Here is a 115,343-nt window from a genome sequence, read left to right as displayed (position 1 = left end):
ATTCAGCAACATATTCATTTCAAGTTTGGGAATCTTTCCCTTGGATTCGCCAGGTTATTTGAAGATCTTTTGATATTATATTCCAATACAAATTATTCACTTTTCGATGAGCCTTTTGTAGGGTTAAGTCCGTTATATACCGAGTTGTTTAAGGAGCATCTTCATCACATGAGACAACATAAAGGGATTTTGATTTCTGATCACTATTATCAAGATGTCATGGACGTCAGCGACGAAATTTATCTGATGAAAGAAGGTTCGCTATTAAAGATCAATGATAGAGAGGACCTTATGCTACACGAGTATTTAAGCCCGTGTGACTAATTATTAAAGTGTAATCAGCTTTTTTGTCTACATCGTTATTTTTATTACAATCCCACTGTTTTATTGGCAGGTAAGCTTGTTGACATACTGATGCCAGTTCGGACGACTAATTTTAAGTAAAAGAACAAATCATGAACAATCTAAAATTGTTTGACGGACAACATTGTGAAACTACAGCTACCGGAACATTACTGCGACAACTCGGAATTGAACTTTCCGAACCCATGCTTTTTGGGCTCGGGGAGGGGCTTAGTTTTATCTATTGGAAGATGAAAACAATGGATTTCCCTTTTTTGGGTGGACGCATCAAGACGGACCTGTTGACAAAGAATCTCTGCATAAACCTCAATCTAGAGCTTATTGTGAGCAAAACTACGTCAAAAGCAAAGGCTTGGCAAAATGTCAAACAGCTTTTGGATGGAGGGCAAATCGTTGGGCTTAAACTTGATGCTTATTACCTTGAGTATTTCACCAATCCATTCCATTTCGCTGGGCACTATGTCGCGATCTACGGTTACGACAACCAAAACGCTTTTTTGGTCGATACCAGACAGCAGGGTGGGAAAGTCAAAACCTCGCTCGGAAGTCTGGCTTTGGCAAGGGCAGAGAAGGGGCCAATGGCATCAAATAACTTGTACTACACAATACAGCGAACGAGTGAAAACTTTGACTTAAAAAAGTCCGTCATTACGGCCATTGTCAACAATGCAAACGAATATCTAAATCCGCCTATTAGAAATATTTCTTACAAGGGAATTTTGAAGACGAGCCAGGAGCTTGTAAAATGGTTTAATACGAGTAAGGATATAGCTGCTGAATTTAAAATGGCTGCCAATCTTATGGAAAAAGCCGGTACCGGAGGAGCGCTGTTTCGGAACTTATATCGCGATTTCTTAAAAGAAAGTTACGACCTGCTGCGAATCGATGAACTTCGTGAGGCATATCAAGAATTTGTAGAAATAGCCTTGTTATGGAGACCCGTTTCAGACCTGTTTAATCAAATAAGTGAGACAGCTGGGGTTGAGTATATGCAACAGGCGTCGGAAACACTCAAGATACTAGCGACGAAGGAGAAAAAGGTGATGGAGCGATTAGGTAGGTTAACGATTGGAAATGGCTACGCGTCTTTACAAAATTCAGCAAACGCATAAAAAGGCTAAAATGCTACATAAACCCCATCCTCAAAAATAGTTTACGAATATATTTGATGGGAAATATTGAACTTTTGGAGAAATCTCAAACAATCGAAAGTTGATCAGCAGCTCATTATGTCGTTGAACATAAGCAAAACCGAAATGATGGAATCTTTATTGAAAAATGGGCTTGATCCAATAGTTACACATGATCTAGGTGATATTGGAATGACAATGTATCAGATAAAAATAGATGCTGTAGCTGATTTTTACGCAAATTGATTAAGTTTGTAACATGGCAAATGCAGTTCGACTAAATAAGACCCAACGGCGCAAGATCAACATCTTTGTGCGTTGTGTTGCAATTTCGTTGCTGGCTTGGTTGTTGTTTTCAATTTCCAATCAATATACAGTATCTGTCAAGGCTGCGATAGAATATGTTAACCTACCGGAAAAGCGTGCTTTTCATCCACAACAATCGGATACAGTCAAAGTAAAGCTCGAGATGACGGGCTGGCAGTTCCTGTTTTCGAAAGCGGCATTGGAAACACCCAAGGTGCAAGTGGACCTCAGCTCACTGAAAACAAAAGATTGGATTGTTTTTTCCAATCAACTGGGATTTATCAATCGTCAGTTTCCGCATGAACAACGTGTAGTGTCGGTGAGTCCCGATACTTTGTTTTTTGATTTTTCGAAACAAACACAGCGAAAAGTGCCGGTAAAGCCATTATCCAATATCTTATTTAAAAAGGGATATGGTGTTATTGCTGATACTAAAGTAACACCTGCTTACGTGACCATAACAGGACCATACGAGGATGTTTCTACCATTGAATATTGGGAAACAGATACTGTTCGTGGAAAAGAGGTGGAAACTGATGTGCGCACTGTGGCTAATCTCGCCCGCAATCAAAAGGGAAATATCAATGTCTATCCCACATCCGTGGAGGTGCTGATGCCCGTAGGGGAGCTGACAGAGAAAGTCATCGAATTGCCGGTAAAGGTTGAAAATGGACAGCGTTATAGTTCCGTAAGGCCCAATCCCAGTAAGGTGGTGATCACAGTACTGATGTCGGTCAAGGATTATAACAATTATACATCCCGTGATTTTGAGGCGGTGGTGGATCTGTCAGACTGGGAAAAGAATGAGGTGCAATATCTGCCGATCCTACTGACCAAGGTGCCAGATTACTGTAAGATTATCAGTGTTGTGCCGCAAAATGTGGACTTCTTTGTACGAAAATAGCGTGATAAAATGGGACTGAAAATTGGAATAACAGGCGGAATAGGCTCCGGAAAAACCTTTATCTGCAAGCTTTTTGAAGCCTTGGGGATACCGGTCTATAATGCGGATGAAGAAGCCAAGAGACTGATGAATGCCGATGCAAGGATCAAAGAGAGATTGATCGAGAAGTTTGGGGAAGCAACGTACAAGGAGGGTCAGTTGGACAGGGCTTTCCTCGCCAATATGGTCTTTTCGGATAAGGATAAACTGACGCTGTTAAATCGTATTGTGCATCCGATTGTCATTCAGGAAGCGAAAGATTGGGCCGAGCGGCAGACTACACGTTATTCTCTCAAAGAGGCCGCGTTACTTTTCGAAAGCGGCTCCTATAAAGAACTGGATTATACCATATTGGTCACTGCTCCAATGGATATTCGTATACAACGTGTCATCGAGCGGGATGGGGTAACGGAACAACAGGTACGCGAACGTATTAACAAACAATTGTCTGACGAGGAAAAACTGCAGCTTGCGGACTTCGTCATCGTTAACGATGGAATCACTCCACTGCTACCGCAGGTGTGGACATTGCATCAGAAATTTCTAAAATAATTATATGTCTATCATATTGTCTGACTTTTTGGTCAGAAAACCGGAAGGGTATTATTGCCGTTATGGCGACTTTTTTATCGATGCGGGTAACCCCGTAGTGCATAATGTGGTGTCACATGCCCATGGCGACCATGCCAGTTCAGGGCATGATTATGTCTATTGTACAAATGGAACAGCGTTGTTTATGAGCTATCGCTATAAACAGAACCGCAAGGATTCCTATCAGGTCAAATTGTTTAACGGCACTTTTAAAATAGGACCGGTGGAAATTACTTTCCTACCCGCAGGTCATATCTTGGGCTCGGCACAGATCTTAATGGAGTACAGGGGCGTACGTTATTTGTATACGGGCGACTATAAACTGCAGCCTGATGAGACCTGTGAACCCATCGAGGTGCAAGAGGCTGATGTGTTGATCACTGAAAGCACGTTTGCAAATCCGGAGATCATCCATCCCGACCCCATTGCAGAGATCAAGAAACTCGAGGGACATGCAAGTAATATTCTATTGGGAACTTACGTGCTTGGTAAAGCGCAACGGGTGACGGATCTGATCAATAGGTATTGCCCGGAAAGAAGGGTGCTGGTACACAGTGGAATCTTGCCTTATCATCGCCTATATGATGACCATGGGCTTAAAAAAATGAACTATGAACCTTACAACCGCAGAGAAATGAAACAGGGTGAACAGAATAAGGTTTATCTAGTGCCACCCATGACCTTCAACAGTTATTTTAGGGCTACAAAAGTATTGCGGGCCTTTGCCTCGGGATGGAAGCGGCTACAGGCACAGAATGATATTGAGTTGTATATATCGGATCATGTCGACTGGAACGATATCCTGCATTATATTAAGCTGGTGGCACCACGGGAAGTGTGGACATTGCATGGTGATGGCACAATACTCAAAAGCTATTTTGGAGAACAGTTAACTGTAAGAGATGTGCATTCAGCATAAAAGGAGGGGAATCCCCTCCTTTATTATTTCATATTAATGATCTTGTCAACTACGTATACTGTATTGCCACGCCAGGGCAATGCGCCATGGTATTCTTTATACCGAAGGTCAAAATATTTGCCGCTATTTAGTTCCAGCTGCCGGAATATGGAGTCATCTTCGATGGAAAATTCGAATTGATTGCTGGCGATTCCACCTGTCTTGACACTGCCAAATCCTTCCTGAATGAGCTTTCCTTCATAGGTTTTAAATATATTGCCTTTTTTGACAGCAAAATTCAGATAACCTGATTTTACGCCTTCACCAAAGACATAATAGTATTTCCAGTAACCATAAGACCCAAAGCCTACTAACAAAAAGAGTAACAGGATAAATAGAAATTTCTTAAATCCTGATGTAGTCTTTTTTTGTTCCGGTAAATTTTCCATAATTTTTTACGCTAGTTTTTACTGTATTATTTTCTTTTCATTTTATCCAATGACACTTCCAAGCCAAGGTATTTATGCCCATTCTATATTTTTCGGCATACTGAAAGTGTTTTAACTGAGAATCTATTCTCACAAGAACTCGGCCAATTATAATAAGTTTAAAAATTGACAAAGAAAAAGCTAATTATATACGATTAAAATATTAACTGCCTGATAATTGGTTAGGTGGGCTAATTATATTAGTATTTGATTGCGAATTGTGTTGATTCTTGCTAATTTTTGTAAATTTGGATAATGGATTCACCCCAAACATACCGTAAAATTATCCATCTGGATATGGATGCTTTTTATGCATCTGTGGAGCAGCGGGATTTTCCGGAATACCAGGGGAAGGCTATCGCGGTAGGTGGTTCGCCAGATGGACGAGGTGTCGTAGCGACAGCCAGTTACGAAGCCCGAAAATTTGGGGTGAAATCTGCCATGAGTTCCCGTAAAGCGCTTCAGCTCTGTCCGGATATCATATTTACCCGCCCGCGGTTTGATGTATATAAACAGGTTTCCTACCAGATCAGGGAAATCTTTCAGCGGTATACTGACTTGATTGAACCCTTGTCGCTGGATGAGGCCTTTCTGGATGTAACGATGGACAAACAGGGCATCGGTTCAGCCATTGACATCGCCAGGGCAATTAAAGCCGCGATTAAGGAAGAACTTAATCTGACTGTCTCTGCCGGAGTCTCCGTTAATAAATTCATTGCCAAGATTGCTTCCGATATGGATAAACCTAATGGCCTGACATTTATCGGCCCTTCAAAGATCCTTAAATTTATGGAATCCCTGCCGGTAGAAAAGTTCTTTGGTGTGGGCAAGGTGACTGCCAGGAAAATGCATGAGTTGGGTTTGTTTACAGGTATGGATCTCAAAAAGCAGCGCGAGGACGATCTGGTACGCTGGTTTGGTAAGACCGGACATTTTTTTTACCGTATTGTCCGCGGCATAGACGACCGGCCCGTCACACCCAATCGGAGCAGTAAGTCGGTCGGAATAGAGGATACATTTGACGTAGATATCGAGACTTTTGAAGAACTGAATGCCATACTGCAGAGATTGAGTAAACAGCTTTGGGAACGCATCGGAAAAAAGGAAATATCGGGCAGAACACTGACACTGAAACTAAAGTATGCTGATTTCGTGCAGCTGACACGGAGTATTACGCTGGATACAAGTTTTGATTCCGAAGAGAAAATCTATGCTACAGCCCATAGTCTGTTGAGTAAGATTGCTTTAGCCAATAAGGTGAGGCTGCTGGGAATTTCAATTTCTAATTTTGTCGAAGAGACCGATTTTCCAAAAGAAGGTGTGCAGCTTGCTCTTTTTGAAAATTATCGGTAGACTGTAAGATCCTCCCCATTTTAAGGATGCTCATCGGATAAGTATCGGGCTGAATAAGCTTGTTACAGGTAAAAATCGTCGTTATTTACCGCAATTCTTTATCTTAGCTGAAATAATTAATAAACATATCCAAGAATTAATGAATACAGTATCAAGAGTGCTCTTAGGCGCATCTATTGTGTTTTTTGTGCATGATCTGACAGTTGCGCAGAAGAAATTGGATTTTGCGCAATCCTGGGGACAGAAACAGTCTTTAACCGTGCGCACAAATCAGTATCCGGGCTGGGCGGATGGAGCCGCTTATCTGGAGAATGACGTCAACGATAGCCAGCTTTATCAGGTCAACATCAAAACAGGAAAGAGAAGTAGCTATACCATTCCTGCTAAAGAGGGGACGGTGGTTTACGTGGAGAATAATGATGTTTTTATCAGAAATGGCTCTGGGACAGCAAAAAAACTGACCAATTCACCTGAGGTTGCCGAGCAGAATCCAACCTTATCGCCAGACGGTCAATATGTGGCCTTCACACGCAAAAGCAACTTGTATAGCGTGGAAGTAAATACGGGGAAAGAAACGCAGTATACCAACGATGGCACCGATGTGATCTACAATGGTTGGTCTTCTTGGGTATACTACGAGGAAATTTTGGGTCGTCCGACAAATTATAAAGCTTTTTGGTGGTCTCCGGATAGTAAAAAAATCGCTTTTATGCGTTTTGATGATACTAAGGTACCCATGTTCCCTATTTATTCATCCAAAGGACAGCATGGTTATCTCGAAGAGACCCGTTATCCGAAAGCGGGTGATCCCAATCCGGAAGTTAAAGTGGGTATTGTGCAGCTGAACGGGAGCAAAGTAACCTGGGCGGATTTCAATGAAAAGGACGATCAGTATTTTGGGCAGCCATATTGGGCTTTTGATAGTAAAAATATCATGGTGCAATGGATGAATAGGGATCAGAACAACCTGAAATTCTACCAAGTGGATCCAAATACAGGCTCGAAAAAAGAAATTTACGATGAGCGCCAGTCTTCATGGATCAACCTGGATCACGATGAGCGTATTACTTACCTTGCCGACAATAAATATTATATTTTAAAATCGGATAAAACGGGCTGGGCACATTATTACCTGTATAAGTTGGATGGCACTTTAGTAAATTCGATTACATCCGGTGATTGGCAGGTGACTGAGATCAAACGCATAGACGAGAAAAATAAGGTGCTTTATTTTACTGCGCGTAAGGAAAATTCGGCCCGTATTGATCTGTATCGGGTAGATTACTCCGGCAAAAATCTAAAACGTCTGACCTTTGGTGAATATTCACATGATGTCAATGTATCGCCTGACGGTAAGTATTTTATCACTCGATATTCCAATGTGAGCACGCCTGAACGGTTTGCCTTAGTGGATAATCAGGGCAAGGTAGTCCGTCAGCTGGCGGATAGCAAAGCTGCGGACTTTGATTCCTATACGTATGGGAAAACGGAATATTTACATATTAAATCAGATGATGGACTATTTGATTTGCCATTGACGATTACTTATCCTACGGAGTTCGACAAATCCAAAACTTACCCTGTTGTTTTCAGTATCTATGGTGGCCCAGATGCGGGCACCGTCAAGGATACCTGGAAAGGTACCGGCAATCAATATTGGGCAAATGAAGGTGTCATCCAAGTTTCAGCAGATCATCGCGCTTCGGGACATTTCGGTAAACAAGGGGTTGCTTACATGCACCGTAATCTGGGGCATTGGGAAATCATCGACTATTCCACGATTGTAAAATGGTTGAAATCTCAGTCGTGGGTAGCCAAAAACAAAGTATTGATCACGGGCCATAGTTATGGCGGCTACATGACCTGCCTTGCGATGACGAAAGCGGCCGATGTATTTGACTTTGGTATTGCCGGTGCACCGGTAACTTCTTGGGAATTATACGATACACATTATACCGAACGTTGGATGGATACGCCACAGGATAATCCTGATGGTTATAAAGCGGGGTCTGTATTGACCTATACAGACAATTACAAAGGCGTATTACGTATCATGCATGGCGATATGGATGACAATGTTCATTTGCAGAATACGACTCAACTGGTTGATAAATTAACAGATCGAAGCGTACCTTTTGAATTGATGATCTATCCGGGCAGCCGTCATGGATTTAATCGCTCAAAAAGTAAATACGACTTTAATGAACGTGCGCGTTTTTATTACCAATATCTATTGGAAAAACCACTTCCAAAGGAGTTTAAGTAATCTATACTGCGATTCTGTTCAAAATCCCTTATCTTTCGCTAGGATAAGGGATTTTTTTATGTTAAAAAATACAAAAAATGTCAATTTTATGTGTGTGTAAATTGTTGAAAATTAAAAATAATGGCATCTTTGTAAAAGTTTATTCAAAGAAAAAATGATTCAATTCCTAAAGGAAAGTACTTTTGCCGTAAATGAAGTTTTTAATAGGTCGTTGGAGTTACTGAAAAAGCATTATTTTTCGGTTGCGGGCTTATGTTTTTTACTGTTTGTAACCTCTGGTTTATCCAACTTTTTGGCCACGACGATCAGTGATTTTAATGTGGTACTGAGTGGTTTTATGGCCTTCTTTTTTATGGTAATGTATTTTGGACTGAATCTTACTTTGTTTAAATACATCCTCAATCTCATCGATGGCAACCAGGATAAAAAATTGATCCATTGCATACCGAGTAGTAAGGAATTGGTTTATTTTTTCGGCGCAATGCTGAGTATCATGGTACTGTCTATCGCGTTACTGATGCTATTGGGAGCTGTATCGCTACCCTTTTTGTATTTATTTGAAAATGGCGAAAATCGTGCTGAAATCATGAGTAAGTTTACTGTCTTTGTCGTTTTCGTGGCAGCAATATTGACTTTTATTTTGATTATCCGTGTAGCATTTTACCCTTTCTTTATCATTGATAAACATGCGGGAACCTTTAAGTCATTACGCTTTAGCTTTGCGTTGACCAAGGGAAATGTCTTCAAATTATTATTGATCCTGGCAGTATTTGCTTTTTTTCAATTACTGCAGATGTATTTTAATTATTTAGAATATTACATAATTTTTATTATTTTGAACCTTGTGAGCTCGTTCTTAGTGGTACCTTTGGCCTGTATTGTTGTTTCGGTTGCTTACCGGGAAATGATGTCGGACTACCACGGTGGAGAGGATCCAAAGATTTTGAATAATATATTTTAATAAAGAGAAGGTTTTGAGTAAAAAAGGAATTGCCATTTTAGGGGCAACTGGTAGTGTTGGTACACAAGCCTTGGATGTTATTAGAGCCTTTCCGGATAAGTTTGAGGCAGTTGTTCTGACTTGCGGCAGCAATGGCGAATTATTGATCAAACAAGCGTTAGAGTTTAAACCAAAATCGGTCGTTGTGACCGACCCAATCCAATACAAAAAAGTTAAAGAAGCCTTAGCTTCTCAGGCGACAGCTGTCTTATACGGTGAAGAGGGCTTGATCGAAGTAGTGCAATATACCGAAATTGCTATTGTTTTAAATGCGATTGTGGGTTCTGCAGGATTAAAACCTACGGTTGCGGCCATCCGATCCGGGAAAGATATTGCCCTTGCCAATAAGGAGACCCTTGTGGTTGCAGGGGAGCTGATCATGGCCCTGGTCAAGGAATATGGTGTCCATATGTTGCCTGTAGATTCCGAACATTCGGCAATCTTTCAATGTCTGGTCGGGGAGGATCAAAGTCCGATTGAGAAAATTTACGTGACTGCCTCTGGAGGCCCCTTCCGTGGGAGAAAACGGGATGAACTGTTACAGGTAACGAAAGCACAGGCCTTAAAACACCCCAACTGGTCTATGGGGGCAAAAATTACGATAGATTCCGCTTCATTAATGAATAAGGGATTGGAGGTGATCGAAGCAAAATGGCTTTTCGATCTTGCCATCGATCAGGTGGACGTTATCGTACATCCTCAATCAATCGTCCATTCCCTGGTCCAATTTAAAGATGGTTCCCTGAAAGCACAAATGGGTGTCCCGGATATGAAATTGCCTATTCAATATGCGCTGACTTATCCCGCCCGGTTTGAAAATAATTTTGAACGCTTCAATTTTATGGACTATCCAACGCTTCATTTTGAAAAAGCGGACATGGAAACGTTTCGTAACTTGGCGCTGGCTTACGCAACACTTCGTGCCGGTGGAAATAAATCCTGCATACTGAATGCCGCTAATGAGGTCGTAGTTGGTGCTTTTTTAGACAATAAAATCGGCTTTCTGGAAATGAGCGATGTGATCGAGCGGACTTTGGATAAAGTGGAATTTATAGCTAATCCGACATTGGAAGACTATTTGGAAACTGATCGGTTGGCGCGGTTAATAACAAAAGAAATAATCAAAGATTAAATATAGAAAGCATACATGGGTGTTTTAATTATGGTCGGACAAGTGATTTTAGGCTTGTCAATTTTAATTGTTCTACATGAGTTAGGGCATTTTTTAGCAGCACGTGCATTTGGTATTAAAGTGGAGAAATTCTATTTGTTCTTTGATGCATGGGGAGTGAAATTGTTTAAATTCAACTATAAAGGTTGTGAGTATGGTATCGGTTGGTTGCCTCTAGGGGGCTATGTGAAGATTGCCGGTATGATCGATGAGTCAATGGATACCGAACAATTGAAGGGCGAGCCGCAACCTTGGGAGTTCCGTTCGAAACCGGCATGGCAACGTCTGATTGTAATGTTGGGCGGTATTATTGTCAATATTGTCGTCGGTATTCTTGTCTTTTGGATGTTGACCTTCAAAATGGGCAATACAGATGTCAAGATGGATCAACTGGTGAACGGTATCGTACCGGGCTCTATTGGTGAATCTATCGGTCTGAAGGCAGGTGATAAAGTTGTCGCAATAGATGGTCACCGCGTTGAAAACTACTCCGAATTAATCAGTTCGAAAGTATTGATGGGCGGTGTAGCCCTTACAGTAGAGCGTGATGGTGCGACAACAGAAATCAAGGTTCCGGCAGATTTATTGAATACCTTGTCCGATAAAAAGGGAGAAAAGTTTATTGAACCCCGTTTTAAAACAACAAGTGTCGCACAGGTGGCTCCGGGGTCGGTGGCAAGCAAGATGGGCTTCGTCAAAGGGGATAGTATTGTTGCCTTAAATGATACTCAGGTGCCTTTCTTTGATCAATTCAGAACGTTAGTTAAAGCAAATATCAATAAACCCGTTGTCATTAAAGTAATCCGTGCGGGAGCAGAGGTTTCTCTCCAAGGAAATGTACCTGCAGACGCGATGTTAGGTATCAGTGTCAACCATGACAATTCGATTAAGTCGTTTACGACGAATTATACACTTATGGAGGCCTTCCCAATCGGTGCTAAAAAAGCATTTACGGTAATCACAGATAATGCGAAAGGATTCGGTAAAATCTTCAAAGGGGAGGTGCGTGCTGATAAAGCGCTATCCGGACCTATCGGTATTGCTACATTGTTCGGCACCGAAGTAGATTGGATTCGGTTCTGGTCTTTGGTTGGTATGCTTTCAATGGCGCTTGCCTTTATGAATTTATTGCCTATTCCGGCACTGGATGGTGGTCACGTTGTATTCTTACTGATCGAGATGATTCAAGGCAAACCGCTGAGTGAAAAATTTCTCGAAAAAGCACAAATGGTCGGATTCTTTATCCTTTTGGGCCTGATGGTGTTTATATTCGGAAATGATATTTTTAAGTTGTTCAAATAGTTTAAATGACGCATAGCCGTAATGGAAACGCTATCAGTAAGAAGGATGTTCCAGACGATCTTGTTGTTGTCATAAGCGGAGAGACACTTATCCCTGGCGTATATTGCTGAAAACAAAAAATATAGGCCAACGTCGTCGCGACAAGGACCCTAGCATATATAGGGGATGAAAAAAAAATAAATCATTCAACAAAAATAGGGGAGTTTTCTTTTGGAAAACTCCTTTTTTATTTCTTACATTTGACCATGGACGGAAGAAATAGAGCGGACGTAAAGCCAGGAATGTTGGTCAATATTATTTTGAAAAAAGACCAACGCAGTGGGAATCTTACAGAAGGCATTGTAAAGGATTTACTGACATCCTCCTCTTATCATTCAAGAGGGATAAAAGTAAGACTGACGGATGGCCAGGTGGGACGAGTGGCTGAAATTATAGAGGATGACTTTTAATGATACCATTGCGTTAAATTAAATCTTTCGACTAATCCAAATCTGTTAGACCCATTTATTGTCTAAACGAGATTTTGCTACCTAATGATGTTCTTATTATTCGAACTAAATTGAATTTAATGGAAGATTTGTTGTGCATTTTTTTTAATAAGATTTGCATATTAACATAATCTTCGCTAACTTCTTTCTAAATTTTTTGTTTTTATTACATATTTATAGAATTTTATTGTATTAATTAGTTGAATGATATCTTTTTCGAATGGATACCAAAAGCAAATGTAAGATTGTCTACGCAGATGATGCGATGATCCATCATGTCATGATGAAGGCTATGGCCCAATCCCATTCATTGGAATTAGTTTATTGTGCCGCTAATGGTAGAGATCTGATCGACTATTTGATTGAACATGAAAATGCGCTCCCTGAGGTATGTATATTGGATCTGCACATGCCGATCCTAAACGGCATCGAAACCGCAAAGATAGTCCGGGATAAGTTCCCTGCCATTCGTATTTTTGGTCTGACCTCGAGTAGTGATGAGCGTGAGCGCCTTGAAATGCTGGCGGGAGGAGCGGAGCAGATCTTTTCGAAGGAGGAGATGTCTGTCTTGTTAAAGCAGCTTAGCTAAAAAAATAAAAAGCCTAACGATCGTTAGGCTTTTTCGCTATTTTCAAGTGCTTCTTTAAACTTTAAGAGCCTGACCCAGGAAGGGCATTTGCTCAGATCTTTTTTCCATAATCCAACGTGGATAAAACTTGTGCTGATAAATCTTTCCACGTCAAACACTTGCATATCTTGTTGTATTTCCAGTGATTGGGGTAAGTCCCGTGACTGAAAATATTCTTGTAATTCCTCTGGTGTCATAAGACAAAAATAAAGTTTTAAATCATTATCTCCAACCTCCACCTAAAGATCGGTAGAGATCCACGAATCCATCCAGATGTTGCTGGCGTAATTCGACGAGATCTAAGTCACTATCCAGGGCATTACTTTGGGCAGTGATGACTTCCAGGTATGTTGCATATCCGCTTTTGAAGAGCAGGTTTGCATTTTTTACCGCAAGATGTGCATTGTCCACTCTTTTTCTTGCCAATTCAAGCTGTTCCCGCTGTTTATCTACTGTTACTACAGCGTTGGAGACTTCGGCAATGGCTTCAACCACTTTTTGTTGAAGCTGGATTTCGGCCTTATCACGTTCCAGTTTCGCAACCTCATATTGTGTTTTTAATGTTTTGTTCTTAAATATAGGTGTGGTCAGATTGCCGGTTATTCCACCCAATAGGGCGCCGGGGATATTGAACCAGTTGCGGGGAAGCATCGCATTTACACCGAGTACGCCGCCTATATTGAGCGAAGGATAGCGCATGGCCTGCTGGATATTGGCGTTCGCATTGGCGGCCATTAGCTGAAACTCGGAGGATCGGATATCTGGCCGATTTCGTATGATTTCGACAGGCGAACCTAAGGATATATCTTTGCTTTCCGCAAAAAGATGCTCGTATGAAGTTCCGCGTTTAATGCTATCGGGTAGTTTTCCCGTTAATGTCTGAAGAGCATTCTCCTGAATAACAATCTGTTTTTCCAATTCTGGTACCAATGAGGCGGCTAGCAGGCGCTGAGACTCTGTTTGCTGAATGGCCAGTGCAGTGATCTCACCAGCGGTGTATTGAAGCTTGATCATGCGCAATGTGCTGTCATTGAGCTGAACATTACGCTTGGCGACTTCGATTTTGGCATCCAACATCAGTAGGTTGAAATAACCTTTGGCGACCGAGGTAATGATATTGGTCTGAATTGCATTTTTGGCTTCTTGTGTATCCAGATATTCGGCCAAAAGCTGCTCTTGTTTGCTGCTGATCTTTTTCCAGATATCTATTTCCCAGCTGAAACTGATGTCAGAACCAAATTGCGATTGGTAGACAAACATATTTTCGGGAGCTTTTTCACCTTTGCGGTCATAATATTTTGTCAGGGGGCCGCTTCCAAAATCTTTCGATCGCCAGGTGCGGCTTCCATTCGCTATGGTGGCACTTACACTTGGTAAATAATTGGATTTATTCTGTGCCAGAACCCTGTTGGAGATCTGGAGGTTGAGCAGTGCTGTTTTCATCTCAAAATTGTTGGCCAGAGCAGAATCGATCAGCATCTTGAGCGTGGGGTCATGGAAGAAGGTTTTCCAATGGATCAGCCCCATACTTGAGGTGTCTCCAAAAAAATCCAATGTATCGCCACGGAAGGTACTGGGAAGTTGCAATTTGGGTTGAACATAATCTTTACCGATTTTACACGCATTCATTGAAACCAGTAGCCCTGTAGCTAGACATAGCGCTGAAATGTATTTTTTTATGATCTTCATTCTTCTTCTTCTTTAGCGAGTTTATTCTGTAATTTTTCATCTAATCCTTTGAAAACAACAAAGAGTACCGGAATAATAAAGATGCCAAAGGCAACACCCAATAACATACCCCCCGCAGCGCTGAAGCTAATGGAGTGGTTACCGATGGCCGAAGGGCCGACCGTCCACATCAAGGGTACTAGACCTGCCACAAATGCGAGACTGGTCATCAGGATCGGCCTCAACCGCAGTTTTGACCCACTGATCGCTGCTTCCACGATACTTTTTCCATTTTTGCGTTCCTGAACGGCAAATTCAACAATGAGGATTGCATTTTTAGCCAGTAGACCGATCAGCATGATCAATCCAACTTGTACATAGATGTTATTCTGTAAGCCGACAAGATTGATCACCGAAAAAACACCGATCAGACCTACAGGTATGGACAGCAAAACCGCCCAGGGCAGGATATAGCTTTCATACTGTGCCGAAAGCAAAAAGTAAACAAATAAGATACTCAAAACAAAGATCAGAATGGTCTGTGATCCAGATTGGCTCTCTTCATAACTCATTCCCGTCCATTCAAAGCCATAGTTTCCGGGTAACTTTTCGTCCGCCAGTTTTTGGATGGCCTGCATGGCATCGTCGGTACTGTAGCCTTCGGCCGGTGTTATATTGACGGCGATGGCATTGTATAGGTTGTAACGGGTAATGGTTTCAGGACCGACAGTTTTTTCTAATGTCAAAATGGTATTGATGGGTACCATCTCGCCTTTGTTGTTCCGTACGAAGATTGAATTGAAAGACTCCGGATCTTTCCGGAAATCGAAATCAGACTGCACATAGACACGGTATTGCCGGCCAAAACGATTAAAGTCACTGGCCTGTACACGAGCAAAGTATGAACGTATCGTAGACATCAGATCTTTGATCTCAACACCGAGCGATTTCGCTTTTACAGCATCGATGTTTACCTCGTATTGTGGGAAATTAGATTTGAAACTGGTGTAGGCACTACGGATTTCAGGACGGGTATTCAATTGGCTGATAAAGGTATCGGCAATGGTGTTAAAATCTCTTACGTCGCCGCCCATACGGTCTTGAAGAACCATTTCAATTCCCGCAAAATCCCCAAATCCTTGTACTGTAGGTCTTGGGAATACCGTAAATGTAGCCTCGTTTATCTGTGCCAAGTCGTTTCGTACGGTATCCATAAAGGCATTGATATTTTTGATGTGCTTGCGTTTGGCGTGCGGTTTAAGGGTAATGTAACCTGCGGCAAAGGCAGGGCTTGAACTACCATCCAGGGCATTGAAGCCAGATACTGTCGTCATGCCTTCGATATCTTTTCTCTTTTTCAATATGCTGTCAGCACGATGGAGCACTTCTGTCGTGCGGCTTAACGAAGCCCCGGGAGGCAGTGCGATGTTATAGGTAATAAAACCGTCATCCTCCGTTGGGATAAAACTTTTTGGTGTTTTGATCATTAAAATGACACCGATTGCAGTAACTAATACCAGGCCTATCCAAGCTATTTTTTTATGATTGATCAATAACTGTACAATGGCTACGTATCGGTCTGTCAGACGATCAAAAGAGGTGTTGAATGCTTTAAAGAAACGATCTTTGAATTGGTTGATTCTTGACTTATGCTCTTCTTCTTTTTGATGCTTTGGTGCCTTAAGTAGTAGCGCACAGAGGGCCGGACTCAATGTCAAGGCATTCAGGGCCGAAATCAAGATCGCTGTCGCCAAGGTGTACGCAAATTGCCGGTAAAAGATACCCGCAGGCCCTTCCATAAAACCGACCGGTAAAAACACCGCCGCCATGACCATGGTAATCGATAGGATTGCACCTGTAATTTCTGTCATGGTCGACAATGTTGCAGCTTTGGGTTTTAATCCTGTACTGTGCATCTTCTCATGGATAGCCTCAACAACTACGATTGCATCATCCACAACAATACCGATAGCCAGCACCAAGGCGAACATCGTCAATACATTGAGCGAGAAACCAAAGAGCTGCAGGAAAAAGAAGGTACCAATCAAAGAAACTGGTATGGCAATTGCCGGAATTAAGGTGGATCTAAAATCTTGTAAGAATATAAAAACAATGATAAAGACCAGAATAAATGCTTCGAAGAGGGTATGTTCAACCTGATTGATGGATTCATCGATCTGGTCACGGACGGAATAGGTCACCTCATAATGTAATCCTTTTGGGAATGTCTTGGCTTGTTCTTCGAGCACTTTTCGAACGGCTATGTCGATATCGTGGGCATTGGAACCACTGGTTTGCGTCAGATTAAGGGTTAATCCAGGGTGACCATTGACTTTATTGTCGCTACTGAGATTGGTGGCGCCAAATTCTACCCGCGCTACGTCCTTGAGGTAGAGGACCGACCCGTCGTTGTTTGTCTTGATGACGATGCTTTGAAACTCTTCGGGTGTCGTAAAACGTCCTTTATGCCGAATGACGGTTTCAAATGCCTCGTCGGAAGTCTCCCCAAATTTACCGGGAGCAATCTCAAAGTTTTGATCTTTGATAGCATTCATAATGTCCTGGGGAACCAGATTATAAAGGGCCAGTTTTTCGGGGTTCAGCCAGAGCCGCATGGCATAATCCCTTGCACCGAGCCGGGATACCTGTGCGACACCGTCTACACGTAATAGGGGCCGCATAAGATTGATCTGCGCGTAGGCCTGCAGAAAGGTCTCATCATAGGCTTTATCCTGATGATCTGAATAGAGGTTGATGGTCATGATGACACCCGTCTGACGAGGCATAACGGTAATCCCAGCCTCGTTTACTTCAGCTGGAATGGAACTGATGGCTTTGGAGATACGGGTCTGCACATTGACGGAGGCAATATCCGGATTGGTTCCGGTCTTAAAATAGACAGAAACGCTTCCCGAACCGGAATTGGAGGCGGATGACTTAATATAGGTCATATCTTCGACGCCATTAATAGCCTCTTCGATGGGGAGCAGTACACTTTTTGCCACAGTCTCGGCATTGGCACCGGGATAACTCAGTGATACTAGCACACTCGGTGGTGCGATTTCGGGAAATCGGGAGACAGGAAGCAATTTTAATCCCACCAAGCCCAATATGACTAAAATAATAGAAATGACCGTCGCTAAGACAGGTCTATTTATAAAGGTTTTTAACATATATAAGAATTTTAGACATACCTCAGGCAGACCTGAAAAGGAACGCCGTAAATACGTAAAAATGTACGCTAATTATTTCTGTGGAATAGGGGCTACGGCCGAACCGTCTGTCAGCTTGTCAAATCCGCTGGTAATGACACGATCGTTTTCCTTGAGGCCGGAATCCACAATGTAATTGCCCTTACTTTTACCGGAAAGCTGGATATTGCGGCGTTGCGCTTTATTATTTTTATCCAATATGTAAACAAACGTTTTATCCTGCAATTCATTAATGGCAATCTGCGGAATCTGGAGTACATCTTTTTTTACCTCGGCAATTTTTAATGTACCGCTGCTTCCTGAACGTAAGATGTTATCCCGGTTCTGAAAAGTTGCACGTAAAGAAATCGCACCCGTTGTTCTGTTGATCTGTCCATTGACAGCGTCAACAACTCCTTTGATAGGGTATTCTTCGCCATCAGCGAGAACGAGTGTAACCTGAGGAAATACCAGTTTTTGGTTTTGGTTGTATTTTTTACCTTCAATGCTGTCTTTTTTTGCCTGTGCCTTTGAAAAGTATAGGAAATCGGATTCATTCATGGAGAAGTAAACATAGACTTCCTGTATATCGGACAGGTAGGTAAGGGGCTCTTTGTCACCTTTGGAAACCAGATTACCGATACGTTTTGGAATACGTCCGATGTAACCGCTTACAGGAGCGGTAATAATGGTAAAGTCTTTGCTGATCTGTGCAGAACGTACAGCAGCAATGGCCTGGTCCAAGGTAGCCTTGGCAACTTGATAGTCCGATTTCGCGGAGGCCAGTTTTACATCTGAAATGACATCATTTTGAACCAATGGTTTCAAACGGTCGACTTCGAGTTGTGCATTTTTAAGTTTGGCCCGTGCAACCTGCTCTGTTGCCACCATATTGTTTAGGTTTTCTTGATAAGTAGACGGGTCTACTTTGAATAGCTTTTGTCCTTTTTGCACAAAAGAACCTTCGTCAACATAGATTTCCTGCAATAAGCCTTCCACCTGGGGTCTCACTTCAACATTCACTTTTCCTTCTATGGTGCCCAAATAATCCTTGATTGTGGTCGCATCTGACTTGATCACCGTATAAACTGGTAGGGCGACAGGCTTTTCATTGGTATTATTTTCTTTGGAAGAACTTGAAGAACAACTTACCTGGGTGGCTAAGACTGAACAAATCAATAGGGAGACGCTGAAAATAGATAATGTTTTTTTCTTCACAATGCTTGATTAAATTTATGATATATGTGCTATTTGTAATATTACTATTACAACATAAACGCCAAATAGTTTAATTATTGTGCAAATTAACATTTGTTAACGTTTCAATTTATAGTTAATACCAGTTCAATTAATAATAAAGTATGGCGTTTACTAGTTTTAAGTTGCTGTTTTTCAAAGGGTATTGGTCGGCGGCCTAACGAATATAATGCGAGCGGTAAAATGATCTTGCGACGGATTATTCGGCTTGGACAGCAAAGCTCAGATGACTGGCTCATAAAAGAAATGAGCCCGATATCGAGCTCATTATTTTAATCGTCAATTTTTAGCCTTTTCGATTTTAAAGGTATTTTTCAAGACCGAACGCCGTTTCTTTTCGGGAGCATCTAGTTGGGGCTCTTTTTTCTTTGTATTGAAACGCTTAAAATTTAAGGTGTTTTACAGTTAGTCCGTTATTGATAAGCTGCTTCAGGGCATCAATACCTATACTGATATGTGCCTCGACATACTTAGCCGTGACCGTGACATCGCTAACAGATGTTTTTACTCCCTCCGGAACCATTGGCTGGTCAGAAACCAGCAATAAAGCGCCTGTCGGAATTTTGTTGGCAAAACCGACACTAAATATTGTTGCTGTTTCCATATCGACACACATGGCACGAATAGACTTTAGGTATTTTTTGAACGCTTTGTCATGCTCCCAGACTCTTCTATTGGTGGTGTATACCGTTCCTGTCCAATAGTCGCGTTGATGGTCACGAATTGTCGTGGATATCGCTTTCTGCATGGCGAAGGCCGGTAGGGAGGGCACTTCGGGTGGAAAGTAATCATTCGATGTTCCTTCGCCACGGATAGCCGCGATCGGGAGGATCAGTTCGCCTACTGGGATTTTCTTCTTGATACCGCCGGTTTTGCCTAAAAACAATACGGCTTTAGGGGCAATAGCGGATAGTAGATCCATTATCGTTGCGGCCATTGGGCTGCCCATCCCAAAGTTGATAATCGTGATGCCGCCGGCAGTAACGGATTGCATGGGTTTATCCTCCCCGTAAATAGGGGCGTTATCATGCATTTCCGAAAACAGGTGGATATATTTTGAAAAATTTGTCAATAGAATATATTCCCCAAACTCCTCCAAAGGTCTTCCGGTATAACGCGGAAGCCAGTTGTTCACGATTTCTTCTTTGGTTTTTAAACCTGGTGTTATCGGGCTATTTACTGTATTTTTTGTACTTTTCTTTGTCATAGTCATTAAATTTTAATTTCACGAATCTCTTATCTGTCTGTCAACATTCCGTTATGGCTATGTTATTATTGTAATATAAGATTTTTAATTCTTTTTTTTATATGCTTTGGCTTGATAAGCGCTTTTATCCACGGATCTCAGTATGGATAGGGGCGTTATTAAATTCAGTGATAAGGCGCAATAGCTTAAAAAAAAATCCCGTTCAGCGAACGGGATTTTTTTTTAAGCGACTTTAAGCTTTTTCAGATCGGATTTTTCGAATTTTTTCTTCGCATAATCCAAGGTGATCTCCAAACTTTTTTGTCCCGTTTGCTCTTTCGTTGACGGCATTTCAAACATGGCATCCAGCATGATCGCTTCGCAGATACTGCGGAGCCCTCTGGCACCAAGCTTAAATTCGTCAGCTTTATCTACAATAAAAGTGTATACTTCGGGATCAAATTTCAGTTCGACACCTTCGTACTCAAATAACTTTTTGTATTGTTTGACCAATGCATTTTTTGGCTCTGTTAAAATACTCAACAAAGTTTCTTTATCCAATGGATTTAAGTAGGTCAAGACTGGAAGGCGTCCGATTAACTCTGGGATCAATCCAAAGTTTTTCAGATCCTGAGGTGTAATATACTTATAAAGATTGTTCAAGTCGATTTCCTCTTCATCTTCATTCATCTTATAACCTACGGTTTGTGTACGCAGACGGTTTGCAATTTTCTTTTGGATTCCGTCGAATGCACCACCACAGATAAATAGAATGTTGCTGGTATTGACAGCGATCATTTTTTGGTCTGGATGTTTACGTCCGCCTTGCGGTGGAACATTGACAACCGTACCTTCCAAAATCTTTAATAGTGCCTGTTGTACGCCTTCACCCGAGACATCTCTTGTGATGGAAGGATTATCGCTCTTGCGTGCGATTTTATCAATTTCATCAATATAGATGATACCACGTTCTGCTGAGGCAACATCATAATCGGCCGCCTGGAGCAATCGCGTCAAAATACTTTCTACGTCTTCTCCTACGTATCCAGCTTCAGTTAGTACAGTGGCATCAACGATACAGAAAGGTACGTTCAATATTTTGGCAACAGTCTTTGCCAATAATGTCTTGCCGGTACCTGTCTCACCAACGATAATCAAATTGGATTTTTCGATTTCAATTTCATCTTTATCCACTTTTTGATTCAGACGTTTATAGTGATTATAAACAGCCACAGAAATTACTTTCTTTGCGTCATCTTGACCGATTACATACTGATCCAAGTGAGTTTTGATCTCTTGGGGGCGTATTAATTTTAATGCAGTCTGTAATGTCTTGCTTTTCCGTTGTTTTAATTCTTCTGCCAAGATCTCTCCTGCCTGTTGGATACATCTGTCACAGATGTGCGCTCCATTTCCAGCAATGAGCATCTGAGCTTCATTTTTGCTTATCCCACAAAACGAACAATGAATGTCTCTATCGTTATTCTTCGCCATCGTTATTTTATAATCTCCTTCTTAGGAAGTAAAATCTCATCAATCATACCAAATTCTTTGGCCTCATTGGCTCTCATCCAGTAGTCACGATCAGAAGATTTTTCCACCCACTCATAGGTTTGTCCGGAGTGTTCTGAAATAATGGTATATAATTCTTCTTTTAATTTTAACATCTCACGTAAATTGATCTCCATATCAGCAGCAACTCCTTGCGCACCGCCAGAGGGTTGGTGAATCATTACGCGTGAGTGACGCAAAGCAGCGCGTTTTCCTTTTGCTCCCGCTACAAGTAGGACAGCGCCCATAGATGCTGCAATTCCAGTACAGATTGTTGCTACATCTGGTGTGATGTATTGCATGGTATCGTAGATACCCAAACCTGCGTAGACACTTCCACCCGGTGAATTGATGTAGATCTGGATGTCACGCTGCGCGTCAGTGGACTGTAAAAACAACAATTGTGCCTGAATAATATTTGCTACCTGGTCATCTATACCGCTTCCTAAAAATATAATACGATCCATCATCAGACGTGAAAACACATCCATCTGCGCAACATTCAGTTGACGTTCCTCAACGATGTATGGCGTAAGATTTGTCGGAATGCTAGTCTCTGTACGGGCAATAAAACTGTCAACATGTTGACTTCCAATGCGGTGATGCTTTACTGCATATTTTCTGAATTCGTTTTTATCTATATTCATCTTTTTATTTTTTTCTATTCTGTAGGACTAATATAAAACTATATTTTAAAAATCAAATAAAGTGAAAAGATGTTTTACATCTACTTTACATTTTTTCGATACCGTCTCTTTCAGCAAAGAAAGGTGTTTTATAATAGGGCTTATGCTTTATCCGTTTCACTTAGAAGTGCTTAGCCGATTTCAGTATAATCTGGAAGCTCTTCTATAAATTGATACGATTCGTTGTCAAAGTCAACTTTGCAATAATAATGATTGATGCCATTGCTCACCAGTAAGTATGGAATACGATGCACCGAATTATAATTGGCGATCTGTTCGAATACTTTTTGTGTGATCTTGATATGCGGCGCTTTGAATTCTGCCAAAACTACCTTATGGCCTTTGCTGTTATAAATCAATAAATCACTCCGTCGTTGAAGACTGTTTAGTTTTAACCCGCCCTCAATATTCATCAGTGACTTTGGATAATTTTTGATCAATGCCAAATAATTTATCCAATGTTGCCTGACCCATTCCTCCGGCGTCAATACCAGTTCTTTTTTTCGCAACTCGTCAAAAATATAAACCGCATTATTCTTTTTGGATATTTTAGCTTTGAATGGTGGCAAATTGAGCGGTGTCGGTGAAAACATACACAAATATACTAAAATTTTAGCAAAAAAGGGAATTCAAAAGATTCTCACAAGTGGTTTTTTCGTCTTTACAATTGCTTCTTTTAATCAATTGGTTAGACTTTTTTGTCGAAATAGATCGAACGTCCGGATGAATTCTGATTGGTTTACTGCTATAGATTTGACCGTAAAATCGTAATTTCGCTTATATGAACATAAATCCGATCTTATCCGATATCAAGAACAGATCTTTTAAGCCGGTCTACCTGCTACAAGGGGAGGAAAGTTATTTTATTGATACCATCGCAGATGCACTGGAATCGACAGTGCTGAATGATGCACAAAAAGGCTTTGATCAATCTGTTTTTTACGGCAAGGATATCGATATTTCCACAGTGGTCAATGCCGCCAAACGATATCCGATGATGAGCGAATATCAGGTGATCATTGTGAAGGAAGCCCAGGAACTTAAATGGAAATCGGATACAGAGGAGCTGTTGACGAAATATCTGGAACATCTGACGCCAACAACCATCCTGGTATTTTGCTATAAGCATGGCAAATTCGACAAGCGGAAGAAAATATATAAGGTGTTTGAAAAGGCTGGATTGGTCATCGATGCGGCTAAATTATACGATGATAAAGTTGCGCCCTGGATCGGCGGATATCTTAAAGATGCCGGCTGGCGAATACATCCGCAGGCAGCGGCTTTAATCGCGGATTATCTCGGCAATGATCTGGCCAAGGTATCCAACGAATTGGATAAACTGATGCTGAATGTTCCGAAAAGTCAAGAGATCAGCGTAGATGATGTGGAACGTAACATCGGTATTTCAAAAGACTTCAATGTATTTGAACTCAACACCGCGCTAGCAAAGCGCAACGCCTTGAAAGCTTATCAGATTGTGGATTATTTTGTGGCAAACCCAAAGAATAACCCGCTCGTGATGGTGGTCGGGCAGGTGGCCACTTATTTCACCAAAATACTAAAATATCATTATCTCATTGATAAATCCATTGCCGCGAAAGAATTGGGGGTACATCCGTTTTTCTTGAAAGAGTATGAGCTGGCTGCCCGAAATTACAACCGCCGGAAAACTTTTGATGTACTGAATGTCCTCAAAGAGACTGACCTGAAATCAAAGGGAGTCAATGTGCCCAGCAATTTCAATAGTGAGGAGATCCTCAAAGAAATGGTCTATAGGATCTTAAATTAGGTAATGCGGGGCGTCAAAGACTATTGTGTGCTTAAAAATTTGAAGACTCGGCGTGGAATTTTTGCCTGCAACCCACGTTTATCCATTAGTGCAACGTAGGTTTGGTAATCTTTTTCGGCCTTGTTGTAGGAAGATTGCCCTCTTTTGAAAAATACATCCCCACGGTTTAAATAGGCAACCTCACGCTCAGGAAAACGCTCAATTACTTTATCTAAAAAAACTTGTGCTGCATCCAGTTGATTTGCCTGCTCCAGAAAATAAGCGATATCATTGGCTGCCCGTACATTTTTAGCTTGAATAGGATTCGCATTGTCAGGCTGCTCCTCGTCCAGGCTGTTTTCCATAAAATACTGTGCTGTATGCTCGTTAAAAACTCTAGGTAGCAAAAAAAGGCTATTTTTAGGTATTTCTTTTAACGAGCGAAGGAGAGCCGCGTAATCTCCGGGCTTGTAGCTGATACCAATCCCTTGACTGCTGATCACCGTAGAATCATAGGATAGGGACTCGGCATTATAGTCGTCTAAAAACACCTTGACGTTTTTGGAATAGGACATATATTCGCTGCTGCTTGTACCTTCATCATCCGATCCGGAATTATCTCGTTCAGCCAATTGCCAGCGCTTTATCGCCGGTCGATAAACAAAATAATAACCCTCATTTTGACCAAAAGCGTTCGGCCCCCACGAAATCGAGATGCTGACGGTATCGCGGCTGGCAGTTACGTTATAATAACTCATATTATTGCATGATGCACAAAAAAAAGCGTTATCATTCCTGAAGGATAACTGATAATCATTTCCTTTTCTAGCATAAAATGCCAATCCGACTTTGGTGTAACCTGGACCATCAAAGCTCTTATAAAATTCATGCTTAAAATTAAGCGTATCTGCTTTTTCGTAAGCAACAAAAACTCCTGCAGGTGTTTTGCTCGTGTTTAACTGCCTTAACTGTACCGTGTCTGTATTAAAGTACTTAGCGAAATTGTCGGCTGACACAGTGCCTATTAGCCGTATATGCCGAGGCTGGGCTACTGAAAGCAGTGATAGACCCATGAATAGGATAAAAAGATGAATTTTCAATCGAATGCTGTTTTATGTTGAATACTGGCATTGCTATTGGCATTTCAATCCGCTGCATGCTTAGAAAACGCTTGGGAATAGAAATTACTCGAATTTACATTAATCTGAAAAAAAAACAAAAAAATGTTTTGTAGTCAAATAACTACATGTATATTTGTAGTCAAATAACTACATATAGTATGGTCTTGTTATTTATAGATTTCCGATCTGGGTTATAATTTCATAATGTATTGCATAACAGGTAGCTCGTGAACAGTAGTCACAAAAACGGGAGTTACTGAAAATCCAGAAGAGGAGGCAAAAAATATATAGTCAATGAATAAGGGAATTAAAACAGTGCGCTATCCAGTGCAAGATATGGCACAATCGAAAGTGTTATTCGCAAAATTATGGGACGTAGAACCCTAGGTGGATAGTCCATATTATATTGGGTTCAAAGTCGATTATCAGGATATTGGTTTGGCGGATTTAAAAAATAAAAATATGATGAAAAAGAGAGATAAAATAATCTATTGGGTCGCAACGGTATGGTTGTGTTTGGGATTGATGTCTACTGCGATCATACAGGTCTTTAGGATCAAAACTGATGGGGCTGGTGGCGTCCAAAATGTAGATCATTTGGGCTATCCCCACTATATACTATTGTTACTTGGCCTCTGGAAGATTTTGGCTGTCATCGCCCTGCTACTACCGAAGAGAGCCTTGTTGAAAGAATGGGCTTATGCTGGTATTTTCTTTACAGCAACTGGAGCATTGTATTCCCATCTTATGGTAGGGGATGCCTTTGGTTTGATGGCTCCAGCTTTGCTTTATCTGATTCTAATTGCAGTATCCTGGTATTTTAGGCCTGCCCAAAAAAAACTTAGCTACCTTTAGCTAGATCTGTCATCCGTTTTGTTTGATGGATGCGTTGGGTGGCCAGGCCATTAGATTTTTTTGTGCTAAAACAGGCAAAACCATTTAAAGATCCTTTAAATGGTTTTTTTTTTGATGAATGGATATCTTTCTGTAAATCATTTTATTGTGATTATTTAGCTGTTTTTGTGTAGCGTTTCATGCTGTATTTTTTGACATAAATTTAATAATTAAACACTTGTTTAAATTAAACGTTTGTTTAACTTTGTCCCGCATTTAACAAAAGAAGATTTTATCTGTTGGATAATAGGTGGAATTAGCTATTAAAAGTGAAGGATTTTACATGGAATTTAACGATAAACAAATAGATATCCTCTTTGCAGCTGAGCGACTTTTTGCAACGAAAGGGTTTGATGGAACTTCCGTGCGTGATATCGCACATGAAGCAAATGTCAATGTGGCCATGATCAACTATTATTTTGGGTCAAAAGATAAGCTGCTGGATACTTTTTTTGAATGGCGCGTTCCAGATTTTATGATCAATGTGGATGAACTCTCGTTAGTCGGCAATGCGCTTGACAAAATTGATGTGATGGTCGACAGGTATGTGAAATCAATGAGCTCCCATCGAAAACTCTACCGTGTTATTGCCATTGAAAGTACGTTAAAACAGCGGATGCTGATTTCGGATGCTTTCAAAAAATTAAAAATTCACAATTTGGAGGTCATCGCGTCCATTATTAATGGCGGTATAGCAGATGGGGTATTTAAAGCGGGTAATGATCCCATTTTGATTCATTCCATGATGATGGGGACGTTTATGAACTTTCAGATGAATCAGGTCTTTTTACAGGATCAATTGGGAATAGCCGATGACGATGGCTATGGCCAGTATATAGAAACAACGTTAACAGAATTTATACAGAAAACAATTAAAGCTTTATTGACATATGAAAAATAAGTTGGCCAATTTAAGTGCTTTATTGCTTTTGAGTCCTTTGGGTTTGCTGGCGCAAGACAACAAACACCTGACTTTGGAAGAAATAATTCACATGGCTGCAAACCAAAGTGTGGAAGCGAAAACTGCCGATACCAAAATATTGGGAAGACAGCTCGAGGTCGAAAGTGCCAAATCGAAACAGCTTCCTGATGCAAAATTGAGTGGGCAATATATGGCGATGACCACGCCGAATGTTAATCTAAAGTTGGCACTGGGTGAAGGGGGCTCTGCACCAGATATCGCTGCAAATCAATTGTGGCTGGGACAAGCTTCTGTGAGTATGCCAATCTACACAGGTGGTCGGATCAAAGGGGGAATTGATATTGCAAAAGATGTGCTAAAAGCCGAGGAATGGAACGCCGTTGCTAGTAAAGAACAATTGGCTATCCGCGCAGTAAATCTCTATCTAAGCTTATATAAGGCGCAGCAAACCAATTTGTTGATCGCTGAAAATATCAAGCAGTCTGAGCAGCGGGTTTCAGATTTCAAAGCGATGTTGGACAATGGTTTGATCGCGCGGAATGACCTGTTAAAAGCGGAATTGCAGCTATCGAACTATCAGGTCTCACTTCAGGAAGCGCAGAAAAATATTAAGGTACTCAATTATCAGTTGGCTAATTTCCTGAAAATTGATGAAGATACACAATTGGATCAGATCAATCTAAGCGAAGTGAACGGGGTAGATTTAGACTTGAAGGCGTCTTACGAAACTGCCAAGACCGTACGCTCGGATGTGAAGTCCATGGAGTCTCAGCGTTTGGTTGCGGAGGATCAGTTAAAAGTGACAAAAGCGGCTACTTTGCCAACTGTTTCGGCAACCGCTGGTTACAATGCTTTTGGTTTACAGAAAGTTGTTACGGTGACGAATGCTGCCATGGTAGGTGTTGGCATATCTTATGATATAGGTTCGTTATATAAGAATAAGAGAGAGGTGAATGTCGTTAAGAACCGGATCAAACAAATGGATGAGAACCTGGAATTGCTCAATGACAGGGTAAAAGTACAGGTACAACAAGCAAATGAAAGCTATATGCTGGCACAAAAACAGGATGTGGTGTATCATCAGGCATTGGATCAGGCCGTTGAAAATTACCGTATCACAAAAGATAAATATGATAACGGCATTGCGGATACAGATGATTTATTGACGGCGGATGTTCAACAGCTTCAGAGCAAAATAAATCTGGCAATAAGCAAAGCAAATACAATTGAAAAATACTATGACCTGCTGTTGGCAAATGGGTCATTAAACATTAAATAGCAATTAATCTAGACATGGAAAATACAGTAGAAAACGCACCTGAAAAAAAAGGTACAAATAAAAAATTCACAATTATTCTGGCCGCTTTGGTCATCTTCGGTGGGGCTTACGGAGGTTATAAATATCTGCACGGGCAGGCGCATGAAACCACTGACGATGCGCAGGTGGAGAAGAATATGAGTCCGATTATCCCGCGTGTCGGAGGATTTATTTCCAAGGTTTACGTCAAGGATAACGATTTGGTAAAGAAAGGGGATACCTTGTTTACCATTGAGAGTCAGGATTATCAGGTTCGTGTGGACGAGGCAGAAGCTGCTTTGGCTGCTGCGGAAAGTAGTTTTGATGTGTCAAAGGCGGATGTATCGGCATCATCTGCTAACGTAGCAATCTCTGACGCAACCATACAGTCAAACTTGGGGAGCATTGATGCAGCGCGTATCCGTGCAAAACAAGCAAACAACGACTATATCCGTTACCAAAATCTATATAACAATCAGTCCATCACAAAACAGCAATATGAGCAGGCTTTAACAGCTAAATTAGAAGCGGATAAACAGGTGGAAATCTTACAACAACAACGTAATGCAAGTGCTTCACAACGTAATGCTATCGTAAGTAAGACTACAGTAGCTTCTAAGCAGACGTCTGTTGCTGAGGCGAATATAAAAAGGGCGAAGGCACAATTAGAGGCCGCAAAATTAAATCTTTCTTATACCGCTGTGTTGGCCTCTGTTGATGGTCAGGTGTCGAATATCAAAGTGCAACCTGGTCAAATGATCAATCCGGGACAGTCTTTATTTTATATTGTTGATAATATTGAAACTTGGGTGGTTGCGAATTTCAAAGAGACACAATTGCAAAAAATGAAACCAGGTCAAAAGGTAGGTGTTAAGGTAGATGCTTATCCAAATATCGAATTTGAGGGTGAGGTTAATTCCTTTTCTCCGGCGACTGGGTCACGTTTCTCTTTATTGCCTCCGGACAATGCAACTGGTAACTTTGTAAAAACAGTACAACGCCTACCGGTAAAAATCAAATTGACAAAAGATAATAAAGCTGAAAATGTTGCTTTGCTCAGACCGGGCATGAATGCTGACGTAGATGTGCATGTTCAATAACTATGGAAAATTTAAATCAACAAGATAGTCTGGTTGAATATGGTTTTCGACGCGTAGTCATTACGATTACAGCCGTGCTCTGTGCCTTGCTGGAAATCGTGGATACGACGATTGTGAATGTGGCCTTAAACGATATGAAAGGATCGTTAGGGGCAACATTGACAGACGTGGCCTGGGTTATTACGGCTTATGCCATTGCTAACGTAATTGTGATTCCGATGACGAGTTGGTTGTCCCAACAGTTTGGAAGACGTAATTACTTTGCGGCGTCAATTGTCATATTTACAATATCTTCATTTTTGTGTGGCAACGCGACCAATATCTGGGAGCTTGTCGCATTTCGCTTTCTGCAAGGGATGGGTGGGGGAGCCTTACTAGTGACCGCACAGACCATTATCACAGAAAGTTACCCCAAAGAGAAACGTAGTATGGCACAGGCTATTTACGGTATGGGGGTTATTATTGGACCTACATTGGGCCCGCCCTTGGGTGGTTATATCATAGACAACTTCTCTTGGCCTTATATTTTTTACATAAATGTACCATTGGGAATTATAGCTACTTTGCTGACCTTGTCCTTTGTTCGTAGTCCGAAATATAGCCAAAAGCAATCGGCAAAGGAGGTGGATTGGTTCGGCGTGATCTTTTTAATCATGTTTATTGGTTCACTTCAGTTTGTGCTGGAACATGGCCAACAGGATGATTGGTTTGATGATCCATTAATCTTAGGTCTGTCCATATTATCTGTATTCGGGCTATTGTTCTTCATCTGGCGGGAGCTGGTTTATGACAAACCTATTGTTAACCTGAGGGTATTGCGTGATAAGAATTTACAGGTAGGGGTGGTGATGAGTTTTATACTCGGTTTTGGCTTATTTGGATCGACCTTTATTATCCCGATCTATACGCAATCGATATTGGGTTGGACGGCAACGGATGCTGGTCTATTGTTATTGCCAAGTTCGATTATGACCGGGATCATGATGCCATTTATTGGTAAAATGATCCAGAATGGTGTTCCGCAGAAGTATATGGTTGCGGTTGGATTGAGTATCTTCTTTGGTTTTTGTTTTTGGATGTATAGTCTAATGACCAACGATACGGGATCTGAACATATGTTTTGGCCGCTTATCCTTCGTGGGGTAGGTTTGGGTTTACTCTTTGTTCCTGTAATGACTTTATCCCTTTCGACCCTTCATGGTAAATCTATCGGTGAGGGAGCGGCATTTACGGGTATGATGCGTCAGTTGGGTGGTTCATTTGGTATTGCACTGATCACAACTTTTATCGCGCGTGACTCTCAAAAGCACCGTGTTGACTTAGTTGCCAACTTGGATCCGAGTAAATTTGAGGTACAACAGCGTGTGCAGCAGCTGCAGATGAGTTTTCAGGCGAAAGGCTTTGCTCCAAATGAGGCATTGGCCAAAGCGCACCAAATATTGGACATGAGTGTCATGAAGCAGGCAACCGTACTGTCTTACATGGATGTATTTCTCTATTTGGGAGTTGTATTTTTGATCTGTGTACCTTTTGTACTGATGATCAAACAAGGCAAGACGCAGATTGATATGTCAAGCGTGCACTAATCGCTGTGTGGATTAGAAGCCATCAGCGCAGAATTTTATATCGTTTTATTGGCCCTCAAAAGGAATTTTACTTTTTGGGGGCTTTTTTATTTCCAGAAGGGCATAAAATGAAAACCTGATCGGGACTTGATTGTTAAATAATAAAATATTTTTTGAGATTTACGGCTATAAGCTAGTCGTTACAAAGAAGTTATTAGTTCAAAATAAGTGTCGCATGCATACAGGAAGACTTAATTTTTTAGCTTTTATTATCCCTTTGTTTTTGGTGTTGATGCTGTTGGAATATTGGTATAGTCTGAAGAAACAAAAGCGATACTATACATTTGATGAATCAATCTCTAATCTAAACGTTGGTATTGTTGAACGTATGTGCGATATGTTTTCTGTTAGCCTGTTCTATTTTTTTTTCGTGTGGGTCTATCAGAATTTTGCAATTTTCCATATCGAAGCGAACCTTTGGACCTGGATCATACTTTTTCTATTTACGGATTTTTTGTGGTATTGGTATCATCGATATAGTCATGAGATCAACCTACTATGGGCGGCGCATGTGGTTCACCATCAAAGTGAAGACTATAATTTTACTGTCGCTGCCAGGATTACCATATTTCAGGCGGTATTTCGCTCCTTATTCTGGGCTTTTATCCCGCTTTTGGGTTTTCCGCCTTTTATGATGACCGCAATCTTATTGGTGAATGGGGTATATCCATTTTTCTCCCATACCCAAACCGTGGGTAATCTGGGTATTTTTGAAAAAATACTTGTCACACCATCACATCACCGTGTACATCATAGCAGTAACGAGCTTTATCTGGACAAGAACTATGGTGATATTTTGATCATCTGGGATAAAATGTTCGGAACTTTTATTGCAGAACAAAGCGCGGAGCCTTGCATCTATGGATTGACCAAACCAATCCGTCGGTATACTTTTCTTTGGCAACATTTTCACTATCTTTTTGAAATAGGGCTGTCTTTTAAGCGCGCGGTGGGATTTAAAAACAAAATGCGCAGCATATTTGGCCGTCCCGATGATATACAACCTGAAATTCGGGCGGAATTGGAGCAGAAGATTTTTGCGGGAACTAAATCTCGGGTTCATGGAAAACACCTGAGCCGATATATTTTTTTCCAATCGATGTCAACGATGGGACTTCTGTTTTTCTTTTTGCTTTACGGTAACTACCAAAATAGTGTACAATTGTCATTAGGGGGGCTCTTCATCCTGTGTAGTGTCATCTGTGTCGGGGGATTGCTGGAGCATGAAAAATGGGTTTTTCCACTCGAAATGCTGCGGCTATTTCTGGTATTGCTGTTTATAACAATTACTTTTTTTTCGTTTCCGGCACTGCTTGTTCTCTTTACAATTACGATGATGCAGCTCATCTTCTATAGACCGGCAAAATATCATTACGAACGAATTCTTCATTTGTCGAAGGACTAAACCTATTGTTTTGTTAAGGGTTTTGGCACAGTTCGACGAAGGTCTGACAGTAATTTCTGGCCATAATGTCCCAGCTGAACGCTCTGCTCGTATTTCGTTTGAATTTCTGCCCCAGTTTTTCGTAATAATCCGGATGGTCCAAAATGGACTGTAGCTGTATTATCCATGCTTGAGTGTCTCGGCTAGCAAGCAGAAGGCCATTGTGATTATGTGTAATGGCGCTGGTGATCCCTTCCAGTTTGGCCGCGACAACAACGGTGCCCGCGGCAGATGCTTCCAGACAGACCAATCCGAAGCCTTCCATATCTCCGGGTACTTGGATATTGGGCATCAGAAAAGCTTGAGCTCCTGCGAGAAGCTGTTTTAATTGAGCAAAGGAAACCTTTCCCAGATGCTGGATTTGTTCGGGATATGCCTTCAATAATTTGCGCATATCCTGCTGATCTGTTGGATACCCAAGAAATAGGGTAAACAGATGATAAAGATTGTCAGGCAATAAGTTGAGTAACCGTTCTTTTGGCGTGGGGGTATGATCAAACGGCCCTACCATAACAAGCTTGAAATTGCCCTGAATTGCGGGAATGACATGTTCCATAAGCCACGAAAACCCTTTGCGCCTTACGGGTCTTCCTAAGGTGATAAAATAAGGTAGAGGACTAGTATTTCCTTTTGAGTTATGATGCTCAGTTGCGGTAAAATCTGGGTTATTATCGGGTATTAGATCAGTGCTGGGAGGCGCTGGATCTACACCATTTGGGATAACTGAGATTCTGAAGGCATCAATTCCACGTGATTGAGCGGCTTGGGCAGTTGCCTGGCTCACTGTTATAATCCGGTCAAAAACATTGAAGCGGGGGATTACCCGGCGTTGAAAATAAGGAAATGGAAAAACCACATCAAGGCCATGAAGGGTGACGACTCTTTTCAGATGGCTATATCCCTTGTGAAAAGAGGCCAAAGCAGCAATTAAACCGTCATTAAAATGGATGAGCTTAATGCGGGGATTATCGTTGACTTTTGATAGGATACGTCGGTTTAAATGAAAGAAAAAACTCAGAATGGATTCTTTATTATCATAAACGATGGTATGTACTTTTAGATAGAGTGCCACATTATTAATGAGCTCAAAGCTCTGTTTTTCCATTCCGCCGACCGCGGGCGGATATTTATGGCTAACAAATAAGATTTCTATTTCAGATGATAACATGTAGATTTTTTCTTTTGATACAGAGATAAAATATTGCACCAACTGCAGTCCAGAATAGCTGACGGCTACGGCGCAGGAGGGAAACACTTAACCATATGCTCCCACCTGAAATTCCGATCATGCTAAGTAGTAATTTGTTTGAGATTTCTTCAACGCCAAGTTGCCCCGGAATAAATGCACCGGCACTTTTGAAAATAATTACACTCATATCCAGGATCAGCCCATGGATTACTTTGACATCAATAGTCAGAAATTTTAAGATCAGGTAGAATTCCAGGCTTCCAATTAACCAATGTAATGCAAATAGCAAATAGGAATACCAAAATACTTTATTTTGCTGCTGGTAAAAGTTTTTTGTGTTCCAAAGCAATTTCTGGATCTCATTTTTCGCTTTTAATAGCAATGATGTATTGACGTGTATTTGTGCTGGCGGCGCTTTGGTGGATACGAGCCAATAGAATATAAAAATAATAAACAGGAACAGGATCATACAGAGGGCATAGACTGCAGGTCCCGTAGATCGGATAACTTCTTTTTTTAGCGGAGAAAGCATCAGCCAGATCATTGCAAGCAAGAAAAGGCTTAACTGCGAGAGTATGGCTGTGATACGTGAGATGGTGACAGCATTAAGTCCTTGCTGCAATGGGATATCATAACGGGTTAGCAATTGGGCTTTAAGCAGATCTCCGCCGATGATGCTCGTGGGATTGAAAAGTCCGACCGTTTCACCGATTTGACGCACTGCGAAAAGCTCGATTAGGTTGATCTGTTTTTTTGAGGCTCTCAGACAAACCCACCAGGCCAAGGTTCCGAAGCAATAGGCCACTAAGGTTGTTAAAAGGATCGTGATAAAGCGATAACCAATAGCTGACAGTTCTCTTTTCAAGGCAGAAAGATCGCTGTGTGCTAGGAAAATTACCATGGATGTCAGGATCAATACTAAAAAGGTGGCTTTGATTATCCGACAGGATGTTATTAATTTGCCCATGCGAGTTCTGCGTCCTGTGTTTTATCAGCCAGTAATTCAATGTCGTCAAAGTATTGTTGGGATAGCCGGGACCAGTCTAATTGGCCAACATAAGAAAGTCCCGCTGTAATCAGGTTCCTTTTTAGCGTTGTGTCAGACAGGATTTTCTTGACATAGTATACATATCCAGCCGCATTTTCGGGCTGGCATTTAAATCCACTTACACCATGCTGAATCAGCGATGCTGAACCGCCGCCATCTGCTATCACGCAAGGCAAGCCCGAAGCCAATGCTTCGACAACAACATTGCCATAAGTTTCTGAAACCGAAGGGAAGACAAACACATCTGCTGATGCGTACAGTACAGCAAGTTCCTGATGTGTCTTTTTTCCCAAAAAAATAGCATCGGGCATTTCCTGCATCGCAGTTGACTTTGCTGTTCCTTCACCGACGACAATAAAATTGTAGTCCAGTTTTTGAGCCTGTATTTGCTGGTAAATGTCAATCAGGGTTTTGATATTTTTTTCCCAAACGATCCGGCTCACAAATAGCACGGTTGGTTTTTCATTTTTGGTCACTTGTTGGATATAACTCGTATTCTTTTTCGTGGGCGTAAATAACTGCGTATCAATACCTCTTTGCCAGAGTTTTAATCCATCTTGTTGAAGGCCAATTTGCTGGAGTTCAGTTAAGATAGATTTTGTGGGTACATAGATGATATCACATTTATTGTAGAAATTATTCATTGCGCGTTTTATCCATTGCTCTGTGGGTTTGACCAGAGGTAACATATTTTTGAAATAATACGCAATGTAGGAGATGAAATGGGTATGGTATATAGTTAATACCGGTATATTTTTACGTTTGGCATAATTCAATGCAAAGAATCCAAGGAGTGAAGGGGTTGCAATATGAATGATGTCCGGTGCAAATTCATCCAATGCCTGTTCGAGCTTTTTTTTGATGAGCTGCGGAATGGCCAGACAATAATCATCATTGACAGGTATTTTAAATGTGGGAACTTTGTAAGAAAGAAAGTCCCGAAATTGTGCTGGGCCGCCACCGTAAATAAAGAAGTAGTTGAAATTTTGTTGGTCAATACGATTTATGAGCTGAAACATTGTGCGAGATGCACCGTCGAAATCTTCAACGAGTATTTCTGTAAAAAAGGCTACCTTTCTCATTTTATTTTAATTAGGGGTTTCATAAAAATATTTGAAAAGCGTAACTCAAAAGCTATTTTAGTATTACTATTTTATCATTAAAGTGTTTACAAATTATTAGTTATTAATGATTTGTAAATAATTTTTATAAATAAAATTAATTTAAGAAGATCGTTAATCTAATCTTGCGGCGGTATTTTTGGAATGAACAAAATACACAGTCATGTTATTAGATTTATTGTTCGAAAGGAAAACTAGACTTAAAGGGCTTCGCAAGCTGCTTATTTTATTTGTTTGTGCTTCCGCTGGTGTCATGTTGGGGTTCAAGTTGAAGCCTAAGCAAGTAAGGCCAATGAGCATGGTCTATGTCGATATGCCAAACGCACGGGAAGGGCAGCTCAGTTTATTGACCTATAACATCGCTGGTCTTCCAGAATTGATTTCAAGTGCCGAGACCGAAAGGGCTTCGAGCATTGCCTCGATCGGCGAACTGATAAATCCTTTTGATATTGTCAATGTGCAGGAGGATTTTAATTACAATAAGTTTTTGTACAGTAAAAACAGGCATAGCTATCGAACTGAAAATATGGGCGGTGTACCTTTCGGTGATGGATTGAGCACACTGTCGAAATATCCTATACAGGATTTTGAACGGGTGGGCTGGAAGGCCTGTAATGGATCGGATTGTTTGACTCCTAAAGGATTTTCGTATGCCCGGATCCAGTTGGCGAAAGATGTTTTTATTGATGTTTACAATGTGCATGCGACAGCCCAAGATGATCCTGATGCAGCGGTGGCGCGCCAGAAGAATTTGAATCAACTGAAAAATTATATTCGAAAGCATTCTGCGGGACAAGCTTTGTTAATCATGGGCGATTTCAATGCTCATTATGCGTATGCTTTGGATAATATTGTTTCTTTTCAGCATGAATTAACCCTGGTGGATGCATGGGTGAATTTGAAAAATAAAGGTCAAATACCCTCGCATGAGCAGGACTTTATAGCTCGGGCTGCACTGGACTTAACGGATGACTGCGAGGGAATTGATAAGATCTATTACCGTAATAATGACCATATTGTTTTTGAAGCAAAGGACTATCAAGTTCAAAAGAAACTTTTTCAAAATAAGGCGGGGCAAGATTTATCTGACCATTGTGCCGTATCGTTACAGGTAGGATGGCGTGTGACTAGCCCCTTCGCTCAGTAGACTTTCTCAATTCTTTCATATCAATCGCGATTAGCACTGAACCCCCTTCAGTGCTTTTTTGTGTTTTGGTATTTTCGACGATTCAAACAGGAGGGGTACCTATAAATAAAAAGCCCCATAAAATAAATTATGGAGCCTTTATTAAATTGGGATAAATTATCTTATTTATACATCTCTTCGCGTTGTGCTTTTACCACATCGCTGTTGATGTATTCATCGTAAGTCATTAACTTGTCGATGATTCCTTTTGGAGTCAATTCAATGATTCTGTTTGCCACAGTTTCAGTCAATTCGTGGTCACGGGAGGTGAACAGCATTGATCCTTTAAAATCTGACATACCATTGTTCAATGCGGTGATTGACTCTAAGTCCAAATGGTTGGTCGGTTCGTCAAAAATTAAGAAGTTGGCTCCCTGTAGCATCATTCTTGAAAACATACAACGCATTTTTTCACCCCCGGAAAGTACGGAGACTTTTTTCATCACCTCTTCACCGGAGAATAACATTTTTCCTAAGAATCCACGTAGGAACTGCTCATCCGCTTCAGGATTGGTGGTATAGTCTCTCAACCAATCGACCAAATTTTCATTTTTGCCTTCAAAAAAGGCTGCATTTTCAATTGGCATATCGGCAGGAGTGATGGTAACCCCCCATTTGAATTCACCACCAAAATCAGTATCTCTACCAGTGATGATATCGTAAAAGGCTGATGTAACCAGAGAGTTAGGACCCAATACAGCAATTTTATCACCTTTATTAATCATAAATGTGATGTCCTTGAAGAAGACTTCTCCATTGACCGTTTTACTTAATCCTTCGACCTGTAAGGTTTGGTCACCCGGTTCACGGTTCATGGTATTGAACATGATTGCCGGATATTTACGGTTGGATGGTTTGATCTCATCAATATTGATCTTATCCAGCGCTTTTTTACGGGAAGTAGCCTGTTTTGATTTGGATGCGTTGGCAGAGAAACGACGGATAAATTCCTGCAGCTCCTTGACCTTATCTTCCATCTTTTTGTTTTGGTCAGATCGTTGTTTTAATGCTAATTGGGAAGATTCGTACCAAAACGAATAGTTACCGGTATAGATGGTCATCTTGCCAAAGTCAATATCTACTGTATGTGTACACACGGCATCCAGAAAGTGGCGGTCGTGGGATACAACAAGGACGATTGCTTCGTAAGATGCTAAAAAGTCTTCCAGCCATGCAATCGTATTGATGTCCAAGTCATTGGTAGGCTCATCGAGAATCAAGATGTCTGGTTTACCAAATAATGCCTGAGCCAATAGGACACGTACTTTTTGATTACCATCAATCTCTGATACTAACTTGTAGTGTAGTTCTTCCTTAATACCTAAGCTGCTCAATAAAGTAGCTGCATTGGATTCCGCATTCCAGCCATCCATTTCTGCGAAAAGACTTTCCAGTTCGCCGGCACGTTCACCATCAGCATCAGAGAAGTCTTCTTTCATGTAGATGGCGTCTTTTTCTTTCATGATTTTGTAAAGATCTTGATTACCCATCATGACAGTCTCTAATACCGTATATTCGTCGAAAGCATAGTGATCCTGACTCAATACAGACATGCGTTCGCCGGGAGTAAATGCCACCGAACCTGTAGAAGGATCAACTTCGCCAGAAATAATTTTTAAGAAAGTAGATTTACCAGCTCCATTGGCACCAATAATACCGTAACAGTTGCCAGGTGTGAATTTTAAATTGACATCTTCGAATAGTACACGTTTACCATAACGAAGGGAGAGATTTGACACATTAATCATGCTGCAAAGATACGTTTTAATCTTGTATTTTTTAACTATTTCCAAACATCAGTTCCTGACAGAATCTCCTTGCTTTTAGCTTTTGTAAAAGCTGGATTTTCATGTGAGTAGCCCAACTGTCGAAACTATGAAGTACCGCAATTGGGCCTAAAGGAGGGGAGAGAACTTGGTTAAAAAGAATCGCACCAGATTAATAAATTATGAATCGGGTGTTATACCCATAAATTGGCTTCTTTTTTGTGGCTCTAGCGCTGAAATGAAATCAATTATGAAAAGAAATAGCATTCCGTATGCTTTAGTAGTCGTTTTTGCCTTTTTGCTAAATTTGCAGGGAGTCCATGCGCAATTTGGTGGACTGCTTGACAAGGCCAGCAAGGCCGTAGCTTCCAAAGGGAGTAAAATGTTGGGATTGGACAAGCTTTTAAAGGAACCTGATGCGATAAGCACAAGTTTTGAAGATGTGAATCGGAAAGGTGAACAGATGCCCGATTTTCAGAATACAGCCGTCTATAAACCCTTGGAAAATTTAACCAAAAATGGTCAGGATGGCTATCTACTCGAAGCAGGTCATTTTGAAATGACCAACAAAAGTTACTGTCTGAAAGCGGGTACCTATGCCCCATCCAAGGGTGATGGTTATATGTACGCTCCAACACTTGGAAAAAAAAGGGAGGTTGTTATCGCTATCTTAAAAAGTGCGGAAAGGCATCCTGAAGTTTCACAATCGTCGATACAGATGTTATTGTGGACTATTATTGCCAAAACCAAATTTATAGACTATGCTGGCGAGGTCAAGGAAACTGCATTGAAGTTATTGAGCCCAGAACAATTGTTGTTATTGGAGGGAGGGGCACTAGGTATATTACCGTTTGATGTTGTGCAAAAAGCGAAGGATCAGATGCCACCTGCTGTGCAGACTATATTTGAAGCAGAGAATAATATCAGACAGCTGGTTTCTTCAGGCAACTATTCTTATGCTGAGTTTGAAAAGTATGCGATTATGGCCGGTATGGCCGAACCTCGTACGGATGTCCCTAATGGTATCTGGACACTTCATCCCGATGGTTATTACGTCCGATATTTTCCTAGCGGTTACTCCATAACCAAAGTGCAGATATATGTACCGGAGGAACTGATCACAAAATTGAAAGGCAAAAAGTTGGTTTATGACGCGACAGATGATATTGCCTGTCCTGCGAATACCGGATCACAACGTTTGGCGCAAACAAATGAGCCGATTAAACAGTAGGTATGAGGTGGGCAAAAGAGAAAATGGTTGTATTTAGGTAGAAACAATAAGGGAGATCAATCGATCTCCCTTATTCATTAAATTTCCTCTTTTGCCTCCTGTATAATATAAAAATGATGACAATAATAGCGACGATCCCTAAAATAATATAATGGGAGCCTGATTGTTGTTGATGTTGGGTTGTATCCTCTGTCGTCTGCGCATATGTAAAATTTGCTACGAAAAGAAGCACCATGAAAATCCACTTCTTGCACATAATAAACGGTTTATTAACTATAGTAGCAAGCTAACTATTTTTTGCAATAAAGACAAATAAATTTTACAAAAATGACAATATCAAAAAGTGGTTTATGGCGGTTGCATTGTAATGTGTTGATTTTTATGGAGATGTCAGCTTTTAAGGTGATGTTTAAAGTTAAATTGTCTATATTATTGGAAGAGATTGTTGTCAAACTACGCTGTTTGGGATTGAATGATAAAAAAAAAGCTGTTTTTTGAATTATAATGGAACAGATTCCTGTAATCTGGATCGGCGACCCAAATAATGGGAGCGGAGATCGTATTAATGGACGTAAAGTTGTATATTGTGAACCTTTTGAGCATTTAAAGATATTAATGTCATGTCAAAACTTATTAATTTAACTGTCTTCAGAGAATTTTTGAAATCTAGCTTTGCTGGTGGGATTATTCTTTTTTCTTGTGTAATCTTGGCGTTGATCGTAGCCAATACGTCATTATATGGATCAGTCATGGACTTTCTGCTTCGAGAAGTAGGATTTGAAACCGAGGATATCCAGCTGAAATATTCCTGGTTGTTGTGGCTCAACGATGGACTAATGGCTATTTTCTTTTTATTGGTGGGATTGGAGATTAAAAGAGAAATTGTGGAGGGGGAACTATCATCTACTAGTAAAGCCGTTCTTCCTATTTTGGCTGCCGTGGGTGGGGCGTTATTGCCTGCAGCGATCTATTTTATCATCAATAAAGATGCTACCGATACGGCGCACGGCTGGGGAATTCCTATGGCAACGGACATTGCGTTTGCGCTTGCCGTAATCACACTTCTGGGAAATAAAGTTCCTGCTAGCCTCAAGATTTTTCTGGCGGCTTTAGCCATTGTGGATGACTTGCTTGCAATCTTAGTTATCGCTTTGTTCTATAGCAGTGGGATTCATGCAACCTATCTATTTATAGCGCTGGGCATATTTGTTTTTTTAATTGTCCTCAATAAACTTGGGGTGAAAGCGCTGTGGGCTTATCTTATTCCGGGACTTTTTATTTGGTATTTTATCCATCATTCTGGCATACATGCAACTATTGCCGGTGTATTGGTAGCAATGACTCTACCCACTACGCCTGATGAAACAGAATCACCGTTAGAAAAGCTGGAGCATTTATTGACTAAACCCGTTAATTTTATTATTATCCCTTTGTTTGCGTTTGCAAATACATTAATTCCAATTCATGCGGAAATGGTTGGGGGATTAACTTCAAAATTGGGACTCGGTATTATTGCAGGATTGATTGCTGGAAAATCAGTTGGGATATTTTTAATTTGTTTTATCGCAAAAAAATTGAAAATAGCACAGCTTCCGGATGGTGCAAGCTGGATGCAGATTTTCGGTGTCGGTTTATTGGGGGGAATTGGTTTTACCATGTCTATCTTCATATCTATCTTATCATTTGATGACGCCTTCTTAATCGAAGAAGCGAAATTTGCGGTGCTTATCGCTTCGCTTTGTGCTGGAATATTAGGATATACGATGTTGAGATTGGCCGATAATTCCAAAAATAATCTGGGCAGTATAAGCTAAAAATAGCTTGGATTAAAAACGCTGTCAGCAGGTTTATCTTCAGTATAGCACTTAAGCGAGTAAATGCTGACCTCATATATAGATTAGTTTTAGTAACTTAGCACATATTTAATAAAATAATAAAATTTGAGATTTACTGAATTTGGTTTTGTTCCGGAATTGGAAGAGGGCTTAGAAAGCATGATGTTTGAAGAGGCTACGCCTATTCAAGAACAGACAATTCCCGTTATTAAGGAAGGAAGCGATATGATTGCCTGTGCACAGACGGGCACGGGTAAAACGGCAGCATATATGTTGCCAATTTTAGATGCCGTCGCTAGAGATGCGAAAGAAAACATACGTGCGATTATACTTGTCCCGACAAGGGAGTTGGCATTGCAAATAGATCAGCAGATCATGGGCATGTCCTATTATACCGGGGCAACGTCCATCTCGATCTATGGAGGGGGTGACGGTATGGGCTACGAACAGCAGAAACGCGCTATCCGGGAGGGGGTTAATATTATTGTCGCTACCCCTGGTCGATTGATCAGTCATCTTACCTCGATGAAAGTCGATTTAACGCATCTGACACATTTTGTACTCGATGAGGCGGACAGTATGCTGGACATGGGGTTTCAGGATGATATATTACGCATTGTTAGTTATTTGCCAAAGAAAAAGCAAATGCTGCTTTTTTCAGCGACGATGCCCCTTAAAATCCGAAATTTTGCGAGAAAGATCCTTTCTAAACCCGTTGAGGTCAATATCGCCATTTCAAAACCTTCGGAAGGTATAGATCAGCGTGTATACCTGGTTTACGATAAACAAAAGATGGATCTATTGAAGATTATCTTACAGGACGTTAATTATGTCTCTGTTATCATTTTTGCCTCGCAGAAAACTACAGTTAAGCTATTGGCGCATGAGCTGCAAAAGCAGGGAATAGACGCAGAGGGTTTTCATTCTGATCTTGAACAGGCGAAGCGTGAGGATATCATGAGCAGATTTAGATCGCGGCAGGTGAGAGTACTTGTCGGGACGGATGTAATTTCACGCGGTATCGATATCGTAGGTATCAGTCTGGTTGTAAACTATGATGTTCCGCCAGATCCTGAGGATTATGTACACCGTATCGGCCGTACAGCGAGAGCCGCAACAACTGGTACTGCCATTACTTTTGTGAATGACAAAGATCAGCAACGTTTTTCTCAGATTGAAAACCTAATCGGTTATCCTGTCGAGCAAATCGCTTTACCGGAAGGCTTTGAGGCTGGTCCTGAATATAATCCGGCAAAGAGAAGCGGCAGTTCGCAAAATCGAAGACGTTCCAACAAGAACAGAAATAAAAATTACCAGAAACAAAAAAGGGCTTAATTCATTAAGTCCTTTTTTGTTTTATGCTATTTGCCTATTTGATCGGTCTACTCTGTTGCCCATACAGCCAGCTCATAGCCATCAGGGTCTTTAAATTGAAATCTTTTGCCACCGGGAAAGCTAAAGATATCTTTAACAATGATACCGCCGGCCTGAGTGATTTTGTCACGCGTAGCGAATAAATCATTTGAGTAAAGAACGACTAAAATACTGCCGTTTACTGGTGTTCCAACTGTAAAACCTCCATCCACATATTTACCATCAAAGGCGGTATACTGAGGGCCGTAATCTGTAAAGCTCCAGCCAAAACTTGCGGAATAGAATTTTTTAGCTCTTTCAAGATCGCTAGATATAAATTCAAGGTATTGAATTTGTTCATGGATAAGTTTATTGTCTGAAGAAGTATTGCTCATAATCTTGTCTAAGTGATGTTCATTTTTTCGAATGCTCAACTGAATTTCTGATTTCAATTGAGCATTCGATAGGATGTAAATATAAGACTTTGCCCGGACAAATTTTGGGGCCTAGCGCATGAATCTGTTATTAATTACAGGTAAATCGCCTCATCGTCTTTTTGTTATATTGAAATCTTGATTATTCCTTTTTTCTACCGAGGCGCACCTGGATCAGTACAGAGAGCATAACCAATGAAAGCCCGAGATAGAATGATAGATTGAGTTCTTTGGATTCATGAAAGAAAAAAAATGCAATTAAGATAGCATATACAGGTTCGAGATTAAGGCTTAAATTGAGTGTAAACGCAGAAATTCTCTTTAAAATTTCTGTGAAAGCGATGTATACGGCAACGGTACAAAAGAGGGATAAAACGAGGAGATATATCATATCTGTTGAACTTGGGATAAAAGAGGTCATGGGATAATAATAAAGATACCCGGGAAGGAGCAGCCCCAGCGCGATGGTCCCGCCTAGCATTTGATAATAATTGATGATTATACTATTATACCGTTTGACCAAACGTTCATTATAAATGGCGTAAAGCGAAGCGAATGCAGGCGAAATGATCCCCAAGATAATACCCAATTGATGTGCTGTGTCGAAATGAAATATCAATGCTATGCCACAAAGTGTAAGTCCACTCAGCAGAAACTCCGAACGTTTAAATCTTGTTTTGTTGATCATTGGGGCAAAAATTGCGGTAAAGAAACTAGCCATGCAGTAACAAACTACGCCAATGGAAATATTGGAATATTTGATACTTGCATAAAAAAGTAGCCAGGAGGCCGTAATCAAAAGCCCATTTTTTGCGATAGCAAATTTTTCAGCTGAGCTGATCTGATGTGGAATTTTAAACCATTTTGAAATTAAAAATAAAAAAATAGCAGAGAAAAATACCCGATACCAGGTTAGCATACCTTCATTGAGACTGATGACTTTGCCCAATACGCCAGATATGCCTAAACATACCACAGCAAGATGCAGTATGAAATATGAATGTTTCATAATAATGTTGTCTTCCAGATCTATCATTAAAAATGACAGATACTTTTGTTATAAAATTTGATTGAGAATGTAAGGCATGGGGAATCGTCCCGATTATTCGGTGCCACACTTTATTAATATTTTAGCAAATATTAAACGATTGGGGGAGGAAGACAGCTTGTTCTGTTCATAACATTCTATTTCTTATCCGAAGATAAGAAAATTTAGTGGTTTAATTCCGATGATTGAAAAATAGCAGCAATCCATTCGGGGAATTGTAATCGAAGTGATGGATCAAGCCATCAAAAAGGGACCAATGCAATTTGGTCCCTTTGATTAAACTATAATAATAATGGATATGCTCAAAAATCATTTGGAGCATATCTTATGCTTTACCCGTTACTGTTCGGTATCGTTAACTCCACCCAGTGCGCGGTAAAGATCCACTACTGCATTGAGTTTTTCACGCTTTATGCTAATATGCTCGAGGTCATTTTGTAAAGCATTGTTTTGTGCGGTTATGACTTCCAGATAATTTGCCATGCCACTTTTGTATAAGAGTGCAGCATCCGAAGTCGCTTTGGCCAATGACTGTGATTTAGCGTCAATCAGTTGTAACCTTCTTTCGCTATGTTTAATTTTTGCCAAGGCATCCGATACTTCCGAAACTGCGCGCATAACAGACTGTTTGAACTGTACCCCCAATTTCTCTCGCTCGATTATCGAGATCTCATAGTTCGTTTTTAATGCACCTTTTTGAAAAATTGGCTGGGTGATGTTGCCTGCTATTGTTTTCACAATGGAGCCGGGCAGATCAAACCAGCGATTAAATTGAATGGAATTTGTTCCGATCGAAGAAGTCAAACTTATTGAAGGATACATTGCAGCTTTCGCCAAACCCATTTTACTGTTGGCAGCGACAATTGCGTATTCAGCGGCTTTTACGTCCGGTCTGCGGCTAAGCAGATTGGCAGGAACACCGGTCGCTACTGTTTCGTTGACAAATCTGGCATCAAGACCTTCGGAACGCAGAATCTTATCCGGAAAATCGCCACAGAGAATACTCAGGGCATTTTCTTCTATAGCAATATTCTGGTCTGCCAAAGGAATCAGCAATTCCGCGGTTTTCTTTTGGGCTTCGGCCTGTTCGACAGCTAAGGAACTTACGAGTGAAGAATTATATTGCAAGCGTATCATACTTAATGTACTGTCACTAAGCTGAACGTTTTTTTGTGCAATTTTTAGCTGTTCATCCAATGCAATCAGGTTGTAGTACGATTGAATAACCTGAACAATAATGCGGGTCTTTAACGCAGATAAATTTTCCTTCTGCCCAAAGAAATTTGCTAAAGCTTCTTCTCTCTGCATTTTTGCCTTTCCCCAGATGTCGGCTTCCCAGGAAAGTCCGAGCGTAGCGCTGTAATCGTCCATATGGGGTGTTCCGATAAATTGATCACTGAGGGAACCATTGAGGGAATTGGAGGACAGCCAAGTTCTATTCGCGCCCACGTTGAGATCAAGTGTTGGTAATAGGCCTTTTTTCGATTGTTTATAGGCGAGCTCCAGCTGTTGCATGCTGAGCAGCGCCACACTTACGTCGGTGTTTCTGACCAATGCTTTCGTTATGAGTGCGGTCAGATTAGCATCCTTTACAAATTTCTGCCAGGATAATGCCAGTGTATCGGAAGTTAGGACAATTTCGTTATTTCTAAAATTTTCTGGTAGCTCCATGTCCTGACGTGTATATTTTTTGCCTACACTGCATGAAGCGAGCAGTAGGGAGGCGCCTGCTAATATGCTAATATATTGATGAAATTTTTTCATTTTAATCGTTTGTCTTATCCACGAGTTTTTTACTTGAAACCTTCTCCTGCAAATATTGAAACACCAGGTATAATAGTGGTATAACGATCACGCCCAGGATCACACCGCTTAACATCCCCGTTGCCGCTCCGGTACTGATGGAGTGATTACCCGTTGCTGTTCCGCCCGTTGCAAACATTAATGGAATCATACCTGCTATAAAGGCCAATGAGGTCATTAAGATCGGTCTAAGCCGTGCTTTGGCACCCTCAAGGGCCGAATCTAGGAGTGAAGACCCCGCCCGTCTACGCTGCAATGCAAACTCAACGATCAGGATCGCATTCTTGGCCAAAAGACCAATCAACATAATCAATCCGACTTGAACGTATATATTATTGTCCAGACCGATCGCACGTGTTCCTAAGAACGATCCTATGATCCCTGTCGGAATTGATAACAGAACTGCCAGCGGCAATAGATAACTTTCGTATTGAGCGGAAAGCAAGAAGTAGACGAACAATAAGCTCAATGTCAAAATGATCATCGTCTGATTGCCAGAAGATTTTTCTTCCAGGCTTAGTCCTGTCCATTCGTAACTATAGTCTCCCGGCAACTTGTTCAATACGTTTTTCTCCAATGTTTCCATGATAGCACCGTTACTGATGCCCGGATTACTAACGACATTTATGGTAAGTGAATTGTATAGGTTGTAACGTGTTACGGATTCTGGCCCATAGACTTTACGCAGTGTTACCAATGTATTTACGGGCAACATTTCCCCTTTGTTATTCTTGATAAATATTTCATTGAATGCATCCTTATCCGTTCTAAAAATTCCATCTGCTTTTACAGCAATACGATAGAATTTACCAAAGCGATTGAAATTCAATGATTGATCGCCCGCAAAATAGGTCTGAACGGAAGAGAGCATTTCACTGACGTCAACCCCAAGTTGGGCAGCTTTATCCTCGTCAACTTCCAATTCCATTTGAGGGTAATCTGCTCTAAACATGGTGTAGGCAAATTGTACACCGGGTTGTTGCATGATCTTCGCAATAACAGAATCGGACATTGCTTTAAGCTCCACCGGAGATTTCCCGGCTCTATCCTGCAGCACAAGTTCGGCCCCGTTCATCATACCATAACCGTCAACGGGGGGGGAGCGGAAGGCCATTGCATTACCTTCTTTGACAGTGGTCAGCTTTTCAGAAATCACCTGATGGATCTGATCAATATCGTTCATTTCGCCACGTTTTTTCTTATCCTTTAGGCGGATAAATCCTGTTGCATAGGCCGCACTGGAGTTGTTCCCGATCATATTGAAACCCGTGATACTTGTATGACTTTCAATAGAAGGAAGGTCGGCGAGCAGCTTTTCTATTTTTTCTACGGCTTTAGTCGTCCGATCGAGGCCGGTACCAGGCGGCATCTCCAAACTGTACACGACAAAATTGTCATCTTCCATTGGAACAAAGCTCTTTGAGGTACTTGTCATCAAATATCCCGCTGCGCCTATTGTCGCGATAATTAATAAAGCCGCTATCCATTTTTTCTGAACAAGGAATTTCAGTGAACCTACATATCTATTTGTCATGTTCTCAAAGCCAGCATTAAATGCTTTGAAAAACCGTTGGGAGAACCCTGTCTTTGGGGTTTGTCCGTCGTGGTTTTCGGCATGTGTGTTTTTCAGTAACAAGGCGCATAGTGCCGGAGTCAATGTCAGCGCATTGATTGCTGAAATGACAATAGCGATAACTAGGGTGTAGGCAAATTGTTTATAAAACATTCCCGATGAACCGGTCATAAAACCGATAGGAATAAACACAGCGCACATGACTAAAGTAATCGAGATTACAGCACCCGTTATTTCGTTCATGGCACTGTGCGTGGCCTCATTACCGGTCATGGTCGATGTTTCCATCTTGCCATGGACGGCTTCGACGACGACAATGGCGTCATCGACGACAATACCGATCGCTAATACCAAGGCGAAAAGGGTCAATATGTTGATGGTAAACCCAAACACCAGTAAGAAAAAGAATGTACCCACGATGGCTACTGGTACCGCAATTGCTGGAATAATAGTCGATCGGATGTCCTGCAAGAATAAGAACACAACCAAAAAGACCAAAATGAATGCTTCAATTAAAGTAGAACGCACCTGGGCGGTACTTTCATCCAAACGTTCCTTGGTACTGATCAGTTTAAATATCTTGATACCAGGAGGAAAAGAGCGTTGTGCTATTTCAATTTGTTTATCGATCCCTATTTCGATTTCGTTGGCATTTGAACCAGAAGTCTGGAAAATACCGATAGTAACCGTATTCAAACCATTGTTTTGCGAATTACCACTATAACTGATCGAACCAAACTCTATTCGGGCAACATCTTTCAGCCGGACGATCTGAACATCATTATTTTTGACAATAATATTTTCATACTGTTCCGGAAGGTTCTTTTTCCCTTTATATCGAATGACATATTCCAGGGGAGCTTTTGACTCTTCACCTAATTTTCCAGGCGCAGATTCCAGACTTTGCTTTGAGATGGCAGCAATGACTTCCTGCGGTACAAGACCATAACTTGCCATTTTCTGAGGGTTGAGCCAAACGCGCATGGAGTAGTCTTTGGAACCAAACACCATGGCCTGGCCTACACCGGGAACACGTTTGATCTGCGGGATCAGATTGATGTTGACATAGTTCTGCAGGAATAGTTCATCATATTTTTTGTTATCTACGGTATAGATATTGAAAATCATGATCATACTATTCTGCTGCTTAGAAGTCGTCAATCCCATACGGACCACTTCCTGTGGCAAGATTGGTGTAGCTTGCTGCACTCTGTTTTGTACGTTTACTGCGGCCTGATCCGGATTTACCCCAGCCTTGAAGACGATACGTACCGAAAATGTACCGTCATTACTGGCCGTTGAGGTAATGTATTCCATGTCCTCCACACCGTTGATCTGTTCTTCAAGCGGTGTGACAACTGACCGTAATACGGTCTCACTATTACCACCCGGGTAACTCCCTGTCACTTGGACAGTGGGTGGAGCGATGTCCGGAAATCGTGTCTGTGGTAATCTTAAAAGGCCGATGATCCCGAGTATGACAAATATGATAGATATAACAGTTGCCAAAACTGGCCTGTCAATAAATTTCTTAAGCATTTTATTTTAAATTTTAGATAAATCTACTATAGGTTTTTATTTCTTAGTAGGTTGAACTTGCATTCCGTCATTAAGCATATCAATTCGATTCATTACGATTTTTTCACCCGCTGTCAGACCTGATTTGAGCAGATACTCATTGGCCGTATTTCCGGCAATCTCGATCTGCTTCATGGCAATTTTATTTTTGTCTCCAATGACATAGACAAAATAACGGTCCTGGATATCTTTAACAGCTGCTTTGGGAACTAACAATACATTATCATGAGCCTTTTTTAGGACAACTTTGGCTGAACCGCCAGAACGAAGTATCTTGTCTGGGTTAGTAAAGATTGCCTTTAGTGTCATACTACCAGTTGTCCTATCAATATTACCGCTGGCCATTTCTACTTTTCCAGGGTGATTATAGACTGTACCGTCAGCGAGGATCAATGTTGCATCATCCTGAGATGATTTTGTTCTGTGGTCCTTCATAAAGGCTATAAAATCAGCTTCACTTAAGGAAAAATACACGTTCACGGTATTGATTTCAGCTAATGTTGTCAACGGTGTGGCATCTACTGCTGTAATCAGATTTCCGATACGATTTGGAATTCGTCCGATGTAGCCGCTAACTGGAGCATTAATTAAGGTAAATCGTGCATTAATTTGTGATGAACCTAGCGCTGCTTGTGCTTGTGCGACCTGTGCTTTTGCCGCAGCGTAATTCGCTTCAGCGGTTTTAAGCTGAAGTTCGGTATACACTTTGCCTTCTACAAGCGGTTTGATCTTTTCAATTTCTAGTTTCGCATTTTGTTCTGCGGACAACGCTGCCTGATAAGCTGCCCTGCTGTTATTAACTTGTTCATTATATACATCTGCTTTTATTTTGAAAAGGGCTTGGCCTTTTGTGACATAATCCCCCTCTTTCACATAGATCTGCTCGAGGTAACCCGTTACTTGAGCTTTTACGTCAACATTGACTGTACCCTCTAATGTGCCGGGATATTTTTTTTCTGTTTCCGCCTGTGCGGGGGATAGTTCAATAAAGTCAACAGTCACTGCCTGCTCTTGCGGTTGTTCTTGGTTGCCTCCACAGGACGATAATAATGTAGCTGCTGTAATAAATGTAAGTATAGGTTTTAAAGTCATCGTTCTTAGTGCCATTTTATCATTTTATATAAAGCAAAAGAAAGAATTCTTTTAAGGGATGTTGTCAGGAAATCTACCGAGACGTAACAATTGCCTACTGAAACGTAGCTATAATGCGCTGAATTTTTATATTATTTAATCAGAATGGGTCTTTTTTATCGTTTTCCTTAGAAAGACGCTAGTTGGACAGCTGTCCGTTCCAGTTGATTGTGTCCAAAAATAGGGAATTAGAGAGGGCTCTATTAATAATCCAACCAATTTTTTAAGAGTTGAGCTTTTTCGCGACTAACCAGGATCTCGACATCTTCGCTATATTTGATTTCTACTTTAAGTTTGCCATTAAAATGGTTATGTAATCTCTTTATTGCATCTATATGCACAATAAATTGTCGATTGGCACGAAAAAAAACTTTGGGATTTAGTTGCTGCTCCAGCTCTTCTAAGGTTTGCGGTACAATTTCGACCGTACCACATTTCAATTTGGCATGTGTTAACTTAAACTCTGAGTAAAAATACTGAATGTCTTCGACCAATATTGTTTTATAACCATCCTTGTAAGGAAGCAGAAACCGGGTTCTGAAATCTTTTGGATAAATAAAATCCAATAAGCCCTGGATTGGGGCCTGACTCGTCTGTTGAAGTTTTAGATTGTCTAATTTGATCAGTGCATTTTCTAGTTCTTTTTTTTCTACGGGTTTCAGGAGATAATCTATACTGTTGAACTTAAAGGCCCTGACGGCATATTCATCAAATGCAGTCGTAAAGATAATGGGACAGTCAATTTTTATGTTTTCCAGAATCTCGAAACTTAAACCATCAGAAAGACGGATATCCATCATCACCAAATCCGCAGATTCATTACTTTGAAACCAAGTGATACTATCTGCAATACTATCCAAAACATCCAGTATTTGTATGGCGGGTTTTATTTCCTTCAATAGTCGTTTTAGACGATCAGCATTCAATTTTTCATCCTCAATAATCAATACATTGGTTATGCTCATGAGTTTTGTTCTATAAGTGGTAGATTAACTTTGAATGTCTTTCCATTGTTCAATATCTCCGGTTGCAGATTCGACAATAGATCATATCTTTTGATGATATTCGAAATACCTATTCCAGATGATTCGGATACATTTTCTATTGGTATCAAAATATTTTCGACAACTAATTGGTTCTGTGCATTGGTGTATACCTTAATCTTTAATGAACGCTTCTTATTGGTTTGATTGTGCTTTAGTGCATTTTCAACCAAAAGCTGTAAGGTAAGCGGTGGTAATTGATAATTGGACTTCGCAGGATCTACATTTATTTCAAAATGGACCCCATCCCCAAATCTATTTTTTATCAAGAAAATATAGGAATCTAGAAAATTGAGTTCTTCCTCGAGAGCGATCACATCTTTTTTTGAATTCACCAACAGGTAGCGGTATATTTTGGAGAAATTCTCCGCATATTCATATCCGAGCTGTTGATCCTCTAAAATTATTTCGGATAATACACTCAAATTGTTGAAGACAAAATGTGGGTCAATCTGTAGCTTTAGCGATTGAAGTTCAGTTTCGAGAATAACTTGCCCGAGCTTAGCTGCACGTATGGATTCATTTTTCCAGTTGTTGATCAGATGAATACCAATGTTAATCCCCATGATCATTAAAGCGATCATGACGCTGATGGAAATATTTTGAATGACACCTCTTTTTTCTTCCAGAGACGTTGCAATCGTGATATTTTGAAGTTCATAATAATACCGGGAGATGATGTAAACCAGCAATAAATTGATGAGAAGAACTACAATGAGATTGATAACTGTTTCAATTAATAGTCTTTCCGTTGGGTTGTCTTTCCAAGTTAAGACACGGTCCAATCTATTGTGTACAATAATACTGAACTCGGAGATCAGAAAACTATAGATGATCGTAAATGTCCATTCTCCCAATATTTCAAACCTATTTCGCTGGAAATAGCCGTTCCAGCAACTAGAAAATGGATCGATAATATAGGTAACAAGATAGATGAGAAAAAATGACAGTATGGTAAATAATACCCTTTTTTTATTTGTACTGATTAGATTCTTCTCATATTTATAGAGTGTCTTATCTTGCATTCTTTTTACTTATATATGCTATTTAATCGCTATAAATTTCGCAATTCGTTTAATGATTGGAGTAAAAATTTATTCTGAAGCGTACAAAGAGCAGGCTGAAAGATCAATTTGTACAACCCAATCGTATATTGCATCAATGTTCTGATTTATGTCTTTCTTATAGAATTTACTGAATTAATTTCAGTAATACAATCAAAATAACAGTATTTAATTTGCTTTTGTAAATAGTTTAACAAAAATAAGGTACAAAAATCCCCAATGGCTGAGTCAATAACAAAATTCAATTGTCTATCGCTGATTATATAGCTTTCAAAGTGTCTGATTGTAAATATCTTGCGAAATGTGATGAGTTTATGAATTGGAATAAACTTTAAAAACGGAGCTAAAAAAAAGATTGACAAAACAGGAGCATTGTCAATCCTTGTGGTTTAAGAGGAAATATCGTGCTATATAGTCAAGTAATACAGCGGTTACTTTGGCTCTTTGTGTGTTGTTGGTGTATGGATAATGTCGAAATAAACGGTTTTATTGTCGTTATTTGGATAGATTCGGTACGTAAATTCCTTTTTTGTCAATACCGTTATATCAACTACGCGTGTGAAAAGCGTTTCTCCGGTAGCATTTTTAGCGACGATGGTCCGTGTTTTTCCATCCGCTGAAACAGACCAGTCGCCCTGCATTTTGGGAGAGTCATCAAGATTAAACATGGTAAAGGACCCATCCGATTTAAAGTAGGCGAAACCCACAAAATTTGAGACGTTAGCATCGGTCAGGGCCACGCTTTCACCTTTGTTATTTTTGGCATTTGTCGTTTCCCAGGCTGTACTTGCCAATACCTCACTTGGTGTCAGCTGAGGCTCGGGAGTAATTTCATCATCTTTACTGCAGCTTCCAAGCAATAAAGCGCAAATGGCAACGCAACATACCATTGCCAGCGTTTTTAAATTTCTCATGTTATTAAATTTATTGTTTCACAAAAATAATTACATGATTACTGCGGTATTTGTCCCTTTTATTCCAAGGTTTGAAAGATTTATAACAATGTCTATATGGGTAAGTATAGGATAGGTAAAATTTGAAAAAAGAGCGGAGATAGCTGGGAGCTACTGTCGCAAGGTCGAATCGGAACGCCAAACCAGGTAGGGGCGGTAAGCGTTAAAATGTGTTGCTATAAAACAATAAAACAGGAGACCCTCGCGGTCCCCTGTTTCCCAGATATGTGATATAAAATTAGAAAAATTGCAAATCTTTAAAATTTAGTTATTGCTCCATCCGCCACCTAAGGAGCGATACAGATCGACTACAGCAGAAAGCTCGGCTTTCTTCACTTGAGCCAGCTCAAGTTCGCTCTGTAATATATTGCTTTGTGCAGTGATTACTTCCAGATAAGTTGCCATACCAGTTTCGAAAAGAAGGTTGGCATGTTTAGTGGCCTCTTTTAAACGAGTGGTTCTATCCAAAGTAATCTGTTGTTTTTCTTTCAATTTTTGAATAGAGACCAGCGCGTCAGAAACTTCTCCGGCGGCTGAAATGACTTTTTGTTTAAAAATCATAACGTTCTTCTCTTGTTCTATGCGGGCAAGCTCATATTGTGTTTTCAGCTCTCTGCGCTGAAAAATAGGCTGTGTAATACTACCTGTGATCGCACCAAATAGAGATGCAGGCAGATTAAACCAATTACTGGTTTTAAACGCATTTACACCTGCTTCAGCGCTAATGACCAACGAGGGGTACATTCTTGCTTTAGCAGATTTTTGATAGGCCTGAGAAGCCGTGACAGCAAGCTCTGCCTGTTTAACATCCGGACGATGGCTTAATAAATCTGCCGGTATCCCTGTTGCCAGATCTTCGGGAAAACGAACATTGACTAATTGCTCCTGTGTTTTAATTTCCGCTGGGAGTTTGCCACTGAGAATTTGAATCGCATTCTCCTGAAGATGGATCTGCTGTTCGAAATCAGGTATAAGCGCAGCGGCGGATAGACGTTGCGCATCGACTTGTTCCAATGCAAGTAATGTGATATCACCAACTTCGTATTGTTGCTTGACAATACGGAGCGTGGTATCGCTTAGTTGTAAATTTTGTTGCGCAATATCCCTTAACTGATAGAGCATCAAAAGTTGATAATAACCTTGGGCAACCTGGGCAATCAATTGCGTTTGTATGACTTTTTTTGCTTCCTCAGTTTGCAGGTAGGAAGCTAAAGCCGCAGCGTTTTGATTCTTGATTTTCCCCCACAGATCCGCCTCCCAAGATAAACCAATGGATGCTGTATAGTCTTCAACATGATTTTGTTTTAGAAATTGTGCCAGACTCAATCCATTCATGCTGTTATTGGATGGGTTGGTACTATTTCCTCTAACCTGCAACTGAGCGGCAGGAAGATAGTTTGCTTTTGCCTGCTTCAGGCTCAGTTGAGACGACTCTATATTTTTCAGTGCTAATTGCATGTCCAGATTATGCTGGATAGCGCTGTCGATCAAGCTTTGTAAAACCGGATCTTTAAAGAAGTCGCGCCATGGAATAGAGCCGATATTATTTTCCAGGGATACTTGTCCCTGATCGCGATATTGCTCGGGCAGATTAGGAGCAAGATGTTTATTGCTGACCAGTTTATCTGTTTTACAAGACCACGCGACAAAGGATAAAATGAAAACTGTCAGCAGCTTTACTTTTCTATTCATATATTTCGATGTTGTCATTGTTCACTAATTATTTGTATGCACAGGGATTTCCAAAGAAATGTGTTCATTCTCCAGTTGTTTTTCTTTTGAGGTACCGCTTACTTTTTCCTGTATAAACTGGAAAACTATAAAGAGGATAGGAATAATAAAAAGTCCTAATACTACCCCACTAAGCATTCCTCCTGCCGCCGCAATACTGATCGAATGATTTCCTTGTGCGGATGGACCGACTGCGGTCATCATGGGGATCATACCTACAATGAAAGCCAATGATGTCATGATAATAGGTCTCAGACGCAAGCGCGCGGCTTTAAGTGCTGCACTCGGTATCGAGAGACCCTGTTTACGTCCCTGAATGGCAAATTCAACAATTAAAATGGCATTCTTAGCCAGTAATCCGATCAACATGACCAATGCTACCTGGACGTAAATATTATTGGCAGTATCGGTGAAGCTAATTGCGGCAAAGACACCGAATATACCTGTTGGAATAGAGAGTATAACCGCCAATGGGATAATATAACTTTCATATTGTGCCGCAAGTAGGAAGTAAACAAAGATCAGACAGAGGATAAAAATAAGTGTAGATTGACCTCCCGAAACAATTTCTTCTTTGGTCATACCCGAAAATTCATACGTAAATCCGGTGGGTAAATGCTGTTTGGCGACTTCTTCCACAGCGCGGATCGCATCACCTGAACTATAGCCCGGTTTTGGGATCGCATTGATTCCGATCGAATTAAACAAATTATAACGCGAAGCAGTTTCAGGGCCATAGACACGTTCCAATTTCACCAAGGTATTGATAGGTACCATGTCGCCCAATCTGTTTTTAACAAAGATTCCGTCCATGGAAGTTGGTTCGCTACGGTCTTTTGCATCCGCTTGTACCATAACACGATAGTACTTTCCGAAACGGTTAAAATCTGACGCCTGCGCGCTACCAAAGTAGGCTTGCATGGTCTGTAAGATGCTTTTGGTGCTTACACCAAGTTGTTCGGCTTTGATATCATCAACCTGTAGTTCGTACTGCGGATAATCGGCTTTGAATGTGGTGAAGGCCATCATGATTTCAGGACGTTTCATCAGTTCACCGATAAAGCCTTGACCGATTGTACTGAATTTGCCAAGTTGTCCACCTGTTCTATCCTGAAGCACCATGTCAAGACCATCTACATTACTAAATCCGGGAACTGTTGGAAATGTAAAGACGAAAAAATTTGCGCCTTTGATACTTGCCAGACGTTGGTTGACATCAGCCATAATCGCGTTGATATCCTTGATACTGCCCCGTTCTTCATGTGGTTTCAACAAAATAAAAGCAACGCCTGCCGATGGGCTGGTTGACTGAGTTAGAATATTAAAACCAGCCAAAACGTTTAAAGTCTTTGTGAAATCAGCATGTTGGAGCTGTTTTTCAGCTTCAGCCAAAGCGCCCGAAGTACGGTCCAAAGAGGCACCCGCAGGCATAGATAATGATACGGCGATAAAACCCTGGTCTTCGGAAGGGATAAATCCGGTAGGTGTACGACGGATCATAAAAATTGTCAAGAATAAGGTGATCCCTAAGCCCGCGAAAGCTACCCATTTGTAACGGATCAGAAAACGTAAGCTACCTAAATAGTTTTTGGTCAGGCGATCAAAACCAACGTTAAATCCAGTGAAGAATCGTTCTTTGAAATTAAGTTTTTTAGTATCATCATGATTATGGTGTGTAGGTTTTAAAAACAGGGCACAAAGTGCTGGACTTAAAGTCAACGCATTGATCGCTGAGATCACGATGGCTATGGCCAGTGTAAAGGCAAATTGTCGATAGAAAACTCCCGTCGAACCTTCCATAAAACCGATAGGGAGGAAGACCGCGGACATGACCAGTGTAATGGAGATAATGGCTCCCGTGATCTCACTCATGGCTGAGGTCGTCGCTAATTTGGGCGGGAGATTATTATGTTCCATTTTGGCATGTACGGCCTCGACCACCACGATGGCATCATCCACGACGATACCGATAGCCAGCACAAGTGCAAATAATGTCAATAGATTGATGGAGAAGCCAAAAAGTTGCATAAAGAAGAATGTCCCCACAATCGCTACAGGCACAGCAATAGCCGGTATCAGTGTTGATCTAAAATCCTGAAGGAATAGGAAAACAACTAAAAAGACCAGAATAAAAGCTTCGATCAAGGTATGTTTAACTTGATCAATAGATTGATCAAGTGCGTCCTTGGTATTATATAAAACAAGATATTTTACACCTTTTGGAAAGCTTAAGGAGGCTTTCTCCATAAATTCCTGAATAGCAATCTGGATTTCATTCGCATTGGATCCTGCTAATTGCATTACCCCGATATTGAGTCCTGCTTTACCATTGATACGTGTATGACTTGCATAAGTATACGATCCCAATTCAACTCGGGCGACATCTTTAAGCTTTAAGACGGAACCATCCGTATTTGAACGGATAATAATATTTTCGTAATCACTGGGTTGGTTAAGCTTACCTTTATATTTAATAACAAACTCAAAGGCTTCGCGACTGCTTTCTCCAAATTTTCCCGGAGCAGCTTCGACGTTTTTATCTTGTATTGCCGACATAACCTCTTCCGGAGTTAATTTGTAGGCGGCCATTTGGTTTGGGTTAAGCCATACACGCATGGAATAATCTTTACTACCACCAAAAGCGAGCGCCTGTCCCACTCCGGGGATACGTTTAAGTTCGGGAATGATATTGATCTGCGCGTAGTTGGTGATAAAAGTTTGATCATATTTACCTTCATCCTCGGTATATAGATCCAATACCATGATCAAGCTATTTTGTTGTTTGGCTGTTGTAATCCCTGCCTGAACAACTTCGGCCGGAAGTTGGCTGGTAGCCTGAGCCACGCGGTTCTGTACATTGACAGCGGCTTGGTCGGGATCGGTACCAAGTTTAAAATAAACTGTGATCATCAATGATCCGTCGTTACTCGCTGTAGAGCTCATATAGCTCATGTTTTCGACACCATTGATGGATTCTTCCAAAGAGGGGGCTACGGCGCGCAGTACTGTTTCGGCATTGGCGCCCGGATATAAGGCAGTTACCTGTACCGCAGGTGGGGCAATATCTGGAAACTGCTGTAAGGGTAGCTTTAGGATACCGATCACGCCCAATATTACAAGTAATATGGAAATGACGGTGGCAAGTACAGGCCTTTCTATAAATTTCTTAAGCATAAGTTTGTCGTTTATAATATTAATTGATGCTGTCTTTTGATAATGGTTGCGGTGTGATTTTTTGTCCATCTTGCAATAGATCTATCCCTTTATAGACAATACGGTCTCCGGCACTGATTCCTTTACTTACGAGATAGTTTGAACCACTTTTTCCAATGACAGTGATGGGCTGCTGTACAACTTTATTTTCCTTTCCGACAGTATACACAAAGATCTTGTCTTGCATTTCAAGTGTAGCGAGTTGTGGCACCAATAAAGCCTGATCGTATTTCTTCTGTAGCCGGACACGACCAGTATTTCCATTACGTAAAACTCCTTCAGGATTACTGAATGTCGCGCGTAACGTAATCGCACCTGTGTTTTTGTCAAACTGACCATCGACCATATCTATTTTTCCTTTTTGATCGTAGATGGTCTGATCGGAAAGTACCAAACTGATCGGAGGGAGGTTGTTTAATTTTTGTTGAAGACTGTTACCTTCCGTATTATTTTTAAAAGCAATAAAATCATTTTCTCCCAATGAGAAATAAACGTGGAGATCCCTAACATTTGACAGCGCTGTCAGGGGCTGTGTATCTGTTGGGCCCACTAAACTTCCTTGTTTTCTTTGTAGCCTTCCGATATATCCTTCGGCAGAAGCGCGGATCAGTGTATAACCTACATTGATTTTAGCAGTCTCCACTGCAGATACTGCCAATTGAACATTCGCTTTAGCTGCATTGCGCGCACTGATTGCTGTCTTTAATTGAAAGTCAGTCAATACTTTGGTATTGACCAATTTTGTTTTTTTCTCAACTTCCAGTTCAGCGTTTTCCAAAGCAGCTTTTGCAGCTAATAAATTGGCTTTGGCCTGATTCAATTGCTCTTGGTATGGTCGGTCATTAATTTTAAAAAGCGCCTGTCCTTTGCTGACTTTCGCACCCTCATCGACAAAAATCTGTTCCAAAATCCCCTCAACCTGAGGTCTGATCTCGATATTTGCCGAAGCTTCTATTGTTGCCGGATATTCCTGATAAACTGTCTCGTTGCCATTTTCAATGGCAACAACAGGTACGCTAACAGGAGGAGGATCGATAGGTTTGCTATTTCCTGTTGAACAGCTGTATAAAAAGATTGCACTAAGCACATATGCTGTCTTTACGATATTAATTCGTTTAACACTGTTAAGTGCTGGAATGTAAATCTTCTTAAGACTTGGTGATACATTTGTTTTCATGTGATATTAAAAATTGAAGTTTTGGTGTATTTAACGGTGTTAGATTTTTTAACGTTGTATTTTTTTGTATAAAAAAATTTAGTCAGTAAGCGAGCGAGTAATACCGTAGATTGCATCTTTTAGAACCTCTTGGTTGGTATTTTCACCATTCCCCTGATTAACCAAATTGATTGAAATCAATCCGTGTATAATTGACCAGTATGTGAAATATTTCCGACAGATTAAATCTTCTGAGGGACTTTTATCCTTCATGATCTCACGAATCACATCACTGATCAATCTACCATGAGATTCCGCACACTTATAAGTCTTTTCAAACCCACAGCAAGCTGTTCCAACGCCAAACATGAGCTGGTACAATTCACGCTCCTCGAATGCAAAGTCCCAATAACTGAACCACATCGCTTCCAATTGTTTCTCCAGGTCGGTTTGAGTTGATTTTGCTTGTCTGACTTTTTTGGCAAGTAAGAGATAACCTTGGTTGGCGAGTTCATTTAAAATTGCATCTTTATTCGCGAAATACTCGTAAATCATAGGGGCGGTATATTCAATAATATCTGCGATTTTACGCATGCTCAACGCTTGCCATCCCTCATCTTTCACGATTTGAAGAGCGGCGTCGAGAATATTGGCTCTATTCTCATCTTTGAGACGTTGTATGCGTTCTTTACTACCCATGCCTTAATGCATAAATGATTTAACAGTGTTAAGCAAAATTCTAATTTTTTATTTTATTTAATGACATCTTAAAGTCATTAAATAAAAATGCCTTTCAAATGCACTTAAATAGCTCCTTAGTTGAGATTATTGCGAGGTATTAGGAGCTGTTTTATTCGGCTTCTTTCTTTATCTGACAATGGAAACGCTTTTTCTAGTATGGGCAGGATGTCTGCGTTTTTCTCTGTTTGTAGTAGGAGATCTAGGAAACCTAAATAGGTACGGATCAGGTCGGTTTTGACTCCGTAGAAGATGCGCGGATCTATGATGTAGATTTCCTGCAGCAATGCAAGCAATATTTCTTTTCTTTTTTTGTCGTTGTCCGTTTGCCCGTAAGCGGGCAGAAAACCTTTCTTTTCCAATTCACTGAGTTTGACAGCAACAGCGTTTTCACGAATGTATTTTTTCTGCTTGCGGTCTAGAAAATCGCGCAATTCAGCAAGCAAATTACGGTAGACAACTTGTTTCTCTTTGCCAGTGAAGAGATTTACGTCTGAAGAGACGCTGATATCTTCTTGTTCAAAAACGTCAAAAAAATCGGATGTCACATAAACCGAGTGATGGAATTCTATTGCATTATTGTTAAAGCTACTGAGGACTTTTGCAATTTCTCTTTTTTCGCTGTTGCGCAAATAATAGTAATATCGATCTCCAATCTGTTGGTTCCAACGAATGTAATTGACCTGAAACGTGTAGGAGGGACCATCTTCAGTACTATATAAAGTCCATGACAGTAGATCCGTTTCTTGAATCAGATGATCATATATCAACTGCGCTCCATTAATTCGTATTACATAACCTAAATCGCGGTTAAGGTATAGAAACCAGCCAAATTCCTGCGCCATGAAATCTATAAATTCTTTCGATTCCAAATAAGATGAATTTAGCCCGAAAACGCCCTCTAATCTCACTTGAGTACCTGTCTTTTGATTTTCTACAAGAGTACTTTCGCTAACGTCATATTGTTCTTTGCTGTCCCGATCAATCTGTATGCGGTATGTTTTTAAATCTTCTTCTTTTACAATTGTATTCCAAATCGCTCTTGTCGCAAACAACGAAAAAGAAAATCTGCCTTTTCCTTTCTTTCCTCGTGTATAGGAACTTCGCTTGATGCTATTTTTCTTTACTGAATCGAGAAAATTACCAAATGAATAGGATAGTGTATCGAAAACGATACCCTCTCCATTATCGCTGATGCCAATACTGTTTATATAACCAAGTTCGTTGCTCTCAATTACAATATCAACTTCAGTAGCTTTTGCGTCAAAGCCGTTCCATATATATTCAGCAATGACCAATTTTGGATCTTTAGGTAAACCAGCGGATTCTATACTCAGGTTGGTTATCTGTGTGTTTTTTTTCATAATGACAGCAATCAAGCAATGTAAATTTAAGTTGTAAGAATTTGTTTACCAATTATATGTTGTTTAATTTGTACTGCTCACGTTATTTTCTTTAACCTTTTATCTTCGGATTTTTTTTATCGCGTAACTTAATAGCCAGGCGATCCCAAAATAGATGATAAGGTTCAGAAGAAGATATATGCCGTTGAAATATGTTCTGTCCGGTGGTTCTGGGTAACGCCTTCCGCCTAAATAAGTATAAAAGGGAAAGGGAAAACCAAGGGCATCATTGCCATCCGAAGGACTTTCGCATTTCGAAAATAGTAGGGTAATGGTGACTGTTACTATCAAGAAGATGATCCAGGTTGTTCTCGGAAATTTTGGAAACATAAGCATTGATTACTTTATTGGTACAAGTAAAAATACGATATCTGATGAATATTTAATGGATGTACTTTCAACAGGTTTAGATCCATCTTTTCAAAATTACAATCGGTTGAGGCAATTTTTTCGTTTTATTCTATGTATAAAGAGCCAATTAGTATTGTGAAATCGGTAGTTTTGATTAAGAAATGCCAGCGGTATGCTATTAAAATTAGATTATGCTTGTAAAAACATTGAAAAGTCTTTTTTATAGGGATCTGAATAGATTGAAAACAGAAATTGCATCTTATAGACAAGAAGCGAATATCTGGATTGTTGATCATGGTATTGCGAATTCAGCGGGAAATTTATGTTTACATTTAATTGGCAATTTACAAACGTATATTGGAGCAGAGATCGGAAAAACAGGCTATATCAGAGATAGGGAGGCTGAGTTTACGCTGCGGGATATTCCAAGATCAGTACTTTTAGATGGTATAGACAATACCATCAGCGTCGTTGATCTGGCTTTGGATAAGCTTAATCAGGATGACCTTGCCACAATATACCCCATATTAGTGTTTGAGGAGAAGACAACAACGGAATATTTGTTGGTGCATTTAACGACACATTTAACCTACCATTTGGGGCAGATCAATTATCATCGTCGTTTATTGGATGTGTAATTTTGATGCGGTTATTGGTATGATGATCACTCTTCTTTCATGAATAAATTAATTAAAAAAATATTGGTTTAAACTAAAAAAGGAGCAGAAAGTTTTTGATTCCATACTTTAAAATGTGAACTTTAACCATGTTTTTCCTGACGACCGACTTAAGAAATATGAGAAGAATCCTAACATTGATTACGTGCTGTTGTGCTTTGAGCTCATATGCTCAGCAAGTTGATAGCATAACAACTGTCATCGCCCCTGAGTATGACCGAGTGGGGCTGGTTCATCGGTTCTGGTTGGGCGACAGCTATCGTAAATTATATAATACGCCCGTAAAAATGCGTAGAATGGATCTTAAAATGGAAAAAGGGGGGCTCCGTATAGTCAAACTGGGTGGGGGGATGCAAACCCAATCGCTTCGGATGGCCGATTCCTCAGGGAGGGAATGGGTATTAAGGTCCATTCAGAAATATCCAGAACGGAGTCTTCCTGAAAGCCTTCGAAAGACATTTGCAAAAGATATTGTTCAGGATCAGATTTCAATACATCATCCATTTGGTGCATTAACTGTTCCTCCGTTTAATACGGCTTTGGGTATTCCACATTCATCTCCCGAACTTGTTTTCGTTGGAGATGATCCGGGATTCGGTGAATATCGGGAGGTATTTAAAAATAGGCCTTATATGTTTGAGCCCCGTACCCCCTTTGAAGACGAAAAAACTGACAATAGTGCAAAAGTCATTCGGAAAGTGCTAGAAGATAATGATACGCAAATTGATCAAAAACTAACTTTACGTTCAAGATTACTTGATTTTGCATTGGGAGATTGGGATCGTCATGAGGATAATTGGCGTTGGGATCCCGAAAAAGAAAAAGGTAAGAAGATTTATACACCTGTACCGCGAGATCGGGATAAGGTGTATTATAAAACATCAGGCTTATTTCCTACGTTACTTTCCTACCAATGGTTAAAAGCCCATTTGCAGGCCTATAGTCCCCATATACGTAATGTGCCCCATTGGAATTTCAATGCCCGCCATTTTGATCACTTTTTTCTCACCCACCTGACAGAGGATGAATGGATAGATGAAATAAAATTTGTTCAGAAGACGCTTACGGATTCGCTGATCCATCGGGCTATGTTGGCCATGCCGGATACCATCGTAAAATTAAGTGCGAAGGAACTGGAAACAAATATTCGGTCAAGAAGGGATGAACTTATGCAGAGTGGACTAACGTATTATCGATTTCTTGCTCGTGTCGTCGATTTGCCTTTATCTGCCAAATCTGAGTTTGTTGATGTTGACTACAACAAAGATGGTTCTGTGACCATTGATATACACAACAAGAAAAAAGATGGATCCGAAGGGCGAAGACTCTTGAAACGTACTTTTTTGCCCGGACAGACGGAAGAAGTCCGAATCTATGGTATCGCCGGATCAGATGAATTTAAACTACATGGATCTGGCCGATCTCCTGTCAAAGTTCGTTTGATAGGTGGAAAAGGCGATGACATGTACCGTGCCTCTGATAAATTTAGTAATGGTCGTAAAGTATACATTTATGACTCAAAAAATCAACCGGGTTCTGGTATTCAGGTTGATAAAAATGTGCGGTTAAAATTAAGCGCAGATACTGCTATTCACCAATTTGAGTACGATAATTTTGTATACGACCGTAAAGGAGTCGTAGTCAATCTAGATTATGGTGTTGATCGTGGTCTGATTTTAGGATTGGGATATCTGATCGAAAATCAGGGGTTTAGGAAGAAGCCTTATGCATATCGGCACCAATTTATGGCCAGTTATTTGACAGGGCGCGAATCATTTATGTTTGATTATAAAGGTCACTTTAAAAAATTAATTGCGGATCAGGATCTTTCTATTCATCTTTCATCACTTGGCCCCAGAAATCTGAGTAATTTTTTTGGTTATGGAAACAATACCTTGTTTGAAAAATCAGATTCAAGAAGTATTTCTTACTATCGAAATAGATTTGATATCGTCAGTAGTGATATTTTTCTGGAAAAATATCTAAATCCTAAACTAAAATTATTTTATGGTTCATCTTCTGAATATTACAACAGTAAAGAAGCTAATAATATAGGAAAATACTTTGAGGAATTTAAGGCTGAATTTCCTGTTGAACCTATCTATGGAAGTAATTTTTTTACGGGCTTTACAGGGGGGATGGATTACGATTCACGTGATAATGCCGCAAATCCAAAATCAGGTGTACATATCTATACCAGATTGGGCTGGAATGCCGAAATCGGCGGCGAAACCCGGAAATATACAAAGCTACAGCACGTGATGAGCTTTTATAAAACTGTCGCTAACGACTACATCACATTTGCGAATAGAACAGGGGTAGATGCTGTTTGGGGAGATCCTTATTTTTATCAACACGCACAGGTTGGTGGTGAGATGAGCTTGCGTGGATATAATTCAAGACGATTTACAGGAAAAACAGCTGTATTCAATAATTTTGACATGCGCTTGAAGCTGTTCAGTTATTCATCTTATCTTGTTCCGGGAACTGTTGGTGCAATCGGGTTTTACGATGTTGGGCGAGTTTGGATGACAGCGGAAAGTTCAAATACATGGCACATGGGCTATGGCGGAGGAATTTATTTTATGCCCGGGGAGCTTCTTACGATTCAGGGGGTACTGGGCTTTAGCAAAGAAGCGACTTTGCCCTATATCCGGATCGGTCTTTCTTTTTAAAGTTAAGGGTATATGTTTACCTAGCAAGTGAGTCGCGAAAAACTCAGTCACGTTGTATATAAATTAAAAATGGTACAGGGATGTCCATGAGCCTGCGAAATGTTTAACTATGGAATCGGATTTAAAAAAAGCATTAAATAAAAATCTTGTTGGCAAAGGGCTCCGGAATACGAGCGTAGACTTGTCGGTTTTAAAACACTATAAGCAATATGCCAAAACTTATGCCGAGATCCATAATGGCATTGTTGTACTAAGTGATTTAACGGCGAATTGGAGCTTTACTTTCATGGGAGCGATAGCTGAGCGCCTGCACCTGTCTTCGCCTGATAGAAAATTGGAGATCAATAGTATTTGGGAAGACTTTTTCTTAGCGCGCGTACATCCTGAGGATCTGGCCGTCAAACACAGACTTGAACTGCAGTTTCTTGATATGGTGAAGAACATAGAGTCCAAAGAACGTTTTCAATACCAGGCAAATAGTGTGCTCCGTGTGGAAGGGAAAGATGGGCAGAATATGTTGATGTCACATCAGATCGTCTATTTGGATACTTCCGGTAAAGAGTTTCCCCAGTTGGCATTGTGCTGTTATACCTTATTGCCCGATGGGGAAGACCGACATGGGAACAAGAACTATATCTTTAATCAGATAAACGGAGAGGTCTATTTATTCAATAATCAAGATGTAAAGGATGTCATGAGCCGACGTGAGAAGGAGGTTTTGAATTGCGTAAGAGGGGGGATGATCAGTAAGGACATTGCTGAGAAGCTAGGTCTGAGTATCAATACCATTAACCGGCATCGGCAAAACATTTTACAAAAACTACGGGTGCGCAATTTGCACGAAGCGATCAGCATATACGATAAAATGTATAGCCAAAAAGATACTTCGCCATAATAACAAGTCTGTCAAAAGGAACTCCTCTGACAGACTCGGCCATATTGATCAATTGGAACTATTCTCTTTTAACCATTTTGTTCGACGCTGGTCGGGAAGATGCTTGATACTAAAGTGTTCGAAATTAGCCCGAAAGCCATCACCATCCGGTGATGCACCCATCACCCCAACCAATACGGGATGGTTGTCTTGTAGCCATGCATTTCTCATCATCGTATATTGCTTGTCATCAAAGGAATAAAAGAACTCTACGGCATCAAGTCTCCGGATAGCCTTTATCCATATAAAAGGGATTTCTTTATCTACCGGTATAATGCTCCAGTCGCTGGTCCGATGCGTGACAACAGTACTTAGGTTATACTTTCCGTCGACAAATTCTATTCCTGCTTTGATATAATTTTCATGATCTATCCTTAACATAAGGCCTGCTTGATCAAAACGAGTTTTATAGTTAGCCGAAACCTGACCTTCACTTCAAATTCACCACCGCGCTCTGTGTAGAAGAAAGGTGCATCATCCACCGTAAATCCATAATGGGATATTCGCCAGTAGTCACTTTTGGGCGTAACAAACATGGACAACGCATTGTTACTGATTGTCCACTCCATAGGTTCGTTAAACCAGGTCATCTTGTCCAATTTCTGTGCAGTCACCTGCATCGTAAAGAAAGGAAGCAATGAGGCCGCAAAAAATGTTTTTATGTTTTTCATGATATTCTTTTTAGCAAAGGGTATATTCTTTTATCTGACGACAAAGATATCGTTGGTATACTGTATTTTTCAATACTGATATATAACCATGATTTGGAACAAGATCTTTAAATGTAATTTATTTGCAATTTAATTGCATTTAATGATATTGCTACACAGTTGCAATAGTAAAAAAACTTACCTTCGTTTATCGTTATCGCAATTATAAGATGATTGCTAACCGAATGCAATAAATACAATATATTAAAATTAAAAATCTAAAGACATGGAGTTTTGGGAACGTAATTTTGTGGAAAAAGGAGAGATGTGGGGCGGATTTCCGGCTCATTCAGCTCAAATAGCAAAAGATTTCTTTCTGACGAAGAATATAAAAGAAATCCTAATTCCGGGATTTGGTTATGGCCGGAATGGTCATATATTTCTAGAAAATGGAATCGATATTACGGGAATAGAGTTGTCCAATACAGCAATTGAACTCGCACGAAAACGTTTCGGGCCTCAAACGATTATTTATCATGGGTCGGTCGTTGATATGCCTTTTGATACCAAAAAATATGACGGAATATTTTGCCATGGGTTAATCCACCTGCTGGCAGCGGACGAGCGGACCAAATTTATACATGACTGTTATGAACAATTATCCGACCATGGTTATATGATCTTTACGACAGTATCAAAACAGGCAAGTATCTATGGACAGGGAACGGCTATAGGTACAGACCGTTTTGAAATGTTTGGAGGAGTTAATATGTTCTTTTATGACTTGGAATCTATTCAAACAGCATTTGAAAAATATGGATTAATCGAAGTCAGGGAAGTGGAGGAGAATTATCCCTTTTACTTTATTACTTGTAAAAAGTAACACGAACGAAAACAAGCATTGATGAAATTACCCTGATTTATTCAGATGACTGTATGGCTAAGGAAACGAAAATCAAATTTATAAAGATGGAAAACGATAAACATTTTGACGCAATCATTATTGGAGGAAGTTATGCCGGGCTCTCAGCAGCCATGGCTTTGGGGCGTTCATTACGTCAGGTATTGATTATAGATAGCGGTTTGCCTTGTAATAGGCAAACACCACATTCGCATAATTTCATTACGCATGACGGCGAAAAACCATCGGTAATAGCACAAAAAGCTAAGGATCAGGTCTTAAATTATCCAACAGTACGTTTTCAGCAAGTGCTCGCTGTGAGCGGAAAGAAAACCAAAGATGGCTTTGAAATAAGCACAGCAGATGGCGAAGCTTTTAGCGCAAAAAAAATAATTTTTGCAACTGGAGTAGAGGATGTCATGCCCAATATTCAAGGTTTTTCAGCTTGTTGGGGTATTTCAGTTATCCATTGTCCGTACTGTCATGGATATGAATTCAGCGGCAAGAAAACTGCAATTATGGCTAATGGAGAAAGAGCTTTACATTTGGCTTCTCTGGTCAATAATCTCTCGACAGATCTGACAATATTAACCTCGGGGAAAGCTAATTTTGAGGAGGAACAGTTAGCGAAATTGGAAAAGCATGGCATAGCTGTTATTGAAGAAGAGGTTATCAAAATACAACATAAGAATGGCTGGCTGGAAAAAGTGGTTTTCGAGGATAATAGCACAAGTACATTTGCTGCATTGTATGCAGCACTTCCTTTTAAGCAGCATTCAGGTATTCCCGTCGAATTAGGCTGTGACCTGACAGAGCAGGGGCATATTGTCGTTGACAATTTTCAAAAAACTTCGGTTAAGGGGGTTTTTGCTTGTGGCGATAATGCCAGTATGATGCGGTCCGTTTCCAATGCCGTTGCCGCAGGTAATCTTGCCGGAGCGATGGTCAATAAAGAATTGGTCGAAGACAGCTTCTAATCAGGTCGGGCAGATAGCAGCTACAGCCAATGTATTTCAGTTTTAATCAGGAAGCAAATTGAGATGGCAGCTTCCTGATTAAAAACGCTTTTGACAGCTTATGTTATCTAGTTAAAGTCGGCCTATTATTTTACCTGTTGGATCCCTGCAGTTCTAGTTGCAGTCTCTCTGCCCCAAAGTGCAATAGATTCCAATAGTGGAATCAGTGTCTTTCCAAATTCTGTAAGTTCATAATCTACCTTTAAGGGGGCTTTATCGGTATGTACGGTGCGCTTAACCAAACCGTCAGCTTCTAATTCCTTCAGCTGTAGGCTCAACGTACGCTCTGTAATTAATGCACATTCTTTTCTCAGTTCATTATAACGTTTTTTTTCAATTAAATGGATAAGAATGACTGCCTTCCATTTTCCGCCTATATACTTCATTGTCAGGCTTGTACTGCATGGGTATTGTTTATTGTCTATCAAATACATCTGTTACTATCAAATTTGACCGTTATTGCAAATATATAACACTATATTTAAGTTTGCAACTATAAAAAATATAGTTAATTTAAAATTGTATGTTATGGCATTTTTAGAAACAGCAAAAGAACGTTATACAACAAAGAAGTATAATTCGACGGAAAGAATTTCAGCGGACAAGATCGCTGAACTAAAAGAAATACTTCGGTTGAGCCCGTCTTCCATCAATAGTCAGCCATGGAAGTTTTTCTTTATTTCAGATGGGGAGACTAAAACGAAACTGGCTGATGCATCTTATTGGAATTCGGAAAAAATTAATGAGGCCAGTCACCTAGTTGTGTTTAGTGCACTTAATGATGTGCAACGATTTGAAGAGCAGATCAACGGAACACTACCTGAAGGTTCCATAAATTATTACCATCGTTTTTTGAAATCACAGGGAGAGCAGCATGTGCAATCCTGGATGAAGCAGCAAGTATATCTTTCTTTGGGATTTTTTCTCGCAGCATGTGCAACAAATCATATTGATGCGACTCCAATGGAAGGTATTGAAAATGAACGCTATGATCATATTTTAGGGCTAGAACAATATCATACTTTATTTGCTGTTGCTATTGGCTATCGCAATGCGGAGGACTCCAATCAGCCTAGCATAACAGCCAAATCACGTTTAAACTTGGCGGATATTATTCAGGCGATATAACTTGTTTTATCGGGATAGGAATGCCTAAAAAGTACAGTAGCCCCAAAGGTTGAACGGATTAATGGAAAGAGATTTTTTACTGAAGAGCCTGGTAGAATACCGGGCTCTTTTTGTCTAACCTAATTCTATGTTGTAGTACTAGAGCATCTGAAGGTTTAAGGTAAACTAATCCTTTTGCCTTGCTCAGGGAAAATATAATTTACTTTTAGGGGATTATTGTTTAAGAGCTCATTTTTTATAATTTCAGGATTATTTCGTGTTGGTTTTCGGTGGGTGACCACAATATTTAACCCTTTGAGATCATCTCGTTCCGTTTTTTCTTTCAGCTTGTTTAATTCCTCGAGTAACAGATTTGGTGTTAGGTGACCAAATAGCAAATTTTCGGGTTGATTATTCGGAAAAGATACCTCGATCAATATGGTATTCAATTGTCCTTTTTTGATCAAGGGAGCGATATTTTTCCAAAGCTGGTCAAGCTGGTCAGCTTTTTCAACACGGTCAGCACCAGTATCGCCGAGATACAGCAGATAATGGTCGGCATGGCGAACAAGTACGGCACTGCTTTTATAAGGATTTACATGGCTTAATTCATATGCAGTCAGGAAGAATGGAGTGTTTTGGGCTGAAAGTTCTATTCCTTCCTGTAATTCACGGTAGTGATACTTTCCAAGAATGGGTTTTTGGCCCTGATCAGCAAAATTAATCCAGGTATCGTTGATAAAATAATGATTTTGTAAAATTTGAAGGACGGGAGCTATGGCAAAAATATCCTTTTTGCTGTCAGCCGGGGAATTGATAATCAAACCAGATAAATGATCTAAATGACCATGGGAGATAAAATATCCTTTGATTTGATTGTGTAGAATCGCTTCTTCTGTTCCGTAAAGGCTTTTTAACTGAATCGCTTTTCGGATACCTGTATTTATTGTACCGGCATCAAGGCAAAGAAATGTACTGTCTTTTGGAGTTCCAATCAGATAAGCCGATAGATTGTCTTCTTGTTCACCACCATATATACCCAATGGAATCAGATCGAAATGCTGTGCTTGGGAGGAAGTATATATAAAGAATGCAAATAAAGAAACTATTATTTTTTTCATGCTAATTAAAGTAAAACCCATCCTTAAACAGGATGGGTCAAATTTACGTTATTTTTTACTTATTGATTGAAGCGATAACGGACACCAAGTTGAATTCTCCATCGCGATGTCTCATCGACACTATTGGAGAATGTATTGGTCAAAGGAATTTGGTTCGTCGCATCCAAATAAGGGAAAGAGAAGGTTGGTTGCCCTTGAGCATTAAGCCCTTTGTAATTCAAGATCCCATTTGCTTTATTGGCAAATTGCGCCACCCCCCAACTTTTATTGATCATATTTCCAAAATTGAAAACGTCGAATGTAATTTGCAATTGATGTTTCTTTCCGCCAGCATTTAAAAATACATCCTGAGCAATACGGATATCTAAAGTTCCGATCATCTTTCCAACAAGTGCATTACGTTTTGCATATTGGCCCCGGTGTGAATTGAGGTAGTTGTCCTGGTTGATGTATCCATTCAATTGCGACCAAAGCTGATCAGGTGTACGTAGATCCTTTTCACTGTCGCCTACTAATGCAATTTCCTCCTTACTAGTTGGAATATAAATCAAATCGTTACCAGATAGGCCATCATTGTTTAGATCACCACCGTAGGTGTAAGAATACCGCGGACCGTCCTGCAATTGATAGAACAATGAAAATGTTGTTCCCAAATGGTCAAAGTACTCTTTACGATAAGAGAAATTGGCAATAAATCTGTTTTTTACTAAGTAAGTTGAATAGGAGAGGTCTGCATTGTTCGGGTTTCCAGAAACATATCGATCCCGCCACATCGATTGGGCGATTGAACCGCCGTCATTAACAGATCTCGAATCGGTATAGGTATAGCCGATATTGGCAAAAAATCCGCCTTTAAATTCTTTGGATAATGTTCCAGTCAAGGTATAGCTATATCCTTTTGAAGTATTGGACATTATGATCGCATCCGAAATATTTGGATTTTCAGGCGTAGGCTTCGCAGCACCATATATTCGTGGCGTAGTATAACGCATGCGGTTATCTGCACCGTTTAAAGCGGTACCATCTATCGTATTTAGATTGACATTCCGGAAATAAACAGAATTAATATCTTTAGAATACATTGCCTCAAATGTACCTATGACTCCTCCCGGCAGTTTTTGGTCTACCGCAAGATTTGTCCGCCATAGCTGCATAAATTTGAAATTATTAGCTGTTACGGCGAGGTTATAACTTGAATTATTGGCTGCTGTTTGATGGTTCACATTGCGGTAGGCATCCACATCCGGTGTGAAAGGACGATTGGTTGGCTTGTCTATTGTTTCAGATCCAAACATAACGCCATTGTTGCCCGCCTGGTTGGAGATCCACACCAATGGTGGACGACCAGTAAAAATTCCTGAACCACCGCGCACTTGAGTCTGATTGGTTCCATTGACATTCCAGTTAAATCCAATTCGTGGCGACCATAGGATTGTACCTTTAGGGTATTTTGAAACATCAATTTTTTCTCCCTGATCAAAGATCAATTTGCTGACATTATCGTTCTTCAGGTTACTAGGAGATGATATGTCAGTGAAATCAGCCCTTAACCCGGCCGTCAGTTTAAAGTGATTGTTTACAGCAAAAGCATCCTGGGCATATAAACCAAACATGTTGGCTGAAATCTGAGCATAAGGGAAAGATCCATCAGCCAATACAGAATACTGTACTTGGTATTTGGTGGCATTTGAGACATGGCTTTCAGCAGAATTATAAAAATCATCAAGACTGGCAAAAGTATAAGCACCATAATAGTTTGGCGCAAAACCATTTGTTGTTTTGTAATTTTCAAAATTAGCCCCTAAAGTGATTTCATGTTTTCCAGCGTAAATATTAAAGTTATTGGTAGCCTGAAAAACTTTTGTTTTTAAACTATTAAATGCTGTAAAGGGTTCATAACCAAAAGCAGTCATACTACTGCCGTCAGGATTCATAATGTCAACCAAAGGAAAAGGTTGCCCACCTTTGGATTCTCTATAATCATCCATCACATTATATCCGACGGTCAAGGAGTTGGAATATTTGCTGTTGATGCGTGTTCGCAACTCCAGATTTACATTATCCATATTGTTGTTGATCCCGTAGCCTGCTGAACTGAACGGTAAACTTATATTTGAGGGTTGCCTATTATTTTTTGGGGCACCGCTATTTGAGGGTAGAATATCGCGGTAGGAACGAAAGTAAAAATACTTAGCACTCAGTGTATTTTTAGCATCGATGTTATAATCTAATTTAACTGAAAATTTATCACTTCGTGTATCTAATGGATAATCTTGATAAGAACCGGGATTATATCCGATGGATTTGAGGTATTTAGCTAGATCATCCAGTTTTTCGGCTGAGACAGTTGAGACGTTGGGCCCGGTGTTGCCTCCGCGTGAAGCGATAAAATTTGTGCCCGGATCCACCCTTCGCTCAATTTCTCCGCTGGCAAAAAAGAATAGCTTATTTTTTATAATCGGACCGCCGACTGTAAAGCCATATCCTTTGAGGTTGAAATTATTGACGGGAGCTTTCAGTCCAGCTGAATTGTATTTATTAACCAAGGCTTGATTTCTGAAATAGTAATTTAATGACCCCTGTATCTCGTTTGTGCCACTTCGCGTGACAGCATTGATTGCAGCTCCTGTGAAACCGTTCTGTCTTACATCATAGGGTGCAATATTGACGGAGATCTCCTCAAAGGCATCCATGTTGATCGGCTGAGAGTTTGTCTGGCTTCCGATCGTTCCCTGTAATCCAAAAGCATTGTTAAATAAGGCACCATCAATTGTGAAGTTGTTTGCCAAGTTACTTCTCCCTGCAAATGATGGATTACCATATTGCATCGAAAATTGAGGAGTCAACTTGACAAAATCCGTAAAACTACGGTTTAGCGTAGGCAGATTCTGTATTGCCGTGCGTGAGATATTCTGTGAAGCCCCTGTTCGTCCTGAATTGAAGACTTTTCCCTGCCGTGTACCCACGACAACAACTTCTTCCAAAAGCCGATCATTGGAGATCATCTGAATATCAAGTGTTGAACTTTGTCCCAATGCCAGTTTTTCTATTTGCTTAACATTGGGTGTATGACCTAAATAAGTTATGGTGATTTGATAAGGGCCACCGATACGCATATTGGGAAGGTTATAGCGACCATCGATTCGCGATGAAGTCGTGTATTTTGTCCCAGATGGTAAATGGATAGCTTCGATTGTTGCACCATTGATAGGCGTGTTCCCTTCTCTGACCGTTCCATTGAGAGCAGAGGTAGTTTCATTTTGCGCGTAGGTAATCGATGTACCAATTGTGCTTAGCAAAATGCTGGTAATCAAATGTTTTCTCATTTGTCGAGTAGCTGTTTAAATGACTAGGTGATTTTTAAACCGCGGTAAAGGTAGTGGTGGATTGTTGATTTTAGGTTAAGTAAATATTATTTAAATGCACTGACCAATGCGAATAGGAAATTTTTCCGTCCCGATAGAGGTTAAGGACTGCCTTTAAAATAGTTGTAATGGTATCAAGTGGTAGATCCTCATTGGGATTGACATGTAATATTTTCATTCGGGAACGTGTTCCGGTTTCAAGCTGGGGAGAGTCCAAAGCTTTTCCTTCCACCATCAAGAGGTAAGGATAAGTTTTTATTTTATTCTTCGCGTTTTTTTTGAGTTTCGTATATTCAGACCTATTTAAGCAGAAGAAGAGATTAAATCGCACATTTGCCAACCCGAACATATAGCTTATGGATATAGACTTTAGAAATATTGCATATTTGGAAACTGGAAATATTAAACAGAGGAATATCTATAGACTAATTCACAAGTACAATATACTCCAGAGGCTTCACGCATATAGCCCTATAGTCGTTGGCACGATACCGATCAATATAGATATTGAAACGAGTGATGTGGATATAATATTATATACCCAAAATTTTGATCAATTGGAGATGAAACTGCGGCATGATTTTTCACAGTTTGAGAACTTTCTGCTGGAGAGAATAGCTAAAAATGTCGTCGTATGTAGTTTTTCCATTGGAGTGCACCTTTTTGAACTATATGCTACGGATAAAGAAACAGAAGAGCAAAACGGCTATTTACACATGATCAAAGAGTATGAAATTCTCCAGGCCAAAGGCGAAGATTTTGTTGCTAAAGTACGGATGTTAAAAACAAAAGGAGTAAAGACAGAGCCCGCATTTTGCCAGTTATTGCAGCTTGAGGGGGATCCCTATGTAGAGCTTTTAAAATACCAGATAAGAAATACATAGTATCGAAAAGAATTAGTCATCGTTTAAAATTAGTCATGAATCCATTAATTCAGCAACTTAAAAGATACGGGCATCTTAACGAAGAAGTCGAAAAGGATATCGAACAAAGGGTCAATTATTTTTCGAAATGTAAGGGTGAACATTTTTTAAAAAAAGGTCAGCATATATCCAGCTATTTTATGCTCAGTAAAGGCCTCATTCGTGCTTATTTCTTCAAAAATGGCCGGGAGCTCAATAGTTGGTTTGGCGAAGAGAATCAAATCTTCGGATCCATATTGCCTGTGTATACGGACAAACCTTCTTTTGAGAATATTCAGTTTCTTGAAGATTCGGAGGTTTATGCGATCGCTGTGGATGATCTGAATGATCTATATCGAAAATATCCAGAATTAAATCTGATTGGAAGAAAAATTGCGGAAGAAGTCTGCATTGTCCTGGAGGAACGTATTCTTTCTTTGCATACCGAATCTGCCATAGAACGTTATCATTCACTCATCAAATTACAACCGAATTTGCTAAATCGAGTCAATCTCGGTCATATTGCATCCTATTTGGGAATCACCCAGGAAACTCTGAGTCGCATACGGCGTTAAACAACGATTTTGATATACATCAAAAAATGAAGTCAATCAAGTGATTACTTTTGTGGTAGATCATTTAAATAATTGGAAATGAATTGGATTGCATTACTCGTTGCCGGTATTTTTGAAATTGGCTGGCCTTTGGGATTGAAGATGGCGCAACAGCCAGAAGGGAATAAATTTGGCTGGATTATATTGGCTGTCGTCTCCATGACGATCAGTGGGGGATTATTGTTTTATGCGCAGAAGGCAATTCCGATTGGTACCGCCTATGCGGTGTGGACCGGATTAGGTGCCGTTGGTACCTTGTTAGTGGGAATATTCTTCTTTGGCGACTCGGCAAATGTCTTGAGGCTCTTGTCTGCGACGCTAATTGTGGCGGGGATTATCGGTTTAAAAATATTTTAATAGCCGTCAGCGGATTCTGATATCGCTTTGTTTTTAAAAAGATGCGATCAGAATTCTTTTTACTGATATGAAATATTAGACTTTATACCTTACCTGTTCTCATTAACATTAGATAAATCACCGTTTTTTTTTAAAAAAATCAATAATATGGCTCAAAACGTGTTGCTAAAGAGGATGTTGGGATGATTTTTGTTGCGTACGTAAATTATGAGGCAGGAATTGGCAGATAAGATAGCAATGTATAGTAAACGATACGGACTGTTTATGCATCCGGAGTACATCAGTTTCGCACGTGATACCACAAGGTTATTGCTTCGCAATGAATGCCTGCGTATAGGAGATATAAAAATTTATCAGGATTATGTCGCCTCCCATTATCCTGAAGATCTCCCTTGGGAAATGAAACAATATCAAGAAGCTGCCAAGGCACTAATAAAAATGGATAAAGTCGCTGCCATTGCCTGGGTCTCTACGCATCAGATTAATCTTTTCGAATCCGATATTTTTATTGATGATGAAGACGCAATTTTGCGTCCTATCCAATTCAAGAACGACGATATGCTGCGCTACAATTTTAATACTTTAGAAGAGCTGATTTATAATCATCAGATACCTGATGATTTATTTCGCAAAAACCAATCTTATTTTTGGATAGATGCGCGTATCGATTTGCGATAACTCCGCTGATTTGCAATAGTGACATGCTGTAGCAGCAATTTTTATTTAAACAACACGAAACTCGTTGATTCTATAACCAATGGCCAGAGGCGATAAAAAGAATGGTAGGTACAAAAAAAGTCCTTCGTTTATAAACGAAGGACTTTTGAAGCTATATATGCAGGTGCTATAACTGTTTTATTTTTATATTCCTAAAAGAGACTCCTCTTGACCAGTCCTGGAGGGCAAGCTTACCACTTGTATGTTTACCGAATTCTGGAAAATCTTTGAAAGTACTGTGTTTCACCAGATCCTTCCATTTTTGTGAATTGAAATCCATTTCTGCTGTAACCGTACCATTCAGATAGAATGTGATTTTACCATCTTTCTGTACAATGCTCGATTGGTTCCAATCGTCCTTTGCTTTGGTATTGACAAAATTTTGTTGCGGTAAAAACATGTACAGACAACCTGCGCGCTTCAACGGTTTGTCAAAGTCGGGATGCGAGTCAGCAAGTAATTGATATTCTGGTCCTGAATGATAAGTTGCATTGATGTCAGGCCGCTCCTGTACATTGATAAAAATACCGCTATTACCTTCCTTTTCAAGCTTCCATTCAAATTTGAACTCGTAATTCTTATAATCACTGTTGGAAACAAGATCATATTTTTGACTTTCGTTGTTCGGATCACAGTAGATTGTGCCGTTTCTTACCACCCAAGCAGTCGGTGCTTTTTTTTCATTGTTGTACGTATGCCAATTGTTCAATGTTGTGCCATCGAATAGAAGCTGCCAGCCCTCTTTTTGTTCTTTCTCAGTTAAGGTGTTTGGAGCACTCGTCTCATTTTTACACGAATAGAATAGGCAGCCGATAAAGACAGCTATAATAATTTTTTTGAATAGGTTTAAGTTTATCATTGTTTAAAGTTTGTCGTATATGAAGTGTTTTTAGGAATTTGATCTACTAAAATAATTTTTAATGTTTACTTTCTTTTATAAATGCAGATACTTATGCAAATTTGTTACATGAAGTGCCGATGTGGTTTCTATTTTTCGGAAGAAATAATCAACATCATAGGCCTTCTCAACTCATCTTTCATTGTTGGAAAATTTTCTAGCATTTCTGTACTGGGTTCCGGCTCGACACAAGCGTTTATTTTAAATCCGCTAGTCCTGTTTGGCCAGTGCTGTAAAAATTGGGTGACAGTGCCATCCATATCCGCAGCCCAAATCGAGAACAGCCTTGTCTCTGAGATCTGTTAGAAGTTTCTGAAATTCACGCCATTCTCCAGATCCTTCTAGACCCCTATGTGAGCGATACATTTTGCCATATTCTTCAAAGAATTTGGGGTCGCCGTATTTATTTTCCTGCATTTATTTATATACGCTTACTAGTTAACCTTTATGGTCCAATTTACATATTATTACTGTCTTTTTTTTTAAAATTTTAATGGCTAATTCTATTAATCAATTCTCATTTTGATAAAATAAGCCTATCATTTTGATAAGGTCTCATCAGTTTATTTTTAGTCTTTTATTTTCAATATGCTGTTCTTTAGTTATTTATGGTTTGTTTAGAAACTATGGAATACTGTTTGGCCTACAGGAGCAAAGTATATAAAAATGGAAATGATCAGAAAATTAAAAGAATCGTCAAAGAGCCCGCCCATATTGAAGCAGATTTATGGATCGGGGATGATATAATATCCCTAAGAGCGATAAGAAATAGTTTACGAATCTTTACTAATAATCCCCACAATAATGATAACACTCGTACTGATAATAACCGGACTGCTTGGCTTTTGGTTGTTTTTTAAAATGGTGGATTTCTTCGAAAAAATTTAAGAAAACACAAAATGGAACAACGCTTAAGTTAACCTTAGTCATGAAAGATTTAAGAGAAAATAAGGAGCATTCATCTCCAAATAAATGGTCTATGGACCGCATCGCGAAGGTTGTGATGATCATCTTGATACTTACTATGATCTATCAACTGTATCTCGGTTAAATTTTGAAAAAAGTAACATGCAAAAATTAAATCAATACCGGGTAGGTATGTACCTGATACTCCACTATAGGGAGATTCGTTCGGAAATTAACCTTCTGATTCGTAAACATAATTTTGCCGGAGCATTACAGGCAGTGGTCAACCACCTTCGCGTATTGAGCGCTGATCGTAATATCGATACATTGTGTCGGCATATCCACTTTCTGGGAACTTTATATAACCGGGGTAACCATTACGTCAAATACATGATGGAGAATTTATTTGTACGATCCTTGGCGGGACTAAAACGGATCTACTCGGCAGAAGAATGGACAAGGATCGAAGACCGTCTCCCGCTGTCTTTTCTTGAAATTCAAAAAAGACAGCAACAGGCAATATATTAATAATAAGACAAATGACAGCTTTATTTATAGTGGCACTATTGGTTTTTGGATACATCTGTTACGTACTCCTCAGGCCCGAAAAATTTTAACGGTACTAAAAAATACCGTAGACGAATTCAGTTTTATCCAAAGTTTCTTCGCAGGGCGATAGATTTCTGCAGGAAGAAGATTTCGAATTAGGTAGACAGTAAAATCTTTCAAACAACAATCACACAACTACAATGAATACAGAAATTTTTGGAATCGTTGCAATGTTTATCATCACATTGCTGCTGGGACTTCCACTTGGCAGGTATATCGCCAAAGTATATGCGGGCGAGAAAACGGGGCTTGATCTTGTTTTTCAACCCATGGAACGTTTATTTTATAAAATTAGCGGCATAGATCCAACCGTGCAGATGACCTGGAAGCAGCATTTGGTCGCTCTTTTAACGATAAATTTGGTTTGGTTCCTGCTGAGCATGGCCGTATTGATGAATATGGGCCATTTACCTTTAAACCCCGATGGCAATCCAAGTATGTCGGCTGATCTTGCTTTCAATACATCAATATCTTTTCTGGTCAACTGTAATCTACAACACTATTCTGGCGAGACCGGTGTGAGTTACTTCGGGCAGATCTGGCTGATGTTTCTTCAATTTGTTACGGCAGGGATTGGAATGGCGGCAGCGGTAGTCATTTTTAAAGCATTTAGAGATAAAACCACAACGCAGCTCGGCAACTTTTATGAGTTTTTCCTCAAGTCATGCACACGGATACTACTTCCAATTTGTCTGCTCATTGCAGCAATATTTGTCTTTCAGGGAATGCCGATGACGATGGAGGGGAAAGATACCATGATCAATATGCAAGGAGATACTGTGCAGGTGAGTAGGGGACCAGTCGCCGCATTTGTTCCTATTAAGCATCTTGGCACAAACGGCGGTGGATTTTTTGGCGCAAATAGCGCACATCCATTGGAAAATCCCAATTACCTGACAAACATGGTGGAGATGGTTGCTCAGTTTCTAATTCCTATGGCAATGATTTTTGCGTTTGGTTTCTTTATCCGCAAGCGCAAGTTTGCATGGATGATGTTTGCTGTAATGACCATAGGTTTCCTGATTCTGACAATTCCAAATATCAGGATGGAGGTAGCCGGAAATCCAGCGCTAGCACATATGGGAATTGACACTTCTCTTGGCGCCATGGAAGGTAAGGAAGTTCGCATTGGAGCTGCTGCGTCTGGTTTCTGGAGTATTGTAACGACCATGATTTCAACAGGGTCAGTGAATTCTATGCACGATAGTTATATGCCATTGTCAGGTATGAACGAACTTATTGCGATGATGGTCAATGCATTTTATGGTGGGGTTGGAGCGGGAATACTCAACTTCTTCATTTTCATTATATTGGCCGTATTTATTAGCGGATTAATGGTGGGCCGTACCCCGGAATTTATGGGTAAAAAGGTGGAAGCCCGTGAGATGAAAATTGCGATGATTGTAGCACTGGCACACCCGTTTCTTATCCTTGTTGGTACAGCACTTGCCACCGCTTTTCCGGCACAGGGAGCATCTACATTAAACAATCCGGGATTCCACGGTTTTAGCGAGATATTATATGAATATACTTCTTCGGCCGCAAATAATGGAAGTGGCTTCGAAGGGTTGGGAGACAATACCCTATGGTGGAATATTTCTACAGGTGTCGTGCTGTTGCTCGGACGCTTTATTCCGATCATCGGTCCGGTGGCGATCGCAGGGCTTTTGGCCGAGAAGAAATTCATCCCGGAAGGTGAAGGTACACTGAAGACCGATACGAGTACATTCGGAATGATGGTCTTTGCGGTGATTGTCATCATAGCGGCACTATCTTTCTTCCCGGCATTGGCGTTAGGGCCGATCGCCGAATATTTTTCCATGCAATAATTAAAATAATAAAATTTTAGAAATGAGCAATCAACAAACATTGTTTCAGAAAGAACTTGTACAACAAGCGTTAAAGCAATCTTTTGTGAAACTAAATCCTAAGGTAATGTTCTGCAATCCAGTGATGTTCACGGTGGAAATTGGAACGCTGATTATGGCCGCAGTTTGTGTTTGGATAATGACCGGAGAAACTTCACAAGGCGGGCTCGGTTATAATTTCACTGTATTTGTCATTCTGTTCCTGACTTTGCTTTTTGGGAATTTTGCGGAAGCGATAGCCGAAGCTCGAGGAAAAGCACAGGCGGATAGTCTTCGTAAAACCCGTGAGGAGACGCCTGCTAAACTACAGGATGGTCGGGTAGTTTCTTCTGCACAGTTGAAGAAAAATGATGTTTTTGTGTGTCAAGCAGGAGACATCATACCACTTGATGGAGAAATTATAGAGGGGTTGGCGACGATAGATGAAAGTGCCATTACCGGTGAATCTGCCCCTGTCATCCGTGAGGCCGGAGGGGACAAAAGTTCCGTTACCGGAGGTACGAAAGTCTTATCCGACAAAATTGTCGTGCAGGTTACGACTGAACCGGGCGAAAGCTTTCTAGATAAAATGATCGCTTTGGTTGAAGGTGCCAGTCGCCAGAAAACGCCAAATGAAATTGCGTTGACGATACTATTAGCGGGGTTCACGCTGGTTTTTATTATTGTGACAGTGACCCTCAAGCCGTTTGCTGACTATGCCAATGTAGGTATCACGATCGCTTCCTTTATATCGCTTTTTGTCTGTTTGATACCAACGACTATTGGTGGTCTGCTGTCGGCTATCGGCATCGCCGGAATGGATAGAGCATTGCGTGCGAATGTCATCACAAAAAGCGGTAAGGCTGTCGAAACTGCAGGGGATATCGATGTATTGCTCCTTGACAAAACTGGAACGATTACGATAGGAAACCGGAAGGCGACTAATTTTTATCCAGCAAATACGGTTGAAATGGACAGTTTGGTACGTGCCGCTGTTTTAAGTTCTATGGCCGACGAAACACCTGAGGGAAAATCCATTGTCGAATTGGCAGCAGTAAAACCTACGAGTTATGGTGTTCAGGAACCTGTATTTATCAAGTTCACGGCCGAAACACGCAGCTCAGGAATAGACTTTGCCGGTACACGTATCCGCAAAGGTGCGACAGATGCAATACGTGATATCGTAACCAAAGCAGGATACTCATTTCCCGTCGAGACAGACGAACGGGTGAAAGCCATCTCGCAAAACGGTGGAACACCATTGGTCGTGGCCGAAAATGAACAGGTACTTGGCGTGATCGAGTTGCAGGATGTGATTAAACCTGGTATTCAGGAGCGCTTTGAAAGACTGCGTAAAATGGGAATTAAGACAGTGATGGTAACTGGTGATAACCCACTGACCGCAAAATATATTGCTGACAAAGCAGGTGTGGATGACTTCATTGCCGAAGCCAAACCTGAAGACAAAATGAATTATATCAAGAAGGAGCAGACCGATGGTCGATTAGTTGCCATGATGGGTGATGGTACCAATGATGCGCCGGCTCTTGCTCAGGCAGATGTTGGTGTAGCAATGAACAGTGGTACACAAGCCGCCAAAGAAGCGGGAAACATGGTAGACCTAGACAATGACCCTACGAAATTGATTGAGGTAGTGGAAATCGGCAAACAATTGTTGATGACCCGTGGTACACTGACAACTTTCAGTATTGCCAATGACGTGGCCAAATATTTTGCTATTATACCAGCACTGTTTATTACAGCAATTCCAGCACTGCAAGGGTTAAATATCATGCATTTAAACAGTCCTCAGAGCGCGATTCTTTCCGCAGTGATTTTCAATGCGATCATTATACCTTTATTGATCCCATTGGCATTGAAAGGTGTCGCTTATAAGCCTATTGGTGCAAGTGCGCTGTTGCGAAGAAACTTACTCGTATTTGGGGTGGGAGGCGTTATCGTACCTTTCATCGGAATTAAGGTGATCGATCTGCTGGTCGCATTATTTATCTAATATCTTTTAATAAAAATAAAATGAAAACACATATATATCCAGCTATCAAGATCACAGTGGTGCTCTTGGTACTTCTCGCTGTCATTTATCCAGCTGTTGTCTGGGCGATCGCACAACTGGCACCCAATCACGGAAAAGGAGCGGTTATAAGCTATCATAATCAAAAATATTATAAAAATATCGCTCAGTCTTTTACGGATGAAACGTATTTCTGGTCCCGGCCATCAGCCGTGGCATACAATGCTGCAGGATCGGGGGGAAGCAACAAAGGCCCTTCCAATCCTGAATATCTGGCAGCAGTAAAAGCACGTATTGATACATTTTTAAAAGATAATCCGGAGGTATCAAAAGCGCAGGTTCCTGTAGACCTTGTCACTGCAAGCGGTAGTGGACTGGATCCAGATATATCCGTAGCAGCAGCGAAAGTACAGGTTGCACGTATCGCAAAAGCAAGAGCCATGGATGCAAATAGTTTACAGTCCTTAGTGGATGCACATGTGCAAAAGCCACTTTGGGGTATGTTCGGGCCTGAAAAAATAAATGTGCTAGAATTGAATATTGCCTTGGATCAGATGACTGAAAAATAAATACCAAAGAAAAGCCTGATCAAGCGAAGATCATAAAAGACGATAAAATAATTAGATAGATGAAAAAATTAACCCTGTCGACCTGCCTCATGTTCGGGTCAACGATATCCATATTTGCGCAAGAAGATACAACAAAAAACAAAACAGTTTCATTCAGTGGGTATGTTGAGGCCTATTATATGCGTGATTTTAATAATCCCATTGCCAACACACGCCCTGCTTTTGTCTACAGCCACAACAGAAATAATGAAGTAAATATTAATATGGCATTGCTAAAAGCAACGTATGGTACTGAAAATACGCGTGCTAATGTCGCCCTGGCAACAGGCACCTACATGAATGCCAACTACGCTGCTGAGCCGGGCGTATTGAAGAACATCTACGAGGCCAATGCTGGTGTACGCATTTCAAAAAAACACAATTTATGGATCGATGCCGGTATTTTTTCCTCTCACTTGGGATTCGAAAGTGCCATCGGAAAAGATAACTGGACATTGACTCGGAGTCTTTTTGCCGATAACTCGCCATATTTTGAAACCGGCGCAAAAATATCATACACATCCGCATCGGGGAAATTATTTCTTAGCGGGCTTGTATTAAACGGTTGGCAACGTATACAGCGAGTCGATGGCAATAGTTTGCCAGCCTTTGGACATCAGCTTGTTTATAAGCCAACCGATAATTTAACCATCAACAGTGGGTCTTTTATAGGTAGTGATAAAGCTGATAGTGTCAGACAGATGCGCTATTTTCATAATTTATACGCCATTTATCAGCTCAATAGACAGTTTGGCTTTACAGTTGGCTTTGACATTGGGGCAGAGCAAACGGAAAAAGGAAGCAGCAGCTATAATGTATGGTATACTCCGGTGCTGATGGCCCGTTATATGGGTTCGGATAAATTTAGTCTTACCGCTAGGGGCGAATATTATCAGGATAAAAAAGGAGTCATTATTTCTACTGAACCGAAAAATGGTTTCCAGGCATTTGGCTATTCACTCAATGCGGATTATGCTATCCTCCCGAATGTACTCTGGCGGATGGAACTACGTAATCTGGCAAATAAGGAAGCAATTTTCCTCGACCGGAAAAATAATCTGGTAAAAAATAGCACAACTGCCGTGATGGCACTAGCTGTTAGTTTCTAATTAAAAACAAACCTTGCTGTTGGACGTTGATTCAATAGCAAGGTTATCGAAATGATACGCAAAAAATGGAAGAAAGAAAAAACGCGGAACATTTTCTGGATCTGATCAAAAAAGCAAGACGGGGTAGATTCAAGCTCTATATTGGTATGAGTGCCGGTGTGGGGAAAACCTATCGTATGTTGCAGGATGCGCATAACCTACTGCATAGCGGGATTGACGTACGGATTGGTTACATCGAAACACATAATCGAAAGGAAACACATGAGTTGCTGGAGGGAATTCCATTTATTGCGCGGCGCAACCTTTTCTACAAAGGAAAACAATTGGAGGAACTTGATGTAAATGCTGTGCTGAACATTCATCCCGAAGTGGTCATTATTGACGAACTGGCACATACAAATATCGAGGGAAGTAAAAACACGAAACGCTGGCAGGATGTCCTTGAGATTCTTGATGCTGGTATAAATGTGATCAGTGCTGTCAATATTCAACATATTGAGAGCCTAAATGAGGAGGTAAAGGCCATTACGGGAGTGGAAGTGAAAGAACGTGTACCGGATAGCGTGGTGGATTCTGCTGATGAAGTTGTTAATATAGACCTTACTGCGGAAGAACTTATCAACCGTTTAAAGGATGGCAAGATCTATGAGTCGTCAAAAATTCAGGCGGCATTACAGAATTTTTTCAAGAGTGAGCATATTCTTCAGTTACGGGAAATGGCCTTAAAGGAAGTGGCGTCGCAGGTGCAGCGTAAAGTAGAAATAGAAGTTCAGCCACAGCGATGGATACGCAAAGAACGCTTCCTTGCCTGTATCAGTTCCAACGAGATCAAAGCTAAAAATGTAATCCGAAAGACTGCCCGTCTGGCGGGTTACTATAACAGTAGCTGGTTTGTATTGTACGTTCAGGTGCCTGCAGAACGTGCTGATAGGATAGCGCTAAACAAGCAGCGGCATTTAATCAACAATTTTAAATTAGCAACAGAATTGGGCGGAGAAATTGTAAAGATCGAAGCACGTAGTGTTGCAGATGAAATCTTAACCTTATGTGAACAGCGCCATATTACAACGGTGTGCATCGGAAAACCGAGACTGTCGCTGTTCAGAATTCTTCTGTCAACTGATACATTCCGTAGACTGTTGGCACAATTGTCAAAGAAGGATATTGACCTTATTATATTGTCTTAAAATAATGATATATAGCGTATATGATATCATGAACATAAGTTAATTGACAAACAACGATGAAAATAAAAACGAAACTTACTTTTGGAGTAGGCTCCCTGTTTCTCATGATCTTGCTGCTTGCTACATTGAGCGGTTGGTATGTGTATAGGTTAAAGAAAGATACCGGAAATATATTGAAAGCCAATTATAATACATTGCTTTACGCAAAGAATATGCTATTGGCACTGGAGGATATGCCCCAAAAAAACGATGCACTTTCTGGTTTTGAGAACAATCTGAATCAGCAACGGAAGAATGTTACTGAACCCGGAGAACAACAGACCACCGACGCCATTGTTAAACATTTTGGGCAGCTTAAAAGTAATCCACAGGATATGATGGTCATTTCGGCAATCAGGAAGGATATTACACAGCTGATGCAGCAAAATATGGCGGCTATTTCAGCTAAGAGCCTAGTGGCGGATCGAACTGCTGAGCAGGCTATCCTGATCATTTCATTTGCCGGTGCACTTTGTTTTATTATTGCTTTTATATTGCTTGTCAATCTACCGTCCAATATTGCGGATCCAATTGCTAAACTGACCGGAAGTATTAGACAGGTTGCTGGTCAGAACTATAAGGAACGCTTGCACCTACAGAGCACGGGAGAATTTGGGGAACTGGTCAGGTCTTTCAATACGATGGCAGAAAAACTTGAGGAGTATTCGGAAAGTAAGCTGGAAAAGATCTTAAAAGAAAAGAAGCGCATTGAGGCCCTGGTTGACAATATGCATGATCCCGTTATTGGAATTGATGAACATGGACAGGTTATTTTCGCAAACGAAGAAGCCATCAATATCACAACCTTGAAAAAGGAGCAGCTGGTCGGAAGGCTTGCGTCGCTCGTCGCCGGAGAAAATGATCTGATAAGGGATATTTTTAAAGACCTTGCACTTCCGCCGGATCAACGGGAAAAACGCCCCATTAAAATTTATGCAAATGAAAGGGAAAGCTATTTTGAAAAGGATATTATAGATATCAATGTATTACCGACAGGCGAAGCTAACCCAACGTTTATCGGTCAGGTGGTGATCTTGAAAAATATCACTTCTTTCAAAGAACTCGACCTGGCAAAAACAAACTTTATTGGTACGGTTTCGCATGAATTTAAGACGCCCATCGCTGCGATTCAAATGGGCATTCAGCTATTGGAAAATGAACAGATTGGTCACCTCAATCCTGAGCAAGTCGGGCTGCTCAAAGGCATAAAAGATGATTCTGACCGCTTACTCAAGATCACCGGGGAATTACTGAATATGACTCAGGTGGAGAGTGGTGCTATTCAGATCAGCTTACATGCAACTGATGTAAGGCCTATGATTGACTATGCGGTGATGGCAAATCAGTTTGCGGCAGATCAAAAGCAGGTAAAATTTATTTTGGAAATAGATCCTACCATAAACACGGTCGTAGCGGACAGTGAAAAAACAGCTTGGGTATTGACAAATTTTCTTTCCAATGCCGTACGCTATTCCTATGAAGATGCCAGCATCCAGATCCGTGTTGAAAAAATTGAATCGACGATCCGGTTTTCGGTCACCGACCATGGACAAGGTATTGAACCTAAGTACTTAGACAAGATCTTTGAACGTTATTTTCGTGTTCCAGGATCAAAAAAGGGGGGGACAGGGCTAGGTTTGAGTATCAGTAAAGAATTTATTGAGGCGCAGGGTGGTATAATAGGGGTAAAGAGTGAATACGGTGCCGGAAGTTCGTTTTACTTTTTACTGAGAGCAGCAGGCTCAAGTAATCCGTAACGAATAGTATGAGTCATTTTCAATAAAAGGACTGCATCATACGGACTGACCTCCTAGCTGTCGTTTTATTGGCTGTAAAATGGTTTGAAGGACAATTTTGATGAAGCAAATACGGAGCATTATAGGCCATGCCTGAAAAATGCCTGTAATACTCCGTATCCGGTAGAGATCAGCTATTAGTTATTGACCAGTGCCATGGCGCCTTCGCTATAACGTGCACCTACATTCGGGTATTTTTGGAGTATATCTTCGATGGTATTTAAATCCGAATCAGACAATTGTACATCGATGGCGCCTGCATTTTCTTCCAGGTACTTTCTTTTTTTCGTCCCCGGAATCGGAATAATATCATTTCCCTGAGCGAGTACCCAAGCCAGTGCCAACTGTATTGGTGAGCATTGCTTATCTTGGGCCAATAATGCAAACTCAGCGATTAATCGCGCATTATTCGCTGCATGTTCGCCCTGATTGCGGGGAAGTGTTCTTCTGAAATCATCTGCTGACAGACTATCTAAATTTAAGGTATTGGAAAATAAACCTCGGGCCAATGGCGAATAAGGCACCAAGCTAATACCCAGATTACGTACAGTCTCTAGAATTTCTTTTTCCACATCACGTGTTAGTAGAGAATACTCACTCTGTAGCGCTGCAATAGGATGGACGGCATTGGCTTTGATAATTGAAGCCGGTGATGCTTCGCTTAGTCCCAGATACCTTACTTTGCCTTCCTTTACTAATTCCGCCATGGCACCCACAGTATCTTCAATAGGTACATTCGGGTCAACCCGATGGGCATAATACAAGTCTATGGTATCGATGCGAAGGCGTCTTAGGCTATTTTCTACAGCTATTTTTATCCAAGCTGGCGAACCGTCAAAGTAAGTATTTGCAGTACCGCTCGGCCCAGCGGCTCCATCTTTAAAGCGAAAGCCAAATTTGGTCGCTATAAATACTTTGTCCCGATTGGGAACGAGAACTTTTGAAATTAATTCTTCGTTGGCGCCATTCCCGTACATGTCCGCCGTATCCCAGAAATTTACACCGAGATCCAATGCTTTTTCAAGCGTAGCAATACTCTCTTTTTCGTCAGTAGGTCCATAGGCGAAACTCATTCCCATACAACCTAATCCAATAGCAGATAATTGTTCGTTTGTTGTTCCAAGATTTCTATATTTCATGACTGTTATATTTTGTTCAATACAAAAGTAATGAAGGTATCCCATGCCTTACTTAAGACAATCAAACAGATAATTATACTATTCAAACAGTCGTTGTCCGCAATTGGTTTGGTGACATTCCTGTATGTTTTTTAAAAAAATTAGTAAAGTAAGAAGGGTATTCAAAGCCTAAACTATAGGCAATATCCGAGATATTCCAATTTGTATGTAACAGCAAAGCCCGGGCTTCCTGGGCAATACGACCGGCGATATGTGCACTGGTCGTTTTACCTGTTGTTTCCTTAACCGAACGATTGAGGTGATTGATATGTACTGAAAGAGCGTGGGCATAATCGCCCGGACTTTTTAATTGCAGACCTGTATCAACTGTATTTACTGGAAACTGCCGTTCCAAAAGTTCCAAAAAAAGACTGGATACCCGGGTAGATGCGTTGGTATATGAACCAAATTCCTGAGCAGGATTGGATTTCATTGTTTCATGGATCAGTAAATGCAGATAGCTACGCAAGATGTCATCTTTATGTGCATAGCTTGAATTCATCTCCGACATCATTTTTCTAAAAATTGTTGAGATTTCATCCAGTTGTTCCGCATTTGGAAAGTAAATAGGGTTGCTCCCTATTTTGAAAAGAGGAGAATCCTTTAAACTCTCTATGCGTTCACTATGCTGGATAAACTCCTCTGTAAAGACGCAATACCATCCGGATTGTACGGCAGACTCCGGTTCCCAGGCGTAGGGTACGACCGGATTGGCAAAGAGCATGGCAGGACGGTCTATCTGTATCCATTTATCAGCGTAATATAATTTGCCGCGGCCTATAATCAGTGAAGTTTTATAAAAGTCACGACGGTTATAGGGGGAGACCAAGGTACATGATTCTCGGCTAAATACGTTGAAATGCCCTATACCCGTGTTATTGAGCGGTAAATCTAAGTTTGCAAAGCCCGGTTGCCTTTTGTAGAAATCTGTTACGCTTTCAGCTGAGTTCATAGTACTAAATTATAAAATTCGTTTTATAATCCATGGTCATTTACAGTTCAATTTTTCACACCTTATGGATGATAATTCCTATGTCTCTCAGATAAATATGGAGATAGACAGCCACACTTACCGCTAACCCCCAGTACAGTTTCAATTTTATTGTTTGCCATTTATCTTTTTTTTATATTATTGTACAGCTAGAGAATCATTCGTTAGATCAACACATCTACTATCACGAAGAAAGTGTTCTAGTTTGATTAAGAGGGGGGGCAACGATCCTTAATTGCCCAGCATTTTCTCGAAGATACTTTGGAATGTTAACGTCTTTTTTTGAAAAGAAATGAGGGCCAACAACAAACTACCATGATTAAAATATACCATAATAAACAATGCAGCAAGAGTTGTGCAGCGCTGGATTTTTTGCAACAGCACAGCATAGATCTGCAGGTGCAAGAGTATCTCAAAGAAGTACCCAGTAAAGCAGAGCTCTTTGAAGTATTGTCACAACTCGAACTTAGACCATTAGCGCTTATTCGAAAGAATGAAGCCTTATTCCTTGAAAAATTTCAACATCTTCAATTGACAGATGAGGAGTGGGTTGAGGTGATGCTGCAAAACCCAATATTGATTGAACGGCCTATCGTTATTAAAGACGGTAAAGCGGTTATCGGCCGCCCATTGGAAAGAGTCATTGACCTCTTTACATCGGGCTCCTTATAGTGGCTTGATAATTGTGCAATTCGTCCTATGAAACATGTGCTAAATATACTTGCAGCAATACTGGATATCTTCAAATTATTTACATAGTTGAAATATCGTTATCCATCTTTTCCAAAAGAGCTGAAATATGTACTTTAATGTCTTTTGTGGCATGCATCTCTTGGTCTGAAAACTGGTGGTCTTTCAATATAAATTGATGCTCATCATCCTGACTAAGAAAAATTGTTCGTCCCCGAGATAACTGATAAATTTTTGTATTAACGATAGCAATGTCATTGTTAGGCTGAGTGAAAGCAACAAAATTGACACGATAGTCTTTCCTGATCAAAGTACCCTGCCCAAAATAATAAGGATGATTTCTAGATACATTTGCTGCGAAAATTTTATTCGCTTTTGCTAATTCCATTAATGATTCTCCGTTTTCCAATTGAATGACAATATTAAAAAATGAATAGTATTCTTTTGAGCCAACCGCCTTGGTTATTCCAAATGTGTAGATAGCAAACTGCTTACCTTTATAAGTCAAGGAGTCCACTAAATTTATTGTACCTAATGCTTCATACGGTTTTACATGAAAATTGAACATTTGCATTGGCAGAATATCTCCCATTTGAGGATGTTTTGTATTATCTTTTCCCAAGAAATAATCGGTATCTTTTTTCTGTCCCATTGACTGAAGACAGAGAAAAAGCAGTGAGGTTATCCATACGGTTATAAGACGATTCATCATAAATATCTATTGCTTATTTTTTTTTCGAAAATAGCCAATAGTAAGTTGGAACGGTGAAACAATTCGGCAGATAAGCAGATATTGTCGGTTAGCTATGATCAACTGTCGGTAAGAACTGATTGGTCTAATCACTAGCGGAACAGCTTGAAAGGATTGTTTTTACCTGTACGATATGTCTGCTATTGTGGTTAACAAGAAAACGAAAGGTATCTCCGAGACGAATTTTAATCCATTTATTGATGGAAATATTTGTTCGGATTTTGTCGAGATCTTTTGATTTTGCCTGTTCAAGTAATTGGAGAAAATTCTCCTGCTGTTCCAAAAAGATATCAAGCACATTTCTATCCAATTGCTTATATATAGGATCCATCTCCCGAAAGGTCTTCATTTTGTTGGGTCGATCTTTTGGAAGTATACTTATTGCGAAATAATTTCCTAAAAGACCACTGTGGAAGTAGTTTGCTGCTTTCGATTGACTAGCTGCCATTCGTCTTGAAATTTCGGGCAAATAGAAGTTTCCATAGAGATTGAGATGTGCGATACACTCTAGAATATTCCATGAGCCCTCTTGGATACGTTTATTGAGATCATCCAGTGATTGGGTTTTTAATGATTCAACAAAAGCCATATGTTCCTTTGTCTGCCTCCTTAACTGTTCGATCAATTCCAAAGATTTATATTTCATTTCCGCTTTTTTTATAAAATACACGAATAAAAACGAAAAAAAGATTGATCAGACTCAAGATTTACTGATTCGTGAAAAAGTTTCTGGGGTCATCCTTAAATAGTTAGCAATATATTTATTGGGGATAATTTGGAATAGAAAGGGGGTTCTCTCAAAAACACGTTCATATCGAATTTTTGGGGAGTCATGTAATAGATCTTGCTCTCTGTCAAGTTGCTGCTTCACCAGTTCTTCCAATATTTTGATATAAAGCAAGGTATGCTCAGGGCAGGAATGGACAAAATGCATAAAATCTTCTTTTTCCGCGACCAGGACTTCGGTTTTCTTGATCGTCTGAATCACAAAATCTGAATTGGAGTTATCAAAGAACGAGTCTATGGCTACAATAAGATCTCCGGTGTAACCCAATCGTATGATCTGTTCCGCATTTTGTTGGAAGATAGAAACTTTAAGGCTGCCTTTTTTGATGAAATATATTTTTGAGTCTACAGTCCCGCTGTTTTTGATTAGTTCATTCCGTTTAAATGTAAGCACTTTCTTAAAAACGGCGGGTGTAATTAGATCTTTTAATACAGTTATTTCTGCTTTCCTTTTCATCAACTTAACTTCTATAATGATTCTATTTATTCCATTTATCTTCAATCAAATATAAAGTATTCGACTACAAATATAGTGGGACTTCAAACTAATATGGATTTCAAAATAAAAAGTAAATATTTATTTTCAGATTTATGGCAATAATTTGAAATCTTAAGTTTATAAAGGTGACCAGATACTGGGAATTCAGCACGTAGCATCTTCTGGCTTAGATAAATAAAAGCAAATTGGGATCATTAGCTAAACAAATAATATTTAAAATTATGTTTAAATTTTTCAAAGAATTATTGAGTGCTGTCAAGGAGGGAGTAAGAGACGCACAGGAGGAACTTGCACAGGAGGCAGAAATGGATAAAACTTCAAAGGAGCAAGTGAATGGCAAAGAAATGCTGAAGGGCATTTCCTATGAGGAACAATTTGGTACGGCATTGGGGGCGGCGTTCCGCGTTATAGTCTTTGGTGATTGGTTTACTGTATTCGGCAGCGCGGATGATGACGGGACTTATCCCATTCATCTATATCAGTTTGGAAACTATCCCAAACAGGCGGAGTATAGCAATGAATTCTCGAAATTGTTGAAAAGGGATTTCGCGATCGAAGACACTGAAACTTGTCTTCACATTTTAGCAGCATATTGTAATCTTCTTGGCGTAAAGACGCATGATACGGTCCTAAAAGGTCGGGAAGATCAAATCGACAGCGGAAGATGGGACATTGCCAGACCGGGTGTGGATGCTCTTGCTGTTGCGGTGGGCAGCCATATTGTGGCTGCGGCCACGGATGTGGGCTACCTGCCAAAATCAGCAGCTTTGGACATACTGAAAAACCTTTCTTCCTATGCAAGATTGCACTTTAAAGATTGGCACACATTCTCTGAAAAATTTTTGGAGGGAGAGCAACATGTTGGACTGAACAACAAAATAGGAAAATCTTATCTGAAAAGATATATTGGTTATTTAAGGGAAAAGATAGGTAGCCCTTGGAATAATATTGATTGGAATACGCAGCCTCCGCAAGATCATGTGCTGTCAGCTATTGCCTGGACATTTCAGGCCAAGTCGTATCGTAGTTCCCAGGAGTTTGAGGTCGATGTTGCGGAGTATCAGCGTGATATTTTAGCTGATCGGGCGCAGTGGGATGCCAATGAAATTGTGGTGGATGCTGCTGAAATTGAGTTGTGTTATATGTGTTGGATTAAGGATATGGAAGATTTGAATCCAAATGAAACACTATTGGATGATGAAGAAGAGGCTTTTGATGAGGACAACGAAGACAGCGGATACTACCAAGTGGAGATCTGTGCCCGCCTTCGTGCATCCAATGAGAAGAATTTTACCGCACTGGATCTATTGTATCAAATGGAGAAACAATTGATAGGCAAGGAATTGGGGGATCACATATTCTTTGAAGGGCTTGATCGTGTCAAGAATCACCCAGGCGATACGCCCTTGTATTATATCAGCTTTGGAAGCTAGTCTTTTTATTTTCGAGAAACGGAAGTGGGTATCATACTGTTGTTTATTATAAAAAATCACGTGATGCTTGTCATCATGTGATTTTTTAGGTCTCCATCTCGATATTATCCTAGACGGAAGCTTTGATCGCCTTTATTTAGCCGTTGGCCACGGAATTTAGCATATTGAATTAAATTTGGTAATTTTGCGCTGCTAATTAATTACCTTATTATAGGTGTTTTTTTGATGTCCGGAGAGAAACACACATGTCGTTTAACAAAGAGAAGAATGTATTTATACCTTATATTGTTGGTAGGTTTAGTACTATTTATTGTACTATTTAGCTTAATTTTCAGGAAGTATACTGCTGGATTTAAACCTGAAAATAATCAGATCAGTTATGAAGCTTCAGCTGATTTAGTGGGCGAAAAGATCAGAAAGATTTCGTCCCGACCTTTCCTGTTGGGCATGGAAGATAATCTTGTCAGCGATGAAGATTTCTATTTTGATGATATAAACTTTTATGCTATCAATAATAAACAACAGAAAAAGGCAGTTTTCCTGCTGACGGATATAATCGAACTGAGCAAGACTTCGATTACAATCACCAATGATAGGGTCTGGCAAGTCATTATTCAGAATGCTGACAATCATAAGATAGTATTTAAGTTTACCCATAACTATACTCTATGGAATAAAGATTTCTATAAATTTTATAAGAAAATAGAGCAGGTAAACCCTGCTGCGGTAAAATCAAAATGGAGTCTCTGGACAATGTAAGCAGAATGAGCTATCATGAAAACAAGGATGTGTTGAGAATTGTTATATCGGGTAAAAAGCCATGAATAAAGTATTATCAGCGATTTTGATTTCGGCTGCATTCATCGTACAGGTCGCGTGTCAGTCCCCGTCAGGCCAGGAAAAAAATACGCAAAATAATTCAGCTGATCTGAAATCAGCAGAAAAAGCAGTTTCCTTTAACGATGGCCGTTTGGTAAAATACATGAAAATAGCGTCAGGACATACTGATACGATTTTTATTTCCGTTCATCGAGCAGATTCTGTTCGGATAAAAATCAAAACGCCCTCGGATACGGCTAATATTCGAATTAGCCAGCTATTTTCTCCAAACGGAACAGCTGACGGACCATTTGGGAAAGAATTGACCCATCGTTTTATCGATAGCGGACAATACTATATTACTGTCAATGAAAATAAAATGGTTGGCAATCGGTATACTGGTCCCTATGAAGTGGAGATTATTCCAAATTGAGAAAATCCTTATCATTTTGATAAGGCCTTTTCTTTATTATATTTTTTAAAATAAATTTATCTTTCTGTATATCAGTTTTTTACTTCTTGTTTGTTGTTTTGGAATATCGTTTGGTTGATCCTTCTAGAGTGGATAACATGTATGTATAAAAAAACGATATAATGGAAATAAGAAAAAGAATGGATGAAGGGCAGACGGTAGATTTTATTGCCGCTGTAATCCCTGAATTAAATCTAAGATTAAGAAAATCAGAACTGAAAGGAGACTACAAAAATATTGTAAAAGTGATCTCACAGTTTGCAGAAGATATCATTTATGCCAAGGATTGGCACCGTTTTGAATGGATTATGCAAGTCATGGCTTATGTGCATGATCGGGGGACCTCCGAACTCCAGCTTGTGATAAACGGATTACTTCCAAATACCTTTTCCAGATTTAAACGAGCATGCAACACCATTGAATGGGATTACCTTGAAGCCCGCTTACCACTTTCTATACAACGGCTTGTTTTGCCCGAAGATACTCATGGTAAAGAAAAAAACAAGCATGCTGAATTTCGTCCCTATGAAAACAACTGATGTATTGATTCGACAGACGATTCCGGCCGACTGTAAATATGCCGTTCAGATCTCCCAGGAAATGGAAGCTTCAGCACGTGCGCGTGGTACCGGAATTGGAAGAAGAAGCCCCGAGTCTATCACTCATAAAATGTCGGAAGGAAATGCTGTTATCGCTTTGACCAAAGAGGGAGAATGGGTTGGGTACATCTATTTGGAGGCTTATGGACATGCTAGCTTTGTTTCTCATTGTGGCTTGATTGTAGCTCCACAATGGCGCAGACTTGGGATTGCAACCCAAATGAAGGAGTGTATATTTTGGTTAACACGCGAAAAGTATCCAAAGGCAAAGATATTTGGTATCACAACGACATTGGCGACTATGCGGATCAATTCAAAACTCGGACTGCGGCCGGTAACTTTCTCTGAAATCACACAGGATGCGTCGTTTTGGCGTAAATGTGAGCAATGTGTGAATTATCAGAATTTAAAAAATACAGGATTTAGAAACTGCTATTGTACCGCAATGATATTTGAACCGGAGATAGCATTAAACGCAAGTAAATGATGAATATAAAACAGGCTCAGGAAATAATTGTTTCGATAGTACCATTGGTGCAAACGGAAATCTTGCGACCCGAAAATGTTGGAAATCCAATTACTATAATCCGAATTCTTACCGCTTATATTGAAAAAATGATAGCGCAGGAGCGTGAAGAGGAGTTGGGAAAAGCGCTGCATCTGATGGAATATATGTACGAAAAAGGAGAGTGGAGACTTCAAAATGCGGTGGAAAATATATTTGTTTTTTCATTGGACGGTATTTTGAATACCTGCCCTGAATCACGTCGTGGTAAAGTGACCGGTAAGATTCCTATCGGAATTTATACCGCTTATGTCAATCAGATATATAGATCAGGCAGTTAGGCCTGATCTATATGGTCCAAACAAGATAATAGGACTATAATCTTTTAGCGGCAAATAGGCTTAGTCTACCAGCATAATTCTCCCATTTATAGCTTTCCAATACCCCTGTTGCAGTAATTTATCGAGTGAATTATTGACAATTATCTCAATTTGAGCACCAGTCTTTGAAAACCCAAAGGCTCTTGCAGTTGCGCGCACAAGATCATCCCGTAACAGACTGAGATTGGTGTCCATGATCTCGATGAGTGCAAGTTCTATTTCTTGGGGAGCAATATCTTCTATTGCCCGTTTTTCCAGACTATTGTCTCTATAGTGAGTCAAGCCAGTAGACGATTGTCCTTGGTCCCAATAAAAACTTTGATGTGAAATTTCCTCCCTTACATCTGGTAGCTTTTTTATAAGCTCACTTAGATATTGGGTAAGTTTTGCGGAGGATCTTGGGAGATCCCATAGGCGCAGTACTTTGCGAAACAGATGATTTTGACCAATTGGAGATTCTGTACGGATGATTTTCAGAATCTGATTGCTTAATGTTGTACGATGCATTGCATCATAAATTGATTCCGCACTAGCTGTTGCCATTGAACTGACATTGGCACTTACATAGGGCTTCATTTTACTTGAAACAATCGCATCATCGGATATCACTGAAATATTTGACTTTGTTTGCGGCTGTGAAGCGTCAATGATGATAGGTTCTTGCGTCTTCGCGTCATTCATGATACGTTGAATTTCCGCTTGAATGTCAGCCAATATTTTTTCTCTGTTTTTTATCCAGTCTAAGGTCCAGATGCGGTAAATATTCCATCCTAAGGATTGCAGAACATCGGGGATAAGCAGTTCTCTGTCATTTGTCGTTTTTGTATTGAAGTAGTTTTTTCCATCGACCAAAATTCCCAAAATATACTGTTGTGTATGCATAGGGTTAACAATACCAATATCAACACGGTAGCCAGAGGTTCCGATATTCGTTTTTACTTTTATACCATTTCGATCTAAATGTTCGGCAATAGATTGGATGAGCGTATGTTTTTCTTTCTCTGGGGCGGCAGTTTCCGTTGTTTGCAATATACCTCTTTCCGCAAAGTTCAAAAAGGCTTTCAGTCCTTGAACACCAGCTGAACCGGTACGGCTTAAGTCGATCTGATCCCCCTTTAACGAAGAGAAAACACGCATTTCATATCGGGCCCGCGTTACTGCGACATTTAGCCTTCGCCAACCACCCTCACGATTCAATGGACCAAAATTCATGGAAACTTTCCCTTCTTCATCCGGGCCATAGCCAATTGAGAATAAAATAAAATCACGTTCGTCGCCCTGAACATTCTCCAGGTTTTTAATGAAAATCGGTTCCTCTCCCTGCAGTGCGGTTTCCTCTAAAACAGGGTATTCGGAAAATAAAGCCTGTAGTAAATCTTCTATTAGATTCTGCTGTGTTTGACTAAATGTAACCACACCTAATGAACGATGGGGACGATGTTCCAAATGGTGTTTTATGTATTGAATAACAGCCTCAGCTTCGCTCTGATTTGTTCTTGTTTTCCCTTTGTCATAATGGCCGTTGATAAATTGAAAACTTACCTTCCTGTCCTGATCGTCATGAGAAGGAAATGTCAGCAATTTGTTTTCATAAAAGTTAGAGTTACTAAAAGAAATCAGGCTTTCATGTTTACTGCGGTAATGCCGTAGCAGGTATTTCGAAGGAATAGACAAGGCGAGGGTATCATCAAGGATACTTTCGAGATCCTCTAATTCCAGATTGTCTTCATCGACTTTGTTGCTGGCAAAGAAACTGGTTGGTGGCATTTGTTTGGGATCACCGACAATAATGGCCTGTTTTGCCCTTGCAAGAGCACTGATTGCCTCTGATGTCGGTAATTGTGAAGCCTCATCAAAAATAACAAGATCAAAATGATCTGTATTTACGTCGAAATATTGGGCGACCGAAATTGGACTCATCAACATACAGGGTTTCAAACGGGGAAGTAATGTCGAAATTTGATCAAATAAACGGCGGATACTGACCCCACGCCCCCGGTTACGGATGGCACGTTGTAAAATGCCAATCTCCGAACTATGGACCGCTTCTTGGGCGAGATTCGGAATTTTGTTGCTTAGTTCCAAAACCAATTGATCCCGCACCAGTTGGGTAAACTCTTGATGAAGTGTTTTATACTGTAAGATCTGTGCTTCATATACAGCCGCGTCAAAACCATTGAGAATATTGGACTGATCCAACGATTTTATGAAATAATTGAGATGCAGTACACTTTCCATATCTCTGCTTAATTCATTTTTATCAATCTTGTTTGATTCAAGAAGGTCAATCAACCAGGATAATCCAAGTTTTATTCCCTGATCTTTATAATAATTGTACCGGATCCAGTCTTCAAGTTTATCTAAATGTTGTTTTATCTGATTTAATTCTTCAACATCCGGAATATCCGTTAGAAATCTCGAAATTTCCTGATGTTTATCCGCATACTGCTGCAGAGTAAGTATAGTGGCAGGGATCCTCAGCTTTAAATTTACATCCATGAGGATGTTGGCGAGCCAGGATTGAAAATGTTCAAATTTGAGATATTTCGCCAGACTATTTAATTCTTCCAGCTCACGCTGGTTCTGGAATAAGGTGTTCAAGTCAACCTTGTTACCGACTAGATAATAGCTGGTCGCTTCGTTTATGGGAATAAACTGCGGCTCGCTTAAATTCTTCGTAACGAGATCGAAGGAATTCTTCTGATTAAAGAATTGATCAACTTGTTGTTCGGAGCTGATTTTATTTGCGGCAAAACCATTTAAGAAGTTCTTTACTTTGCGCTGTTTCAGCCACCTGGGCAGAAACCACGAATGTTTTGACTGATTCCAGAGTGATTCAATAGGGTTAAAGTCTGTGGTGAATATTCGGTTGCCAAATTCTGTGATAAGCACTTGCTCCAGTGTCTGCTTTTGGGTTTGCAATTCAATCCAGTGATGTAGTAAATTCTTTTGACGTTGGTCAAAATACACATTTACGATGGCCTGATGCGCTTGAAAATGAGCTGTTTTTTCGAGAAGTGAGCATAGAGAAGTTTTGTTTACGAACCAATTGTCTGACATATTCAGCTGCAGATCCGATTGGGCTTTAGTCGCATGAATAGAGGCCTGAACGTAATCGTCGATAGATTTTCCAATCTGATTTTTATGGGCAAAGTTCTGATCTTTCAAGTGGATCAAACGTAACGGGTGGGTGTCAATCGGAGGTAAATTAGCTGTTAATTGTCCAAACGGGATGGCCCAGTCCTGCCATTCATTCCAGGTCTTTTTATCGATTAGATCCAGTTGCAAAGGTAGCAGCCATGCTGTGTTGATTGCAATATGATTGCTGTCCAGATAGGAGACGGAGTCATACAGGCTCCAACCTGCTGCGAAGGGCTGATGTAGGGCGTCTACGTAGCGACTTAACGCCGCTTTGCGCTGATCGATACGTTGTGCCTCTTCCTGAAAATCAATATGACTTTGATATTTGGGTGTTTCCAGGCTCTGCTCCAGTTGCCTTAGCACATCTGATTTTTTGGATTTATTGGAGTGTAGCTCCAGACAAAAGGAGCCCAATCCAATTTTTTCCAACCGGCGATGGACAACATCCAGTGCCGCCTTTTTAGCAGCTACAAAAAGTACCTTTTTGTCATTCGCCAAGGCATCTGCGATAATATTGGTAATGGTCTGGGATTTACCGGTACCGGGAGGTCCATGTAAGACAAAGCTTTTATTTGCGTTCGAGTGACGGACAGCTTCCAATTGCGAATTGTCGGTTGGTATCGGTAATGTTAACTGCGAAGATGGCATCAGTTCCAGATTTTCCGAATCGCCGCTGATATCCAGCATTTCCGAAAGCCTCCCGTCAATTAAGCTCTTTACAATCGTACTTTTTTCAATTTCTTCAGCATATCTGGATAGATCTTGCCATAAAATCAATTTGTTAAAAGAAAAGTTTCCTAGAACAACCTGTTCTAAAATATCCCAACCTCCCAGATTTAAAATAGACTTTCTTAGAATGGCGAGTACTTTCTGTACATCTACTCCTGATTCATCCATCGGTAGTGTCTCCAACGTACTGAGGTTGAGCTTGAATTCCTGCTTGAGATATTCCAATAAGGTAATATTGATCATAGCTTCTTCCTCACGGCTTCGGAGTGTAAATTTGGTATTTACAGATCGACGGGATAATTCAACCGGAATCAATAGGATAGGAGCGAGTCTGGCCTGTTGCTTGGTCTTGGGTTCAAACCATTTCAATAGGCCAACACCCAGATACAATGTACTCTTCCCGTTTTCTTCTTCGGCCAATTTCGCATTACGGTATAAGTGCGTTAAAATGATATCCAGGTCATCCTGATGGTAATGGGTCAGCAAGCGGTTGTAGCGAAATGCGTCATCTGCGAGTTTAAATAATGGCTCGGAGAAATGTAAAGGTTCTGAATATAGATTATAACGGCGTAAGAGCTGCTGATTGTTATTTGGGTGAATTGACAGTGATTTTCCGTTCGAAAGATGATCTTCCAGATGGTCTATTTTCAGATCCACGATTTGCAGCATGCTTTTGGTGAACCGCAGATTTAATAGATTATTTCTGAGCGAGAGATCGAGCAACTTCCTTTCCCAGATTTTTTGTTTGGTTAGATCTTTGGACTCACTAAGAGCTAGCTCCAGATCGTTGTCATCTAGGTCAAAATGATCAATGGTCTGTTGTTTAGGTAAGCTCAAAGAGTTCTTTATATCCGTATTGTTCAGCTCTTCTTTTCCCGTAAAAGGTAAGGGAAGAATGCCATGTGAACGGGCATGTTTGATATCGAGGGATAAGATAAAATTGTTTGCATGTAGGAGCTGTGTTTCGGCGATGTTCATTGCCTCGCGCATGGTATACGCATTTCCCCGGCACAGATGAGTAGATTCAATTAAAGCAATATCATCAATTCCATGGGCGATCCGTTTTGAAATAGCGGCCTGGTCATAGTTGATTACTGCCTCTAACCGTTGGTCACCGAGCCAGACACCAATAAATGCATGACCATACGTAACAATAATAATCGGATTCAGATCGATTGCTTCTAGGCAGGCCGCAAATAATAGGGAGATATCAATACAGTTTCCGAATTTGGTTTCATAAATCTGATCGACCAGACGAATCCGCTGACCTTCAGTTTCGAAGCTAGGGGGCATCGCACTGTAGGTAATATTGCTATTTAAAATTGCCTGATATATCGCCATTACTTCCTGCAGAACACGCTCCTTGCTATTGGATTGATAGCCCCAAAAAGCCGGCTTTAATCTATTTTTCTCAAGAATCTTGATCGCCGCCGCTTTAATTGTATAGATTATAGGGTGATTGGGTAAGACATAAGACGCTAACAGCTCCGGATATGTACTAAATCCGCCAAAATGATCCATCGGTAACACCTTTACGGTGAACTTTTGCTGGTGTAATATTTCATTTTTAGAAGAGATAGTACAGGTAATGGTGTCCAGATCTTTCTCCACAAGATTCCGGATATATGGAATATTGTAGTCGAAAGCTAAATTTTTCAGCGTTACTGGTATTCCCTCCGAAAATTTATCCATATGAAATGTATAAGGGCTGAACAGTCCGATTTCAGAAATCATCTCAATTTTAATATGCTCGATATCTCTCGTGACCGTAGTGATTTTAATTTTTTCCACTAGGGACAGGTTATGGAAACAGAAGCTATAATTAAAGTGGGAAGCCTTCTCTATTGCAACTTGAAAATAAGCATTAGTTTCGATCATTTTAAAAAAATATATTAGTTTAAAGATATTGAAAATTTATATACTCCCATCGCTTTATACACGAATTGTAAATGTCGTTTTGAGTGTAATTTTTGGCAAAATAGATAAAAGGAGCATTTTTAATTTTGTTTCGTATTTAATATATAGTTCAAAATGAAAAAAATATATGCCTCCTTTATGGGTGTAATGTTGGTTGTGTTGACCAGTTTTGTGATGGCTCAAGAACATAAAACACAGGTTTTGGTCCTTATTCACTCAGATCATGGCGGCACATATGAGCTGGCAAAAGAAATTGTGAAAGGTGTTGAGCGCAGTGGTAAGGTACAGGCTGTCGTTAAACTGGTAAAAAAATCACCCGATCCAAAACTTATCGGCCTTGCTGTCGCAACAGTAGAAGAACTGCCTAATTATGACGGAATTGCTTTTGGATCACCCGTATATTTTGGTAATATAAGTACCGGAATGAGCGAATTTCTGGCAAAAACAGTCGATCTGTGGTCCAAACATGCATTGGAAGGAATTCCTGCAACAGTGTTTATGTCTGCGGGCAGTGGTGCGGGGAAGGAATTGGCTCTGCAGTCATTCTGGAATACTCTTGCTGTACATGGGATGATTCTGGTCCCTACGGGGATTCAGGGGAATGATAAAATAGATAAGTCTATTCCACAGGGAAATACTGTCCTTGGGACAACAAGTCTTGCTTCATTGCCCAACACCCAAAGACCAAGCAAGAGTGAACGCTATCTGGCCGAGTTGCAGGGAATGAACTTTGCGAAAGTTGCCTCAGGCTTGGTAGGCATACGAAATGGCAAAACGCTTAACGAAATCGGTAAAATAACAGATTTGGACAACGAACAGTCCGTTAATAATCGCTTGAAGGAAAAACATATTGTACTTCCAAAAGTTCCCCAGCCTGCTGGAAATTATCAACCCTATGTCCGTGCCGGAAATTTAGTCTTTATCAATCAGGTTGCACTTAAGGATGGTAAAATATTTAAACCGGGAAAATTAGGCATGGAGGTCAGTGAGCAGGAGGTCAAAGAGGCTACCGAAATTACGATGCTAAATGTGCTTTCTGTGCTTAATGATGCAGTAGGTGGAGATCTGAATCGAGTGAAACGCTGTGTGCAGCTAACAGGAATTTTTAATACCGAAGACCGTTATAGTAAACATGCCGATCTAATGAATGTAGCATCGAATCTTGCTGTCACTATCTTCGGCGATAATGGGAAACATGCCCGTGCAACTTTTGGTGCGTCATCTTTACCCATAAATTCATCTGTTGAGATACAGGCAATCTTCGAGATTGATTAGCCAGGGCGCTATTTATCCATTCATCAAATAGCAGATATTGTCCTTTAAAAGGAGATTTCGCTCTTTGGAAGATAAATAAAAATGCCAATGTGATAAACATTGGCATTACCTTTACGTCCTATAAAGTTTCAGGGATGTTATTCAACTTCACCTTTATATTTGACTGTACCATTGACATACAAATCTGATTTTTTTGCATCATATTTATAAATATCCTTTTGGTACAGGTTATCTTCCGTTTTATTCAGAATAACAGTTGTTTTATTGTCATCTGGCAAAAATAGTTCCATTTTTGATTTATCATCGTTTGCGACAACAAATGCACTGATGACAGCATCTCCCGCTTTGGTACCAACAGGATTCAACCGCATTCCGACATTAAACACCTGAATACATCCCTGCTTAACCTCACTCCAGGTTTGACCCGCGCCCACAAGACACCCATGTTCATCTTTATCTCCGCCAATAGATGGTGTTTCTTCTTTGGCCTGATCTTCCGTGCTCTCAGTAGATTTTGATTGCTGTGCATTGTTACATCCTGCAAATAGGACCACACTCAGTGCTAGAATCACTATTTTTTTCATTTGAATCGGTTTTTCTATATGTTCTGATTCTGCTGTGCAATAAATATACCATATTTGTTAAATTGTACTTTTTATCTAAATAAATTAAGCGCTGCATAAATATTGCCATAGGGCAAGTTAATTTAGTACGCTGTTTATTAATATTGTCTTGCAGCTGATAGGTTACTATTGTCTTGCGGCAATCAGATCTGCCAGACGCAGCAGATGATCGAAATATAAATAGGAAAGACAATGATCAATAGATAGAACGTATTTAGCCTAAAAATATAACATATGGAAGCTACAGACTCAATCAGGAATACTCTCGTTTCAGTTGTTTTGGTGGAAAGACCAATCGAAGATGTTTGGAAACATTGGACCTTTACCGGATCCATAAAACAATGGAACATTCCATTTGATGATTGGCATTGCCCCCTTGTGACAAACGATTTTAGGGAAGGAGGGCAATTTAATTTTCGAATGGAGCGAATGGAAGACGGAGCGGGCTTTGACTATTGCGGCGTGTATAACCGCATTATCCCATTAGAATATATTGAAAGTACCAGTGCAGGGAGAAACTGCATTGTCGAATTTCAGGCAATAGATAACAATACAATCATTAGGGAAACATTTGAGCCGGATACAAAAACCCCTTTAGACCTTCAACAAAAATTTACTGACTCTGTTCTGACCAACTTTAAAAAATTTGTGGAAAGCAGATAAATTTTTCCCTAAATAGGCCAAAGTAATTAATATTGAATTATGGATATATTGGACAATCACTCAGGCTATTCGCCAGCGAATGGAATAAAACTATATTATGAAATCTACGGATCGGGCAAACCGCTGATACTTATTCATGGCGGTGGTTCTTCAGGTTTTTTTGATTTTGAGGAAACAGTGAAACGGCTGCAGAATCAGTACCAATTGATTCTGCTGGATATGCAGAATCACGGAAGGTCGGCACATCGAAAAGTCCCCGAAACATTTGAGCAGGATGCAGAGGACATTGTAGCAGTATTGGATCATCTCGCCATAGATAAAGCTTCATTTTTTGGTTTCAGTAACGGTGCGACCACTATTTTGAAACTCGCTTCTCTTTTTCCTAATCGGGTAGATAAAGTGATCGCAGCTTCCGGTAATACAAAAAGGGCAGGGTTATTAGATGGTTTTTTTGAGAGTATGTCAGCTTCAACAATCGAGGTGATGCCGCCTTACCTGAAAGAAAACTTTTTGAAGTTAAACCCTGATTACGAAGATTTTAGAAATATGTATGAAAAAGACAGCCAACGAATGATAAATTTTCGGGATTTTGAAGCCGGAGCTTTAGAAAATATATCATGTCCTGTATTTCTGATAGCAGGGGATCAGGATGTGGTGAAGGGAGAGCATTTAGCGGAAATGCAAAAACAGACCCCAAATGCCCGTCTCATGATCTTACCCGCCAATCATGGAAACTATATGATGAAAGGTTTCAACGGTGAGTTTGATGAAGGATTAATTGATTTTACCATTTTTCAGGTTCGAAAATTCCTGGAAGCCCAATAGCAACTTACTGCAGCGATAACCTATGCATTAACGATTCGATTTTAGGACGGTGATTGTTACACCTAGTGCCGCATACTTCGTTCCAGACTTCGCATACGTTGCTTATTTTTGCCATCTACACGGGAAGCAACCGCCCAAATAGCAGCCGGTAGCCAACCTAGAATAGTGAGCTGAAGAATTAAACAAATAATTCCACTGAAAATTTTGCCTCTTAAAAAAAAGGATAACCAAGGAAGTAACACTGCGATCAAGATCATATCAATTGATTTATAAAAGAGCAATAACTTATGTTAAAATAATGTACGTTTATCTGGCTATAGATAGCTTTGATGTTCAAAGCAAAAATCGGTAATAATTAGAAAGAAAGCAAATAACAATGGTGAAAATTACTGTTACTTGCCTCAATATGAAGATCGTTGCAAATACTGCCACTGCCGGTGTGGTGAGTCATTATTTGGCAAATCGATAAAAATGTTAAGAAATCTTAAAGTTTTCTGTTTCTAATCTTCTTTTGAAAATTTAGTGGAGGAGTGGCACCAATGTTGATGTTCCCCTGTCGAATATTTTTAGATGCAGTTTACAATCGAATAAATGACGGAACAAATGAAAGAGAGCAAAAACATTATTGATATTTTGGACAATAAATATAAGGCTTATTTAGAAGATGAAGGAAAATGGCTTAATGAAGGGTTCAGAAATATTTTTACCGAAGGTGAAGCCAACAGAGAAAATCTAAAAACACCAGTTTACCTGATGTTGCCTGAAGAAATACGGGAATATGTGGATCAACTGTTATTAGATCATTTAAGTTAGAAAGAAGGGAAAGAGCTAATTCTCAGCAGATTTTTCTACGCATTTAAGATCTCCTTCTTCCTTCTGGGGTTTGACGAGATTCCTTATACCGAATCTTTTGATCGTTTGATAAATCTGCTGTTTTTCTTTTCTGCTCAGCACATTCAGCATGGTCAGCATCTCTTTGCCTTGCGTGGTCTCAAGTTCGAGTCTCGTTCCCGTCCAGATACTCGCTATTATTCGGATATCGACAATTTGCACAAATGGAACAAAAACCAATAAATCCACGTCCGTTAATGCCTTTTTTAATACCGGATTACCGGACATTCGTTTGAAATAAAAACCCCGTATATCTGTTTTTGCACGAACGGCTCTTTTCTTGTTTTTCAAAACCCAAAAACCGGTAACAATACAGATAAGTTTTAATGGAATCGCTACCATAACATGTAAAAAAGGGGCAATATCGATGCTTAATGTCGCTAGACCAATGAGCACCAAAATGACGGCGATAGTGACCCTTTTCCAATTTGGTGGATAATAAATCTTTTCAGACTGAACCTCATTAACCATAAGCTCTTTACTATTTTTGATAAATATAAAGGTGTAAATTAATGCGAATATGCTGTTTTTACAATCCGTCCGAAAAGATTTTATATTCGATCATACACCAAATTGTCGCAGATGATGATCCATGTGCTTATAGACTAAAATACCAATTTCTTCGGTATCCATTTTTCCGAAAAAGTCATGGATAAAATCAGGATTTGAATAGTGACCATAGGATTCAATTTGCTCCGTCCAGTTTTTTTTCTGAGAAGCAGTGACCTGACCCTTATTGTCCTTAACAGCGAAAATACCTGCAGGTACATTTTTTTTCAGCGGTTTATCATCTTTTATCATGCCTTTTAGAGCCATTTTTCCGAATATCTTCCCAAGGAATTCCTGTTTGTAATGATGTTTGTTCCTACCCAGAATCCAATCATTCCAGATTGTACAATGTTTGATCATTTGATATACATTCATTTTTCCCCATTGTGCTGTGTTATTGGGCGTGAGGAGCTCAATTCTTTGAATCAGTTCCGCTCTTGCTGTGGTGTTGAATATTGTTTTCATCTTTTTTTTTTATAAAGTTAGGACGGATATCGCCACTTATCACCACGTAAAAATGACATTTGAAGGTGGTTTTCGTGCCAAAAATTATGCGTAAATTTAAAAAAGGGAATAACATTAATTATTTGCAGATGAAACATATATCGGTCATTATTTATAACTCTGTGTTGTCGACGGCAGTGTCCAATACAGTTGCTTTACTCATGAGTGCAAATGAAGCCGCGTTAAAAAGGGGGATGCCGATGCCATTTGAAATTGAATTAATTGGAGTCGGTACAAAAACAGTACGGTCCATTCTACCGATTCAATTTTATTGTACAAGAACACTTGGAGAGGTGTACCAGACAGATGTGATCATAATTCCGCCCATGAATGTAGCTGTGGAGCAAATTGAATCATTTTTAGAAGACAACCGGGAGTTGATCACTTGGCTTAGCGATAAATATGAGCGCAGAACGGAAGTGATCAGTCTGTGCACCGGAGCCTATTTTTTGGCAGAAAGTGGATTATTGGATGGCATGTCAGCAACCTCACACTGGGGAGCTATAATAGATCTGGCCAATAGATATCCCAAAATCGTATTTAAACCCGAGCATGTGGTTACTCATTCCAAAGCAATTATCACAGGTGGTGGTGGTTTCTCAGCGTTAAATGCAGTGCTCTATTTTATCGAAAAGAATTGTGGTAAAGAAATTGCAATCGAGCTCAGTAAATTCTACGCATTGGATTATGGGCGTACTTCACAGAATATATTTTCAGTTTTTTCGGGGCAACGTCTTCACGATGATCAAGATATCCATAGAGCGCAGAGCTATATCGAAGAAAAGATAAAAGCAGATATCTCGGTCGAACAGATCGCTGATCACGTCAATATGAGCAAACGGAATTTTATCCGTCGATTTAAGAATGCAACACGACTGAACCCTATTGAATATATTCAACGAACAAAGATAGAGGTGGCCAAGAAAGCGCTGGAAATGGGAAATGCAAATATTGCCGATGTCACCTATAGTATCGGTTATAATGATCTAAAGACCTTCCGCAATTTATTCAAGAAAATAACGGGATTGACCCCTATGGATTATAGAAACAGATACAAAGGTCAATTTGAGGAAGCCCCGATTGTTTCGGAATAAAAGACCCCTTCTGTCTTTGTTTAATGACTTTAACCAGTAATGGCAACGCACTGGACTGTCCGACATCTCAAATCTGGATGATGAGGTGAATTCGTTTTAAGGATATTTTTGCCCGTATAAATCAAAATATTTACTAAAATGAATTATCAAATTAAAAAAGCTAGTCTCGAAGATCTGGAACAGACCGCAGAACTGTTTAACCTCTATCGGATGTTTTATCGGCAGGAATCGAATCTTGAAAAAGGGAAGGTCTTTTTAAAAGAACGGCTTCTGAATAGCGAATCGGATATTTTTCTAGCGATAGTAGACGGTAAAGCGGTGGGGTTTGTACAGTTGTATAAACTGTTTCATTACACTAAACTAGAAATGCAATGGCTACTGAGTGACTTATTTGTTCATCAGGACTATCGTGGTAAAGGACTCTCTGTAGCACTCATAGACCGGAGTAAACAATGGTGTGCGGAAACCAATGCCTGTGGGTTGATGCTCGAAACCGAAAAAACAAACGACATCGGCAATACGCTATATCCACGTTGTGGATTTGAATACGATGGCGTTCACAACTATTATCATTGGTGGAATAAAAAGTAAACTATATTTTGTCTAGTCCTTAGCATCATCTGATTATTTGGACTAGACTTTTTTATGAATTTACAGTTAAGCTAGTATTTGATGCCGGTGGTGATTGAGGTGGGTCACATAATCGGCCATCAAAAACGCGAGCGTTAGATCGTTACATTTTCGCATTGTCAGACCTCTTGTAATCAGCGTCCTGAATAGAAATAAAAGCTGCTTGTTGAGTGATAACCATAAGTCCGTAAGCTGTTTAGTCTCTGACTGCTGATAATTTGCGCTTTCACAAAAGTCATCCTGTGCGTAAAAAATCTGCGGGTTTTCTTCAGATTGTGCTCTTATAAACCGGAGATAGTTTGTCATGGCGCTATCTATCAGGTGCCCTAAAATTTCCTTTTTGCTCCATTTTTCAGGAACTGACTTCTCATTAAATGTGATGGTATTAATAGCCGAAAGTTCTGCAGGAAAAGTATTAATGAGAACTTCAAATTTATGTATAAAATCGTCCATTTTTATTGAATGTTAATATGCTGATAGTTTTGTGTTAAGTAAATAGATGGATTGTTAATTTTTCAAAAAATAAATACTTTGTTTGAAATTTGACAAAACAATTTTACTGCAAGTCTTATTTAGAGATAAACTGTTATTGCTAATTAATAAATAAAAATTCATGAACAGAAATCAATTTGTTTTTAAATCCATTTCATGGTTTGGATTAATGGCATCCCTATGGTTTACGGGGTGTCAAAAGCAGGTATTATCGACGAATGAGGATGATGCAGCGAATCGTTTAAATCAATTAAAAGCGCAGGCTGCAGCTGTATCAACGAATGCTGTTGTAGAATGGAATCAGGAACGTCAAAAAATAGACGGTTTTGGTGCCTTTGGCGGTCGTATTGTTCCCTTCTTTGAATCTCCGAAGAGAGACAGTATTTTAGACTATCTTTGGGGTAATTCGGGGCTAAAGTTGAATATCCTGCGGGGTAAGGTGTTACATACCTATCCATTCAATCAACAGAATCGAGCGGTAACCATTAGGCCTGCGGGGGTTGATATCGATGTCGCAGTTAGCAGTCCTGCTTATCAGGCGCTCTCAGCAGATGCGCGTGAGCATCTAGGACAACTTTGGATATTAAAAAAGGCCAAGGAAAGATTTCAGGTTCCGATTGTTATAGCAAGTACCTGGACACCGCCGCTTTATATGAAGACGAATCCCAATAGTATCAGCGCTAAATGGTTCAATGGACTTAACCTGAATACATCTTCAACGCTATTTGCCCGTTATCTAGCCGGTTTTGCTAAAGCCTATCAAAATGAAGGCATAACAATCAACGCCATTTCACCAAGCAATGAACCTGAAAATGTGTTTTCGGATTGGGATGCATCTTATTGGGCGTCGAACAAACTGGGTGAGTTTATCACAAATAACCTAAGGCCGGCATTAAATGAAGAGGGTCTACAGAGTACAAAAATCATTTCTTCGGAAAATGCTGCATGGGGGACAGCCAATACCTTCCTTTCTGGAATGGACCGAAGTAATGTCGATATTCTAGCGGGACATGGTTATGTTGAAATAACGGAGTTGATCGGCGGAAAAAGAGGTTTCAACCAGAATCCATCAAAGTGGACGTTTGCTACAGGTGGCAAACCAATGTGGGTAACGGAAGCTTCGGATGATGGCGGAAACTATGATGCCGGAATTGAAGGTGGACTGAAGTTGGCTGTTAACATGCACAAATTGCTTGCAGACTGTGATGCCAGCGCTTATGTGTTTTGGCTCGGGATGTTAGCATTTCAAAATAATGAAGCATTGATCTGTACACGAAGTGACGGTTCATTAGAATTTACCAAAGCTTATGATGTGATGGGGCATTATTCTAGATTTATTAAAGCGGATTACAAACGTATCAATGTGGCGGTACAAAATGCCAATGGACTACTCCTGTCCGCGTATAAAGATCCGCAGACGGGTAAATTTGCGATGGTCGTGACCAATACAGGCAGCAGCAGTGTTCCGTTGGATATCAATCTGTCGGGTTTTGTAGGAGGACAATTATCCAATTACCAGACAACAGCAACCAGCGCAGGACATTGGGGGCTGGTCGGTGTTATTGCGCCAGCGGCGAATGGTGTATATAGTTTAAACATTCCGGCAAAGAGTGTGTCGACACTCGAAGGAACCAAACAATAAGGATATAAATGGAAGCGGGCGTGTTCAAAAAGTGGAGACACTCCCGTTTTCCTTTCTCTTTACTTCCGACGGCCTTGTTGAAATCCGTAAATGTTTAGATGGTTCGTTGTTACTTTTTAACAGTTTCTATTCTTTTCTAATAAATGCGTCTTCTTCTTCGGATAACGATTGACGTTTTTTAAATCAGTTTGTACGGATTGTAAATATTACTGTTAACCTAACGCTGTACTCATTATATTTGGATATCTTTTGCCGCTGGTTTAAGATTGAAAATGAAAAGATAATTTTGAGCAATTTTACCCATGAAGCTATTTAGTTCTATAAAAAAAAGTCTCCTTTTCTCACTGCTTTTCTCGACGCTGTTATATTCTTGTCAATCTCAGGATCCGGATGTTGTATTCTTGGATAAATTGGATAAGACGTTTGATGTTTCAACCTTTTATGCGCCGAAAATAAAAAAAACGGAATCCATGCTGGCTTCTGATGTGAAAGAGATGGATAAGAAAGCGTTAAAAGAGGCTTTTGAGACAGCCATGTTCAAGAAAGATACGATGGCAATTTTTGATAGTGAAGGAAGCTTGCCAACGCCATTTTATCTGGAGTCTACCTCGGGTTGGGGAACAAGGAAATTAAAACCGAAGAAATATTATGGCTATCGCTATACTACGGTGTCCTACAACGAAAAGAAGGATACCTTGGCCATGTTGAATGGTGTTGCTTTTCCTGCGTTAGCTATGGCGGAAGATAATGATGGTAAGTTCGCTTATTTATATGCGACTAAAACATCAAAAAACAAAACCGATTACCAGCGTCTTCAGGATTTTCTACAAAAAACATATACAGCCCTCCACATATCAGAAGAAGCTGGTTCTGGGGTAAAAGGTTGGGAAAGTCAAGATTTCTATTATTTTTTAACGAAGAAAGATAGGACGGAGGAGGAGATTTTCTCGTTTGGGGAATCCGAAGATGAACGTCCAACGACGACAGCTATTTCTGATATACTTCTGGAAATTTTTAGTAAAGAATATATTCAGGATATGCGGAAAGAACAGGTCTATTTGAGAGATTATATTCCCGTTGTTAAATAAGAAAAGATTAGTTTGAACGGCGGTTATACAGCATTTTTTGAAATTTGTTTATATTTACGTCTTTGTTTTTAGGAAATCAATCAAACTAATCTTATTATTTCTATGCCCGATACAACAGCCTCTACCTCTGCTTATGCCGATACCAAACCACATTATACTGTGCTCGACGGCCTGCGTGGTGTTGCAGCTATCACAGTCGTATGCTTCCATATTTTTGAAGCCTTTGCAACCAGCCACCTGGATCAACGTATTAACCACGGTTATCTAGCAGTCGATTTTTTCTTTATGCTCTCTGGATTTGTTGTAGGTTATGCTTATGATGACCGTTGGGGAACGATGACGACCATGGATTTTATCAAACGGCGGATGATAAGACTTCATCCCATGGTTGTCATGGGGGCGATCATCGGTGCTGTTATGTTCTACTTTCAGGGGTGTTCAGTATGGGATGTGTCCAAGGTGACTGTTTCGGCTTTATTGCTGGCTACGGTATTGAACGCACTACTGATCCCTGCCCTCCCTGGACATGAAGTAAGAGGCTTAGGGGAGATGTTCCCACTCAATGGCCCGAGCTGGTCTTTATTTTTTGAATATATCGGTAATATCCTTTATGTTTTGATCATCCGTAAATTTTCAACAAAAGCACTTGGCGCACTTGTCGTCGCTGCAGGCTGTGGATTGGCTATATTTGCGATCTGGGGCCCCTTGGGCGATATCTGTGCGGGGTTTTCACTGACCGGAACAGAATTTACAGCAGGATCACTACGTCTTTTATTTTCTTTTACAGCGGGACTGTTTTTATCACGCGCATTTAAACCCCTTCGAATGAAAGGTGCATTTTGGATCTGTAGTATTATCCTTGTTTCACTTTTGGCGGTTCCTCGTATTGGGGGAGCTGAAAACCTCTGGATGAATGGGCTCTACGATACCCTTTGCTGTGTGCTTGTTTTTCCACTGCTTGTTGTTTTAGGGGCTTCAGGAAAAGGGGACGGCTTTACGAAAAGCCTGTCTAAATTCTTGGGAGACATCTCTTACCCCTTGTATATGGTGCACTATCCTTTTATTTATTTGTATTACGCTTGGGTGAAAAATGAAAACCTTAGCTTTGAGGAATCATTGCCCGGTGCTGCAGCGGTAGTAATTGGTAGTATCGTACTTGCATATTGCTGTTTGAAACTATACGATATCCCTGTACGAAAATATTTGACGCAGCGATTTTTAAAATCTAAGGGATAAAACCCGAAATAAAGATTAAGATAGCCAGTCGACAAATTGATGTTAACTGGCCTATTATCTTTTTAAACGATTATTTTTGAAATGCTCCAATCGCAATGCGATTTGCTTCTGATCTCGCCTTTCCGCTCAAATCCAGCGCGCCATTGATCGCTTGACTAATAAAGTTGCCCTTGTCAAGGGCAGGAGATGAATTCTGTAATCCAAAATGTGCTTGTGCCGTTGATATAAATCCAGGATCCTGCCCAAAGATCGCATGCGTATCCCCAATAAGCGTTGATTTCCAGGTTTG

Annotated in this window: 102 protein-coding genes and 2 pseudogenes (2 of these 104 only partly in view); 58 read left to right on the top strand and 46 right to left on the bottom strand. The window is 40.2% G+C overall.

The window, feature by feature from the left end; all coding sequences use genetic code 11:
• The 5 genes from HMAT_RS09695 to HMAT_RS09670 form a co-directional block, all read left to right on the top strand.
• Positions 1 to 324, top strand: partial view of an ATP-binding cassette domain-containing protein gene (locus tag HMAT_RS09695; RefSeq protein WP_104382511.1) — the 3' portion only. The gene continues 339 nt to the left of window position 1, outside the view; 324 of the gene's 663 nt are visible here — the last part of the coding sequence; its start codon lies off the left edge, out of view; it ends in the stop codon at positions 322 to 324.
• A gap of 131 nt (positions 325 to 455) precedes the next feature.
• Positions 456 to 1,475: a BtrH N-terminal domain-containing protein gene (locus HMAT_RS09690; protein WP_104382510.1), complete on the top strand. Its 1,020-nt coding sequence runs from the start codon at positions 456 to 458 to the stop codon at positions 1,473 to 1,475.
• 277 nt (positions 1,476 to 1,752) lie between these two features.
• Complete coding sequence (locus HMAT_RS09680; RefSeq protein WP_104382508.1) at positions 1,753 to 2,703, top strand: YbbR-like domain-containing protein; 951 nt, start codon at positions 1,753 to 1,755, stop codon at positions 2,701 to 2,703.
• 9 nt (positions 2,704 to 2,712) lie between these two features.
• Positions 2,713 to 3,294 carry a dephospho-CoA kinase gene (coaE, locus tag HMAT_RS09675; protein WP_104382507.1) on the top strand — a complete coding sequence of 194 codons (582 nt, stop codon included), beginning with the start codon at positions 2,713 to 2,715 and terminating at the stop codon, positions 3,292 to 3,294.
• A 4-nt stretch (positions 3,295 to 3,298) separates the two neighbouring features.
• Positions 3,299 to 4,252: an MBL fold metallo-hydrolase gene (locus HMAT_RS09670; protein WP_104382506.1), complete on the top strand. Its 954-nt coding sequence runs from the start codon at positions 3,299 to 3,301 to the stop codon at positions 4,250 to 4,252.
• 23 nt (positions 4,253 to 4,275) lie between these two features.
• On the opposite strand, the gene HMAT_RS09665 is transcribed toward HMAT_RS09670, so the two are convergent.
• Complete coding sequence (locus HMAT_RS09665; protein ID WP_104382505.1) at positions 4,276 to 4,680, bottom strand: hypothetical protein; 405 nt, start codon at positions 4,678 to 4,680, stop codon at positions 4,276 to 4,278.
• A gap of 294 nt (positions 4,681 to 4,974) precedes the next feature.
• Here HMAT_RS09665 and dinB point away from each other — a divergent pair, with 294 nt between their 5' ends.
• The 7 genes from dinB to HMAT_RS09630 all read left to right on the top strand — a co-directional run bounded on the left by dinB (position 4,975) and on the right by HMAT_RS09630 (position 12,888).
• The gene (gene dinB / locus HMAT_RS09660) at positions 4,975 to 6,072 is read left to right on the top strand and encodes a DNA polymerase IV (RefSeq protein WP_104382504.1); all 1,098 of its coding nucleotides are present in this window, start codon (positions 4,975 to 4,977) and stop codon (positions 6,070 to 6,072) included.
• 139 nt (positions 6,073 to 6,211) lie between these two features.
• Positions 6,212 to 8,338 carry a S9 family peptidase gene (locus HMAT_RS09655; RefSeq protein WP_104382503.1) on the top strand — a complete coding sequence of 709 codons (2,127 nt, stop codon included), beginning with the start codon at positions 6,212 to 6,214 and terminating at the stop codon, positions 8,336 to 8,338.
• A 154-nt stretch (positions 8,339 to 8,492) separates the two neighbouring features.
• Positions 8,493 to 9,299 carry a beta-carotene 15,15'-monooxygenase gene (locus HMAT_RS09650; RefSeq protein WP_104382502.1) on the top strand — a complete coding sequence of 269 codons (807 nt, stop codon included), beginning with the start codon at positions 8,493 to 8,495 and terminating at the stop codon, positions 9,297 to 9,299.
• A gap of 13 nt (positions 9,300 to 9,312) precedes the next feature.
• The gene (locus HMAT_RS09645) at positions 9,313 to 10,470 is read left to right on the top strand and encodes a 1-deoxy-D-xylulose-5-phosphate reductoisomerase (protein WP_104382501.1); all 1,158 of its coding nucleotides are present in this window, start codon (positions 9,313 to 9,315) and stop codon (positions 10,468 to 10,470) included.
• 15 nt (positions 10,471 to 10,485) lie between these two features.
• Positions 10,486 to 11,811, top strand: a complete 1,326-nt coding sequence (gene rseP / locus HMAT_RS09640; protein WP_104382500.1) for an RIP metalloprotease RseP — start codon at positions 10,486 to 10,488, stop codon at positions 11,809 to 11,811.
• A 245-nt stretch (positions 11,812 to 12,056) separates the two neighbouring features.
• Positions 12,057 to 12,260: a YwbE family protein gene (locus HMAT_RS09635; RefSeq protein WP_104382499.1), complete on the top strand. Its 204-nt coding sequence runs from the start codon at positions 12,057 to 12,059 to the stop codon at positions 12,258 to 12,260.
• 259 nt (positions 12,261 to 12,519) lie between these two features.
• Positions 12,520 to 12,888, top strand: a complete 369-nt coding sequence (locus HMAT_RS09630; RefSeq protein ID WP_104382498.1) for a response regulator — start codon at positions 12,520 to 12,522, stop codon at positions 12,886 to 12,888.
• Between the two features lie 23 nt (positions 12,889 to 12,911).
• Here the strand turns inward: HMAT_RS09630 and HMAT_RS09625 are convergent, their stop codons facing one another.
• The 8 genes from HMAT_RS09625 to HMAT_RS09590 all read right to left on the bottom strand — a co-directional run bounded on the left by HMAT_RS09625 (position 12,912) and on the right by HMAT_RS09590 (position 23,059).
• Positions 12,912 to 13,124, bottom strand: coding sequence for a hypothetical protein (locus tag HMAT_RS09625; protein ID WP_104382497.1), 213 nt, complete (start codon positions 13,122 to 13,124; stop codon positions 12,912 to 12,914).
• Between the two features lie 25 nt (positions 13,125 to 13,149).
• Complete coding sequence (locus HMAT_RS09620; RefSeq protein ID WP_104382496.1) at positions 13,150 to 14,616, bottom strand: efflux transporter outer membrane subunit; 1,467 nt, start codon at positions 14,614 to 14,616, stop codon at positions 13,150 to 13,152.
• Positions 14,613 to 17,768 (bottom strand): efflux RND transporter permease subunit, encoded by a 3,156-nt coding sequence (locus HMAT_RS09615; protein WP_104382495.1) that lies wholly within the window; start codon positions 17,766 to 17,768, stop codon positions 14,613 to 14,615. The genes HMAT_RS09620 and HMAT_RS09615 overlap by 4 nt, the downstream gene beginning before the upstream one ends.
• 72 nt (positions 17,769 to 17,840) lie before the next feature.
• The gene (locus HMAT_RS09610) at positions 17,841 to 19,004 is read right to left on the bottom strand and encodes an efflux RND transporter periplasmic adaptor subunit (protein ID WP_233789164.1); all 1,164 of its coding nucleotides are present in this window, start codon (positions 19,002 to 19,004) and stop codon (positions 17,841 to 17,843) included.
• 421 nt (positions 19,005 to 19,425) lie between these two features.
• Positions 19,426 to 20,250 carry an AMP nucleosidase gene (locus HMAT_RS09605; RefSeq protein ID WP_104382493.1) on the bottom strand — a complete coding sequence of 275 codons (825 nt, stop codon included), beginning with the start codon at positions 20,248 to 20,250 and terminating at the stop codon, positions 19,426 to 19,428.
• A gap of 222 nt (positions 20,251 to 20,472) precedes the next feature.
• A complete protein-coding gene (clpX, locus tag HMAT_RS09600) occupies positions 20,473 to 21,723 on the bottom strand; it encodes an ATP-dependent Clp protease ATP-binding subunit ClpX (protein WP_077435192.1) in 1,251 nt (416 codons plus the stop codon).
• Positions 21,724 to 21,725: 2 nt separating this feature from the next.
• Positions 21,726 to 22,427: an ATP-dependent Clp endopeptidase proteolytic subunit ClpP gene (gene clpP, locus HMAT_RS09595; RefSeq protein WP_104382492.1), complete on the bottom strand. Its 702-nt coding sequence runs from the start codon at positions 22,425 to 22,427 to the stop codon at positions 21,726 to 21,728.
• A 170-nt stretch (positions 22,428 to 22,597) separates the two neighbouring features.
• Positions 22,598 to 23,059 (bottom strand): type I restriction enzyme HsdR N-terminal domain-containing protein, encoded by a 462-nt coding sequence (locus HMAT_RS09590; protein ID WP_104382491.1) that lies wholly within the window; start codon positions 23,057 to 23,059, stop codon positions 22,598 to 22,600.
• Between the two features lie 188 nt (positions 23,060 to 23,247).
• Here HMAT_RS09590 and holA point away from each other — a divergent pair, with 188 nt between their 5' ends.
• On the top strand, positions 23,248 to 24,255 hold the full coding sequence (holA, locus tag HMAT_RS09585; protein ID WP_104382490.1) for a DNA polymerase III subunit delta: 1,008 nt from the start codon (positions 23,248 to 23,250) through the stop codon (positions 24,253 to 24,255).
• 20 nt (positions 24,256 to 24,275) lie between these two features.
• On the opposite strand, the gene HMAT_RS09580 is transcribed toward holA, so the two are convergent.
• Positions 24,276 to 25,334: a M48 family metallopeptidase gene (locus HMAT_RS09580; protein WP_158655728.1), complete on the bottom strand. Its 1,059-nt coding sequence runs from the start codon at positions 25,332 to 25,334 to the stop codon at positions 24,276 to 24,278.
• A gap of 483 nt (positions 25,335 to 25,817) precedes the next feature.
• On the opposite strand from HMAT_RS09580, the gene HMAT_RS09575 reads away from it, so the two are divergent.
• The 6 genes from HMAT_RS09575 to HMAT_RS09550 all read left to right on the top strand — a co-directional run bounded on the left by HMAT_RS09575 (position 25,818) and on the right by HMAT_RS09550 (position 32,598).
• A complete protein-coding gene (locus HMAT_RS09575; RefSeq protein WP_233789162.1) occupies positions 25,818 to 26,210 on the top strand; it encodes a DoxX family protein in 393 nt (130 codons plus the stop codon).
• Positions 26,211 to 26,532: 322 nt separating this feature from the next.
• Positions 26,533 to 27,150: a TetR/AcrR family transcriptional regulator gene (locus HMAT_RS09570; protein ID WP_104382488.1), complete on the top strand. Its 618-nt coding sequence runs from the start codon at positions 26,533 to 26,535 to the stop codon at positions 27,148 to 27,150.
• Positions 27,140 to 28,450, top strand: coding sequence for a TolC family protein (locus tag HMAT_RS09565; RefSeq protein WP_104382487.1), 1,311 nt, complete (start codon positions 27,140 to 27,142; stop codon positions 28,448 to 28,450). The genes HMAT_RS09570 and HMAT_RS09565 overlap by 11 nt, the downstream gene beginning before the upstream one ends.
• A gap of 14 nt (positions 28,451 to 28,464) precedes the next feature.
• Positions 28,465 to 29,568 carry an HlyD family secretion protein gene (locus HMAT_RS09560; protein WP_104382486.1) on the top strand — a complete coding sequence of 368 codons (1,104 nt, stop codon included), beginning with the start codon at positions 28,465 to 28,467 and terminating at the stop codon, positions 29,566 to 29,568.
• A 2-nt stretch (positions 29,569 to 29,570) separates the two neighbouring features.
• A complete protein-coding gene (locus tag HMAT_RS09555) occupies positions 29,571 to 31,154 on the top strand; it encodes an MDR family MFS transporter (RefSeq protein ID WP_104382485.1) in 1,584 nt (527 codons plus the stop codon).
• A 214-nt stretch (positions 31,155 to 31,368) separates the two neighbouring features.
• The gene (locus HMAT_RS09550; protein WP_104382484.1) at positions 31,369 to 32,598 is read left to right on the top strand and encodes a sterol desaturase family protein; all 1,230 of its coding nucleotides are present in this window, start codon (positions 31,369 to 31,371) and stop codon (positions 32,596 to 32,598) included.
• Between the two features lie 13 nt (positions 32,599 to 32,611).
• Here the strand turns inward: HMAT_RS09550 and HMAT_RS09545 are convergent, their stop codons facing one another.
• The 3 genes from HMAT_RS09545 to HMAT_RS09535 are packed head-to-tail and all read right to left on the bottom strand — an operon-like array spanning position 32,612 to position 35,956.
• Entirely contained in the window at positions 32,612 to 33,805 is a 1,194-nt protein-coding gene (locus HMAT_RS09545; protein WP_104382483.1) for a glycosyltransferase family 4 protein, read from the bottom strand.
• Entirely contained in the window at positions 33,792 to 34,793 is a 1,002-nt protein-coding gene (locus HMAT_RS09540) for a lysylphosphatidylglycerol synthase transmembrane domain-containing protein (protein ID WP_104382482.1), read from the bottom strand. Before HMAT_RS09540 ends, HMAT_RS09545 begins: the two co-directional genes overlap by 14 nt.
• Entirely contained in the window at positions 34,781 to 35,956 is a 1,176-nt protein-coding gene (locus tag HMAT_RS09535; RefSeq protein ID WP_104382481.1) for a glycosyltransferase family 1 protein, read from the bottom strand. The genes HMAT_RS09540 and HMAT_RS09535 overlap by 13 nt, the downstream gene beginning before the upstream one ends.
• A gap of 202 nt (positions 35,957 to 36,158) precedes the next feature.
• Here HMAT_RS09535 and HMAT_RS09530 point away from each other — a divergent pair, with 202 nt between their 5' ends.
• Positions 36,159 to 37,142, top strand: coding sequence for an endonuclease/exonuclease/phosphatase family protein (locus HMAT_RS09530; RefSeq protein WP_104382480.1), 984 nt, complete (start codon positions 36,159 to 36,161; stop codon positions 37,140 to 37,142).
• 161 nt (positions 37,143 to 37,303) lie between these two features.
• Here HMAT_RS09530 and HMAT_RS09525 read toward each other — a convergent pair whose 3' ends face one another.
• Positions 37,304 to 38,929, bottom strand: coding sequence for an ABC-F family ATP-binding cassette domain-containing protein (locus HMAT_RS09525; RefSeq protein ID WP_104382479.1), 1,626 nt, complete (start codon positions 38,927 to 38,929; stop codon positions 37,304 to 37,306).
• Between the two features lie 268 nt (positions 38,930 to 39,197).
• Here HMAT_RS09525 and HMAT_RS09520 point away from each other — a divergent pair, with 268 nt between their 5' ends.
• The 3 genes from HMAT_RS09520 (at position 39,198) to HMAT_RS09505 (ending at position 43,348) form a co-directional block, all read left to right on the top strand.
• Positions 39,198 to 40,178: a hypothetical protein gene (locus HMAT_RS09520; RefSeq protein ID WP_158655689.1), complete on the top strand. Its 981-nt coding sequence runs from the start codon at positions 39,198 to 39,200 to the stop codon at positions 40,176 to 40,178.
• A 620-nt stretch (positions 40,179 to 40,798) separates the two neighbouring features.
• The gene (nhaA, locus tag HMAT_RS09510) at positions 40,799 to 41,992 is read left to right on the top strand and encodes a Na+/H+ antiporter NhaA (RefSeq protein WP_104382476.1); all 1,194 of its coding nucleotides are present in this window, start codon (positions 40,799 to 40,801) and stop codon (positions 41,990 to 41,992) included.
• 126 nt (positions 41,993 to 42,118) lie between these two features.
• Positions 42,119 to 43,348, top strand: a complete 1,230-nt coding sequence (locus HMAT_RS09505) for a DEAD/DEAH box helicase (RefSeq protein ID WP_104382475.1) — start codon at positions 42,119 to 42,121, stop codon at positions 43,346 to 43,348.
• Positions 43,349 to 43,395: 47 nt separating this feature from the next.
• Here HMAT_RS09505 and HMAT_RS09500 read toward each other — a convergent pair whose 3' ends face one another.
• From HMAT_RS09500 to HMAT_RS09440, 13 genes are all read right to left on the bottom strand, one after another.
• Positions 43,396 to 43,818, bottom strand: a complete 423-nt coding sequence (locus HMAT_RS09500; protein ID WP_233789161.1) for a VOC family protein — start codon at positions 43,816 to 43,818, stop codon at positions 43,396 to 43,398.
• A 124-nt stretch (positions 43,819 to 43,942) separates the two neighbouring features.
• The gene (locus HMAT_RS09495; protein WP_104383371.1) at positions 43,943 to 44,809 is read right to left on the bottom strand and encodes a DMT family transporter; all 867 of its coding nucleotides are present in this window, start codon (positions 44,807 to 44,809) and stop codon (positions 43,943 to 43,945) included.
• 378 nt (positions 44,810 to 45,187) lie between these two features.
• Positions 45,188 to 46,612 (bottom strand): efflux transporter outer membrane subunit, encoded by a 1,425-nt coding sequence (locus HMAT_RS09490; RefSeq protein WP_104382473.1) that lies wholly within the window; start codon positions 46,610 to 46,612, stop codon positions 45,188 to 45,190.
• 1 nt (position 46,613) lies between these two features.
• The gene (locus tag HMAT_RS09485) at positions 46,614 to 49,763 is read right to left on the bottom strand and encodes an efflux RND transporter permease subunit (protein WP_104382472.1); all 3,150 of its coding nucleotides are present in this window, start codon (positions 49,761 to 49,763) and stop codon (positions 46,614 to 46,616) included.
• 36 nt (positions 49,764 to 49,799) lie between these two features.
• Positions 49,800 to 50,909: an efflux RND transporter periplasmic adaptor subunit gene (locus tag HMAT_RS09480; RefSeq protein WP_199768583.1), complete on the bottom strand. Its 1,110-nt coding sequence runs from the start codon at positions 50,907 to 50,909 to the stop codon at positions 49,800 to 49,802.
• A 227-nt stretch (positions 50,910 to 51,136) separates the two neighbouring features.
• Positions 51,137 to 51,898, bottom strand: a complete 762-nt coding sequence (locus HMAT_RS09475) for a LytTR family DNA-binding domain-containing protein (RefSeq protein WP_104382470.1) — start codon at positions 51,896 to 51,898, stop codon at positions 51,137 to 51,139.
• On the bottom strand, positions 51,895 to 53,001 hold the full coding sequence (locus HMAT_RS09470; protein WP_104382469.1) for a sensor histidine kinase: 1,107 nt from the start codon (positions 52,999 to 53,001) through the stop codon (positions 51,895 to 51,897). Before HMAT_RS09470 ends, HMAT_RS09475 begins: the two co-directional genes overlap by 4 nt.
• A 470-nt stretch (positions 53,002 to 53,471) precedes the next feature.
• On the bottom strand, positions 53,472 to 53,954 hold the full coding sequence (locus HMAT_RS09465; RefSeq protein ID WP_104382468.1) for a DUF4822 domain-containing protein: 483 nt from the start codon (positions 53,952 to 53,954) through the stop codon (positions 53,472 to 53,474).
• A gap of 303 nt (positions 53,955 to 54,257) precedes the next feature.
• Positions 54,258 to 55,685, bottom strand: a complete 1,428-nt coding sequence (locus HMAT_RS09460) for an efflux transporter outer membrane subunit (RefSeq protein WP_104383370.1) — start codon at positions 55,683 to 55,685, stop codon at positions 54,258 to 54,260.
• Between the two features lie 24 nt (positions 55,686 to 55,709).
• Complete coding sequence (locus HMAT_RS09455) at positions 55,710 to 58,898, bottom strand: efflux RND transporter permease subunit (RefSeq protein ID WP_104383369.1); 3,189 nt, start codon at positions 58,896 to 58,898, stop codon at positions 55,710 to 55,712.
• Positions 58,899 to 58,917: 19 nt separating this feature from the next.
• Complete coding sequence (locus tag HMAT_RS09450) at positions 58,918 to 60,114, bottom strand: efflux RND transporter periplasmic adaptor subunit (RefSeq protein ID WP_104382467.1); 1,197 nt, start codon at positions 60,112 to 60,114, stop codon at positions 58,918 to 58,920.
• A gap of 78 nt (positions 60,115 to 60,192) precedes the next feature.
• The gene (locus HMAT_RS09445; RefSeq protein WP_104382466.1) at positions 60,193 to 60,792 is read right to left on the bottom strand and encodes a TetR/AcrR family transcriptional regulator; all 600 of its coding nucleotides are present in this window, start codon (positions 60,790 to 60,792) and stop codon (positions 60,193 to 60,195) included.
• Between the two features lie 116 nt (positions 60,793 to 60,908).
• Positions 60,909 to 62,195 (bottom strand): ATP-binding protein, encoded by a 1,287-nt coding sequence (locus HMAT_RS09440; RefSeq protein WP_104382465.1) that lies wholly within the window; start codon positions 62,193 to 62,195, stop codon positions 60,909 to 60,911.
• A gap of 581 nt (positions 62,196 to 62,776) precedes the next feature.
• On the opposite strand from HMAT_RS09440, the gene HMAT_RS09430 reads away from it, so the two are divergent.
• The 3 genes from HMAT_RS09430 to HMAT_RS09420 all read left to right on the top strand — a co-directional run bounded on the left by HMAT_RS09430 (position 62,777) and on the right by HMAT_RS09420 (position 66,832).
• Positions 62,777 to 63,223: a DUF1572 family protein gene (locus HMAT_RS09430; RefSeq protein WP_104382463.1), complete on the top strand. Its 447-nt coding sequence runs from the start codon at positions 62,777 to 62,779 to the stop codon at positions 63,221 to 63,223.
• A 158-nt stretch (positions 63,224 to 63,381) separates the two neighbouring features.
• A complete protein-coding gene (locus HMAT_RS09425) occupies positions 63,382 to 65,937 on the top strand; it encodes a BamA/TamA family outer membrane protein (protein ID WP_158655687.1) in 2,556 nt (851 codons plus the stop codon).
• A 109-nt stretch (positions 65,938 to 66,046) separates the two neighbouring features.
• Positions 66,047 to 66,832, top strand: coding sequence for a response regulator transcription factor (locus tag HMAT_RS09420; RefSeq protein ID WP_104382461.1), 786 nt, complete (start codon positions 66,047 to 66,049; stop codon positions 66,830 to 66,832).
• A gap of 48 nt (positions 66,833 to 66,880) precedes the next feature.
• Here the strand turns inward: HMAT_RS09420 and HMAT_RS09415 are convergent.
• A pseudogene (locus HMAT_RS09415) lies at positions 66,881 to 67,407 on the bottom strand (DUF1349 domain-containing protein).
• Between the two features lie 400 nt (positions 67,408 to 67,807).
• On the opposite strand from HMAT_RS09415, the gene HMAT_RS09410 reads away from it, so the two are divergent.
• On the top strand, positions 67,808 to 68,404 hold the full coding sequence (locus tag HMAT_RS09410) for a bifunctional 2-polyprenyl-6-hydroxyphenol methylase/3-demethylubiquinol 3-O-methyltransferase UbiG (RefSeq protein WP_104382460.1): 597 nt from the start codon (positions 67,808 to 67,810) through the stop codon (positions 68,402 to 68,404).
• 86 nt (positions 68,405 to 68,490) lie between these two features.
• The gene (locus tag HMAT_RS09405) at positions 68,491 to 69,399 is read left to right on the top strand and encodes an NAD(P)/FAD-dependent oxidoreductase (RefSeq protein WP_104383368.1); all 909 of its coding nucleotides are present in this window, start codon (positions 68,491 to 68,493) and stop codon (positions 69,397 to 69,399) included.
• Positions 69,400 to 69,524: 125 nt separating this feature from the next.
• Here the strand turns inward: HMAT_RS09405 and HMAT_RS09400 are convergent, their stop codons facing one another.
• Entirely contained in the window at positions 69,525 to 69,824 is a 300-nt protein-coding gene (locus tag HMAT_RS09400) for a helix-turn-helix domain-containing protein (RefSeq protein ID WP_199768582.1), read from the bottom strand.
• A 142-nt stretch (positions 69,825 to 69,966) separates the two neighbouring features.
• Between HMAT_RS09400 and HMAT_RS09395 the strand changes: the two genes are divergently transcribed.
• On the top strand, positions 69,967 to 70,566 hold the full coding sequence (locus HMAT_RS09395) for a nitroreductase family protein (protein ID WP_104382458.1): 600 nt from the start codon (positions 69,967 to 69,969) through the stop codon (positions 70,564 to 70,566).
• Positions 70,567 to 70,721: 155 nt separating this feature from the next.
• Here the strand turns inward: HMAT_RS09395 and HMAT_RS09390 are convergent, their stop codons facing one another.
• The 3 genes from HMAT_RS09390 to HMAT_RS09380 form a co-directional block, all read right to left on the bottom strand.
• Complete coding sequence (locus tag HMAT_RS09390) at positions 70,722 to 71,666, bottom strand: MBL fold metallo-hydrolase (RefSeq protein ID WP_104383367.1); 945 nt, start codon at positions 71,664 to 71,666, stop codon at positions 70,722 to 70,724.
• A gap of 59 nt (positions 71,667 to 71,725) precedes the next feature.
• Entirely contained in the window at positions 71,726 to 74,992 is a 3,267-nt protein-coding gene (locus tag HMAT_RS09385) for a carboxypeptidase regulatory-like domain-containing protein (RefSeq protein ID WP_104382457.1), read from the bottom strand.
• 70 nt (positions 74,993 to 75,062) lie between these two features.
• Entirely contained in the window at positions 75,063 to 75,380 is a 318-nt protein-coding gene (locus HMAT_RS09380) for a hypothetical protein (protein ID WP_104382456.1), read from the bottom strand.
• A gap of 7 nt (positions 75,381 to 75,387) precedes the next feature.
• Here HMAT_RS09380 and HMAT_RS09375 point away from each other — a divergent pair, with 7 nt between their 5' ends.
• The 4 genes from HMAT_RS09375 (at position 75,388) to HMAT_RS09360 (ending at position 77,582) form a co-directional block, all read left to right on the top strand.
• Entirely contained in the window at positions 75,388 to 75,915 is a 528-nt protein-coding gene (locus HMAT_RS09375) for a DUF4269 domain-containing protein (RefSeq protein WP_104382455.1), read from the top strand.
• A 35-nt stretch (positions 75,916 to 75,950) separates the two neighbouring features.
• On the top strand, positions 75,951 to 76,508 hold the full coding sequence (locus tag HMAT_RS09370) for a Crp/Fnr family transcriptional regulator (RefSeq protein ID WP_104382454.1): 558 nt from the start codon (positions 75,951 to 75,953) through the stop codon (positions 76,506 to 76,508).
• Positions 76,509 to 76,586: 78 nt separating this feature from the next.
• Positions 76,587 to 76,904 (top strand): multidrug efflux SMR transporter, encoded by a 318-nt coding sequence (locus HMAT_RS09365; protein ID WP_104382453.1) that lies wholly within the window; start codon positions 76,587 to 76,589, stop codon positions 76,902 to 76,904.
• A gap of 207 nt (positions 76,905 to 77,111) precedes the next feature.
• On the top strand, positions 77,112 to 77,582 hold the full coding sequence (locus HMAT_RS09360) for a hypothetical protein (RefSeq protein WP_104382452.1): 471 nt from the start codon (positions 77,112 to 77,114) through the stop codon (positions 77,580 to 77,582).
• Positions 77,583 to 77,748: 166 nt separating this feature from the next.
• Here HMAT_RS09360 and HMAT_RS09355 read toward each other — a convergent pair whose 3' ends face one another.
• Both HMAT_RS09355 and HMAT_RS27750 read right to left on the bottom strand, forming a co-directional pair.
• Positions 77,749 to 78,480: a DUF1080 domain-containing protein gene (locus HMAT_RS09355; protein WP_104382451.1), complete on the bottom strand. Its 732-nt coding sequence runs from the start codon at positions 78,478 to 78,480 to the stop codon at positions 77,749 to 77,751.
• A gap of 128 nt (positions 78,481 to 78,608) precedes the next feature.
• Positions 78,609 to 78,936: pseudogene (locus tag HMAT_RS27750) on the bottom strand (hypothetical protein).
• 511 nt (positions 78,937 to 79,447) lie between these two features.
• Here HMAT_RS27750 and HMAT_RS27570 point away from each other — a divergent pair.
• From HMAT_RS27570 to HMAT_RS09310, 9 genes are all read left to right on the top strand, one after another.
• Positions 79,448 to 79,570, top strand: a complete 123-nt coding sequence (locus HMAT_RS27570) for a hypothetical protein (RefSeq protein WP_262508752.1) — start codon at positions 79,448 to 79,450, stop codon at positions 79,568 to 79,570.
• Positions 79,571 to 79,587: 17 nt separating this feature from the next.
• On the top strand, positions 79,588 to 79,953 hold the full coding sequence (locus HMAT_RS09345; RefSeq protein ID WP_158655686.1) for a hypothetical protein: 366 nt from the start codon (positions 79,588 to 79,590) through the stop codon (positions 79,951 to 79,953).
• 11 nt (positions 79,954 to 79,964) lie between these two features.
• The gene (locus HMAT_RS27745; RefSeq protein ID WP_104383366.1) at positions 79,965 to 80,042 is read left to right on the top strand and encodes a potassium-transporting ATPase subunit F; all 78 of its coding nucleotides are present in this window, start codon (positions 79,965 to 79,967) and stop codon (positions 80,040 to 80,042) included.
• Positions 80,043 to 80,174: 132 nt separating this feature from the next.
• The gene (gene kdpA, locus HMAT_RS09335; protein ID WP_104382449.1) at positions 80,175 to 81,863 is read left to right on the top strand and encodes a potassium-transporting ATPase subunit KdpA; all 1,689 of its coding nucleotides are present in this window, start codon (positions 80,175 to 80,177) and stop codon (positions 81,861 to 81,863) included.
• A 22-nt stretch (positions 81,864 to 81,885) separates the two neighbouring features.
• Positions 81,886 to 83,895, top strand: coding sequence for a potassium-transporting ATPase subunit KdpB (gene kdpB, locus HMAT_RS09330; protein ID WP_104382448.1), 2,010 nt, complete (start codon positions 81,886 to 81,888; stop codon positions 83,893 to 83,895).
• A gap of 20 nt (positions 83,896 to 83,915) precedes the next feature.
• Entirely contained in the window at positions 83,916 to 84,482 is a 567-nt protein-coding gene (locus tag HMAT_RS09325; RefSeq protein ID WP_104382447.1) for a K(+)-transporting ATPase subunit C, read from the top strand.
• Between the two features lie 59 nt (positions 84,483 to 84,541).
• A complete protein-coding gene (locus HMAT_RS09320; RefSeq protein ID WP_104382446.1) occupies positions 84,542 to 85,630 on the top strand; it encodes a porin in 1,089 nt (362 codons plus the stop codon).
• Positions 85,631 to 85,695: 65 nt separating this feature from the next.
• Complete coding sequence (locus HMAT_RS09315) at positions 85,696 to 86,817, top strand: histidine kinase (protein WP_104382445.1); 1,122 nt, start codon at positions 85,696 to 85,698, stop codon at positions 86,815 to 86,817.
• A 56-nt stretch (positions 86,818 to 86,873) separates the two neighbouring features.
• Entirely contained in the window at positions 86,874 to 88,613 is a 1,740-nt protein-coding gene (locus tag HMAT_RS09310; RefSeq protein WP_104382444.1) for an ATP-binding protein, read from the top strand.
• Positions 88,614 to 88,789: 176 nt separating this feature from the next.
• Here the strand turns inward: HMAT_RS09310 and HMAT_RS09305 are convergent, their stop codons facing one another.
• Entirely contained in the window at positions 88,790 to 89,791 is a 1,002-nt protein-coding gene (locus tag HMAT_RS09305; protein ID WP_104382443.1) for an aldo/keto reductase, read from the bottom strand.
• 82 nt (positions 89,792 to 89,873) lie between these two features.
• Complete coding sequence (locus HMAT_RS09300) at positions 89,874 to 90,782, bottom strand: AraC family transcriptional regulator (RefSeq protein WP_104382442.1); 909 nt, start codon at positions 90,780 to 90,782, stop codon at positions 89,874 to 89,876.
• Positions 90,783 to 91,136: 354 nt separating this feature from the next.
• On the opposite strand from HMAT_RS09300, the gene arsC reads away from it, so the two are divergent.
• Positions 91,137 to 91,493: an arsenate reductase (glutaredoxin) gene (gene arsC / locus HMAT_RS09295; protein ID WP_104382441.1), complete on the top strand. Its 357-nt coding sequence runs from the start codon at positions 91,137 to 91,139 to the stop codon at positions 91,491 to 91,493.
• A 79-nt stretch (positions 91,494 to 91,572) separates the two neighbouring features.
• On the opposite strand, the gene HMAT_RS09290 is transcribed toward arsC, so the two are convergent.
• The 3 genes from HMAT_RS09290 to HMAT_RS09280 form a co-directional block, all read right to left on the bottom strand.
• Positions 91,573 to 92,223, bottom strand: coding sequence for a hypothetical protein (locus HMAT_RS09290; RefSeq protein WP_158655685.1), 651 nt, complete (start codon positions 92,221 to 92,223; stop codon positions 91,573 to 91,575).
• Positions 92,224 to 92,347: 124 nt separating this feature from the next.
• On the bottom strand, positions 92,348 to 92,908 hold the full coding sequence (locus HMAT_RS09285; RefSeq protein ID WP_104383365.1) for a DinB family protein: 561 nt from the start codon (positions 92,906 to 92,908) through the stop codon (positions 92,348 to 92,350).
• A gap of 54 nt (positions 92,909 to 92,962) precedes the next feature.
• Positions 92,963 to 93,505 (bottom strand): Crp/Fnr family transcriptional regulator, encoded by a 543-nt coding sequence (locus HMAT_RS09280; RefSeq protein WP_104382439.1) that lies wholly within the window; start codon positions 93,503 to 93,505, stop codon positions 92,963 to 92,965.
• A gap of 263 nt (positions 93,506 to 93,768) precedes the next feature.
• On the opposite strand from HMAT_RS09280, the gene HMAT_RS09275 reads away from it, so the two are divergent.
• From HMAT_RS09275 to HMAT_RS09250, 6 genes are all read left to right on the top strand, one after another.
• Entirely contained in the window at positions 93,769 to 94,980 is a 1,212-nt protein-coding gene (locus tag HMAT_RS09275; protein ID WP_104382438.1) for a DUF1266 domain-containing protein, read from the top strand.
• A gap of 267 nt (positions 94,981 to 95,247) precedes the next feature.
• The gene (locus tag HMAT_RS09270) at positions 95,248 to 95,739 is read left to right on the top strand and encodes a hypothetical protein (RefSeq protein ID WP_104382437.1); all 492 of its coding nucleotides are present in this window, start codon (positions 95,248 to 95,250) and stop codon (positions 95,737 to 95,739) included.
• A 61-nt stretch (positions 95,740 to 95,800) separates the two neighbouring features.
• Positions 95,801 to 96,232, top strand: a complete 432-nt coding sequence (locus HMAT_RS09265) for a hypothetical protein (protein ID WP_104382436.1) — start codon at positions 95,801 to 95,803, stop codon at positions 96,230 to 96,232.
• Between the two features lie 161 nt (positions 96,233 to 96,393).
• Entirely contained in the window at positions 96,394 to 96,810 is a 417-nt protein-coding gene (locus HMAT_RS09260) for a hypothetical protein (RefSeq protein WP_104382435.1), read from the top strand.
• A complete protein-coding gene (locus HMAT_RS09255; RefSeq protein ID WP_104382434.1) occupies positions 96,797 to 97,357 on the top strand; it encodes a GNAT family N-acetyltransferase in 561 nt (186 codons plus the stop codon). Before HMAT_RS09260 ends, HMAT_RS09255 begins: the two co-directional genes overlap by 14 nt.
• Positions 97,354 to 97,716 (top strand): hypothetical protein, encoded by a 363-nt coding sequence (locus tag HMAT_RS09250; protein WP_158655684.1) that lies wholly within the window; start codon positions 97,354 to 97,356, stop codon positions 97,714 to 97,716. Before HMAT_RS09255 ends, HMAT_RS09250 begins: the two co-directional genes overlap by 4 nt.
• 60 nt (positions 97,717 to 97,776) lie before the next feature.
• Here the strand turns inward: HMAT_RS09250 and HMAT_RS09245 are convergent, their stop codons facing one another.
• Complete coding sequence (locus tag HMAT_RS09245) at positions 97,777 to 103,416, bottom strand: DUF3320 domain-containing protein (RefSeq protein WP_199768581.1); 5,640 nt, start codon at positions 103,414 to 103,416, stop codon at positions 97,777 to 97,779.
• A 240-nt stretch (positions 103,417 to 103,656) separates the two neighbouring features.
• On the opposite strand from HMAT_RS09245, the gene HMAT_RS09240 reads away from it, so the two are divergent.
• Positions 103,657 to 104,817, top strand: a complete 1,161-nt coding sequence (locus HMAT_RS09240) for an Atu1372/SO_1960 family protein (RefSeq protein WP_104382431.1) — start codon at positions 103,657 to 103,659, stop codon at positions 104,815 to 104,817.
• A 137-nt stretch (positions 104,818 to 104,954) separates the two neighbouring features.
• Here HMAT_RS09240 and HMAT_RS09235 read toward each other — a convergent pair whose 3' ends face one another.
• A complete protein-coding gene (locus tag HMAT_RS09235) occupies positions 104,955 to 105,401 on the bottom strand; it encodes a hypothetical protein (RefSeq protein WP_104382430.1) in 447 nt (148 codons plus the stop codon).
• A 273-nt stretch (positions 105,402 to 105,674) separates the two neighbouring features.
• Between HMAT_RS09235 and HMAT_RS09230 the strand changes: the two genes are divergently transcribed.
• Together HMAT_RS09230 and HMAT_RS09225 are read left to right on the top strand one after the other, a co-directional pair.
• Entirely contained in the window at positions 105,675 to 106,103 is a 429-nt protein-coding gene (locus HMAT_RS09230; protein ID WP_104382429.1) for an SRPBCC domain-containing protein, read from the top strand.
• 39 nt (positions 106,104 to 106,142) lie between these two features.
• The gene (locus HMAT_RS09225; protein WP_199768580.1) at positions 106,143 to 106,928 is read left to right on the top strand and encodes an alpha/beta fold hydrolase; all 786 of its coding nucleotides are present in this window, start codon (positions 106,143 to 106,145) and stop codon (positions 106,926 to 106,928) included.
• 62 nt (positions 106,929 to 106,990) lie between these two features.
• Here the strand turns inward: HMAT_RS09225 and HMAT_RS09220 are convergent, their stop codons facing one another.
• On the bottom strand, positions 106,991 to 107,185 hold the full coding sequence (locus tag HMAT_RS09220) for a YqaE/Pmp3 family membrane protein (RefSeq protein WP_104382428.1): 195 nt from the start codon (positions 107,183 to 107,185) through the stop codon (positions 106,991 to 106,993).
• A 346-nt stretch (positions 107,186 to 107,531) separates the two neighbouring features.
• Between HMAT_RS09220 and HMAT_RS09215 the strand changes: the two genes are divergently transcribed.
• Positions 107,532 to 107,741: a hypothetical protein gene (locus HMAT_RS09215; RefSeq protein ID WP_158655683.1), complete on the top strand. Its 210-nt coding sequence runs from the start codon at positions 107,532 to 107,534 to the stop codon at positions 107,739 to 107,741.
• 15 nt (positions 107,742 to 107,756) lie between these two features.
• On the opposite strand, the gene HMAT_RS09210 is transcribed toward HMAT_RS09215, so the two are convergent.
• Entirely contained in the window at positions 107,757 to 108,290 is a 534-nt protein-coding gene (locus HMAT_RS09210) for a hypothetical protein (RefSeq protein ID WP_104382426.1), read from the bottom strand.
• 90 nt (positions 108,291 to 108,380) lie between these two features.
• Complete coding sequence (locus HMAT_RS09205; protein WP_104382425.1) at positions 108,381 to 108,833, bottom strand: DUF1569 domain-containing protein; 453 nt, start codon at positions 108,831 to 108,833, stop codon at positions 108,381 to 108,383.
• Between the two features lie 128 nt (positions 108,834 to 108,961).
• Here HMAT_RS09205 and HMAT_RS09200 point away from each other — a divergent pair, with 128 nt between their 5' ends.
• Positions 108,962 to 109,966 carry a GlxA family transcriptional regulator gene (locus HMAT_RS09200; RefSeq protein ID WP_158655682.1) on the top strand — a complete coding sequence of 335 codons (1,005 nt, stop codon included), beginning with the start codon at positions 108,962 to 108,964 and terminating at the stop codon, positions 109,964 to 109,966.
• Positions 109,967 to 110,104: 138 nt separating this feature from the next.
• Entirely contained in the window at positions 110,105 to 110,557 is a 453-nt protein-coding gene (locus tag HMAT_RS09195) for a GNAT family N-acetyltransferase (RefSeq protein WP_104382423.1), read from the top strand.
• Positions 110,558 to 110,623: 66 nt separating this feature from the next.
• Here the strand turns inward: HMAT_RS09195 and HMAT_RS09190 are convergent, their stop codons facing one another.
• Complete coding sequence (locus HMAT_RS09190) at positions 110,624 to 111,049, bottom strand: DinB family protein (protein ID WP_104382422.1); 426 nt, start codon at positions 111,047 to 111,049, stop codon at positions 110,624 to 110,626.
• 160 nt (positions 111,050 to 111,209) lie between these two features.
• Between HMAT_RS09190 and HMAT_RS09185 the strand changes: the two genes are divergently transcribed.
• The 3 genes from HMAT_RS09185 (at position 111,210) to HMAT_RS09175 (ending at position 115,054) form a co-directional block, all read left to right on the top strand.
• Complete coding sequence (locus HMAT_RS09185) at positions 111,210 to 112,730, top strand: glycoside hydrolase (RefSeq protein WP_233789159.1); 1,521 nt, start codon at positions 111,210 to 111,212, stop codon at positions 112,728 to 112,730.
• Positions 112,731 to 113,032: 302 nt separating this feature from the next.
• The gene (locus HMAT_RS09180; protein ID WP_104382421.1) at positions 113,033 to 113,818 is read left to right on the top strand and encodes a hypothetical protein; all 786 of its coding nucleotides are present in this window, start codon (positions 113,033 to 113,035) and stop codon (positions 113,816 to 113,818) included.
• 102 nt (positions 113,819 to 113,920) lie between these two features.
• A complete protein-coding gene (locus HMAT_RS09175) occupies positions 113,921 to 115,054 on the top strand; it encodes an acyltransferase (protein ID WP_104382420.1) in 1,134 nt (377 codons plus the stop codon).
• A 70-nt stretch (positions 115,055 to 115,124) separates the two neighbouring features.
• Here HMAT_RS09175 and HMAT_RS09170 read toward each other — a convergent pair whose 3' ends face one another.
• Positions 115,125 to 115,343, bottom strand: the final stretch of a protein-coding gene (locus HMAT_RS09170) for a nitrous oxide reductase family maturation protein NosD (protein ID WP_104382419.1). Its footprint extends 1,332 nt past the window's final position; the window shows 219 of its 1,551 coding nt (coding positions 1,333-1,551); its start codon lies off the right edge, out of view; it ends in the stop codon at positions 115,125 to 115,127.

It is taken from the genome of Sphingobacterium sp. HMA12 (assembly GCF_002933815.1).
GTDB lineage: Bacteria > Bacteroidota > Bacteroidia > Sphingobacteriales > Sphingobacteriaceae > Sphingobacterium.
The sequence above is the reverse complement of the archived record's forward strand: the minus strand, read 5'-3'. Positions and strand labels throughout refer to the sequence as shown.

Bases quoted from the DNA above. Each gene is read 5' to 3' on its own strand.
- HMAT_RS09235 (WP_104382430.1), bottom strand. From the start codon at position 105,401: ATGAAAAAAATAGTGATTCTAGCACTGAGTGTGGTCCTATTTGCAGGA.
- HMAT_RS09535 (WP_104382481.1), bottom strand. From the start codon at position 35,956: ATGAGAAAGGTAGCCTTTTTTACAGAAATACTCGTTGAAGATTTCGAC.
- HMAT_RS09550 (WP_104382484.1), top strand. From the start codon at position 31,369: ATGCATACAGGAAGACTTAATTTTTTAGCTTTTATTATCCCTTTGTTT.
- HMAT_RS09420 (WP_104382461.1), top strand. From the start codon at position 66,047: ATGGAATCGGATTTAAAAAAAGCATTAAATAAAAATCTTGTTGGCAAA.
- HMAT_RS09360 (WP_104382452.1), top strand. From the start codon at position 77,112: ATGAGGCAGGAATTGGCAGATAAGATAGCAATGTATAGTAAACGATAC.
- HMAT_RS09205 (WP_104382425.1), bottom strand. From the start codon at position 108,833: ATGAAAACAATATTCAACACCACAGCAAGAGCGGAACTGATTCAAAGA.
- HMAT_RS09325 (WP_104382447.1), top strand. From the start codon at position 83,916: ATGAAAACACATATATATCCAGCTATCAAGATCACAGTGGTGCTCTTG.
- coaE (WP_104382507.1), top strand. From the start codon at position 2,713: ATGGGACTGAAAATTGGAATAACAGGCGGAATAGGCTCCGGAAAAACC.
- HMAT_RS09480 (WP_199768583.1), bottom strand. From the start codon at position 50,909: ATGGCACTAAGAACGATGACTTTAAAACCTATACTTACATTTATTACA.
- HMAT_RS09485 (WP_104382472.1), bottom strand. From the start codon at position 49,763: ATGCTTAAGAAATTTATTGACAGGCCAGTTTTGGCAACTGTTATATCT.
- HMAT_RS09345 (WP_158655686.1), top strand. From the start codon at position 79,588: ATGCAAAAATTAAATCAATACCGGGTAGGTATGTACCTGATACTCCAC.
- HMAT_RS09195 (WP_104382423.1), top strand. From the start codon at position 110,105: ATGAATTATCAAATTAAAAAAGCTAGTCTCGAAGATCTGGAACAGACC.
- HMAT_RS09570 (WP_104382488.1), top strand. From the start codon at position 26,533: ATGGAATTTAACGATAAACAAATAGATATCCTCTTTGCAGCTGAGCGA.
- HMAT_RS09555 (WP_104382485.1), top strand. From the start codon at position 29,571: ATGGAAAATTTAAATCAACAAGATAGTCTGGTTGAATATGGTTTTCGA.
- HMAT_RS09440 (WP_104382465.1), bottom strand. From the start codon at position 62,195: ATGAAAAAAAACACACAGATAACCAACCTGAGTATAGAATCCGCTGGT.
- HMAT_RS09560 (WP_104382486.1), top strand. From the start codon at position 28,465: ATGGAAAATACAGTAGAAAACGCACCTGAAAAAAAAGGTACAAATAAA.
- HMAT_RS09475 (WP_104382470.1), bottom strand. From the start codon at position 51,898: ATGAGCATAACCAATGTATTGATTATTGAGGATGAAAAATTGAATGCT.
- HMAT_RS09565 (WP_104382487.1), top strand. From the start codon at position 27,140: ATGAAAAATAAGTTGGCCAATTTAAGTGCTTTATTGCTTTTGAGTCCT.
- HMAT_RS09620 (WP_104382496.1), bottom strand. From the start codon at position 14,616: ATGAAGATCATAAAAAAATACATTTCAGCGCTATGTCTAGCTACAGGG.
- HMAT_RS09200 (WP_158655682.1), top strand. From the start codon at position 108,962: ATGAAACATATATCGGTCATTATTTATAACTCTGTGTTGTCGACGGCA.
- HMAT_RS09365 (WP_104382453.1), top strand. From the start codon at position 76,587: ATGAATTGGATTGCATTACTCGTTGCCGGTATTTTTGAAATTGGCTGG.
- HMAT_RS09265 (WP_104382436.1), top strand. From the start codon at position 95,801: ATGAATAAAGTATTATCAGCGATTTTGATTTCGGCTGCATTCATCGTA.
- HMAT_RS09540 (WP_104382482.1), bottom strand. From the start codon at position 34,793: ATGGGCAAATTAATAACATCCTGTCGGATAATCAAAGCCACCTTTTTA.
- HMAT_RS09470 (WP_104382469.1), bottom strand. From the start codon at position 53,001: ATGCAAGATAAGACACTCTATAAATATGAGAAGAATCTAATCAGTACA.
- HMAT_RS09530 (WP_104382480.1), top strand. From the start codon at position 36,159: ATGTTATTAGATTTATTGTTCGAAAGGAAAACTAGACTTAAAGGGCTT.
- HMAT_RS27745 (WP_104383366.1), top strand. From the start codon at position 79,965: ATGACAGCTTTATTTATAGTGGCACTATTGGTTTTTGGATACATCTGT.
- HMAT_RS09495 (WP_104383371.1), bottom strand. From the start codon at position 44,809: ATGAAACATTCATATTTCATACTGCATCTTGCTGTGGTATGTTTAGGC.
- HMAT_RS09445 (WP_104382466.1), bottom strand. From the start codon at position 60,792: ATGGGTAGTAAAGAACGCATACAACGTCTCAAAGATGAGAATAGAGCC.
- clpX (WP_077435192.1), bottom strand. From the start codon at position 21,723: ATGGCGAAGAATAACGATAGAGACATTCATTGTTCGTTTTGTGGGATA.
- HMAT_RS09605 (WP_104382493.1), bottom strand. From the start codon at position 20,250: ATGACAAAGAAAAGTACAAAAAATACAGTAAATAGCCCGATAACACCA.
- HMAT_RS09300 (WP_104382442.1), bottom strand. From the start codon at position 90,782: ATGAACTCAGCTGAAAGCGTAACAGATTTCTACAAAAGGCAACCGGGC.
- HMAT_RS09375 (WP_104382455.1), top strand. From the start codon at position 75,388: ATGGATATAGACTTTAGAAATATTGCATATTTGGAAACTGGAAATATT.
- HMAT_RS09215 (WP_158655683.1), top strand. From the start codon at position 107,532: ATGAAAGAGAGCAAAAACATTATTGATATTTTGGACAATAAATATAAG.
- kdpA (WP_104382449.1), top strand. From the start codon at position 80,175: ATGAATACAGAAATTTTTGGAATCGTTGCAATGTTTATCATCACATTG.
- HMAT_RS09385 (WP_104382457.1), bottom strand. From the start codon at position 74,992: ATGAGAAAACATTTGATTACCAGCATTTTGCTAAGCACAATTGGTACA.
- HMAT_RS09655 (WP_104382503.1), top strand. From the start codon at position 6,212: ATGAATACAGTATCAAGAGTGCTCTTAGGCGCATCTATTGTGTTTTTT.
- HMAT_RS09455 (WP_104383369.1), bottom strand. From the start codon at position 58,898: ATGCTTAAGAAATTTATAGAAAGGCCTGTACTTGCCACCGTCATTTCC.
- HMAT_RS09460 (WP_104383370.1), bottom strand. From the start codon at position 55,685: ATGAATAGAAAAGTAAAGCTGCTGACAGTTTTCATTTTATCCTTTGTC.
- HMAT_RS09395 (WP_104382458.1), top strand. From the start codon at position 69,967: ATGGCATTTTTAGAAACAGCAAAAGAACGTTATACAACAAAGAAGTAT.
- HMAT_RS09405 (WP_104383368.1), top strand. From the start codon at position 68,491: ATGGAAAACGATAAACATTTTGACGCAATCATTATTGGAGGAAGTTAT.
- dinB (WP_104382504.1), top strand. From the start codon at position 4,975: ATGGATTCACCCCAAACATACCGTAAAATTATCCATCTGGATATGGAT.
- HMAT_RS09285 (WP_104383365.1), bottom strand. From the start codon at position 92,908: ATGAAATATAAATCTTTGGAATTGATCGAACAGTTAAGGAGGCAGACA.
- HMAT_RS09670 (WP_104382506.1), top strand. From the start codon at position 3,299: ATGTCTATCATATTGTCTGACTTTTTGGTCAGAAAACCGGAAGGGTAT.
- HMAT_RS09315 (WP_104382445.1), top strand. From the start codon at position 85,696: ATGGAAGAAAGAAAAAACGCGGAACATTTTCTGGATCTGATCAAAAAA.
- HMAT_RS09240 (WP_104382431.1), top strand. From the start codon at position 103,657: ATGAAAAAAATATATGCCTCCTTTATGGGTGTAATGTTGGTTGTGTTG.
- HMAT_RS09230 (WP_104382429.1), top strand. From the start codon at position 105,675: ATGGAAGCTACAGACTCAATCAGGAATACTCTCGTTTCAGTTGTTTTG.
- arsC (WP_104382441.1), top strand. From the start codon at position 91,137: ATGATTAAAATATACCATAATAAACAATGCAGCAAGAGTTGTGCAGCG.
- HMAT_RS09305 (WP_104382443.1), bottom strand. From the start codon at position 89,791: ATGAAATATAGAAATCTTGGAACAACAAACGAACAATTATCTGCTATT.
- HMAT_RS09320 (WP_104382446.1), top strand. From the start codon at position 84,542: ATGAAAAAATTAACCCTGTCGACCTGCCTCATGTTCGGGTCAACGATA.
- HMAT_RS09465 (WP_104382468.1), bottom strand. From the start codon at position 53,954: ATGAGAAATTTAAAAACGCTGGCAATGGTATGTTGCGTTGCCATTTGC.
- HMAT_RS09635 (WP_104382499.1), top strand. From the start codon at position 12,057: ATGGACGGAAGAAATAGAGCGGACGTAAAGCCAGGAATGTTGGTCAAT.
- HMAT_RS09270 (WP_104382437.1), top strand. From the start codon at position 95,248: ATGTATTTATACCTTATATTGTTGGTAGGTTTAGTACTATTTATTGTA.
- HMAT_RS09290 (WP_158655685.1), bottom strand. From the start codon at position 92,223: ATGATGAATCGTCTTATAACCGTATGGATAACCTCACTGCTTTTTCTC.
- HMAT_RS09175 (WP_104382420.1), top strand. From the start codon at position 113,921: ATGCCCGATACAACAGCCTCTACCTCTGCTTATGCCGATACCAAACCA.
- HMAT_RS09680 (WP_104382508.1), top strand. From the start codon at position 1,753: ATGGCAAATGCAGTTCGACTAAATAAGACCCAACGGCGCAAGATCAAC.
- HMAT_RS09650 (WP_104382502.1), top strand. From the start codon at position 8,493: ATGATTCAATTCCTAAAGGAAAGTACTTTTGCCGTAAATGAAGTTTTT.
- HMAT_RS09180 (WP_104382421.1), top strand. From the start codon at position 113,033: ATGAAGCTATTTAGTTCTATAAAAAAAAGTCTCCTTTTCTCACTGCTT.
- HMAT_RS09690 (WP_104382510.1), top strand. From the start codon at position 456: ATGAACAATCTAAAATTGTTTGACGGACAACATTGTGAAACTACAGCT.
- HMAT_RS09450 (WP_104382467.1), bottom strand. From the start codon at position 60,114: ATGAAAACAAATGTATCACCAAGTCTTAAGAAGATTTACATTCCAGCA.
- HMAT_RS09370 (WP_104382454.1), top strand. From the start codon at position 75,951: ATGAATCCATTAATTCAGCAACTTAAAAGATACGGGCATCTTAACGAA.
- HMAT_RS09425 (WP_158655687.1), top strand. From the start codon at position 63,382: ATGAGAAGAATCCTAACATTGATTACGTGCTGTTGTGCTTTGAGCTCA.
- HMAT_RS09430 (WP_104382463.1), top strand. From the start codon at position 62,777: ATGCTTGTAAAAACATTGAAAAGTCTTTTTTATAGGGATCTGAATAGA.
- HMAT_RS09190 (WP_104382422.1), bottom strand. From the start codon at position 111,049: ATGGACGATTTTATACATAAATTTGAAGTTCTCATTAATACTTTTCCT.
- nhaA (WP_104382476.1), top strand. From the start codon at position 40,799: ATGTCAAAACTTATTAATTTAACTGTCTTCAGAGAATTTTTGAAATCT.
- HMAT_RS09525 (WP_104382479.1), bottom strand. From the start codon at position 38,929: ATGATTAATGTGTCAAATCTCTCCCTTCGTTATGGTAAACGTGTACTA.
- HMAT_RS09275 (WP_104382438.1), top strand. From the start codon at position 93,769: ATGTTTAAATTTTTCAAAGAATTATTGAGTGCTGTCAAGGAGGGAGTA.
- HMAT_RS09410 (WP_104382460.1), top strand. From the start codon at position 67,808: ATGGAGTTTTGGGAACGTAATTTTGTGGAAAAAGGAGAGATGTGGGGC.
- HMAT_RS09355 (WP_104382451.1), bottom strand. From the start codon at position 78,480: ATGATAAACTTAAACCTATTCAAAAAAATTATTATAGCTGTCTTTATC.
- HMAT_RS09225 (WP_199768580.1), top strand. From the start codon at position 106,143: ATGGATATATTGGACAATCACTCAGGCTATTCGCCAGCGAATGGAATA.
- HMAT_RS09380 (WP_104382456.1), bottom strand. From the start codon at position 75,380: ATGTTCGGGTTGGCAAATGTGCGATTTAATCTCTTCTTCTGCTTAAAT.
- HMAT_RS09625 (WP_104382497.1), bottom strand. From the start codon at position 13,124: ATGACACCAGAGGAATTACAAGAATATTTTCAGTCACGGGACTTACCC.
- holA (WP_104382490.1), top strand. From the start codon at position 23,248: ATGAACATAAATCCGATCTTATCCGATATCAAGAACAGATCTTTTAAG.
- HMAT_RS27570 (WP_262508752.1), top strand. From the start codon at position 79,448: ATGAAAGATTTAAGAGAAAATAAGGAGCATTCATCTCCAAATAAATGG.
- HMAT_RS09520 (WP_158655689.1), top strand. From the start codon at position 39,198: ATGAAAAGAAATAGCATTCCGTATGCTTTAGTAGTCGTTTTTGCCTTT.
- HMAT_RS09665 (WP_104382505.1), bottom strand. From the start codon at position 4,680: ATGGAAAATTTACCGGAACAAAAAAAGACTACATCAGGATTTAAGAAA.
- HMAT_RS09260 (WP_104382435.1), top strand. From the start codon at position 96,394: ATGGAAATAAGAAAAAGAATGGATGAAGGGCAGACGGTAGATTTTATT.
- HMAT_RS09575 (WP_233789162.1), top strand. From the start codon at position 25,818: ATGATGAAAAAGAGAGATAAAATAATCTATTGGGTCGCAACGGTATGG.
- clpP (WP_104382492.1), bottom strand. From the start codon at position 22,427: ATGAATATAGATAAAAACGAATTCAGAAAATATGCAGTAAAGCATCAC.
- HMAT_RS09490 (WP_104382473.1), bottom strand. From the start codon at position 46,612: ATGAAAAAATTTCATCAATATATTAGCATATTAGCAGGCGCCTCCCTA.
- HMAT_RS09185 (WP_233789159.1), top strand. From the start codon at position 111,210: ATGAACAGAAATCAATTTGTTTTTAAATCCATTTCATGGTTTGGATTA.
- rseP (WP_104382500.1), top strand. From the start codon at position 10,486: ATGGGTGTTTTAATTATGGTCGGACAAGTGATTTTAGGCTTGTCAATT.
- HMAT_RS09255 (WP_104382434.1), top strand. From the start codon at position 96,797: ATGAAAACAACTGATGTATTGATTCGACAGACGATTCCGGCCGACTGT.
- HMAT_RS09220 (WP_104382428.1), bottom strand. From the start codon at position 107,185: ATGATCTTGATCGCAGTGTTACTTCCTTGGTTATCCTTTTTTTTAAGA.
- HMAT_RS09630 (WP_104382498.1), top strand. From the start codon at position 12,520: ATGGATACCAAAAGCAAATGTAAGATTGTCTACGCAGATGATGCGATG.
- HMAT_RS09615 (WP_104382495.1), bottom strand. From the start codon at position 17,768: ATGTTAAAAACCTTTATAAATAGACCTGTCTTAGCGACGGTCATTTCT.
- kdpB (WP_104382448.1), top strand. From the start codon at position 81,886: ATGAGCAATCAACAAACATTGTTTCAGAAAGAACTTGTACAACAAGCG.
- HMAT_RS09590 (WP_104382491.1), bottom strand. From the start codon at position 23,059: ATGTTTTCACCGACACCGCTCAATTTGCCACCATTCAAAGCTAAAATA.
- HMAT_RS09280 (WP_104382439.1), bottom strand. From the start codon at position 93,505: ATGAAAAGGAAAGCAGAAATAACTGTATTAAAAGATCTAATTACACCC.
- HMAT_RS09400 (WP_199768582.1), bottom strand. From the start codon at position 69,824: ATGAAGTATATAGGCGGAAAATGGAAGGCAGTCATTCTTATCCATTTA.
- HMAT_RS09390 (WP_104383367.1), bottom strand. From the start codon at position 71,666: ATGAAAAAAATAATAGTTTCTTTATTTGCATTCTTTATATATACTTCC.
- HMAT_RS09250 (WP_158655684.1), top strand. From the start codon at position 97,354: ATGATGAATATAAAACAGGCTCAGGAAATAATTGTTTCGATAGTACCA.
- HMAT_RS09310 (WP_104382444.1), top strand. From the start codon at position 86,874: ATGAAAATAAAAACGAAACTTACTTTTGGAGTAGGCTCCCTGTTTCTC.
- HMAT_RS09210 (WP_104382426.1), bottom strand. From the start codon at position 108,290: ATGGTTAATGAGGTTCAGTCTGAAAAGATTTATTATCCACCAAATTGG.
- HMAT_RS09545 (WP_104382483.1), bottom strand. From the start codon at position 33,805: ATGTTATCATCTGAAATAGAAATCTTATTTGTTAGCCATAAATATCCG.